This is a genomic window from Microbacterium sp. Z10_103 (genome assembly GCF_058310455.1).
The window spans coordinates 849268-964610 of record NZ_JBZEGK010000001.1 but is presented as its reverse complement, the minus strand read 5'-3'; the positions used below and the strand labels follow the sequence as shown (position 1 = coordinate 964610).

Here is a 115343-nt window from a genome sequence, read left to right as displayed (position 1 = left end):
CCGCCATCGACCCCGCGCCCGAGCCGCGGCCGGGACCGACGCGGATGCCGTGGTCCTTCGCCCAGTTGATGAAGTCGGCGACGACGAGGAAGTAGCCGGGGAAGCCCATCTGGGTGATGACGCCGGTCTCGTACTCGGCCTGCTTGCGCACCTCCGCGGGGATGCCCTCGGGGTAGCGGAACTCGAGCCCCTTCTCCACCTCCTTGATGAACCACGAATCCTCGGTTTCGCCGGCGGGGACGGGGAAGCGCGGCATGTAGTTCGCGGAGGTGTTGAACTCGACGTCGCAGCGTTCGGCGATCAGCAGGGTGCTGTCGCACGCCTCCGGATGATCGCGGAAGATCTGGCGCATCTCCGCGGGCGACTTCACGTAGTAGCCGTCGCCGTCGAACTTGAACCGCTTGGGATCATCCAGGGTCGAGCCCGACTGCACGCACAGCAGCGCCGCGTGGCTCGTGGCGTCGTGCTGATGTGTGTAGTGCAGGTCGTTGGTCCCGACGAGGGGGATGCTGAGGTCTTTCGCGATCTTGATCAGGTCGCCCATGACCCGGCGCTCGATCGAGAGACCGTGGTCCATGATCTCGGCGAAGTAGTTGTCCTTGCCGAAGATGTCCTGGAACTCCGCTGCGGCCGCACGGGCCGCGTCGTACTGACCGAGCCGCAGGCGCGTCTGCACCTCGCCCGACGGGCAGCCGGTCGTGGCGATGAGGCCCGTGGAGTAGGTCTGGAGCAGCTCCCGGTCCATGCGGGGCTTGAAGTAGTACCCCTCGATGGACGCCCTGCTGGAGAGCCGGAAGAGGTTGTGCATGCCCTCGGTGGTCTCCGACAGCAGGGTCATGTGCGTGTAGGCACCGGAACCCGACACGTCGTCGCCGCTCTGCTCGGGGGTGCCCCACCGCACGCGCGCCTTGTCGGCACGGTGGGTTCCGGGCGTCACGTACGCCTCGATACCGATGATCGGCTTGATGCCGGCATCCTTCGCCGTCTTGTAGAACTCGTACGCCGCGAAGGTGTTGCCGTGGTCGGTCACCGCGATCGCGGGCATCCCCTGACGGACGGCCTCCTGCACCATCGGAGCGATGCGCGCGGCGCCGTCCAACATCGAATACTCGCTGTGCACATGCAGATGAACGAAGGAGTCGGATGCCACGGGTCGAGTCTACGAACCCCCCACCGACACTCCGGCCGTCGCCGAGGTCGTTCCGGGTGCGGCCGGGCGGAATCGGTTCTCCCTCATGTAGAAGGTGAAGGTTCGGCCGGGGTGCGAGCCGGCTGCTCGCCGGCGGGGGCTCCGCCTAGGGTGGATTCATGGCCACGCCCGAGTTCGTCCTGTCGCTGCGCGAGAAGATCGGACACGCGCCGCTTCCGCTGGTGGGAGTCACCGCGATCGTCTTCCGTGACGAGAAGGTGCTGCTGGGTAAGCGCGCCGACAACGGCCAGTGGCAGGCGGTCTCGGGCATCGTCGATCCCGGCGAGGAGCCCGCGGATGCCGCCGTCCGCGAGTGCTCGGAGGAGGCCGGGATCGTCGTCCGCGCGACGCGCCTCGCGCTCGTCCAGCAGGTGCCGCGCATCACCTACGCCAACGGCGACCAGGTCGACTACCTCGATCTGGTCTTCCGCTGCGACTGGGTCTCGGGTGACCCGCATCCCGCCGACGGCGAGTTGACAGAGGTCGGCTTCTACGGACTCGGAGAGCTCACGGACGTCGCTCCCGAGCACGTCCGCAAGATCGCGCTGGCCGTCGCCGAAGACGACCCCGCGTCCTTCGCCGGTGGCCGCTAGAGCGTCCGACGCATCAGCACCCGCGGGAACCCGGCCAGGCGCGAACCGGTGACGGCGGCCTCGCGGAATCCCGCTCTCTCGAACAGCGCCTTCGTGCCGACGTAGGCCATCGTGAGATCGACCTTCCGGCCTTCGTTGTCGACCGGATAGCCCTCGATGGCGGGCGCGCCATGGTCGCGAGCGAAGGCGACCGCCCCCGCCAGCAGGGCGTGGGAGATTCCGCGCCCGCGGTGACCTGGCCGCACCCGGATGCACCACACCGCCCATACCGGGAGGTCATCGACGTGCGGGATCAGCCGCGAGGTCGCGAAGGTCGTGTCGGCGCGCGGCGCGACGGCGGCCCACCCGACCACCTCGCCCCCGTCGTAGGCGAGCACCCCGGGTGCCACATCACGCGCGCAGAGCTCTCGCACGTACTCGCCGCGCGCCGGCCCGGCCAGCTCGCGGTTCAGCCGGCCCGGGATGCGGTAGCTCAGGCACCAGCACACGTTCGCGTCGGGGCGCTTCGGGCCGAGGAGGATCGCGGCGTCCTCGAACGATGTCGCGGGCCGGACCTTGATCGTCATGCCCGCAGTGTCGCATTCTCCTCCGACACCGCGCTCACCGAGGTCGGAGCATCCCGCGTCGGTCGGAGGATTCGCGCGATATCGTCCGACCTACGTGTGATTCTCCGACCGGGCGAAGGGGGCAGACGCGTCAGTCGGCGCGGAGGATGTCGAGTGCGTGCTGAAGGTCAGCCGGGTACTCCGAAGTAAAGGTCGACCACTCCCCCGTCGCGGGGTGGGCGAACGACAGCTGCCGCGCGTGCAGCCACTGCCGGGTGAGGCCCAGCCGGGCCGAGAGCGTGGGGTCGGCGCCGTACAGCGGGTCGCCCACGCATGGGTGCCGGTGCGCGGCCATGTGCACGCGAATCTGATGCGTCCGACCGGTCTCCAGGTGGATCTCCAGCAGCGACGCGCCCGGGAAGGCTTCGATCGTCTCGTAGTGCGTGACGGAGTCCTTGCCGGTGGGCGTGACGGCGAACTTCCATGAGTGCGTGGGATGACGCCCGATCGGCGCGTCGATGGTGCCGGCGAGGGGGTCCGGGTGGCCCTGCACGACCGCATGGTAGATCTTCTCCACCTCGCGCTCCTTGAAGGCGCGCTTGAGGGCCGTGTAGGCGCGTTCGCTCTTCGCGACGACCATGAGCCCGCTCGTGCCGACGTCTAGGCGATGAACGATTCCGCGCCGCTCGGCGGCGCCGCTCGTGGCAACACGGAAACCGCCCGCCGCCAGCGCGCCGAGCACCGTGGGACCCTCCCATCCCATCGAGGGATGCGCCGCGACACCGGCGGGCTTGTCGACCACGACGATGTCGTCGTCGTCATACACGATTCCGAGGCCGGGCACCTCGACGGGGATGATCTCCGGCTCCCGCTTCGGCGTCCACGAAACGGTCAGCCACCCGCCGCCGTGCAGCCGGTCGGATTTGGACACGACGCGCCCGTCCAGTTCCACGCCGCCCGCATCGGCGACGTCGGCGGCGAACGTTCGGGAGAATCCGAGCATCTTCGCTAGCGCTGCATCCACCCGCGTGCCGTCGAGCCCGTCGGGGACGGGCAGGGTGCGCGACTCGGTCATTCGCGTGGAGGGGTGCCGGGAGAGGTGTGGTTGGGGTCGGCGGGCGATCCGGTGCGATCGGGGTCGGTGACCGCGTCAGGCCCGCCGGGCGCGTCGGGGCCGCCTGTGGCATCGGGCCCGTCGGTGGCATCCGTGGCGTCGGTGGCGTCGGTGGCGTTCGCCGAGGCAGCCCGCGTCTCGCGCGTGCCGTCCAGGCGCAAGCCGATGAGCACGAGCAGAGCGACCGAGATCATCATCGTGACGATGAAGATGTCGGCGACGTTGTAGATCGCCGGCATCATCCACGGGGTGGAGATGAAATCCACCACATGCCCGACTGGGAACCCGGGCTGGCGCAGCAGCCGGTCGGTGAGGTTTCCGAGGACACCGCCCAGGAGAAGCCCGAGGACGACCGCCCACGCGCGGGAGGTCACCCGCGTGACCGCGAGCCAGACGATCGCGACCGCGACCGCAGCCAGCGCCAGTGTGAACACCCAGGTGACGCCCTGGCCCAGCGAGAACGCGGCGCCCGGGTTGCGGACGAGGTAGAACTGCAGGAACTCGCCGAGGATCGCGACCGGCTCTTCGGGTGGCAGGTTCGCTATCGCGAGGAACTTCGTGAACTGGTCGGCGGCCAGCACCGTCACCGCGAGGATCGCGATGAGGATGCCGGCCGCCGCCTGATGCAGGGGTGCTCGGCTGCGCACCGAGCGGGCCTAGAGCCCGATCGCCGAGACCGGGGTGGATCCCGACGGCGTGGCGGTCGTGTCGAGGTCGCGGAGCTTGCCCTCGATGTAGCTGCGCAGCTGCGCGCGGTAGTCACGCTCGAACGCGTTCAGATCGGCGATCCGGGCCTCAAGCGCAGCGCGCTCCTTCTCGAGGCGTGCGATCTCGTCGCGACCCTTGGCCTCGGCGTCGGCGACGATCGCTGCGGCGCGCGCCTGCGCCTCGGAGATGAGCTGGTCGCGCTGCGCCTTGCCCTCGGCGACGTGCTCGTCGTGGAGGCGCTGGGCGAGCTCGATGATGCCCGCCGACGTGGAAGCGGGGTCGGCGGAGGCAGCGGGAGCCGCAACAGCCGGGGCGGGGGCGGGGACCTCGGTCACAACGGGCTCGGAAGGAGCCTCGGCGCGCGCCTCGGGAGCCGGCTGCTCACCGGATTCGTATGCGGCGAGCTTGGCCTTCAGTTCCTCGTTCTCGGCGAGGGCCTTGCGCCACTCGACGACGATTTCGTCGAGGAAATCGTCCACCTCGTCCGGGTCGAAGCCCTCTTTGAATCGGACGTGCTGGAACTGTTTGGTGACGACGTCATCGGGGGTCAATGCCATGGTGGTTCCTCTTTCGAGAGCTGGTCGCGGGCCGCGGTTCGGACGGCGCTCCGGGCCGTGTTGCTTCGAGCAAGCATAGTCGGAGGCTCCGAGGGCTGTCGAAGCCTTGCGCTCGAGCCGAGAGCTCGTCAGCCGTTGGCGATGGAGCGTGTGACTCCGAGCAGAAGGAAGCACAAGAGCATGGTCAACGCGAACGCGAAGTCGATGGCGACCGGACCCACCCGCAGGGGCGGGATGAAGCGCCGGAAGAGCTTGATCGGCGGATCCGTGACGGTGTAAACGACCTCAGCGGCGATCAACGCCCCACCCCGCGGCCGCCAGGACCGGTTGAACATCGGGATGTACTCGAGCACGAGACGCACGAGAAGCACGATCACGTACAGGAAGAGCAGCGTGTTGACGACGGTGGCGACGAGGCGGAGCACGTCCACGATCGGTTACGGCTGTGCGAAAGCGACGGACTCGGAGTCCGCCTGCGCGAGGGCACCATCGCCGGACACGGCGATGTTCTCCGGAGAGAGCAGGAACACCTTGCTGGTGACCCGCTCGATCCGTCCGTACAGACCCATCGACAGGCCGCTGGCGAAGTCGATCAGACGGCGCGCGTCGGCGTCGCTCATCTGCGACAGGTTGATGATGACCGGAACGCCCTCACGGAAGTTCTCGGCGATCAGCTGCGCGTCGCGGTACTGCTTGGGGTGCACCGTCAGGATCTCGCTGATCGGGCCCGGGACGGGCTGACGCACCGCCACGGGGCGGTGGATCGGCGTTACCGGTGCAGCCTTCTCGACGGCTTGCGGCTTGCGGCTTGTAGGCTGCGCGGCCGGCTCGTCGAAGGCTTCCTCCTCGTCAGCGAGGCCCAGGTACACCATGGTCTTCTTGAGCGGGTTCGACATCGCATCCTCCGTTCGATCGTCTGTTTCGAGGCTAGCCGCGCACAGGCCTCGGGCCCGTGATTGCCGAGCCGATCCGCAGGTGTGTCGCGCCCATCGCGATCGCCTGCGGAAAATCTCCGGTCATTCCGGCCGAGATCCACTCGGCGTCCGGGGCGACCCGGCGTACATCGTCCGCTGCCGCCCGGAGGCGCGTGAAGGCGCGCTCCGGCTCCTCGTCCAGTGGCGCGACCGCCATGACGCCGCGCAGCCGCAGCGACGGCAGCGACGCGACGTGCTCGGCCAGACGAAGGACGGCGCCTGGCTCCACCCCGCCGCGCGCCGGATCGTCGGTCAGGTTGACCTGCACGAGCACATCCAGCACGTCGGGCCGTTCGGGGGCCGCAGCATCCAGCGCGTCGGCCAGTCGCTCGCGATCGACCGAGTGCACCGCCGAGGCGACGGAGCGGATGGCACGGGCCTTGTTCGTCTGGGCCTGGCCGATGAAATGCCAGCGCAGGTCGTCCAGCGCGGAGAGTTCGCCGGCTTTGGCCGAGAGCTCCTGCTGCCGGTTCTCCCCCACGTCACGCACCCCGAGCTCGTACAGGTCGCTCACGAGGGAGGCCGGGTGGAACTTGGTCACGACGATGCGGGTGATTCCGGCCGGATCGCGGCCGGCTCCGCGTGCGGATGCGGCGATCCGCTCATCGACGGCGGCCAGACGGTCAGCCAGTTCGCTGTCCACGATTCCTCCCGGAAATGCTGCGGCGGGCCCGGGGCATGCCGGGCCCGCCGCAACTGATGAGGACTCCTACTTCAGGAAGTCGGGGATGTCCAGGTCGTCGTCGCCGAACGCCGAGTCGTAGGCGGGCTCGGGAACCCGGGCCGCGACCGGCACGGACTCCCGTACGCGCTCCTGCTCCGCGACCGGCGCCGAGGGCGTGGCCTCCTCAGCGGGCAGCGGCAGCGGCGGGAGAACCGGCGTGGCCGGCCGCTGGGCCGCACCCACCGCATCCAGTCGCAGCGACGGCTCGCCACCGTCGAAGCCCGCCGCGATGACGGTGACCCGCACCTCGTCGCCGAGCGTGTCGTCGATGACCGTTCCGAAGATGATGTTGGCCTCGGGGTGCGCGGCCTCCTTCACCAGCTGCGCGGCGTCGTTGATCTCGAAGATGCCGAGGTTCGACCCGCCCTGGACCGACAGCAGGACGCCATGGGCGCCCTCGATCGACGCCTCCAGCAGCGGAGATTCCACCGCGAGCTCCGCAGCCTTGATCGCCCGGTCGGCGCCGCGCGCCGAACCGATGCCCATGAGCGCGGAACCCGCTCCCTGCATGACCGACTTCACGTCGGCGAAGTCGAGGTTGATGAGGCCAGGGGTGGTGATCAGGTCGGTGATGCCCTGCACACCGGCCAGGAGAACCTGGTCGGCCGTGGCGAACGCCTCGATCATCGAGATGCCGCGGTCGCTGATCTCCAGGAGTCGGTCGTTCGGCACCACGATGAGGGTGTCGACTTCTTCCTTGAGCTTCGAAACTCCGGTCTCGGCCTGCTGCTGGCGGCGACGGCCCTCGAAGGAGAAGGGCTTCGTGACGACACCGATGGTCAGTGCGCCGATCGACTTGGCGATACGCGCGACGACCGGGGCGCCACCGGTGCCCGTGCCGCCGCCCTCACCGGCGGTGACGAACACCATGTCGGCGCCCGCCAGTGCTTCTTCGATGTCTTCCGCGTGGTCCTCTGCGGCGCGACGCCCCACCTCGGGGTCGGCGCCAGCACCCAGGCCGCGCGTCAATTCACGTCCGACGTCGAGCTTGACGTCCGCGTCGCTCATGAGCAGTGCCTGGGCGTCGGTGTTGATCGCAATGAACTCCACGCCGCGCAGGCCGAGCTCGATCATGCGGTTGACGGCGTTGACGCCACCACCGCCGACTCCCACGACCTTGATCACGGCGAGGTAGTTCTGGTTCTGGCTCATGCCGGCCTCCATATCCCGAACCTTAAACCTCATCTAGAGGGTTAAAGAATTGCTGGGTATGCAATTCCTGATTCCGAACGTAGGTGGCGGATGCGGCGGCGGCCGGACCGGCGCGGCGTGTCGCGACATCCCCGGCAGAACGGGTCAGCGCAAGACGATCGCGGAGGGCGAAGAGACGTCGTAGAGGCTCGTCCGATCGGGCGGGTTGGACCGCATCACCGTGTCGAGGGTGAGCGCCTTCAGCGCGGAGCGCTCGGCGCTCCCCCACACGACGGTCGTTCCCGTCTCCCCGAGCGTCAGGGTCACATCGTCGGCGGTGGAGGCAGACACCGCGGTCACCCGCGACCGGATGGCGTCGGGCAGTGCGCGCATCACCGTTCCGGCCGCGCGGAAAGCTGCCGAACCGACGCCACCGGTGATCGACAGGCTCGGCTGGCCGGGCGGGGGCGTTGGAGTCGTCGAGAGAGCGACGCCCGCAGCATCCACCACCGTGTACCCCGCGGCGGATTCGAGCACCCCCACCGGAGTGCGTTCAACGATGCGGACGACGAGGTCGTGCGGCGGCCGCGCCTCCAGCGTGTACGACTCCACCAGCGGGAAGCGCACCAGCGCGGCCTTCACCGCGCTGTCATCCACCAGCGGGAGCGGTGTGCCGATCTGGTCTCCCAGCGCGTCGGCTACGGCACCTGCATCCAGCGCACTCGTTCCGGCGACCTCGATGCGCTCGACCGCGAACAGCGGGCTGTACGCGGCTCCCACGGTGCCGAGCACGAGCAGCGCCACCGCCGATGCGGCCCCGATCCACACCATGCGCCGACGTCGCTGGCGAACCGTGAAGCGGCGCACCTCGGCGCGCAGTGCGCGTCGGCGGGCGCGGGAGGCGCGCCACACGTCGCGCAGGCCGAGGCGTCCGGACAGGGCGGGCTCCGTCGCAGATGCAGTGTCGCGCCGGGGAACGCCGGGTGCAGGTCGCTCCTCCCCGGGCAGAAGCGGGATGATCGGGGCGTTCGCCTGGTCAGCCGGGACGTCCGGGCCGGCGCCGCGAGGAGTGGGGCGCGATCCCGCAGGCGGCGGCGGCAGGGGGCTGGGCCGGCGCATCCCGGTCATCCCGCGGGGGTCTCGTCGGTGCCGGCCAGCGCCTCGATCACCTGCGGGATGATGAGGTTCACGTTGCCGCACCCGAGGGTGATGACGTAGTCGCCGCGGCGTGCCACCGCGGCCGTGTACTCGGCGGCCTGCTGCCAGTCAGCGACGAAATGCACGCGGTCGGGGTCGGCGAACGCGCCGCTGACCAGTTCCCCGGTGACACCGGGCACCGGGTCTTCTCGGGCTCCATAGACATCCAGCACGACCGTATGGTCGGCGAGGGATTCGAGGACGTCCGCGAACTCGCGATACATCGCCTGGGTACGCGAGTACGTGTGCGGCTGGTGCAGCGCGATGATGCGACCATCCCCGACGACCGTGCGGGCAGCCGAGAGGGCGGCGGCAACCTCGGTCGGATGATGCGCGTAGTCGTCGTAGACGCTCACCCCGCGACGGATGTCGTGCAGCTCGAACCGCCGAGCCGTACCCCCGAACCCTGCCACCGCGTCAGCGGCCGCGGCGAGGTCGAAGCCGAGCGTGACGAGCACGGCGACGGCACCGGCGGCGTTGATGGCGTTGTGAGCCCCGGGCACTCGGAGCTGTACCGGCACCGAGGAGCCCTCCGCGGTGAGCGTGAACGACACGGGGCCATCGGTGCGGATGCCGGTCACGCGCACATCGGCGCCGGCATCCTCGCCGAAGGTGACCACGCGCGGGTGGGCGAGCCGTGATCGCACCCGCTGCGCGCCCTCGTCGTCGGCGGAGATCACGACCGCCTCGCCGGCGCCGTCGGCGAACCGCGCGAACGCTGCGTCGAAGGCGTCGATCGAGCCGTAGTGGTCGAGGTGGTCGGGGTCGACGTTCGTGATCAACGCCACTGCCGTGTCGTACAGCAGGAAGGTGCCGTCGGATTCGTCGGCCTCGATGACGAAGAGATCGTCCGAGCCCGTCGCACTGGATGCTCCGTACTCGGCGATGACGCCGCCGTTGACGAACGTGGGGTCGGCGTCCAGCGCGCGCAGGCCGGTGACGATCATCCCGGTCGACGTGGTCTTGCCGTGGGCGCCGGCGACCGACACCAGGCGACGCCCGCCGATCAGCCAGTGCAGCGCCTGCGAACGATGTATGACCGCGAGGCCACGCTCCTTGGCGGTGACGTACTCGGGGTTCTCCGGCCAGATCGCGCCGGTGTGCACGACCGTGTCCGCGTCGCCGAGATTCGCGGCGTCGTGGCCCACGTACACCCTCGCCCCGAGCGCCTCGAGCGCGCGCAGCCCTGGGCCGTCGGCGCGGTCGGACCCCGAGACGCGGATGCCGCGCTCGAGGAACATGCGCGCGAGCCCCGACATCCCGGATCCGCCGATGCCGATGAAGTGGGCGGCCTCGATGTTCTCGGGGATGGGCAGGCTCAGGTCGGGGCGAATCATGACCCGATCATCCTAGGTCGGCGCGCCTGGGCGTCGGCTCCGGCGCGCGGGCTCTGGCTCGGCTGCGGTCGCGAGCTGGTGCGGTGCGGGCTCACCGCCCGCGTGCAGCTCGGGAGGAGATGGCCGTTCGGGAGGAAGCATCCACCCGAATCGGCCCTCCCCAAGGCACATCTCCTCCCCACGCGCACACCCGGACCAGGACCCGACGCCGGACGCCACCCGTGCGCCTTGGAGGGAGAGATCTTCGGCCGGGCGCACCTCCGCGTGCGCCTCAGGAGGAGATGGCCGTTCGGGAGGAAGCATCCCCCGAATCGGCCCTCCCTGACGCACATCTCCTCCCCACACGCACACCCACGCGGCGACCCCCGGACGCCGGACGCACACCCGTGCGCCTTGGAGGGAGAGATCTTCGGCGGGCCCACCGCCCGCGTGCCCCTCGGGAGGAGATGGCCGTTCGGGAGGGCGCATCCACCCGAATCGGCCCTCCCCCACGCACATCTCCTCACCACACGCACACCCACGACCCGACCTCGCCGGAGGCCCGCCGGGTCGACCCGAAACGCGGCGTCAGCGGCGGGCGAGGGCCTCGTCGAGCATCGCGATCACGTTCTGCGTTCCGGCGCGGGTGCCGACGGATGCCGCGGCGCGGCGCATCGCGTCGAGCGCGGCCGCATCCTGCAACAGGGGAACGATCTCCGCACGCACGCGTTCCGCGGTGAACTCCGCGTCCGGGATGAGGCGTGCCGCGCCCGCATCGACGGCCGAGGCCGCGTTGAGCCGCTGCTCGCCGTTGCCCACGGCGTACGGCACGTAGACGGCAGGGATGCCCAGCGCGCTGATCTCGCTCACCGTCCCCGAGCCCGCGCGGGACACGATCACGTCGGCCAGGGCGAACGCGAGATCCATACGGTCGACGTAGCGCACGACGGCGTAGCCCTCGGCGCCGGGGTCGGGGAGGTCGGAGCGCTCCCCCGTCACGTGCAGCAGCTGCCATCCGGCGTTCAGGACGTCGTGCCACGCCTCGCCGAAGGCCTCGTTCAGCCGCATCGCTCCGAGGGATCCGCCGAACACCAGGAGCGTGGGCCGGGCGGCGTCCAGGCCGAAGTACGCGGCCGCCTCGGCTCGGGATGCAGCGGCGTCGAGGTCGACGATCTCACGTCGCAGCGGCATCCCGACCACCCGGGATCCGCGCAGCGGCGTCCCCGCGAAAGCCACGCCCACACCGGCGGCACCCCGCGCTCCCAGCACGTTCGCGAGGCCCGGCTTGGCGTTGGCCTCGTGGACGACGAAGGGAACGCGCGCCTGTCGTGCAGCGACGTACGCAGGCGCGGAAGCGTATCCGCCGAAACCTGCCACGACATCCACGCCGTGCGACCGGATATGCGCCCGGCTCTGAGCGATCGCCCGGCGGAAGCGCGTCGGGAACCCTGCGGCGGCGCGGTCGAGCCGGCGGGGGAAGGGGACCTTGTCCACGATGAGCAGCTCGTAGCCACGCAGCGGCACCAATCGCGCCTCGAGACCCTCACGGGTGCCGAGGACGTACACCTCCGCAGAGGCATCGCGCTCGCGAAGGGCGTCGGCCACAGCCAGCAGCGGGTTGACGTGGCCGGCCGTGCCGCCACCGGCGAGGAGGTAGGTCGTCACTGTTCGACCCTAACCGGCGCTTCTGGATGTTCCGGGCGCCCGCCCCGTCTGCGAACACCACCGCGTCACGGCCCGACCGTCACAACCGCGCGAACTCCACCGCGTCGCGGTCCGACGGAGGGAGGCGAACACGGCGACGTCCGCCGCACGTGGGGTTCAGCGGCTGCGTACGGGGAGGGTACGGGCGAACGACAGCAGCACTCCGCAGGCGAGGAGGACCGACAGCAGGCTGGTCCCGCCCTGAGACATGAACGGGAGCGGAACGCCCAGCACGGGGAAGACCCGCAGAACGACACCGATGTTGATGAGGGCCTGACCGACGATCCAGATCGAGATCGCGCCGGCGACGATGCGCACGAAGGGGTCGGGGGTCTTGCGGACGATGTGGAAAGCCCCGACGGCGAACAGGGCGAAGAGCAGCAGCACGACGGCGCACCCGATGAGACCGAGCTCTTCGCCGACGATCGCGAAGATGTAGTCGTTCGCCGCGGCGGGGAGCCAGTCGTACTTCTCCTTGGAGTTGCCCAGGCCGAGGCCGAAGATCCCGCCCGAGGCGAGTCCCCACACGGCGTGCAGCGACTGGTAGCAGTCGTCGTAGTAGCAGTCGAGCGTTCCGGCGTTGAGGAAGCTCATGATGCGTGCCATGCGGTTCGGGCTGCTGACGGCGAAGAACACCACCGCTGCGACCGATGCGATGGCCGGGAGGATGAAGATGCGCAGCTTCACCCCGGAGAAGAACAGCGCCGCCAGCACGATGAGGACGAGGATCATCGCGGTACCGAGATCACGGCCCGCCAGCACGGTCGCGATCACCATGATGCCCACGGGGACGATCGGGATGAACACGTGGCTCCACGAGCTGAGCAGCGTGCGCTTGCGATAGAGGACCGCACCCATCCACAGTGCGAGGGCGATCTTGAGGAACTCGGCGGGCTGGAACTGGAATCCGGCGAGCGAGACCCAGTTGCGGTTTCCGTACGACTCGACGCCGAGCCCCGGAACGAACACGAGCAGCTGGAAGGCGGTCGCGCCGATGAGGATCGGCCAGGCCATCTTGCGCCAGAAGGCCACCGGGAAGCGGCTGGCGATGAACATGAGCGGGATGCCGAGAACCGCGAAAACGCCCTGCTTGATGACGTGCTCGAAGGGATTCTGCGCCCCACCGAGCGCGGAGGTGGCCGAGAGCACCATCATCAGTCCGAAGCCGGTGAGCAGGAGCGCGGTGGAGGCGATCAGCAAGAACTCGCTGGGCACCGGGGCGAACACACGGCCGAGCGACACGCGCGCGGCCAGACCGGCCCCGGAGGGTTCGGGTGGGTCAGATGCCCGGGTCCGGGGCGGTGTCGTCGTCGTCACGCGCTCCCCCGTTCCCCTTCGCCGGCGGGTTTCCGCCGATCCGTTCCGTGACCGCTGCGGCGAAGCGCCTACCGCGGTCGGCGTAGGACGAGAACTGGTCGAAAGATGCCGCCGCCGGTGCCAGAAGCACCACGTCTCCGTTGCGAGCGACGTCCAGCGCCAGGTCGACGACCCGTGCCATCACGTTCCCAGTCTCAGCGGCGTCGACCTCGAACACGGGAACCGCGGGGGCGTGTCGCGCGAACGCGGCCACCACCTCGGCGCGATCGGCGCCGATGACGATCGCTGCCTTCACGCTCCCCCCGCGCGCAGCGACGAGCGGTGCGATATCGACGCCCTTCAGCAGCCCGCCGACGACCCACAGCGCGCCGGGGAAGGCGGCAAGCGACGATGCCGCGGCATGGGGGTTCGTGGCCTTGGAGTCGTCGACCCAGGTCACGCCCTCGCTCACCGCGACGACCTGGATGCGGTGAGGGTCCAAGGTGAAAGACTGCAAAGCCTCGCGGATGGCCGCCGGCGCGACATCCCGGGAGCGGGCCAAGGCGCTGGCCGCGAGGATGTTCGCGACGATGTGCGGCGCGGCCAATCCCACGGCCGCTAGGTCGGCGACGGTGGTCAGCTCCAGCGCCGAGGAGTGCCGCTCCGCCAGGAACGCGCGATCCACGAGGATGCCGTCGACGATCCCGAGGTCGCTGGGACCCGGAACACCGAGGTCGAACCCGATCGCACGGGCGCCCTCGACCACGTTCGCGTCCTCGACCATCTCCCGCGTGGCCGCATCCGCCTTGTTATACACGCATGCGACCCGCGTGTTCTCGTACACGAACGCTTTCGCGTCGCGGTAGGCGGCGAAAGAGCCGTGCCACTCGAGATGGTCGTCGGCGAGGTTGAGGCACACCGCGGCGTAGGGCGAGAGGGGGTCGGGCCCGCTTTGCCGGCTGAGGTACCAGAGCTGATGGCTGGAGAGTTCCACGACGAGCACGTCGAACCCGCCGGGGTCGCGCACGGCGTCGAGCACAGGGGTACCGATGTTCCCGACCGGGGCCGCGCGCAGCCCGCCGGCCACGAGCATCGACGCCGTCAGCCGCGTCGTGGTGGTCTTCCCGTTGGTGCCGGTGATCAGCATCCAGTCGGCGGGTGTGCCGTCCGGCCGCAGCACCTTGTCGCGGATGCGCCACGCGAGCTCGACGTCGCCCCACAGCGCGGTCCCGCTCTCCTGCGTCCACACGATCACGGGATGCTGCGGCGAGAAGCCGGGCGAGGCGACGACGACGTCCGGGGCGAAGGCCAGGAGCTCCTCCGGCACAGCGGAGAGCGCGCCGATCCACAGCCGAGCACCGATCACGGGCAGGAGGCGTTCGTACTCCTCGTCGGCGGACTCTGTGAAGACGAAGACGTCGGCGCCGAGCTCGGCCAGGGTGTCGGCGACGGAGAAGCCGGTCACGGACAGGCCGAGGACCGCCACCTTCAATCCGCGCCAGTCGGCGTGCCAGCTGGTCAGGGCGTCCAGACGCTCCGCGGTCATGCGCGTGAGAGCCACTCGACGTAGAAGAATCCGACCGCCGATACCGCGAGCAACCCGGCGATGATCCACATGCGCACGACGATCGTGACCTCCGACCAGCCGCGCATCTCGAGGTGATGATGGAACGGGCTCATCAGGAAGAGCCGCTTCCCGCGGGTGATCTTGAAGTACGCCCGCTGCAGGATGACGGAGCCGGGGCCGATGACGAAGATGCCGGCGACGAGGATGAGAAGCAGCTCGGTGCGGGTGAGGATCGCCAGTGCGGCGATGACGCCGCCGATCGCCATGGATCCCACGTCCCCCATGAAGATCTTCGCTTTCGGCGCGTTCCACCAGAGGAACCCGACGAGTGCGCCGACGAAGGCGGCCGACACGATCGCGAGATCGAATGGGTCGCGCGTGCCGTAGCACGCGGGCTGCACGGCCTCGGCGACGTTGGTGCACACCTGCTGCACCTGCCAGAAGGCGATGAGGCTGTAGGCGCCGACGACGAAGATGCCAGAACCTGCTGCCAGGCCGTCCAGACCGTCGGTGAGGTTGACCGAGTTCGAGGTGGCCACCCCGATGAGGGAGATCCACGCGAGGTAGAGGAACCAGCCGATGATCGGCCCGAGGGCGAACAGAGACAGCAGGGGGATGTCACGGAAGACGGAGATGTACTCCGACGCCGGCGTCTGGCCGACGCGGTTGGGGAAGTTCAGGGCCACGATTCCGAAGGGCACGGTGACGAGCACCTGGCCGACGATCTTGCGCCACCCGGTGAGACCGAGGCTGCGTTGACTGCGCACCTTCATGTAGTCGTCGATGAACCCGACAGCGCCGAATCCGACCATCATCCACAACACGAGGAGCCCGGAGATGGTGGGCGGGTTGTTGCCCGTGAAAGCGCCGACGAGGTAGCCGAGGATCGTCCCCGCGATGAAGATCGTGCCGCCCATCGTGGGCGTGCCGCGCTTCTCGGCGTGTGAGGGGTTACGGATGTCTTCTGGCGTCCGGATGACCTGTCCCCAGCCCCACTTTCGGAACAACCGCAGAAAGACGGGGGTGAGGAAAAGTGTGAACGCCAGCGAGATCGCCGCTGCAGTCAGAAGGGATCTCACGAGAACGATTCTCCCAGACGATCGCCGAGGAACCGGAGTCCGGCGGAGTTGGACGACTTCACCAGCACGCGGTCGCCGTCGCGCAACTCGGTCAGCAGGTATTCGTACGCGGCGTCGGCGTCGGCGAAGAACACGGCCTCGCCGTCCCACGAGCCCTGGGAGATGGCCTCGAGATACATGCGACGCGCATCCCCGCCGATGATGACGATGCGCTGGATGCCCAGCCGAACGGCCAGCAGCCCGATGCGGTCGTGCTCGTCGCCGGAGTACTCCCCCAGTTCGCTCATCGCGCCGAGAACGGCGACGGTGCGTTCGTGCGGGGCGGTGATCTGCGCCAGCGTGCGCAAGGCCGCGGCCATCGAGTCGGGGCTCGCGTTGTAGGCGTCGTTGAGGATGCGCACGCGATCCGACCCGAGCGGCTGCATCCGCCACCGCTCGGCGATCTCGACCGTCTCCAGGCGCGCGACGGCGTCCTCGGCGCGGACGCCCAGCGCCGTTGCCGCCGCGAGAGCGGCGAGGGCGTTCATCACGTGATGCTCGCCGAGGACCTGAAGCCGGAGCGGCATGACGACGCCATCCACGTCGAGCTGCGCGCGGGTGCCGCTCGCGGTGACTTCGACATCGGTCGCACGGACCTCCGCGTTCGGTCCGCGTCCGAACCAGCGGACCGACACGTCGCGCTCGGCGGCGATCGGCGCCATCGCACTCACCCGGGGGTCGTCGGCGTTCAGCACCGCGAGACCGCCGGGTCGGACAGCGCGGACGAGTTCGGATTTCGCGTGGAACGTGGCCTCGATGCCTCCGAAGCCGCCGGCATGCGCCATGCCGACCATGAGCACGACGCCGATGTCCGGGGTGACGAGACCGGCGAGGCGGGCGATCTCGCCGGGAGCGCTCGCGCCGAACTCACTGACGAGGAAGCGGGTGCGCTCGGTGACGCGCAGCATCGTCAGGGGCGCGCCGACGGAGTTGTTGAACGAGGCGCGCGGAGCGACCGTCTCGCCTTCGCCCTCGAGGATGCGGGCGAGCAGGTTCTTCGTGGTGGTCTTGCCGTTGGATCCCGTGATGCCCACGATGCGCAGGTCGCCGCGGGCGCGGACGCGCGCGACGACCTCACGCGCCAGATCAGCCAGGGCGGCTACGGCGTCGGGCACGACGATCTGGGTGACGGCGTCGTCGACCGGGTGCTCGACGAGGGCGAGCACGGCACCGCGCTGAAGCGCAGCATCCACGAATTGGTGCCCGTCCGTGGTCTCACCGGGCTTGGCGACGAAGATGCCGCCCGGTTCGATCAGACGTGAGTCGGTGTCGACGGCGCCGGAAACGACCGTCTCAGGGGTGTCGGAACCCGCGAGGCGGAGGACGCCGCCGACGGCATCGGAGAGCTGGGCGAGGGTGAAGGGAATCATGGCTGTGGGTGGCCGCGCGTCAGCCGAACTTGGGCAGTTCGGGCGTGGCGGAACCGGAGGGGATCACGCGGTAGGTCTTCAAGACCTGGGTCATCGCCTTCTGGAACGCCGGAGCGTTGGCCGCAGACGACTTTACCGTCGCCGGCTCGTCGAGCGTCACCGCGACGACGAACTGCGGGTCGTCGGCGGGGGCGAAGCCGATCATCGTCGTGTAGTACGCGCCGGCCTTGTACCCGCCGTTGACGAGGTCGGGTTTCTCACCCGTGCCGGTCTTGACCGCGAGACGGTAACCCGGGATCGCGATCTGCTTGGCGAGGGTTCCCTGGGTCGCGACGTTCTCCAGCATCAGCGACACCTCGTCGGCCGTCTTCTCGCTGACGACCCGTTGGCCCGTCGTATCAGGGGCATCCTTGACCGTTCCATCGGCCTGGACGCAGCCCTCGACGAGCGACAGCGGCTGACGGACCCCGCCGTTCGCGAGGGTCTGGTACGCGTTCACGAGCTGCGGGACGGTCGTGGTGAGCCCCTGTCCGAAGTTCGTGTTGTAGAACGTCTGGTTGTCCCACTGATCCACCGTGCGCAGCACGCCGGGAAGCTCACCGTTGAAGTCGATGGCACTGTCGACGCCGAGGCCGAACTTCTGAAGGTACTCGTAGCGCGTCTGCGCGCTGACGGTGTCACCGAACTTCGAGATGCCGACGTTGGAGGAGTCGATGAGCACACCGGTGAGCGTGTAGGTGTTGACCGGGTGGACGAAGGGGTCGCGAACGGTCGCGCCGTTGGGGAAACTCTCCTTGGATGCGGCGGTCACCGTCGACGACGGAGTCGCGCCACCGGCGTCGATCGCTATGGCCGCGGTGAGGGCCTTGAACGTCGAGCCGGGTTCGAACGAGTTCGTGAAGATGCGACTGCCGCGGTCCGGCTCGGCGGAACCATTCACGTTGTTGGGGTCGACCGTCGGGTACTCCGCCATCGAGCGCACCTTGCCGGTGGCGACTTCGACGACGGTGATGGTTCCGGACTGGGCGCCGGTGTTCTGCACCTGCTCTGCAATGAGCTGCTGCAGGTACCACTGCAGGTCACGGTTGACCGTCAGTTGCAGCGTCCCGCCGTCCACCGCGGGCTCTTCGACAGCGGTGCCCGGGATGGTGACGCCGTCTTTCCCGCGCTGGAACCGCAGGACGCCGTCGGTGGCGGTCAGGCAGTCGTCCTCGGCCTGCTCGAGTCCGGCCAGTGGCTTGCCGTCGGTTCCGACGAAGCCCACGAGGTTCCCGGCGACCGCCCCATCGGGGTACATGCGGGAAGGGTGCTGGTCGAAATAGAGGAAGGGGATCTCCAGGTCGGCCAGCCGCCGGTATTGCTCCGTCGACAGGCTTCTCTTGAGCAGGGCGTACTGCGAGTCCGGGTCCACCGCCTTCGCGTCCGTGACGATCTTCTGCACTTCTTCGGCCGTCTGGCCGGTGATCGATCCGATCTCCGCAGCGAGTTCCGGCCACCCCACCTCGACGCGCTCGCCGCCCGCTCCTTCGCGGCGGATGCCGTTGACGTGGGACGGATCCAGCTGCGCGTCGTAGAGAAGGATGCTGCCGGCCAGCGTCGCGCCGGCCTCGTCGACGATCGAGCCGCGTGTGCCGTAGAGCTTGCGCTCCGCGGCGAAGCCCAGCGAGAGGGAGTCGGCGATGTGCTCGCGCGCATTGACGACCTGGATGTCGACGAGACGCACGACGAAGCCCACCAGCACGGCGAGGACGACCGCCAAGGCGACCACCGTCCGTCGGCGCGGGCTTCTCGTGCTGCGGGTCGTCATGGGGCTATCGTGTCGCGGGAGTCGGCAGGCCGTCGGTGATCGGCGGGGGTGTCGCCGAACCCGGCTCCTCCGCGGCAGCGCCCGCGGCAGCGGTCTCCTCGGGCACGAGCGGCACGCCCTGGATGGTTGCACCCGGCGCGGTGATCAGCGGAGTGTCGGCGATGAGCGCGTTCTGCACGGCGCCGCGGTTGATCGCATCGACGGCCGACGTGTCCGCGGCGGCCTGGCCGGCACCGATGACGGTGCCGTCGCTCAGCCGGAGGTAGGAGGGCGATTCGTTGATGACCATTCCCAGTGCTGCGGCGTTGGCGGCGAGGTACTGCGGGGAGTTGAGCCCCGCCACATCGTCGGCGAGGATCTGCTTCTCGTAGGTGAGGTCGCGCTGCTGCTGGGAGAGGGCGGCCATCTCGTACGTCCCCTGGGTCGTCAGAATCGACAAACCCATCTGAGCGAGCGCGATGGTGACGGCACCGGCTACGGCGATGACCCCATACGCCAGCTTCGGGCGACGGCGGCGGACGGGCTCTTCGACGACGTGCAGCCGGCGCGACGGCGGCGTCGCCGTCGTCGGGCGGCGCAGCGGAAGGGCGTGCGCGAGATCGGTCATGCCGCCTCCCGGATTCGTTCGGCGGCGCGCAGGCGCACCGGGGTGGCGCGCGGGTTGCGGGCGCGTTCGTCATCGCCGGCGAGTTCGGCGCCCTTGACGAGAAGACGGAAGCGCGGCGCGTGCTCGGGCAGCTCGACGGGAAGACCCGCCGGCGCCGTCGAGGCAGTGGCCTCGGCGAGCACACGCTTGACGAAGCGGTCCTCCAGCGACTGATAGGAGAGCACCACGATGCGCCCGCCCACCGAAAGGAGGTCGAGGGCGGCCGGCAGAGCACGGTCGAGCGCCGCCAGCTCGCCGTTGACCTCGATGCGCAGGGCTTGGAAGACCCGCTTGGCGGGGTGGCCGGCGTTCTGCAGAGCGGCGGGGGTGGCTGCCGAGAGGATCTCCACGAGGCGCCCCGACCGGACGATCGGCTCCTCGGCGCGCGCAGCGATGATCGCCCTCGCGTACCGGCCGGCGAGCTTCTCCTCGCCGTACCGCTCGAAGATGCGGCGGAGGTCGCCCTCGCCGTAGGTGGCCAGGATGTCGGCGGCGGTCGTCCCGGTGCTCTGGTCCATACGCATGTCCAGCGGAGCATCCTTGGCGTACGCGAATCCGCGGTCGGCGACATCCAGCTGGAGCGACGAGACACCCAGGTCGAAGAGGATGCCGTCCACGCGGCTCACCCCGGCTGAGGCCACGGCGTCCGCGATGCCGTCGTAGATCGTGTGGACCAGGGTCACACGGTCGCCGAACGTCGCCAGGCGCTCCCCCGCGATACGCAGCGCGTCGGTGTCACGATCGAGCCCGACCAGCCGCAGCTCCGGGAAGCGGGTGAGGAACGCCTCGGAGTGCCCACCCATGCCGAGCGTCGCGTCGACGAAGACCGCGCCGGGCCGAACGAGGGCCGGCGCGAGCAACTCGATGCAGCGCTCGAGGAGGACCGGGGTGTGGATGTCGCGGGAGTCCATGATGCAGGGGCCTCGGCCCCCGGCTCTGATCCCCATCCGTCGACCTGGCGCCGGGGAAGTGCGTCAGGGCGAGCGGCTGGGAATCACAACCGGAGGTCAGAACAAGCCCGGGATCACCTCCTGCTCCATCTCGGCGTAGGTCTCTTCGTTGCTCTCGGCGTAGGCGTTCCACGCGTCGGCGTTCCAGATCTCGGCGTGCGCGCCCACGCCCGTGACGATGAGGTCGCGCTCCAATCCCGCGTACGTGCGCAGCGCGGGCGGGATGGTGATGCGGTTCTGGCTGTCGGGCTTTTCCGCACTGGCGCCCGACAGGAACATGCGGAGGAAATCGCGGGCCTGCTTGTTGTTCAGCGGCGCTTCGCGGATGCGCTCGTGCACTCTTTCGAACTCCGTCGTGCTGAAGACGTAGAGGCAGCGCTCCTGTCCGCGCGTGACCACGATTCCCGCGCCGAGGTCGTCGCGGAATTTCGCCGGGAGGATGACACGGCCTTTGTCGTCGAGCTTGGGAGTGTGCGTGCCGAGCAGCATCTGTGCACCCCTCCCATCCCCGTCCTGCGCAGTAGCTCCACTTTACTCCACTCCGCTCCACTTCACCATGACATTCCGCACGATTGCGCCTCTCCCGGGATCCGATCGCCGTCAGGACACAAAAAAAGCACCGACTCCGCAGAGTCGGTGCTTGTGTGGTCCGGGCGTTTCGCCCGGTCAGATTGTGGTCAGCGGCCTTCCTGGCGCCGATCCCAGCGCTCATTCATGCGGTCCATGAACGATCCGGCACCGCGTTGGGGTGACCGGGGGCGGGAAGTGGAGGGAACGGTGGGTGCGGCACCGCGCAAGGGAGTCACGGCGAGGATCACGCCTCCGAGCATGACGGCGAAGCCGACGACGCCCAGGATGATGCCGAGGGTGTTCATCCCGACCGTCACGCCGAAGATGAGGCCGCCCAGACCCACCAGGACGAGGATCGTGCCGTACACGATGTTGCGGTAACTCAGGGCACGCACCGGGGCGGTCACGACGTCAGCGTCATTACGCATGAGATGGCGTTCCATCTCGTCCAGCAGGCGCTGCTCCTGTTCGGAGAGTGGCATGGAACCCCCTCGGTGCTTCTCGGCGACGATTCTACGCGCGCGGTCAGTTACTAGGCTAGGCCCGTGGCGCCCTCCCCGGATCCCATCGAGGCTGTTTCTCAGCGACTGGACACGTTCCTCACCGATCGGACGCGCGAAGCAACCGAGTGGGGCGATGAGGCTGCCCTGCTCGCCGGTGCCGCCGCAGACTCGATGCAGGGTGGCAAGCGATTGCGCGCCCGCTTCTGCCTCACCGGCTGGCGTGCCGTCGCCTTTCCTTCCGAGTCCGCTCCCGCAGCGCCGGAAGCCGTCGGCGCAGCAGCGGCGCTGGAGATCTTCCACGCTGCCGCGCTCGTGCATGACGACCTCATCGACAATTCCGACACCCGTCGCGGCCGCCCCTCCGCGCACCGCCGACTGGAGGCCGGCCATATCGCCCGGGGATGGCACGGCGACGCCGCCGCGTTCGGTCGCTCCGGCGCCGTCCTGCTCGGCGACCTCCTCGTCGCGTGGAGTGACGACCTGCTGGAGGACACGATCGCGTCGATCGCGGCCGACCGTGCCGCCGCGACACGCCGGGCCTACGCACAGATGCGCCGCGACGTCACGGTCGGACAGTTCCTGGACGTCGCCGAGGAATCCGCGTTCTCGACGCAACCCGATTCCACCCACGCTGAGCGGGCGCTCCGGGTGGCCTCGCTGAAGTCGGCGCGATACAGCATCCAGCAGCCTTTGCTCATCGGAGCGGCTCTGGCCGGTGCAGACCCCGCGCAGGATGCTGCACTGTCCGCCTTCGGTCACCCCGTGGGGATGGCGTTCCAGCTGCGGGACGACGTCCTCGGCGTGTTCGGCGACGCCTCCGTCACGGGCAAGCCGTCCGGCGACGACCTACGGGAGGGCAAGCGCACCGTTCTCGTGGCATATGCGCGGGAGGCGCTTCCGGTCGGGGCACGGCGCGTGTTCGACGAGCTGATCGGCGACCCCACCCTGGACGAGGCGCAGATCGGGTCGCTTCAGCGGACGATCAGCGAAACGGGTGCCCTGCAGCGCACGGAAGACCTGATCACGGCCTATGCGCGCGAGGCCGACCGCGCGCTGTCGGGCGCACGTCTGGACAATGCCGCCGTCGCGGAGTTGCGCGAACTCGCGCGGGCCGCCACGACGCGCTCGTCCTGACCCACCCGCTCGTCAGCCGAGGGTCTGGGCGACCCGCCGCACTTCCGCCTTGCGCCCGGCGCGCAGGGCCTCCAGCGGGGCGACGCCGATGGACTCGTCGGGTGCCAGCAGCCAGTCGATGGCCTCGTCATCGGTGAAGCCCGCGTCGTGCAGGACGATGATCGTGCCGCGCAGCGAGGAAAGCGGGGCACCATCCACGATGAAGGCGGCGGGCACCTTCAGCGGGCCTTCCCGACGCGATCCGACGAGATGCTGCTCGTCGAGCAGGCGCCGCACGCGGCCGAGGGGTTCACCCAGTGCCTCGACGAGTTCGGGGAGGGTCAGCCAGGTGGTTTCGAGGGGAGAGCCGGTCACCTTTTCACTATCTCACTCCGGACGCTCGTCCTCGCTGCGGGAGATCGTCTGGGGTAGCCCCCACCGCGGGATTTCAGCCCCATCTGTCACACATTCCCCACTGGTCACAGTGGTTGACACCTGTAACACATCCGTGACAGCGTGACGGCAACCCGAGAAACGGAGCATCCCCCATGCGACATTCCGTGAACACCCCTCGCGCCCGTTCGCTCACTGCCAGCCTGCCGTGGGCGTTGGCCGGCTCGATCGCGCTGGCCCTCACCGCTGAGTCCGCACACGCGGTGCCGCAGCGCGGTACGGGCGGCATCGCGCCCCCCGAAGCGTCCCCCGAAGCGCGGCCGGCGGCCACACCTCCGGCCGGGAAGGCGCCCGCGCGTTCCGGCTCTCCGCTCGCGTTGTCCGCCCCGGCCGATTACGTCGTGCAGGCCGGTGACACCGTCAGCAGCATCGCGGCACGCCATGGGCTGCGCACGATCGACCTCCTCACCGCCAACGGCCTGGGCTGGTCGTCGATCATCTACCCCGGACAGGTGCTCCGCCTGGCTGCCGCTCCGGCACCTGCCGCCGCTCCGGCACCCGCCGCCGCTCCGGCACCCGCCGCAGCTCCGACGCCCGCGCCCGTGCCGGCGCCCGCTCCGGCCGCCGCGTCGCACACCGTGCAGGCCGGCGACACCGTCAGCGCCATCGCCCGCGCGCGCGGCGTGAGCGTGCAAGCGGTGCTGGATGCGAACGGACTGACGCGCGGGTCGATCATCTACCCCGGACAGACGCTGGCCGTGCCCGCGCCGGCCCTCGCGGCAACCCCGGCCGCCGCATCCACCCCCGCCCCGACGGCCGAAGGGCTGGATGCCGAACAGACCGCCAACGCGCAGCTCATCATCCGCGTCGGACGCGAGCTCGGCGTGCCCGAACGCGGCATCGCCATCGCCCTGGGCACCGCGATGCAGGAGTCCTGGCTGCGGAACCTCGACTGGGGTGACCGGGATTCGCTCGGGCTGTTCCAGCAGCGGCCGAGCAGCGGCTGGGGAACGGCCGCGGAGGCGCTCGATCCCGTCCGGTCCACACGCGCCTTCTTCGGCGGCGCCGGAGACCCCAACGGCCCCCACACCCGGGGACTCCTCGACATCCCGGGCTGGGAGTCGATGGCCTACGCCGATGCGGCGCAGGCTGTGCAGATCTCCGCATTCCCCGATCGGTATGCGCAGTGGGAGCAACCCGCGACGACATGGCTCGCGGTCCTCGGCTGAGGCGAACTCCGCGCCTCGTGCACGCCGAGACCTCGGAGACCGGTCGTTCGGCGAGCCGGCCGCCTTCTCCCGGCGTGGACGTGCGCAGGGAACGACTGTGTAACGGGGTGAGGCGCTCCCGAGGCTCGCAGGGCCGCCTCCGTAGACTCTCCCCGTGAGCACGAGTCAGGCCGACCCGCTGATCGGACGTCTCGTCGACGGCCGCTACCGGGTTCGCGCGCGCATCGCGCGGGGCGGCATGGCGACCGTATATGTGGCGACCGATCTGCGCCTGGAGCGCCGGATCGCGCTGAAGGTCATGCACGGGCACCTCAGCGACGACGCGGTCTTCCAGAGCCGGTTCATCCAGGAGGCCCGCTCCGCGGCGCGTCTGGCCGACCCGCATGTGGTCAATGTGTTCGATCAGGGCCAGGACGGCGACATGGCGTACCTCGTCATGGAGTACCTGCCCGGCATCACACTGCGCGAACTGTTGCGGGAGCACCGCCGCCTCACCGTGCCGCAGACGATCACGATCATGGATGCGGTGCTCTCGGGCCTCGCCGCGGCGCACCGGGCGGGGATCGTCCATCGGGACGTGAAACCCGAGAACGTCCTGCTGGCCGAGGACGGTCGCATCAAGATCGGTGACTTCGGCCTGGCACGCGCGACGACCGCCAACACCGCATCCGGTCAGATGCTCATGGGCACGATCGCGTACCTCGCGCCCGAGCTCGTGACCCGCGGCACGGCCGACGCCCGCAGCGACATCTATTCGCTCGGCATTATGCTCTACGAGATGCTCACCGGCGAGCAGCCCTACAAGGGCGAGCAGCCGATGCAGATCGCCTTCCAGCACGCGACGGACTCCGTGCCCCGGCCGAGCGTGAAGAACCCCGGCGTCCCCGAGCAGCTGGACGAGCTCGTCCTGTGGGCCACCGAGAAGGTGCCCGACGATCGTCCGCTCGACGCCGGCGTGATGCTCGCCCGCCTCCGCGAGATCGAGCGCGACCTCGGAGTGGCCCCGCAGGTGGCCCGCGCGGTCGCGGTCGGCACGACCGGCACCGACGACGCCGTCGACTCCGGCGAGCTCACGAAGGTCCTCCCGCCCAGCATGGTCACCGCGCCGACCCCCGTGGCGGAGTCCGACAACGGGGCGCGCCTGCGCGCCCGTACCAAGCGGCGGGCCGTCAAGGGGGCGTGGCTGCTCACCCTCGTGCTCCTCCTCGCCGCGCTGGCCGGCGGCGCGGGGTGGTGGTTCGGCTCCGGCCCAGGATCGCTCGTCGCCGTCCCGGATGTCTCGGGTGGCGCCTTCGCCGACGCACAGGCGCGGCTGCTCGAAGACACGCTCGTCGCCGTGGAAGAGGGTGTCTACGACCTCGACATCCCTGCCGGCACGGTCGTGGGCACCGACCCTGCTGCCGGGGCTCGCGTGGACCGCGACACGAGTGTCACTGTGCGGGTCTCGCTCGGCCCGCGCCCGCAGCCGGTGGAGCCCCTCGCGGGGATGCCGGCAGACCAGGCCCGCGGCATCCTCACCGGCATCAATCTCATCGTCTCCGATCCCGACCAGCTCGAGTTCACCGACGCGGAGGCCGGCACGGTCCTCGGCGCGACCCTCACCCCGCGTGCGGGTGAGCCTGCGGACTGCTCACAGGGGTGCGAGGCGCACGAGGGCGACACCGTGTCGCTGCTGGTTTCGCGCGGACCTGTTCCGGACGTCTCCGGCGACAGCGTCGATCGTGCCACCCAGCGGCTGAACGACGTCGGTCTCGAGGTTTCCGGCGACCGGCGTCAAGAGTCGAGCGACTCCATCGATGTGGGCGACGTCATCGGCATCGCGGGGCGCGACGGCGGCGGCAACTGGCGCCCGGGCGAGACCGTCACGCTCGTCGTGTCGACCGGTCCCCCACTGTTCGAAGTGCCGAACGTCGTGGGCATGACGCGGGACGAGGCCAAGCGCACGCTCTCGGGCGCCGGCTTCACGTGGGAGTACCTCCCCACCTGGGACCTGTTCCCGGACGGCACGACGCAGGTGGAGTCTCAGGACCCGAAGGCCGGGGCCAAGGTCGTCAAGGGCACGCGCATCTCCTTGCGGCTGAACGTCACGGGCTGACTCCGCCGCCCTCACCGCGAGAAGCCACCTCCGCCCTCACCGCGAGAAGCCACCTCCGCCAGCGTGGAGTCTCGCGGACCCAGCGGGCCCGGAGTCTCCGCGGGTCAGAGCTTTTCGAGCTCTTCGGCCACCAGGAAGGCGAGCTCGAGGCTCTGCATGTGGTTCAGGCGCGGATCGCACAGGCTCTCGTAGCGGGTCGCGAGGGTGGCCTCGTCGATCATCTCCGAGCCGCCCAGGCACTCGGTCACATCATCCCCGGTGAGTTCCACGTGGATCCCGCCGGGGAACGTCCCGACCGCACGGTGCGCCTCGAAGAACCCGCGCACCTCGTCGACCACGTCATCGAACCGGCGGGTCTTGTACCCGGTCGGCGTCGTGATGCCGTTGCCGTGCATCGGGTCGGTGACCCACAGCGGCGTCGCGCCGGACTCCTTCACGGCCTGAAGCAGCGGTGGGAGCGCGTCGCGGATCTTCCCGGCCCCCATGCGCGTGATGAACGTCAAGCGGCCGGGCTCGCGCTCCGGGTCGAGCTTGTCGATCAGGGCGAGCGCGGTCTCGGGAGTCGTGCTCGGTCCGAGCTTGACGCCGATGGGGTTGCGGATGCGGGAGAAGTAATCGACGTGCGCGCCGTCCAGGTCGCGCGTGCGTTCCCCGACCCACACGAAATGCGCCGAGGTGTTGTACGGCGTACCTGTGCGGGAGTCGATGCGGGTCATCGGACGCTCGTAGTCCATCAGAAGACCCTCATGACCGGTGTAGAACTCCACCCGACGCAACTCGTCGAAGTCGGCGCCGGCCGCCTCCATGAACTTGATCGCGCGGTCGATCTCCGACGCCAGGCGCTCGTACCGCTGATTGGCCGGGTTCGAGGCGAAGCCCCGGTTCCAGCTGTGCACCTCCCGCAGGTCCGCGAATCCGCCCTGGGTGAAGGCGCGGACCAGGTTCAGGGTCGATGCGGCGGTGTGGTAGCCCTTGAGAAGCCGCGCCGGATCGGCCTTGCGCGACTCCTCGGTGAAGTCGTATCCGTTCACGATGTCTCCGCGGTACGCCGGGAGCGTCACATCTCCCCGCGTCTCGGTGTCACTCGAGCGCGGCTTGGCGAACTGGCCGGCCATCCGCCCCATCTTCACGACGGGCATCGATGCGCCGTAGGTCAGCACGACGGCCATCTGCAGAAGCGTCTTGACCCGGTTGCGGATCTGGTCCGCGGTCGCACCAGCGAATGTCTCGGCGCAGTCGCCGCCCTGGAGCAGGAACGCCTGGCCCGATGCGGCACGGGCGAGGCGCTCACGCAGGAGATCCACCTCACCGGCGAAGACCAGCGGGGGCAGGGTCGCGATCTCGGCGGATGCTGCCGCCACCGCGTCGGCGTCATACCACTGGGGCTGCTGCTTGATGGGCAGAGTCCGCCAATGATCGAGGCCGTCGAGGTGCTGAAGCATCCTCGAAGTCTATCGGCGGCGCGTGGGGGCGTTCGCGCCGGGGGCCGGGATGCGGTCCTTCACCGTGGACGCGTACACGTCTTCATACTCCTGCTCGCCGAGCCTCTGAAGGGCGACGGTGATCTCGTCGGTCACGGAGCGCAGGATGTACCGGTCGCCCTCCATCCCGGCGAACCGGGAGAAATCCAGCGGCTCTCCGATGACGATGCCCACCCGTCCCACGCGCGGTATCCGCTTGCCGATCGGCTGGATCGTGTCGGTGTCGACCATGACGACCGGGATCACCGGGACGCGGGCCTCCAGCGCCATGCGCGCGATCCCGGTGCGCCCGCGATACAGCTTGCCGTCGGGGCTGCGGGTGCCCTCGGGGTAGATACCGAGGAGCTCACCACGCGCGAGGACGCGCAGACCGGTGTTCAGGGATGCTTCGGAGGCCTTGCCGCCCGTGCGATCGATCGGTATCTGACCCGTGGCCTTGAGGAACCCACGCGTCGCCCAGCCTTTGATGCCTCGGCCGGTGAAGTAGTCGCTCTTGGCGAGGAAGGCCATGCGCCGGTCGATCATCAGCGGGAGGAAGACCGAGTCGGCGAAAGACAAATGGTTGCTCGCCAGGATCGCCGCGCCCTCGGTGGGGATGTTACGGCGGCCGACGATCCAGGGCCGGAAGATCGCCTTCAGAAGCGGGCCGATCACGACGTACTTCATCAGCCAGTAGAACATCTCAGCCGTCCCTGCCCGCGAGGTCGGCGACTCCGATGGCGCCCGCGTCGTTGCCCACTTGCGCCCCCACGAAGCCCCTGCCGGCGACGTGACGGCGGTCGCGCCGCGCCGGGGCTATTCCGAAGGCGGCATGAACGATCGCCGCGACGTCGACGAGGGTCTCCGCGCGGAGTTTCTCCACGAATCGGTCCGCGCCATCCCCCGCTCCACCGGCGATCTCGGTCCCGCGGATGTCGATCTCGACGTTGAGCACGCGTCCCCTCCCGGCCGACGAAACCCGACGGCGGCGCCTGAAAGTCTAGTCACGCGGGAACGACAACGATCAGCGGGCGCGTCCAGATACAGTGGACCCATCCGAACCATGTTCTTCCCGGTACCGAAGGAGCTGCCGTGACCCAATTCGAAGTACCGCCGATCGTGCCTGCTGATCCGTCCGCCAACATCGCGGATCTCCTCGCCGATCGAGTGGCCGAAACACCCGAACGAGCCATCTTCGCGGTGCCCGACGGACCCGGGTGGCGGGATATCACCGCCGCCGAGTTCGAGGGGCAGGTGATCGCGCTGGCCAAGGGATTCGCCGCCGCGGGCATCCAGCCGGGCGACAAGGTCGGGTTCCTCGCCCGCACGACGTACGACTGGACGCTCGTGGATTTCGCCTTGTTCTACGCCGGGGCCGTGATGGTTCCCGTGTACGAGACGAGCTCGCCCGCGCAGATCCAGTGGGTCCTGTCGGATTCGGGCGCCACCGCGGTCATCGTGGAGTCCACCGACCACTCGGCACGCCTGGATGAGGTTCGCGCCGACCTGCCGCTCGTTCGGCACGTCTGGGGAATGCACCTCGGCGACCTCGACAAGCTCGTGAGCGCCGGCGCGTCCGTCGAGGACGCGGAGATCCAGCGCCGTCGCCACCTGGCGAACGGGAGCGACATCGCGACGCTCATCTACACCTCCGGCTCCACCGGCCGGCCGAAGGGGTGCGTGCTGACGCACAGCAACTTCGTCGAGCTGTCCCGCAACTCCGCGAAGGCGCTGCATGAAGTCGTGGGAGCGCCCGGCGCGTCGACTCTGCTGTTCATCACCACCGCGCACGTGTTCGCCCGGTTCATCTCGATCCTGTCGGTCCACGCGGGAGTGAAGGTCGGGCATCAGCCCGACACCAAGCAGCTCCTCCCCGCGCTCGGCTCGTTCAAACCGACGTTCCTCCTCGCCGTCCCGCGGGTTTTCGAGAAGGTGTACAACTCCGCCGAGCAGAAGGCCGAGGCCGGAGGCCGTGGCAAGATCTTCCGGGCCGCCGCCCAGGCGGCCATCGAGCACTCGAAGCTCCTGCAGGACGGCAAGAAGGTTCCGCTGGGTCTGAAGGTGAAGTTCCGCGTCTTCGACCGCCTCGTCTACTCCAAGCTCCGGGCCGCGATGGGCGGACGCGTGCAGTACGCCGTGTCGGGCTCGGCCCCCCTGGGTGAGCGGCTGGGTCATTTCTTCCACAGCCTGGGCGTGGTGATCCTCGAGGGCTACGGTCTCACCGAGACGACCGCCCCCGCCACGGTGAACCTCGCGACGAAGTCGAAGATCGGCTCCGTGGGCCCGGCCCTCCCCGGGGTGGGCGTCCGTCTCGCCGACGATGGCGAGATCGAGGTGCGCGGCATCAACGTCTTCAAGGAGTACTGGCGCAACCCCGAGGCCACCGCCGAAGCGTTCGACGGCGACTGGTTCAAGACCGGCGACGTCGGCGCGTTCGACGCGGAGGGATTCCTCACGATCACGGGCCGGAAGAAGGAGATCATCGTCACCGCCGGCGGGAAGAACGTCGCGCCCGCGGCGCTGGAGGACCCCATCCGCGCGAACCCGATCATCGGGCAGGTCGTGGTGATCGGAGATCAGAAGCCGTTCATCTCGGCGCTCATCACGCTCGACTCGGAGATGCTTCCGACCTGGCTCGCGAACAACGGGCTGTCGGCCGACATGACGCTCGCGGACGCTGCTCAGCACGAAGCCGTGCACGCCGAAGTACAGCGCGCCATCGACGGGGCGAACGTGCTCGTGTCGCGGGCGGAGTCGATCCGCAAGTTCACGATCCTGTCGAGCGAATGGACCGAGGCCAGCGGCCACCTGACCCCGAAGCTCAGCATCAAGCGGAACGTGATCATGGCCGACTTCGCCGACGAGGTCGAGGAGATCTACCTCTCGCCCGTCAACACGACGAACGTCTCGCTCCCCTGACGCGCCCCTTCCGCCGAGAAACGACATTCGGGTTGAGAAACGCCGCATCGCGGCGTTTCTCGCCCGACATGTCGTTTCTCGCGTGAAGGACGCGAGTCAGAACCAGGAGCTTTCGCGGATCTCCCGCATCGCCTGGCGCCGTGCGTCGGCGGGGAGGCGCTGGACGAACAGCATCCCGTCGAGGTGGTCGGTCTCGTGCTGGAGAGCCTGAGCCATCAGCCCCTCCCCCTCGAGGGTCACCTCGTTCCCGTCGAGGTCGATGCCGACGACTTTCGCGTAGGGAAAGCGGAGGGCGTCGTGCCACACGCCGGGGATGGAGAGGCAGCCCTCCGCCGTCGGCACGGGCTCACCGGCCGTCTCGACGAGCACCGGGTTGAGCACGTAGCCGATCTCGCCGTCGACGTTGTAGCTGAAGGCGCGCAGCCCGACACCGATCTGGGGCGCGGCGACGCCGGCACGTCCGGGCGGTTCGACGGTGTCGAGGAGGTCTTGCACGAGCGCACGCACACCGTCGTCGATCTCGGTGATGACGGCGCTGGGTGCGCGGAGGACGGGGTCGCCGAAGAGGCGGATGCTGCGGACGGTCATCGTGTCACGCGGCGGGAGCCATCGCGCGAAGGCCCTCCACGACGGTAGCGGCCAGTTCGCGCGCGGCTTGGCGTGTCGCCGGCTGAAGGTCCCGGAACGAGATCTCGCTGCCGACGCCGATGAGCGGGTCGTAGGGCATCCGCACCACCGCGCGTACGCGCGTGCGGAAGTGCGCCTCGAGTTCGCGTTCGCTCACGAGCGGCGTGCCCGGACGCGCGTTGTTGAGCACCACGACGGCGCTGCGCACCTGATCGGAGTACCCGTTGGTCTCCAGCCATGTCAGAGTCTCGGAGGCCAGTCTCGCTTCGTCCACGCTGAGCCCCGCGACGATGACCAGTTGGTCGGCCACCTCGAGGGTCGCTCCCATGACCGAGTGCACGACGCCGGTGCCGGTGTCGGTCAACACGATGGAGTAGTAGTGAGCAGCCACGGCGGCGACGTCGTGGTAATCGCGGTCGCTGAACGCCTCGGAAATACGCGGATCGGAATCGGATGCGAGGACATCCAGCCGCGTCGTGTCGCGACCGACGATCGTCGAGATGTCGTTGAACCCCGTGACGGCGCCGCGAAGGCGCGCGAGGTCACGTACGGTGCGCCCGCCGACGCGTCCGATGCGGTCGGCGAGGGTGCCGCGGTCGGGGTTGGCGTCGATGGCGATGATGCGGTCGTCGCGCGCAGAGGCGAGCGCCATCCCGAGCAGAGTGGTGATGGTCGTCTTACCCACCCCGCCCTTGCGCGACAGAACCGCGACGAAGCGGGCTCCGCCGGACAACGGTGCGGCGATCCGGAGGTCGAGCCGCTTGCGGGCGCGTGCCTTGCGGCTGTCGCCGAGATTGATGCGGTGCCGCGATAGCGAGTAGACCAGCTGCTGCCACAGGCCCTCCGGCTCCGCTCCGCTGACCTGACCCCGCTCGAGCAGCCGGTCTGCTGTGAGCAGGTCGGCCGTCTCGCGGTTCGGCTCGAACTCACCGAGCCGCTTGGACGCGAGGGTGACCTCCGGCTGCGGAGGGTGGACCCGTTCCACGGCGTGCGCGCGGTCTCCCCGTCCGTGCTCGTCCGCGTGATGCGCTTCCCGGCGCGTCGTCGGCGTCAACGACACCGGCTCACCGACGGCGATGCTGCCGCTGTGCAGCGCGCGCGGCGTGGTGGGCGCACTGGTCGCCGACGCCGCATCCTGTGCGGTCTCCGCGGGCTCGGGCTGGGGTTCGAGAGGCGGGGCGAGGGATGCCGCGGCCGGCGTGTGGGCGACGGATTCGGTGGCCGGGGCGTGCGCGCCCGCTTCGTCGATCACCTCATCCGCATCGTGGATGTCGTCGGGGAGAGCTTCGCGTTCCGGCGCGCGTTCGAGGATGATGTCGCCCGTGGCGATCTCCTCGATGGCGGCGTCCCCGGCCGCATGATCGACGGCGATGTCGTCGACGGCCTCATCCTCGGCGAGGTCATCGTCGTCGGCAGGAAGGGAGAGGCTCACTCGTGCCGTGCGTGCGCCGAGGATGCCGATGCCGGCTGTCTCGACGCTTGTCGCGTCGGTCAACATGCCGTGCTCCGCGTCTTCCTCGGGCGTCTCGTCGTGTCGGTCGGGGGTCACAGCAGGTCTCCAAACGGGGGTGGGCGCGCGGCGCCCGTCCCCCTCAGGTTACTGCGCGGGGCGGATGACGACCAAAAGGTCCCCCGCGTCCACCTGTGCCGTGTCACCGATGACGAGCCGCTCCACCACTCCGTCCACCGGGCTGGTGATGGCCGCCTCCATCTTCATCGCTTCGATCGACGCCACCGGCTGGCCGGCCGAAACGGTGTCGCCGACGGCAGTCTTCACCGTCACGACACCGGAGAAGGGAGCTGCGACCTGACCCGGTTTCGAGGTATCGGCGCGCTCGGCCGAGCGCGTCTCGACGGCGATCGAGCGGTCGCGCACGAAGACCGGACGCAGCTGACCGTTCAGCGTCGTCATGACCGTGCGCATTCCCTTGTCGTCCGCGTCGCCGATGGCTTCGAGCCCGACGAACAGCTGCACGCCCTTCTCGATCTCGACCACGTGCTCGCCACCTGGCATCAGCCCGTACAGGTAGTCCGCAGTGTCGAGCACACTGAGGTCGCCATAGTTCTCCCGCGCCTCGGCGTACGCGCGGGTCGGCCCGGGGAAGAGCAACCGGTTCAGCCGATCCCGGCGCTGGGCGGGCGAGCCGGCCAGCTGCTCGGTGTCTTCGTCAGTGAGCGGGCTCACGCCGATCTTCACGTCCCGTCCGGCGAGGACCTTGGTGCGGAACGGCTCGGGCCAGCCGCCGGGGAGCTCCCCGAGCTCGCCCGCCATGAAGCCGACGACCGAATCGGGGACGTCGTACTTCTCCGGGTTCGCGGCGAAGTCGGCAGGATCGGCCTTGACGGCCGCCAGGTACAGCGCCAGGTCACCGACCACCTTCGACGACGGCGTCACCTTGGGCACGCGCCCGAGGATGTCGTTCGCCGCGGCATACATGTCTTCGATGAGCTCGAAATCCTCGGCGAGCCCCAACGCGATCGCCTGCTGGCGGAGGTTGGACAGCTGGCCCCCGGGAATCTCGTGGCGGTAGACGCGGCCGGTAGGCCCCGGAAGCCCCGACTCGAACGGCCGGTACAGGTGCCGCACTGCCTCCCAATAGGGCTCGAGATCGGACACCGCCTGCAGGTCGAGCCCCGTGTCACGCTCGGTGTGCGCGAGCGCGGCGACGAGGGCCGAGAGGGAGGGCTGGCTGGTGGTCCCGGCCATCGGCGCGGATGCTGCATCCACCGCATCCGCCCCCGCCGCGGACGCGGCCAGGAGCGTGGCGAGCTGGCCGCCGGCGGTGTCATGGGTGTGCACGTGGATAGGCACGTCGAACCGCTCACGCAGGGCGGTGACGAGCTTCGTCGCCGCAGCCGGGCGGAGAAGCCCCGCCATGTCCTTGACCGCGAGGACGTGCGCACCGGCGGCCACGATCTGCTCCGCGAGACGCAGGTAGTAGTCCAGGGTGTACAGGTCTTCGTTCGGGTCGAGCAGGTCACCGGTGTAGCAGACAGCCACCTCGGCGACCGAGCGGCCGGTGGCCAGGACGGCGTCGATGGCCGGGCGCATCTGGGCGACATCGTTGAGCGCATCGAAGATGCGGAAGATGTCGATGCCACTGGTTGAGGCCTCGGCCACGAAGGCGTCGGTGACCTCGGTCGGATAGGGCGTGTAGCCCACGGTGTTGCGGCCGCGCAGCAGCATCTGGATCGCGATGTTCGGCAACGCCGAACGGAGGGCGTCCAGCCGCTCCCAGGGGTCTTCGCTCAGGAACCGGAGGGCGACGTCGTACGTGGCGCCGCCCCACGCCTCAACGGAGAGAAGCTGGGGTGTGAGCCGGGCGACATAGGGCGCGACGGTGACGAGGTCTTTGGTGCGCACGCGCGTCGCCAGCAGCGATTGGTGCGCGTCGCGGAACGTCGTCTCCGTCACGGCGAGGGCGTTCTGCTGCCGCAGGGCCTGTGCGAACCCGGCCGGGCCGAGCTCTTCGAGACGCTGGCGGGACCCGGACGGCGCGGGAGTCAGCAGGTCGATCGCGGGCAGCTTCAGACGCGGGTTCACCGAGACCGGGTTCTCCCCGTTCGGGCGGTTCACGGTGGCGTCGACGAGCCAGCTGAGGACCTTCGTGCCGCGGTCCTTCGACTCGCGCCCCTGCAGCAGTTCGGGGCGCTCATCGATGAACGACGTGCTCACGTCTCCGGCGAGGAAGGCGGGGTCATCGAGCACCGCCTGGAGGAACGGGATGTTCGTGGACACACCGCGGATACGGAACTCCGCGAGCGCTCGGCGCGCACGGGCCACCGCGGCGGGGAAATCCCTCCCGCGGCACGTGAGCTTCGCGAGCATCGAGTCGAAGTGCGGGCTGATCTGCGATCCCGCCGCGGTCGTTCCCCCGTCCAGGCGGATGCCGGCGCCACCGGGCGAACGGTAGGTCGTGATCTTGCCGGTGTCGGGGCGGAACCCCTGGGCCGGGTCTTCGGTGGTCAGACGGCACTGGAGGGCCGCGCCGCGCAGGTGGATGTCATCCTGCGCGAGGTGCAGCTCGTTCAGGGTCTGCCCCGCGGCGATGCGCATCTGCGACTGCACGAGGTCGACGTCGGTGATCTCTTCGGTCACGGTGTGCTCGACCTGGATGCGCGGATTCATCTCGATGAAGACGACCTCGCCCGTGCGGGGACCGGCCGTCTCCAGGAGGAACTCCACTGTCCCGGCGTTCTGGTAGCCGATCGACTCCGCGAAGGCGACCGCGTAGCGGTGGAGCGCGGTGCGCACGTCCTCGGCGAGGTTCGGGGCCGGAGCGATCTCGATGACCTTCTGGTGGCGACGCTGCAGCGAGCAGTCGCGCTCGAAGAGGTGAACCGTGTGACCCGTCGAGTCGGCGAGGATCTGCACCTCGATGTGCCGCGGGCGCTGCACCGCCTGCTCGAGGAACATGCGGGCGTCGCCGAACGCGCTCTGTGCTTCGCGCATCGCCTCGGCGAGGGCGGGAGCGAGCTCGCCCTTGGACTCCACTCGCCGCATCCCTCGTCCGCCGCCGCCGGCGACGGCCTTGGCGAACAACGGGAACCCGATGTCATCGGACTGCGCCAGGAGCGCGTCGATGTCGTCCGAGGCCTCCGTCGAGCGCAGCACCGGAACGCCGGCTGCGGTCGCGTGGTGCTTCGCCGTGACCTTGTTGCCGGCCATCTCCAGCACGGCAGCGGGCGGGCCGATGAACGCGATACCGCTCGCAGCGGCCTTTTCGGCAAGCTCCGGGTTCTCCGAAAGGAAGCCATAGCCGGGATAGATCGCGTCGGCGCCGCTCTCGCGCGCCACGCGGATGATCTCGTCCACATCCAGATACGCACGGACGGGGTGTCCCCGCTCACCGATCTGGTACGCCTCATCCGCTTTCAGCCGGTGCAGGGAGAACCGATCCTCGTACGGATACACCGCAACCGTGCGGGCACCGACCTCGTAGGCGGCTCGAAAAGCACGGATGGCGATCTCGCCGCGGTTGGCGACCAGGATCTTTCGGAACATGCGCACCTCACAGTGGCGACCGGCTGAGTGTGCTCACAGCCTAGGGGACGGTAACGTAGACGCTTGTGCACGTACTCTCCGTCAGCTCGCTCAAGGGCGGCGTCGGCAAGACCACCGTCACGCTCGGCTTGGCCTCCGCGGCCTTCGCTCGCGGCGTGCGCACCCTCGTGGTCGACCTCGACCCCCAATCCGACGTTTCCACCGGCATGGACATCTCCGTCGCGGGGCGTCTCAACGTCGCCGATGTTCTCGCGAATCCGCGAGAAAAGGTCGTGCGTCAGGCGATCACCTCGAGCGGCTGGGCGAAGGTGCACCCGGGCACGATCGACGTGCTCATCGGCAGCCCGTCCGCGATCAACTTCGACGGCCCGCATCCCAGCGTCCGTGACGTGTGGAAGCTCGAGGAGGCGCTCGCCACGATCGAGGCCGACTACGACCTCGTCCTCATCGACTGCGCACCCTCGCTGAACGCCCTGACGCGCACGGCGTGGGCGGCGAGTGACCGGGTGATCGTCGTCACCGAGCCCGGTCTCTTCTCCGTCGCCGCCGCCGACCGCGCGTTGCGGGCGATCGAAGAAATCCGCCGTGGCCTCTCCCCCCGTCTTCAGCCGCTGGGGGTCGTCGTGAACCGCGTGCGCCCGCAGTCGATCGAGCACCAGTTCCGCATCAAGGAGCTGCGCGACATGTTCGGACCCCTGGTGCTGAACCCCCAGCTGCCCGAGCGCACGTCGCTGCAGCAGGCGCAGGGCGCCGCGAAGCCTCTGCACGTCTGGCCCGGCGACTCGGCTCAGGAGCTCGCGGCCGACTTCGACGCGCTGCTCGACCGCGTCATGCGCACGGGGCGCATCCCCGTTCCGGGCGACGCCGCCAGCGTCTGACCGCCTCCCGCCTGCACCAGATCAGGTGTTTTCGCGGAGACAGGACGATCCGGGCCGATTCGGCCTGTCTCGGCCAAAACTCCTGATCTCATGACGCGCCGGAGCGCGTGACGGGACGGAAGGCGGGCGGGCGGAACGTGAGGGAAGCCGGGCGGGGCTCGGGGATGCGGCGGCGGGTGGCGGGCGCGGGACGTTACGCGGTGCGCTTGACGCGCCGCGCGGCCAGCTCGTCGACCGGGTCGGGCGCGGTCGGGTCGAATTCGACCAGCGTCGACTCGACCTCGCGCAGCACCTTGCCGACGGCGATCCCGAAGACGCCCTGCCCGCGGCTGACGAGGTCGATGACCTCGTCGTTCGAGGTGCACAGGTACACCGAGGCACCATCGCTCATGAGCGTGGTGCCCGCGAGGTCGCGGATGCCGGAAGCGCGCAGCTGGTCGACCGCGGTACGGATCTGCTGCAGCGAGATGCCGGTATCCAGCAGCCGCTTCACCAGCTTGAGCACGAGGATGTCGCGGAATCCGTAGAGGCGCTGCGACCCGGAGCCACTGGCACCGCGGACCGTGGGTTCCACGAGTTCGGTGCGCGCCCAGTAGTCGAGCTGCCGGTACGTGATCCCGGCGGCGCGTGCCGCCACCGCACCGCGGTAGCCGACCTCGTCATCCATCTGGGGCAGCCCATCGGTGAACAAAAGGTCTGAGACGAACCGAGGCCCGCCGACAGCTTCATCAGCAGTCATGCCGGAACCTCCACATCGAATCGGATATACCCACGCTAGATGAGCGGATGGCCCCGGGCAACGACATCCGCATCCCAGGCTCGGCGTGTCGCCGGGTCACGACACGATGCGTTCGATGGCGTCACGCACGAACACGGCCCGAACGTCCTCAAGGCGCTTGGCGAGCTCCGGCGCGAGTTCGCTCGCGCGGGCCCGGGATGCAGCATCCGGGCGCCGCATGAGCGTCGCGAGCGCCGACTCGATCAAGGCGGCCTCGCGTTCGGCGCTCTGACGCACCGATCTCAGGTGTCGAGGCTCGATCCCATGCCGGTCGAGCGCGACGAGCGCACGCAGAAGCGCCACGGTCTGGTCGTTGTACGACTCCGCGGCGACGATCACGCCTGTGCTGATCGCGTCGTTGAGCAGCTGCGGGGCAGCGCCGGCTGCCGCCAGCAGCTCTGCACGCCGGTAACGCCGGGGCGCGGGCACGATCGACGGCACGGCGCTGGGAGGCGACGGGTCGCGGCCCGCGTCGACCTCGGCCAGATAATCGCGGATCACGTTGAGCGGGAGGTAGTGATCGCGCTGCAGCGTCAGGGCCAGGCGCAGCCGTTCAAGGTCTGCCGCGCAGAACTTGCGGTACCCGGAGTCGGTTCGCGTAGGCGAGACGATGCCCTGGACCTCGAGGAACCGCAGCTTGCTCGAAGTGAGCGACGGGAACTCCGGCGTCAAGCGCGCCAGGACCTGACCGATGCTGAGGAGCCCCGCGGACGACGAACGGCCGCGGGCGGATGCTGCCGGCATCAGTCGTCGGCAGCCAGCGGCAGATCCGCGGGAGAGACGAAGAACGTCAGCCGGAACTTCCCGATGCGCACCTCGGCGCCGTTGGCAAGGGATGCCCGGTCGACCCGCTCGCCATTGACATACGTGCCGTTGAGGGAGCGCTGGTCGACGATGTCGAACCGTACGCCGTCGCGGATGATCTCCGCGTGACGACGCGACACGGTCACGTCGTCGAAGAACAGGTCGGCCTCGGGGTGGCGCCCCACCGTGGTGACGTCGGTGTCGAGGAGGTAGCGCGCGCCGGCCGTGGGCCCCGACCGGACCAGCAGCAGCGCAGCGCCCGAAGGCAGTGCGCCGATCGCCTCGATCTCGGTTTCGCTCAGCTCGCTGCCGAACGGCACGAACGACAGATCGGCATCGTGCCCGAAGGTCTGCGTGGTGTCATGCGAGCGTGCCTCCGGCGTACCGGAATCCGCATCGCGCCGGATCTCGCCCGGCTCAGGTCGACGTGTCTCGTCCACGAGGCCTCCTTCCGCGTCCACACTATCCGATCGCTCCGTGCCCCATGAGGCCACTCCCCCGGGACGGGGTCCTGCGCAGTGTTGCGCTGTGTGTCTGCGCCGAGGGCACCGGGCGTCGGATCCGCCTAGCCTGGCGGGACTTCGAACCTACTGATCAGGAGCCCACCGTGTCGAGCCCGTCCCGCCGTCGTCCGCCGCTCGAGGTGCGCGAGCGTGAGACGTGCATGTGCACCTCCGGCGGGGCGTGCTCATCCTTCGCTCCCGGGCACGCGCTGCACCTGATCCAGGCGCGCCTCGCGGCGGCGACCCCCTCGGAGTGGCGGGATGCTGTCGTGACGAGCTCCGACGCGGACTCCGGCGAGATCGTGCTGCACACGCTCGCCGACGGCGTCGCGGTCACCCTGTGGCACGCCGCATCCACCGGTCTCGCGCCGGGCGAACCGGTCGCCATCCACGGCCGCTACGCCGTCTTGGCGGCCCGGGGCCGCCGACTGAACGTCGCGCTCGTCGGTTGACTCAGGCCGCAGCCATCATCGAGTCCTTCAGCGCCACGCAGGCGTCGATGCAGGCGCGGCACGCCTGAGCGCACAGCTCGCAAGCCACGTGGTGCGAGGCGTGCTCGAGGCACTCCTCCTCGCACACCTGGCACATCGCGATGCACGCGTCGAGCATCGCCATCATCGCTGCCGGAGTGGTGCCCTGCATGCGCAGCATGGTGCGCATCATCGTGTTGCACATGTCGGCGCAGTTCATGCACGCCGGCGCGCACGAGAGCATCTGTGTCGAGCAGACCGTGCACGCCTGCTCGCACGCCGCACAGGCGTCCAGACACGCCTGCAGCAGCTCCATGTTGATCGTCCCCCTGCCGGGCATCGACATCGTGTCGTCCGACATCATGTCCATCATCCGCATGTCCATCCCGCACCTCCGTGTTCACCGGCAGCGGGCAGATTCCCCCGCCTGCGGCCATGGTAGGGGCAGCGGGTGACCCGCATAAGGGCCGCGGGTAGGCTCCGAAGGATGACCTCCGACCGCTTCCGCATCCACCCCCTGACCGTCCTCGCGACCGTCCTCCTGGGGGTCCTCACGCTCGTGTACGGGGCGGCCTCGCCGGCGGCGGCGCACGACGAGCTCGTCTCGACAGATCCGGTGGCGGACTCCCAGCTGACAGAGCTGCCCGAGGCGCTCACGCTCGCTTTCAGCGCCGAACTGCTCGGCGGCGACGACGCGAACCAGGTGCAGGTGACGGATGCTGCGGGCACCCCGCTCACCGACGGACCCGCCGTGGTGGACGGGACGACGCTCACCCAGCCACTGGCGGGTGAGGCCAGCGGCAGCATCCGGGTGCTCTGGCGGGTGGTCTCCAGTGATGGGCACCCCATCTCCGGGGAGTTCGCGTTCACCGTGACGGGCCCGGAGAGCCCCACCCCGACGCCGACGGCGTCCACGCCCGCGTCGCCCACCGACACCGTGACACCGAGCGCGTCGGCCGAGCCCGCGCCGTCGCCGACAGCAGCCACCGGTGAGGACTCCGCCAGCCGGCTGCCGTGGATCATCGGGGGCGTCGTCCTGGCGGTTGTCATCGCCCTCGTGCTGTACCTCCTGGTCGTGCGCCCACGCCGTGCCGCCGCCGACTCCGAGGTCCGCGACGACCGATAGGCTGGGAGTCATGCCTCACTACGACGTCGTCATCCTCGGCGCGGGCCCCGGCGGTTACGTCGCAGCGGTCCGCAGCGCCCAGCTCGGCCTTTCGGTCGCGGTCATCGAAGAGAAGTACTGGGGCGGTGTCTGCCTCAACGTGGGCTGCATCCCTTCCAAGGCTCTCCTGCGCAACGCCGACCTGGCGCACACCTTCCACGCGAAGGCCGACCTCTTCGGAATCTCCGGCGACGTCACGTTCGACTTCGGCGCCGCGTGGGATCGCAGCCGGAAGGTCGCGGATGGCCATGTGAAGGGCATCCACTACCTGATGAAGAAGAACAAGATCACGGAGTACGACGGCCGCGGCACGTTCGTCGATGCGAACTCCATCGACGTGGCGGGGGCCAACGGCTCTGTCGAACGCGTCACCTTCGACAACGCGATCATCTCGACCGGCTCCACCGTGCGGCTTCTGCCCGGCGTGACCCTGAGCGAGAACGTCGTCACGTACGAGGAGCAGATCCTCAACCGCGAACTGCCCGAATCGATCGTCATCGTCGGTGCCGGCGCGATCGGCATGGAGTTCGCGTACGTCCTGACGAACTACGGCGTGAAGGTCACGATCATCGAATTCCTCGATCGCGCCCTCCCCAACGAGGATGCCGAGATCTCCAAGGAGATCCAGAAGCAGTACAAGGGTTACGGCGTCGACATCCTCACCTCGACCAAGGTCGAGACCGTCGAAGACTCCGGCGACAAGGTCACGGTGACCTACACGGCCAAGGACGGCACGAAGGGTTCGATCGAGGCCGACCGCGTGCTCATGTCCATCGGCTTCGCCCCGCGGGTGGAGGGCTTCGGCCTGGAGAACACCGGCGTGAAGCTCACCGAGCGCGGCGCCATCGGCATCGACGACTACATGCGGACGAACGTGCCGCACATCTACGCGATCGGTGACGTCACCGCCAAGCTGCAGCTCGCGCACGTCGCCGAGGCGCAGGGCGTCGTGGCTGCCGAGACGATCGGCAAGGCCGAGACCATGACGCTGGGCGATTACCGGATGATGCCGCGTGCGACGTTCTGCTCGCCCCAGGTCGCCTCGTTCGGCCTCACGGAGCAGCAGGCACGCGACGCCGGCCACGACATCAAGGTCGCTAAGTTCCCCTTCTCCGCGAACGGCAAGGCCAACGGCCTGGGCGAGCCGATCGGTTTCGTCAAGCTCATCGCCGACAGCGAGCACCTCGAGCTTCTCGGCGGCCACCTCATCGGCCCCGATGTGTCCGAACTTCTGCCCGAGCTGACCCTCGCGCAGAAGTGGGACCTCACGGCGCTCGAGCTGGCACGCAACGTGCACACGCACCCGACCCTGTCGGAGGCACTGCAGGAGGCCTTCCACGGCCTCGCCGGTCACATGATCAACATCTGACTTTCGCCTCGCACCCGCGGCGCCGCCCAGCTGAAGCCGGGCGGCGCTGCTGTGTTCCGGGGGTAGTGCGCGGGTCGGGGATGGCGTGCGGCGCGGGGCGGGGCGGGGCCGGGTGCGGTGCCGTCGGCGGGGCCGGGCGGCGTGCGGCGTGTGGGCGTGCGGCTCGGGAGGAGATGGCGCTTCGGGAGGACCGTATCGCTCTAATACCGCCTCCCCCGTGCACATCCCCTCCCGAAACGCTCGGGGTGGGAGCCCCGCGTGCGGCATCCGGGCCGCGTGAGGCGGGCAGGATGCCGCGTGCCGCGTGCAGCTCGGGAGGAGATGGCGCTTCGGGAGGACCGTATCGCTCTAATACCGCCTCCCCCGTGCACATCGCCTCCCGAAACGCTCAGGGTGGGAGCCCTGCGTGCGGCGTCCGGGCCTCGGGAGGCGTGCGGGATGCGGCGTGCGGCGTGCGGCTCGGGAGGAGATGGCGCTTCGGGAGGACCAGATCGCTCAAAGAGACCCTCCCCTGTGCACATCCCCTCCCGAAACGCTCCGGGTGGGAGCCCTGCGTCCGGCATCCGGGCCGCGTGCGGCGTGCCGCGTGCAGCTCGGGAGGAGATGGCGCTTCGGGAGGACCGTATCGCTCAAACACTCCCTCCCCCGTGCACATCCCCTCCCGAAACGCTCAGGGTGGGAGCCCGGCGTACTGCGTGCGGCGTTCGGGCCGCGTGAGGCGTGCGGCGTGCGGCCCGGGAGGAGATGGCGCTTCGGGAGGACCGGATCGCTCAAAGAGACCCTCCCCCGTGCACATCCCCTCCCGAAACGCTCGGGGTGGGAGCCCGGCGTACTGCGTGCGGCGTTCGGGCCGCGTGAGGCGTGCGGCGTGCGGCTCGGGAGGAGATGGCGCTTCGGGAGGACCAGATCGCTCTAAGACGCCCTCCCCTGTGCACATCCCCTCCCGAAACGCTCGGGGCCGAGGCTTGGGGCGCGAACGGCCCGGGGTGCGAACGGCGCGGGACGCGGACGTCCGACGAGTGCCGGTGCCGTCGGCGGGGGAAACGGAGTGCGAGAGGTCAGCGGCCGAGCGCGCGGGCGAGCTTCGAGTCGGATGCGGCGGGGCCGCCACCGGCGGCGGACACAGCCGCATCCACCGCGGCGAAAAAGGCCTCGCGCCAGTCGGGGTCGGCAGGGGCGGCGGGGCCGAGTTCGACCTCCCACTCTCGCCATGCCGACTCGCGCCCGGACCGCTCATCCAGCGCGCGGACGCGGTCGTCCACGAATTCCGCGACCAGGCCGCCTTCACCGTCGCGTAACGCATAGGCGGTGCGGGTGTTGCGGATACGCGCCAGCGGAAGCAGCGGCGGGGCCGCCCACTGCGCGATCGCGGCGATCAGCCCCTCGGGCACAACCGGCTCGCCGCCCTCGTCCAGCGGCCACTGCCACTCGTGCCGGCCGTCGGCGGCGGACACTTTGACATGCCACCCCGCGTCGGGTCCGCCGGAGCGGCGGCGTACCGCGACGTGAGCACGGGCAAGCGCCACATCCTCGGTGTCGACGTAGCGCGCGTCGAGTTCGCGCACCTCGGCCTCATCCACGAGCGATACCCCTGGGAGCGCCGACCAGTTCGGCAGTTCGCCGCCGTCGCCGACGTCATATTTCCGCTCGACCTCGATCGAGCGGAGGGGATCGGGGCCTGCGGTCAACCCAGACGCCCGTCCTCGTCCGGGTTGATGTCCTCGGTCTCGGCGCTGAAGCGGTAGGTCGCCTGCGTGGGGCCGTCGTTCTCGCCGGTGTTCTCGAAATCCCCCTCGCGACGGTAGACCAGCTGGCCCTCACCGTAGGGGACGATCAGCGCGTCGTCGGTGTCGTCATCCAGTGGGAGGAACTGGCCGTCAAGCGGCCCTCCGGTCAGTCGTGCGATAGCCATGGGGCAAGCGTAACCCTCCCCGCGAATCCTCAGCGGACCAGCGCAGCCCTCCCCGCAAATCCGGCGCCCCTCCCCCGCAAATCCGGCGGTGGGCAGTCACGGAGGTCACCTAGACTCACACGGATGAAGGCCCTGCGTACGTTCACCGTCCGACCCGTGCTTTCGGAGCGCCTCGCCCCGCTCGACCGGCTGGCATCCAACTGGCGGTGGTCATGGAGCCGCGCGACGCACGCACTGTTCGCGTCCATGGATCCCGGCCTGTGGGAACAGGTCGGCGAGAACCCGTCGCGGATGCTGGGCGCCCTCGGCCAGGCGCCGCTGGATGAGCTTGCGCGCGACGATGATTTCGCGTGGCGCGTCCGCGAAGAGGATGAACGGCTCGAGGCGTACCTGACCGGCGACCGCTGGTTCCAGAGCCTGCCTGAACCGAAGCCGCGATCGATCGCGTACTTCTCGCCCGAGTTCGGTGTGGACGGGTCGCTGCCGCAGTACTCCGGAGGCCTCGGCATCCTCGCGGGCGACCATCTCAAGAGCGCGTCCGATCTCGGGGTCCCCCTCACCGGCGTGGGCCTGTTCTACCGCGCCGGCTACTTCCGGCAGTCGATCGGCGACGACGGCTGGCAGCGGGAGAGCTATCCCGTGCTCGACCCCTATGGTCTCGGCTTGACGCTCCTGCGGGAAGCGGATGACGCTCCCGTGGAGATCGCACTGGCGGTGAGCGGCGGACGTACCCTTTCCGCGCGTATCTGGGTCGCCGACATCGGCCGCGTGCCGCTGCTGCTGCTGGATTCGGAGACTCCCTCCAATTCCGAAGACTTGCGCCGTGTCACCGACCGCCTCTACGGCGGCGGCGGCGAGCACCGCCTGCTGCAGGAGCTCCTCCTCGGCGTCGGCGGCGTGCGCGCGGTGCGGGCCTGGTGCCGGGTCACCGGGCGCGATGAGCCGGACGTCTATCACACCAACGAGGGCCACGCCGGGTTCCAGGGCCTGGAGCGCATGTCGGAACTCGTCACCGGCGCCGGCCTGTCATTCGACGCCGCCCTCGCTCAGGTTCGGGCGTCGACGGTCTTCACCACCCACACCCCCGTACCCGCCGGAATCGACCGATTCCCGAGGAGCCTCGTGGGCGAGTACCTCGCCACGGGGCTGCTGGCGGGGCTCGACTCGGAGCGAGCGCTCGACCTCGGGGTCGAGACATACCCCGGAGGCGACCCGCAGGTGTTCAACATGGCCGTTCTGGGGCTGCACCTCGGCCAACACTCGAACGGGGTCTCGCGCCTCCACGGCAAGGTCAGCCGCTCCATGTTCGGTGCGCTGTGGCCCGGGGTCGACACCGACGAGGTGCCCATCGGTTCGATCACCAACGGCGTGCACGCGCCGACCTGGGTCCACCCGGCGCTGAAGGGCCTCAGCGAGCGCGCCTTCGGCGACGCGCTCACCACCGAGCACGATTGGCGGGACCGCGACGTCCTCTCCGACGACGAGCTGTGGGGCGTGCGCACCCGGATGAAGGAGGAGCTCATCGCCGAAGCCCGCCGGCGCCTCTCGGAGGCGGCCGGTTCGACGGCCGGCGCGTGGGCGGGCGACGTCCTGGACTCGGAGGTGCTCACGATCGGCTTCGCCCGGCGGGTACCGACGTACAAGCGCCTCACCCTCATGCTGCGCGACCCCGCGCGCCTCACCCGGCTGCTGACCGACCCCGAGCGGCCCGTGCAGATCGTCATCGGGGGCAAGTCGCATCCGGCTGACGACTCGGGCAAGCAACTCATTCAGCAGCTCGTCCGTTTCAGCCGCGACCCCCGCGTGCGCGGACGCATCGTGTTCCTGCCCGACTACGACATCACCCTCGCCAAGACGCTCTACCCCGGATGCGACGTGTGGTTGAACAACCCGCTGCGGCCCTTGGAGGCGTGCGGCACGTCCGGCATGAAGGCGGCCCTCAACGGCGCCCTGAACCTTTCGGTGCTCGACGGATGGTGGGACGAGTGGTACGACGGCCGCAACGGGTGGGCGATCCCCACCGCCGACACCGCGACCAGCGATGAGGAGCGCGACGATCTGGAGTCCGCTGCCCTGTACGACCTCATCGAGCATCAGCTCGTCCCGGCCTACTACGACCGCGACGGCGGAATCCCGCGCGGATGGCTCGACCGCGTGCGCCATACCATGACCGATCTCGGCCAGAAGGCGACCAGCGACCGGATGGTGCGCGAATACGTCACCCACCTCTACGCGCCGGCGGCGGTGAACGCCCGCGCACTGGCAGCCGACCACCACGCCGCCGCCGCGGAGCTCGCGGCCTACGTCGGGCGAGTGCGCGAGGGGTGGCCCGCGGTGCGGGTGCTGAGCGTTGACGCGTCCGGTCTGCCGCAGCAGGCACGCGCGGGCGACCGCCTGCGCGTGCGTGCCGAGGTCGAGCTGGGCGCGCTGGCGCCTTCCGACGTCGCCATCGAGCTCGTCTCCGGGAGCGCCGACGCGGATGGCGAACTGACCGGCGCGCGGGAGGTGCTCGCCCTCGCCCCGGTCGGTGGCGGAGACGGCCGACCGACCGTGTTCGAAGCGACCCTCGACCTCGACGTGACCGGGCCCTTCGGGTATGCCGTCCGTGCCGTGCCGCAGCATCCGTACCTCGTCTCCGACGTCGAGTTGGGGCTGGTGACGTTCGCCTCATGACCGGCGCGGAGAAGCGCCCCTTCGTCCTGCTCGCCACCCGCGGAGAGGACGGCCCGGCCGATGAGGAGTACGCGCTGTTCCTGCGCTACAGCGGACTGCACCCCTCCCAGCTCCGTCGCGTCCGCTTGGAATCCGGACCGCTCCCGTCGCTGGACCTCGACGAGATCTCCGGCATCTTCGTCGGTGGCAGCCCGTTCAACGCATCCGATCCTGCGGACCGTAAGTCCGCGGTTCAGCAGCGCGTGGAGTCCGATTTCGCCGCGCTCCTGGATGAGGTGGTCGCACGCGACTTCCCCTTCCTAGGGGCGTGCTACGGGGTGGGGACCCTCGGGACGCATCTCGGCGCGGTCATCGACCGGCGATTCTCCGAACCGATCAGCATCGTCCCGGTCTCCCTGACCGAGGCGGGGAGCCACGACCCTCTCCTTTCCGGGATGCCGACGACCTTCGGCGCCTTCGTCGGCCACAAAGAGGCGATCAGCGTCCTTCCGCCCGGCGCCGTCCTCCTCGCGTCGTCCCCAGGCTGCCCCGTGCAGATGTTCCGTGTCGGTGAGAACGTCTACGCCACGCAGTTCCACCCCGAACTGGATGTGGATGGCATCACCACGCGGATCCACGCGTATGCCGCCCACGGTTACTTCGCGCCCCATGAGCTGGATGACACGCTGGCGGCGGTACGCCGTGCCCACGTCACCGAGCCCGGGCGCATCCTGCGCCGCTTCGTCGAACTCTACGGGCGCTGAGGCCGCGGAAGACGCGTGACGGGTATCGGCCCGGTCACTTCGGGGTGCGCGCGGGCGAGAGCAGGTCCCAGACCGAGGTCGACCAGCCGCACGTCGCCTGCGAGCTGCGGTCCACGGCCGCGGACGAGTCCGGCCTTGACGGCGCCGAACGTCACCGTCGTGTCCGCGGGGAGCACCACATCGTCGGCGCGGCCGTCGTCGGGATGCAGTCCGCTGGGCAGGTCGACGGCGATCACCGTCGTACCGCCGTCGCGCAGCGTCGGCAGCAGGGCCTCGACGACGGCGCGCGCAACCCCGCGCAGGCGGGGGTCGGCAGACGCGCCGATCCCGAGGATGCCGTCGAGGACGAGCGCGTAGGTGGGCGGTTCGCTGCACAGCTCGCCGGCTCCCCGCAGCTGGGCGCCGGCCGACATCGCCGCGGCCAGGGCCTCGCGGTGCACGCGGTCCGACGTGAGAACGATGTCCACCGGTTGGTCGGCGCCGGCGATCTCGGCCGCCGCATACAGCGCGTCGCCTCCGTTGTCACCGCCGCCGGCGAGCACGAGGACGCGTCCGGGGGCCTCGGCCAATCGCTCCCGCACCACCCCTGCCAGTGCGGTCGCGGCTTCCCGCATCAGCGGCTCCCCCGCCGCGAGGAGAGGTGCCTCGGCCGCTCGCACGGCGGCCGCGGTATACGCGGGCACCAGGGCGGCCTCACTCACGCGTGCTCCTTCCTGCCCTCGCGCTCCTTTTCGCTGTTTCGCTCGTTTTCGCCTTCTCGCTCCTTGGCCTCGGCATCACGTGCCGCGCGCAACTCGTCGGCGTCCGCCTGCACGGCGAGCTCAGCCCGGCGCACGCGGAACTGGGCCAGCGTCGTAGCGCCGTGCAGCGCCCGCACGCGGTCCTGATCTTCTTCAACGCCGATGACGATGTACGCCGATGCGATGAGGATCACCTGGCTCGAGAGGTTCAGCCAGAGCAGGAGCGCGATGAGGGAGGCGAAAGAGGCCAGCAGCGGGTTGTTGGATGCCCCGCCGACGAACAGACCCGAAAGCTGCTGGAGCACCGTGAGCCCGAACCCGCCGATCATCGCGCCGGTCCACAGCGTCCGCGCCCGCGCGTGGAGCCCGGAGAGCAGCCGGAACGCCGCAGCGACGACGAGGGTGTCGAGCACGAAGACCACGACCACGGAGACGAGCCACGCGACGAAACCGAGCGCGGGAGCGTCTCCGGGGATCCCGAGCCAGTCGGTGAGCACGGCCAACCCGGCGGTGGCGAGGAAGGTCGTTGCGGCAGCCGCCGCGAGGCCCGCGCCGATCGCGATGGCCAGAAGGAGGTTCCGGAGGATCACCCACACGAACAGCACGTCGTCCGTCGCGATACCCGCGATCGTCCGTAGGGCCGACCGGAGCGAGCCGACGGCGCCGATCGCGGCGCCGATGAGGCCGATGGCGGAGATGACGCCGGCGATGGTGAGACCCGCCGGTGCTTGGACGTCATCCAGGTCTACGAGGTCGAGGAGCCCGGGAATGGCCGCGTCGAGGGAATCGACGAGCGCGTTCCACGCCTCCCGATTGCCCGCCAGCCACAGGGCCGCCACGGAGAAGCCGAGCAGGACCCCGGCGAACAACGCGAACAGCGTGCGGTACGTGACGGAGTCGGCCAGCATGGGGCCGCGTGCCCTGCTGTAGACCAGGAGTGCACGGACGGGGCGGCGCGCCAGCGCCCAGGCGGTGACACGGGACAGAACACTCGACATCTGATCAGGCTATCGGCGCCGCATCCGCCGACCGCGGGGGCTTGACGACACGTGACACCACCGGTCAGCCGCGCGCGATCACGGGCAGGGCGGCGGCGACGATCGCGAGCCACGCGCCCCCCAGCATCCACGGGCCGAACGGGATGGCCGACGTGGCACGGGCGCGCCGCGTGAGCAGCAGCAGCACCCCGTAGAACCCCCCGAGCAGGAACCCCGCGAGCGCACCGATCCACACGCTCTCCCAGCCCAGGAATCCGAGGTAGGCGCCGATCACCCCCGCGAGCTTGACGTCGCCCCCGCCCATGGCCGCCGGCCGCAGCATCCGCAGCACGAGATAGAACGCGAACAACGCCGCAGCGCCCCCGAGCGTCGGGATGAGGCGCGCGGGAACGCCGGACGCCAGAGCAGAGGCGGGAAGCAGCACCCCGGCCGCCGCGTACCCCGGCAGCACGTACCGGTTCGGAAGGCGGTGCGTGCGTGCATCGACGACGGCAAGAGTCACCGATTGCACCGCGAAGCACCCGTACGCGATCAGCGCGAACACGACGCCAACGCCGGCGGCGATGGTCATGTCACCCGTCGAGGATCTCGAGCGCGACGGAAACCGGCCCGCCGTCGACGAGCGATTCGGCCTCGCGCACCGCACGCTTGAGGGGAAGCGAATACGTTCCTGACGAGCCGGGGAAGATCGATGTGCGCCACGTCGTCGTACCGACCGTGGCCTCGACCCGGACTGCTCCGAAACCGCGAGCGAAGGGCTCCATCACCTCCCGGATGTCGCCACTGAGCTCTTCGGGCACCTCAGCGAAGTACCAGGCCGCGTCTTCCCGGGCGCTCCATCGGAACACCTCGGCCTCGAACTCGACGTGCACCCCTTACCTCCTTCGCTCAGCCACGTCGTCGCCGCGGTCCGGCCACCGGATGCCCGCGGCATCGAGCGGCTGCGCGGCGTCGTCATGGCGTGCGCGATGCCAGGGCGATCCGGCCGGCCAGGTGGCTGCGAACGTGGGGATGACGCGCCACACCCGCCGCAACAGGGCCGACGGCCGCGCGAACGGGCGGGCAGACACGGGCATGCGCAGGTCGGGGTCGTACCGGACTCCGTCGCTGGGCCGCAGGTGGATCGTCAGGTCGAGGTCGTCGTGGATCTTCGGGTTGGTACGGTCGACCTGGTCGCGGATGCGGTTCCAGACGGCCGACCGCATGGCGAAGTTCGACCCGAAGACGAGCGGGATGCCGAGCCACTGCCGCACCCAGAAGGTGCCGCCGCCGACGTACCAGTGGTCGCCGAGGTAGCGGACGAGGGGCGTCGAGCCGTAGAACTCCGACCCGCCGGTGAGCACCCCCAGCGCGGGGTCGGCCACGAAGGCCTGAACGATCCGCGAGATCCAGTCCGGATGGGGGCGGGAGTCAGCATCCAGTCGAGCGATCAAGTCGAAGCCCAGGGCCTCGTCGTATCCGCGAGCCGCCGCCGGCCAGATGCCCACCATCGGTTCGGTGACGACCCGGGCCCCATACCGCCGCGCGACGGCGGCGGAGTCGTCGGCGCTGTCGTTGTCGACGACGATGACCTCATCGGGCTGGCGGGACTGCGCGGCGAGCGCCCGCAGGCACTCCTCGAGGAAGGGCGCATCGTTGCGGCATGGGATGACCACCGCGATACGAGGAACCAATGACACGCGGCCCACGCTACTCGCGCGTGTTCACCACCGGGCGCGCCCTGCACAATGGTCGGGCCGGGCGTGCGCGTCAGCGGATGACGACCGGGGTTCCGACGGGCAACTGGCCGAGCCGATCAATCGCCTCCGGTCCCAGCCGCAGGCAGCCGTTGGAGATCGCGCCGGTCCGGGCGTCGTGATAGTGGAACGCCGTCACCGCGACGGGCGCGCCCCCGAACCCGTCGAGGGTCGGTGACTGCGCCGCGAGATAGACCAGCGGATGACCCCGGGTATACGTCAGCGACGGTTCGGTGCGCACCATCATCACGAACGAGCGGCCGAGCGGGGTGGGCGTTGCCTCGGTGCCCCACGCGTAGTCGTCGGCGATGCGTTCGCGTGTGCCATCAGGGGTGACGATGTCGATGGTGCGGGCCGCCAGATCGACCTCTACCGTCGCTCCCGCGGTCGACAGCTCCACGTCCTGCGCGCGCACCCATCCAGTGAGCTGCGCGGGGTTCCCCGCCGACGGCAGCGCCGCGCGACCGGTGAGGAGCACGTGCAGCCAGTGCTCCTGTCGTTCGATCACGGGCACCGTGGTGCCGTCGTAATAGTGATCGCGAGGCAGGGCGGCGACCGGCTCCCCCGTGGGGTCGGCGAACACGGGGATCCGCTCGGCCGTCGCCCGCGCCAGGTCGCCGGTCAGAGCGCCGTAGGGGTCGGCATCAACGGGGAGAGCGGGGATGACGGCGTAGACGTCGACCTGCGGCAATTGGTCGAGCGGGTACGACGCCGTGTTCGCCGGAAACCCGCTGGGAGTGGGAGATGCCGTGGGGATCGGAGAGGGCGTGTCCGCACGAATCGCGGTCGCGGCCGGCGCTGCGGCGCCGCCGCGATCGGCGAGCGCCCACACCGCGATGCCGCCGGCGGCCACCAGCACGGCAGCGACGGCCATGGCAATCCATCGGGCGGCGGGCCGCGCCGGCCGGGGGGAATCGGTCACCACCCCATCGTCCGTCCCCGCCGTGCGCGGGGCAAGCGCGGGCGCGTCACTCGGGAGAGATGGTCAGCCGTGAGATACGTCCGCCCGACAGCGAGAACGTCATCGGCCCCGTTCCGTTGTATCCGTCGCCGGCGACCGTGAGGGTCACCACGAAGGTGTCGGCGGCCGCACCGGGCTCGATCCCGACGAGGTCGAAGTGGGAGCGCTTGCCGATATTGTCCGTGCGATTCCATTCGGCGATCTCGCCCCGCCCGCGGTAAACCCTCCGCCAATCGCTGAGGACCGCGTCATCCGTGAACGCGGCGAGGAATCCCTCGTCGTCGCCGGCGTTGGTGGCGTCGATGAAGGCGGCGATGGCTGCGGGAAGCGGCGTGACGGTCATGACAAGTCCTTCCGGCGAATCGGGCTGCCCACAGCGTGCCCCCTCACCGCGCGCTCAGCAACCGCCTCCCCACCACGCTGTCGACTCCGGCCGCGACGAGCACGGCGAGAACGTACACGATCAGGTCCCGTCCGTCGAAGACGGTCCCGAGGAGAAGCGTGACGGGCGCGAACGCGCCGCCCCACTGCAGAGGCAGTCCGGTCAGCTGGAAGAGCTCGACGGCCGCGCACCATCCACCGGCGGTGATCGCGACGACCGCCGGGGCGAGACGCGGGGCGAGCAGCGCGACGCCGGCATACGCGGCGAGCGCGTAGAGCGCATCGCCCGCGATGTCGCTCGCGGCGATGTCGGGCGCGAGCGCATGGACACTCAGGCCCGCACCGACTGCAGCAAGGAGGGAGAGGGCGGCAGCCGTCCGCCGGAGGCGCGAGGAGGTCGACACCCTGCCATCCTGCGTCACGGGCGGTAGCGTCCCCGTGTGGGGTTTTCCGTGTGGGGGTTGCTTGTCAGCCTGGCCGTGCTCGCCCCGAACCTGCTTCTGCTGCGGTTCCCGCCTCGCGACGGCTATCCGGATGCCCGTGTCCCACGCGTGCTGGTGATTCTCGAGCGGAGCGGCCAGGCCCTGTGCGTGACGGTGCCGGCGATCACCGAGCCCGGGCCGCTGAGATGGGGATGGTCCGCGGCCGTGGCGGGAGGCGTTCTCCTGTACGGGGGCCTCTGGGCGCGGTACCTGAGAACGGGATGCCGCGTACGCGTGCTCTACGCGCCGTTCGCCGGCATACCGGTGCCGATGGCGATCGCGCCCGTCGTGGTGTTCCTGGCGACGGCGGCATGGGTCGCCAACCCCTGGATCGCGGGATCCGCGGTCCTCCTCGGGATCGGCCACATCCCTGCGTCCCTCATGCGGGCGCGCTCCCTTCCTGTCCTTCCGGACAGGGCGGACTGATCCCCCGGCCGGGGCGGCCGGATGCGTAAACGCGGAGGCTGGGGTCATGAGCGAAAACAACATGACCCCCACCCCAGCCGCGCCGCCCGAGCGACGCCGCCTGCCCCGCGGACGCGTTGCCCTCGCGAGCACAGCGGCGGCCGTACTGGTCGTCGGCGCACTCGCCTTCGGCGCCGCCGCGCGCAGCACCAGCGTCGACACCGAGCGCGAAGAGCTGGAGCAGCGCCTCCAGTCGATCGTCGATGCCGGATACCCCGCCGCACAGGCATCGATCACGCATCCGGACGGCTCGAGCATCGAGGTGCTCGTCGGTGACGGCGACCTCTCCTCCGACCGCGAGACCGCGGAAGACGGCGAGATCCGTGTCGGCAGCAACACCAAGATGTTCGTCGCGACGATCGTCATGCAGCTCGTCGAGGAGGGCCTGGTGTCCCTCGACGAACCGATCGACACGTACCTTCCCGGAGTCGTCGCCGGCGAAGGCATCGATGGCACGGCCATCACCGTCCATCACCTCTTGCAGCACACCGCCGGCCTGGCCGAGAACGCCGAGGAGTTCGCCCTGGACGCCTTCGCGACGCAGGAACTGTACGTGTCGGCTCGTGACATGGTGGACATCGGCCTCTCCCAGCCTGCCAACTTCGCTCCCGGCGAGCGCTTCGACTACAGCAACACGAACTACTTCGTCCTCGGCCTTCTCATCGAGCGCGTCACCGAGCGCGCACTGTGGGAGCAGATCGATGAGCGGATCGTGCAACCGCTGAACCTCGAGCACACGTATCTCCCCGGCCCTGCCGAGCGCGAGCTGCGCGGTGAGCACATCGAGGGCTATCACGCCGAATTCCCGGAGGACCTGCGGGAGATCACCGACCTCGACACGTCGACGGCATGGTCGGCGGGTGCGCTGGTGTCCACCCCGACCGAGTTGAACCTCTTCATGCAGGCACTGCTGCGCGGTGACCTCGTCAACGAGGACAGCCTGTCACTCATGCAGCAGACGGTGCCCGCCGGCGACCCCTTCCATGAGGACAATGCCTATGGCCTCGGCCTGCAGAGCTTCTCGCTCGAAGATGGCGGCCTGGCCTGGGGACACGGCGGCGACATTCAGGGGATGCAGACGCGCAACGCCGTGGCCCCCGACGGCACGGCCGTCACGATCGCCGTGAACGCACTCCCCTGGGCGATCGCCGATCCGGCAGCGGAAGAGCCCCTGCTGGAGAAGTACCAGGTGATCTTCGATGCCCTGGACGAGACGCTGGAAGATCAGTGATCCCGACCGACGGAAAGACGGGTGCCGGCGCGAGTACGCGCCGGCACCCGTCGTGGTTGACTCTGTCCATGCCCGTGCCCGCGACGCCCGCGCCCGCGTCGGGCTGGCGGGCCGCCATCGCGCCCGTGATCATCCTCGCGGTGGCGATCGGATACGTCGGTGTGGACTTCGCCGGCAGCTTCGATGACCCGGTGATCTCTCCCGTCCCGCCGGTCGCCCACGCCGGGATGGTGGCGCTGCAAGCCCTCGCTCTCGTGCTCCGCGGCCGTTTCCCCGTCACCGCCCTCGCCGCCGTCGTCGCCCTGGATGCGCTGATCCTCGGCACCAGCGGCGGTGAGCTGGGGATCGGGGCGCTCGCCGTCCTGTTCGCGACGTACGCGGCGTGGCGGCGCTCATCGTTCCCCGCCGCGCTCGTTCCGGTGGGAATCGCCGCGGCGGCGACCGTCGCGGCGGGTGCGGTCTCCATGGGCATCGCCGGGATGCCCGTCGCGGCGATCCTGATCGCGAGCGTGTCGAGGGTCGTCATCCTCTACGCGTTGCCCGTCGCGGCGGCGGAATACGCCCGGAACCGTGAGCAGCTCGCTTTCGCCCAGCGGGAAAGGGCGGTGCTGGTCGAGCGCGAGCGGCGGGAAAGCGCCGAGCGTGCTCTGCGCAGCGAGCGGACCGCCCTCGCGCGCGAGCTCCACGACGTCGCCGGACACCACCTGTCGGGCATCATCGTCTCGGCACAGGCCGCTTCGGCGCTGACCCGCACCGATCCCGAACGCGCCCGGCAGATGCTGGCCGCGGTGCAGGTCGACGCCCGCACCGCCCTCACCGATCTGCGCCGCACCGTCGGGCTCCTGCGCGACGATGATGCGGCCGGGGCAGGACCCCAGGTGCCCTCCGCACCACCGTCACTCTCCCGCATCCCTGCCCTGGTCGCCCAGGCGCGGGAGTCGGGCCGAATCGTGGACCTGGTCGTCGAAGGCGAGCTGCCTCCGCTGGGGGCGCTCGCCGAGACGGCCGCTTACCGGATGGTGCAGGAATCGCTCGCGAACGCCGCACGGCACGCCCCCGGCGCCGCATCCGAAGTACGGGTCGACGTCGATACGGACACGGTGCGCCTTCTCGTGCGGAACGAGCCCAGCGGGTGGGTGCCACGGAGGGAAGCCGCCGTACGCACGGACGGGTACGGCCTGGCGGGGATGCGCGAGCGCGCGCAGCTCATCGGGGCGCGACTGACGACGGGTGTCCAGCCCGACGGCGGTTGGGCCAACGAACTCGTGATCCCGCGATCACGAGAAGGGAACGCTGAATGATCCGCGTACTGATCGCCGACGACCAGTCCATCGTGCGCGCGGGACTCTCCGTCATCATCGGCGCCGAAGATGACCTCGAGGTCGTGGGCGAAGCCGCGGACGGTGCGGAGGCCATCGCGCTGGCGCGTGCGCTGCATCCCGATGTCGTGTGCATGGACATCCGGATGCCGGGAACCGACGGGATCGCCGCGACCCGCGCGATCACCAGCGACCCCGCGCTCTCGACAGATGTGCTGATCCTCACCACCTTCGACATCGACGAAGACGTCTTCGCCGCGCTGGAGGCGGGCGCGGCGGGGTTCCTGTTGAAGGGGGCGGACGAGGCGACGCTGCTCGGCGCCATCCGCTCCGTGGCCGCGGGCGACGGCACGCTCGACCAGCGGCTGACCCGCCGCATCCTGCAGGAGTTCACCCAGAGACGGCCGGGCGATGCGCATCGCACCGGCGCAGCTTCGACGGTGCCGCTGACCGAACGCGAACTCGACGTCCTGCGGCTGCTGGCCGAGGGGCTGTCGAATGCGGAGATCGCCCAGCGGCTGTTCGTCGAGACGACGACCGTGAAGTACCACCTCGCCCAGATCTTGCAGAAGACGGGCGCCCGCGATCGCCTGCAGGCCGTGTTGTGGGGCATCCGCACGGGCGTCGTCCCGATCGCCTGACGGCCCGGTGCGGGGCTCTCTCGAAGGGAAATCGCGATCCGACGGGGAACCGGCCGGCTCGTGGATCCGGAAGGGTCTTCAGGACAGGATGCCGGCAGCCCGAGCGGGTTCGGCGTATGCCGTTGCCAGCGTTGCGACGGTGTCGTGCGCGTTCAGGCCGCTCGGGTGCGGGACGACCCACGTCGGGACACCGGCGATCTCGTTGCTTTGCCGCCCCACCGCCGCGCGGGGGTATCCGAACGCCTGTCGGTAGGCCGTCACACCCAAGACCGCGACCACGTGCGGCTGCCACCGCCGCACATCGCCCGCCACACGCTCCGCGCCCTCCCGCAGTTCCTCCCGCGTCAGCTCGTCGGCGCGGGAAGTGGCCCGGCGGACGAGGGCCGAGATCCCGATTCCGGCGTCCAGGATCATCCGGCGATCCTCGTCCCGCAACGGCTCCGAGAATGCAGGGAGCCGGGGCAGGATGCCCGCGGCCACCAGCGCCGGGTAGAACCGATTTCCGGGATGGGCGAACGGCGTTCCCGTCGCCGCGGTCCACAGGCTCGGGTTGATGCCCACGAAGAGGAGCTTGGGCTTCTCCGGCACCAGATCCGGGATGGTGGCACCCCGGAACGACTCCAGTTCGGCGCGAGTGAACCCCATGTCACCAGTGCGGGTGGATGTCCGCCCGCAGGCGCTCGTCGTACACGCGGTGTACGGCCGCGTCGAACCCGCTGAGATCCACGTCGGACAGCACGGCCGCCGCATCCGCGTTCTTCTCCGCCTGTGCGACGCTGCTGGCCCCCGGGATGACGCTCGTGACGCCGGGCTGGGAAGCGATCCACGCGAGGGTGGCGGCCGGGAGGGACACCCCCTCGGGGAGCGCCTGGGTCAGTTCGGCCACTGCGGCAAGGCCGACCTCGAAATCGACGCCCGAGAAGGTCTCGCCGCGGTCGAACGCCTCACCATGCCGGTTGAAGGCGCGGTGATCGTCGGCCGCGAACGTCGTGTCGGCGGTGTACTTGCCCGACAGCAGACCGGACGCCAGCGGCACCCGAGCGAAGATCGCCACTCCGGCCGCGCGGGCGGCGGGGAGCACCTCATCCAGCGGCTTCAACCGGAACGGGTTGAAGATGATCTGGACGTTCGTCACGTTCGGCCGCGCGATGGCGGCGAGGGCCTGCGCCGTCGTCTCCACCGAGACGCCGTAGGCGGCGATGGTGCCGTCGGCCACGAGCGCGTCCAGCGCGTCGTACGTCGCGTCGCTCTCGATCACCTCGGTGGGCGGGCAGTGCAGCTGCACGAGGTCGAGGGTGTCCGTGCCCAGGTTGTGCCGGGAACGGTCCGCCCACGCGCGGAAGTTCCCCGGCGTGTAGTTCTCCGGCGTCTGCTCCACCCGGCGTCCGAACTTGGTCGCGACGAAGACGTCCGCTCCGGGATGCTCCGCGAGGTAGGCCCCGATGAACCTCTCGCTGCGTCCATCCCCGTACACATCCGCGGTATCGAACAGGGTCATGCCGCGATCCGCCGCCGTGGTGAGGATGGCGCGGGCTGCATCATCGGTGATCTCACCCCAGTCGGCCCCGAGTTGCCAGGTGCCCAGGCCGATGACCGAAACGGTGCGGCCGGTGCGGCCGAGATCACGCTGCTCCATGGTGTTCGTTCCTTCCGGCGCCGGAAGCTGCCCGGGCCGACTACGACAATGCCACGGATCCCGTCGCGACGGCACCGGCCCCGGGGCCGGACATCTCACCGTGCCCGCGCCGGGTATCTGGTCGCGTCAGCGCCGCCACAACCGCGCTGATGCCTCGGCCGCTGCGCGGTCGTGGATCTCCTGCCAGTTGCGGCCTCCCCGGGCGAACGCGACACGAACGCGCCGGGGAACATCCTCCTCGGAAACCGGGGCGTCCAGCCAGGAGCAGCGTCGGACGTGAACGAGGTCGACGCGCGCTGCGTCGGCGCTGCCGTCGTAACGCCAGGGTCCTTCGAGGTGCCCGAGCCAGAAGAGCCCGTCGACGTCCCGGGTCCACACGAAGGCGCCATCGGGGACAGCAGCGAATCGCTCGAGGCGGCGCGCCATCCGCTCATCGTGGTGGGCAGCCAGGCCGGCGGTCGCCTCCCCGAGCGACCGCGGCTGCGACGCCAGGATCCCACCGAGGCCGCACAGACCTTCCGAAAGGGCGCGCTCCACCGCTGCACCGTCCGGCACGTCGTCGTTCCGCGACCGCATCGGAGCGCGGAACGCGCGGGGGAACTCGGTCACGCATGTCATCCTCCCAGGCCCCGGTCTGCCGCGCCCGAGACGCCGGCGCAGAGCGGCACCCACTCACCCGCAGCCGACGGCGAACGTACGCGCCCGTTTGGGCATCCCCGCTCCCCGGCATCGAGCTCGGGTGTACGGCTGGTAACGTTCCCCAAGCCCCGGGGCACTCAGCCGCGGGGTCCGATCGCCCGGAGTCACATGATGAGCGAGCCCACGAGCCACCCCGGCGACTCCCCCCGGCGCCCGACCGTCAAAGAGGTCGCCCAGCACGCCGGCGTGAGCCCGATGACGGTGTCTCGCACCCTCGGCGGCGGCACCAACGTGCGACCCGACGTCCAGGCGCGCGTGTGGGCAGCCGTGGAGCAGCTCGGCTATCACCGGAACGAGAACGCACGCAGCATCCGGCCCGGACAATCCAGCGGTCTTATCGGCGTCGCGATCACGAACATCGCGAACCCGTACTACAGCACGTTCGCGTTGGGCGTCGAGGAGCAGGCCGCGGGCACGGGCCGGCGCATCCTTCTCGGTAACACCTCGGAGGACGGCGACCGCGAACGCCAGTTGATCAATGACTTCCTGGGCCGCCGAGTCGACGGGCTCATCGTCGTCCCGGCCAGCGGCGACCACGAGCACCTCGAACGAGCAGTCGCGCAGGGCCTACCCGTCGTACTGGCCTCCCGCCGCGCGGACGGGTTCGCGGTCGACAGCGTCGTCCTCGACGACGAGGGCGGCGCGTACCGCGGCACGCTCGCCCTGCTCGATGCGGGACATACGCGCCTCGCCTACCTCGGCAACGCCCGCTCGATGTTCACCGGACGCCGGCGGTACGTCGGATTCGAGCAGGCGCACCGCGACCGCGGCGTCCCGATCGACCCCGAACTGATCGGCCCGGGGCAGCAGGACGTCGCGCAGGCCCGGGAGGCGATGCGGACCCTCCTCGAGCTCGCCCATCCCCCGACGGCAGTGTTCTGTGCCAACAACCGCAACGCGATCGGCGCCGTGGAAGAGATCGGCCGTCAGATCCGTGACCTGGGCCGGTCTGCGGCGGAGCTGCCGGAGGTGATGAGCTTCGACGATTTCGAGCTCTCGGCCCTCATGCCGGTGCCGGTGAGCGTCATCGGCCACGACGCACGTGAGCTCGGTCGTGAGGCAGCGCGCCTGCTGCTCGCCCGTCTCGACGGCGCGGGCAACGACCCGGTGCGCGAGGTTCAGATGCCCGTCACTCTCACGCGGCGTAGCCGATAGGTCTCCCGAATCGGGCATTGACCCCCGCGAGGCGCGTTGGTAACGTTACCAGCCAAGCGACGACACGAGGAGGTGGGCCGTGCAGCTGTGCATAGACTTCGGCGGCACCGAGATCAAGACGGGGATACTGCGCGACGGCACCCCTCTCGCGGTCGACGTCCTGCCCGTCGCCGGGACTGCGGAGGATCTCGTCCGAGCCGCCGCGGCGGCTGACGGGCTCATCGCCCGCGTGGGCGCCGTCACCGCCGTCGGGATCGCCGTCCCTGGCGTGGTGGACCGCAGGACGGGGCGGATGCTGCACGCCAACGCCAAGTACGGCTATCTCCGGGATGGCGGCAGCGAGCCCTCCAGCGCCGGAGTGGATCTCACGGCTTGGGCACGCGAACGGTTCGGTGCGCCGGCCATCATCGAGAACGACGCCCGAGCGGCACTCGCCGGCGAGATGGCCTCGGGAGTGGCGACCGGAGAACGAGACGTTGTCCTCGTCACCCTCGGCACCGGCATCGGCACGGCCGCTGCGATGGACGGTCGCCTCCTCTGGGGCGCCCACGACCACGCCGGCATCCTGGGCGGCCACGTCACCACAGATGTGCATGCTCCGCTGTGCCCGTGCGGCAACGTCGGCTGCGGTGAGTCGCTGGCCAGCACCCGAGCGCTACGGGAAAGGCGCCCCGACCTGGCGGGCATGGATGCGCTCGTGACTCTCAGCACGACCAACGCGGCGGCATCGGCGCTCTTCCAGGAGTTCCTGCAGGTCTGGGGCGCGACGATCGTCACCCTCTGCCACATGTACGACCCCGATCTCGTGGTGCTCTCCGGCGGCGTCCTGCGTGCCGGCGCCCGCATCGCGGATCCCCTGCGCGAGCACGTCCACCGCCATCTGTGGCCGTCGTCACACCGGCCGCCCTTGGTCATCGCCATGCAGCCCGAGCTGTCCGTCCTTCGTGGCCTCGCCGTCCTTTCCGCATCCGCATCCGCGACCGCCAAGGAGATCGTCCGTTGACCGGAACCATCGGTGACATGCACAGCGGTCATACCGTCCGCGGCACCTACGACACCCAGCCGACCATCGCCCTCCCCCACGGCGAGCGCATCGTCCGGGGTGCCGACGCCTGGCTCCGCGCTGCCGCCGCTGCTGAGGATCAAGCCGCCCGCGGCAATCGCGCTCCGCGGCTCGTCGTCGACACGTATCCCGGCACCGACCTCTCTGCCCTGATCGACAGCATCCGTTCTGCGCTGCCCGCGTGGAGCGTCGTCGACGTCGAGCAGGCCGCGCGTCCGCTCGCGGTGATCGACGCCATGATCGCCGGCAATCTCACCGACGACCGTGTCTTCGGGGTGCTCAGCCACGCCGTGCTGGAGGACTTCTACGACTCTGAGGCCCTCCAGCGCCTGGATGTCGACGGAGGTCGGCCCACCGTTCTCGTCGGCTGGGGCGCCTCTCTCGTCGGCGCGGCAGACGCCACCACACCGGCCCCCACCACGATCCTCGTGGACATGGCCCGGTGGGAGCTGCAGCAGCGTCAGCGCCGCGGAGCGACCAACTGGCACTGCGACAACGCGGACGAGGACAATCTCCGCAAGTACAAACGCGGCTTCTTCGTCGAGTGGCGTGTCGCCGACCGCCACAAGCGCACCCTCTTCCCCACTGTCGACTTCGTCGTGGACGGTAACGCGATCTCGCCCTCGCATGCCCAAGACGCCCACGAGTTCGGCATGATTACGGGCGAGGCGTTCCGCGGCGCGCTGCGTGACGCGACGGCCCGGCCGTTCCGTGTCGTTCCGTTCTTCGACCCCGGCGTGTGGGGCGGTCAATGGATGAAGAGCGTCATCGGACTCGATCCATCGCAGCCGAACTACGCGTGGTGCTTCGACTGCGTGCCCGAGGAGAACTCGCTCCTCCTCCGCGAGTCAGCCCACGCCGACGGCGGCGGGGAAGGCGGCGGCAGTGTGATCGAGATCCCCGCGATGGATCTCGTTCTCTCCCAGCCCGTCGACCTCCTGGGCGAGAAGACATTCGCACGGTTCGGGGCGGAGTTCCCCATCCGCTTCGACTTCCTCGACACGATGGGCGGTGGCAACCTCAGCCTGCAGGTGCACCCGCTGACCGACTACATCCAGAACACGTTCGGCATGCATTACACGCAGGACGAAAGCTACTACCTCCTGGATGCGGGCGACGACGCGGTCGTGTACCTCGGCACCAAGGAGGGCATCGATCGAGAACGGATGCTGCGCGACCTCGAGGTCGCGCAGGGCGGCGACGCGCCGTTCCCCACCGAGGAGTACGTCAACACCTTCCCGGCGAAGAAGCACGACCACTTCGCGATCCCCGCGGGCACCATCCACTGCTCGGGCGAGAACTCGATGGTTCTCGAGATCTCGGCGACCCCGTTCATCTTCACGTTCAAGCTGTGGGATTGGGGCCGCCTCGGCCTCGACGGCATCCCGCGGCCCGTGCACCTGAAGCACGGCGCGAGGAACATCCAGTGGGACCGCGACACCGCCTGGGTGACCGACAACCTCGTGGATCAGGTGGAGGTGCTCAGCAGTGACCACGGGGTCATCGAGGAACGCACCGGGCTTCACGAGCTCGAGTTCATCGAGACCCGCCGGCATTGGTTCACCGAGCGCGCCGCCCACGACACCGCGGGCACGGTCAACGTGCTGAACCTGGTGGAGGGCGACCAGGTGCGCGTCGTCAGCCCCACCGGCGCGTTCGAGCCGTTCCTCGTGCACTATGCCGAGACGTTCATCGTCCCCGCATCCGTGGGCGCCTACGTGATCGAACGCACCGCCGACGCGCGCTCGGAGCGCTTCGCGACCCTCAAGGCCTACGTCCGCGGCACGGAACGCACGCGCGACGCCCCGTCCGAAGCGCAGACCGCAGCCGCGAACCACGACGAAACCACAAACCCCGCCGAACCCGCGGGCCACAGGCCCACTGCAGGCCGCACCGAGCCCGACGGCCCTGCTCGCACCGCACACGGCATCACCCGACCCCTGCAGCCCACCCCGCGTCCGTAAACCGCACCCGCCGCGTCCCGACCAACACCGCATCCCGCCACACACCGCACCCCGACGCACCCCACTCAGAACCACGCACCACCCGAAACCCCTCACGAACGAAGGAGTTCACATGTCCTCTCGACGAATCCTCGCCGGCTCGCTGGCGATCGTCGCTCTCGCTGGCGCCGCGCTCACCGGATGCTCCGGTGGTGGCGGCTCCTCCTCCGCCGGCGCGACGACCGGCACCCTCAACTTCGCCACGGACAAGGCCGCGTGGAAGGGCGACTTCGAGTCGCTGAACACGGTCAGCTCGGAGGAGGAAGACATCGACCTCAAGGTCACCGGCTACTCCGACGCCGACCAGTACGACGCCTTCATCAAGCAGTCGTTCCGCACCTCGAAGGCCCCGGGCCTGTTCACCTGGCACACCGGCGAGTCCCTCAAGGAGCTCGTCGATGAGGGCCTCGTGGCCGAGACGACCGACATCTGGGACAACGCCCTCGAGGAGGGCTGGGTCAGCGAGAGCCTGCGCGACTCGTACACCTTCGACGGCAAGCAGTACTGCGTGCCCATGAACATCGCCTACTGGGTCATGTTCTACAACAAGGACCTCTTCGAGCAGAACGGCGTCACCGTCCCCACGACCTGGGACGACCTGAACACGGCTGCCACGACCCTGAAGGATGCGGGAGTCACGCCCTATTACCAGACGAGCACGCTCTTCACCTTCCAGTGGTTCCAGCACCTCGTCGCCAGCACCGACCCGGAGCTCTACGAGGGGCTCTCCACCGGCGAGGTGAAGTACACCGACCCCGAGATCGTCGATGTCATGAACCTCTGGCTCGAGGAGATGGAGAACGGCTGGTTCAGTGACGCCGGCAGCTCCACAGATCCCGCCGTCGGGCTCAAGCAGGGCGACTTCGCGATGATCGACTTCGGGACGTGGTACGCCGGCAACCTCGCCGGCGCAGGCATGACGAGCGACGACTACGGCATGTTCGTCATCCCGGCTGTGAACTCCGACCTCGAGGCGACCCCGGTGGCCGTCGAGTCCGGGCCCATGTGCGTCGCCGAGAACTCATCGCAGAAGGACCTGGGCCTGGCGTACTCCGAGTGGTGGATGTCGGACACGGCGCAGAGCGCCTGGAACGACGCGCACGGCGACGTGGCGTTCAACCCGAAGGCGACGGTCTCCGACCCCGCACTCGAGGAGCTCGGCACCCAGATCTCCGGCTCCGACTACGTGCTGTACGACCGATTCTTCGAGGCCATGCCCAGCTCCGTGCTGAACGTCGCACTCGAGCAGTTCGGCGCCTTCATCGCCAACCCGGGCGACCCGATGCCGTCCCTCGAGACCATCCAGGCCGAGGCCGACACCTACTGGGCCTCGCAGGAATAATCCGCGAGGACGTCTGAAAGGTCACCGATGACGACGATCACGACGTCGAAGACGGATGCCGAAAGGCCTCTGCTGCCGACGACTGCGGAGCCGAGGCCGTCCAAGACGCCGTACCAGTGGTCCGCCCGGGGCTTCATCGCCCCGGGCGTGCTCCTGGTCGCGGTCCTCCTCTACCTCCCGCTGCTGTGGACCGTGTACCTGAGCTTCACCGAGTACAACGGTCTCGGCAGCCCGGACTGGGTGGGTCTCGACAATTACGTCGAGATGTTCTCGGATGCGGGATTCCTCGTGTCCGCCGGTAACACCCTGCTATGGGTGGTCGGCACCCTGATCGTGCCCGTCGGCATCGGGCTCGCCATCGCCCTCCTCACCTGGAACCTCGGCGGGGGCATGTGGCTCCGCCTCCCGTTCCTCATCCCCTACGCCCTGTCGGGCATCGGGGTCGGCGTCATCTGGTCGTTCATCCTCTCCTCCGGCGGGGCGCTCGACCAGGCGCTCCTCCTCGTCGGCATCACAGATCCGCCGCGGTGGCTGCTTGATTCGCCGCTCAACACGGTCGTGATGATCTTCGCGTCGGCGTGGCAGGGCGTCGGGGTGAACGCGCTGCTGTTCACCATCGGGTTGCAGTCGATCGCGAAGGAACCGCTCGAGGCCGCACGCATCGACGGCGCGGGCGGTTTCCGCCTCTTCGGCAGCATCCTGTGGCCGATGCTCCGCCCCCTCACCGCCGTCGTCGTCGGGCTCTCGATCGTCGCGAGCCTCAAGACCTTCGACATCGTCTGGGCCATGACGAAGGGCGGTCCGGGTACCGCATCCGAGACCCTCGCGCTCACGATGTACAAGGAGACGTTCGTCAACAGCGAGTACGGGCTCGGGTCGGCGGTCGCGGTGTTCCTCACGATCGTGACTCTGCTGGCCTCCGTCATCTACCTCCGCCAGCAGCTGTCCCCGAAGCACGAGATGTGACGAGGCTCACCATGAAAAGCATCCGCTACGCCGTCCTGGTGATCCTCGGTCTCGTCTGGCTGCTGCCGGCGTACCTCCTTGTCATCAACGCGGCGAAGAACCCGCTGACGTTCACGACGAAGACCTCGTGGATCCCGACCGACTTCCACCTGTTCGAGAACATCGCCGAGGCCATGACGCTCTCGGGCCTCGGCAACAGCGTCGTCGCCACCCTCATTTACGCGATCGCGTCGCCGCTCATCGCGGTCGTCGTGGGCGCTGCCGCCGGCTTCGCGATCGTCGCGCTGCGGCTCAAGCGCGGGTTCCTGTGGTTCGTCGTGATCTTCGGCGGCACGGTGTTCCCGCTACAGATGGTGCTGCTCCCCCTCTTCGACGCGTACTCCCGAGTCGAGCTCTACGACACCCGCGTGGGCATGGTGCTCGTGTACACCGCGATCTCGATCCCCTTCGCGGCGTTCGTGATGCGGAACTTCTTCACCGGTGTTGCGCACAGCGTGTTCGAGGCGGCGGTCATCGATGGTGCCAGCACGTGGCGCATCTTCACGCGCATGTACCTCCCCATCGCCTCCAGCGCGCTGGTCGCGATTTTCATCCTTCAGGCGACGTTCGTGTGGAACGACCTGCTGCTCGGGCTCACTCTCAGCCAGTCCGACGACATCCGCCCGATCGTCACGACTCTTGCGGGCATGCAGTCCACGTACGGCGGAGCGCAGCTGTCGACGGTGCTGGCCGCGGCCGTGCTCGTCTCGCTGCCGACGGTCGTGCTGTTCCTGTGCACCCAGCGCTTCTTCGCCAAGGGCCTGGCCCTCGGCCAGTACTGAATCCCACGAAAGGATGCTCGTGCTCTCTGCCATCCCCACGGTCGACGACCTCGCGGCCGATGCCGTGACGCACCACTTCGACGACATGATCGCGCCCCAGGGGCTGACGAACTTCCTCGGCACCGTGCGCGTGGATCACGATCTGACGGCGATCAGTGCAGTGCAGTTCCCGCCGGTGTCGCAGGCTCTCACGCAAACGGCGGTGCTGTTCGTCGATGGGCGGCTGTTCGCGTCCTACGGCGTCCCGGTGACTCACACCTGGCGGCCCGACCGTGTCGTCCGTACGGCCGTCGTGCGCGGCTGGGAGATCACCACGACCACCATCGCCGTGCCGGGGCAAACCGCGGTGGCGATCGACGTGGTCGTCCGCAACACCGGCGACAATGAGCGCGGCATCCGCCTCGGGCTATCCCTCGCCGCCCGGGTGACCCGCGCCGAGGGGGCATGGCGCACCGCCGAGTCGCCGAGCGACCGCAACGATGTCGCAGCCGACGACCGGCGTCTCGTCTTCCGCTCCCACGACGACAGCGCGTGGAGCGTGCAGGGAGTCGACGTGCCTGCCTCTGCCCGCCTCAGCGGCGTCGCCGACCTTCCCGACGCGTTCGACACCGGCATCGGCGGCAACGGCCGCGGCGGCGACGTCACCGTGGAATTGACGGCACCCGCCGGCGGGACAGCGCGGTTCGGGTACGTCAACGCGAGCGGCACGTCGAAGGACGAGGCGGATGCGGCGTACCGCGCCGCGATCGCCGACGTGCCGGCCACCGTCGCGGAGACGGAGGAGTTCTGGAACGGTCAGCTCGCTGCACCCTTCACCCCGGGCAACGCCGAGTACTCCGGTCACCTGCCCACGCTCGAGACGCAGTCGCCGGTTCTCCGACGGCTGTACTGGTGGAGCATCCTCGGGGTGATCTGGTTCCGCCGCGACTTCGCCGGCAACGTGCTCGGGCGCACCTACGACACGCTCATGCCGAACTACTGGGGCACGACGACCTTCATCTGGGACTACAGCCTCAGCTCCCTCAGCCACGCGCTCCTCGACCCGGAGGAGATGCGGCGCCAGGTGTCGCAGTGGATCGGTCTGGACACCCACACCCATTTCGGCACCTCATCGTTGACGGGTGAGACCGTCGGCAATTGGTACTCCGTGAACGACTTCGCCATGACCCGGCTCGTGAACGACTACGTCCGGGTCAGCGGCGACATCGAGTTTCTCGGCGCTCGCATCGGCGAGCGCGGGGCGGTCACCGCCTCCCTGCAGTACTGGGCACAGGCCTGGCGTGATCTGCGCTCCTCCGCAGGGCTCGCCGACTATGGCGAGATCGACAACCTGCTCGAATGCGTGAGCTCCTACACGCACGAAGTGGCGAGCCTCAACGCGGCGAACGTGTGGAACCTCCGCACCGCCGCCGATCTTCTCGACCGCGCGGATGACGCAGATGCCGCGGCCGCCCTCCGCACGGAGGCGGACGCGCTGCTCCCCCGCGTGCTGGAACTGTCCCTCGAAGGGGAGGGCTTCTTCGCCGCCGGCCAGCCGGACGGCACCCGGCTGCCCGTCCGGCACTGCTACGACTTCAGCATCGTCGGCACGACCATCGCGGACGACCTTCCACCGGAGACCAAGGCCGACATGGTCGCCTTCTTCCAGCGTGAGCTGCAGACGGGCAACTGGATGCGCGCCCTCTCGCCGTGGGATCCCGACGCCAGCTACAGCCTTCGACCCGACCACCAATGGAACGGGGCCTACCCGGCCTGGCCCGCCGATGCCGGGCGCGCACTCGTGCAGCTCGGGGCGCCCGAGGTCTTGCTGGACTGGCTCGAGGGGCTCTCGCACACCGCGAACCAGGGGCCGATGGGTCAGGCGCACTTCGTCGAAGAAGCGGTGCCCGGCATAAACGGTGGCGCACGAAAGGCTCCGCCTCAACTGCCGTACATCATCGACTGGGCGTGCTCATCGTCGGGAGCCTGGTTCGAGTTGATCGTCGAAGGCGTGTTCGGTGTGCGAATCGGTCCCGACGGCGAAGTCACAGCCGGTGGATGCATCGCCGACCTCGACCCGACCGCCGCCCTCCGCGGCCTCCGCGTCGGCGGCCGCCTCATGGACATTTCCGCAGATGGCACCGTCGCAGCATCCGCGAGCTGAACCCCCCGGGAAATCCCACCGACGTCACGAAGGAGTGACCCTCATGAACAGAATCTCTCTCGCTCGCACCGGCATGATCTCCGCCGCAGCACTCATGCTGACGCTCGGACTCGCCCCCGCGGCACACGCGACCGCCGCCGACAGCGACCGCGGTCACGGCGGGGACACGTGCGCGCTCGCCACGCGCACGCTCACGGCCACCGCATCCATCAACCAGCCCCTCACGCAGCAGTTCACCGATTACGGCAACACCGGCGGTGCATGGACCGGCGGCGACAGCACGTTCTCCCTGCCCCTCAAGCACGGCGACGTCGGGTGGTTCTTTTCGGACACGTTCCTGGGCGAGGTGAATCCCGACGGCTCCCGACCCCGGGACTCGCTGTTCGTGAACAACTCCATCGTCGTGCAATCCAGGGCCGGCCTCCGTACCGTCACCGGCGGCACCCCCGGCCAGCCCGATTCACTCGTCTCGACCGGCGAAGCCAACTCCTGGTACTGGATCGGCGACCCCGCGGAGGGGCGTGGCAAGACGGTCCAGATCCCGCTGCTGCAGTTCGAAAAGACCGGGACGGGCAGCTTCGACTTCCGATGGGTCGCGAACCGACTCGCGACCCTCGACGGAAAGACGCTGCAGCTCATCGACGTCACCGACCTGCCCTCCGAGCGCGGCATCAACTGGGGCTCGTGGACGCTCCAGGAGGGCCGCACAACCTACACCTACGGGATCGAAGACGTCGCGGGCGTCCGCACCGCCTTCGTCGCCCGCACCACCTCGGGCGATGGCCTGAAGGGCGTGTGGGAGTACTGGAACGGCAGCATGTGGTCGGCGAACGAGGAGGATGCTGCCGCAATCGCAGAGAACGTGGCAAACGAGTTCAGCGTCGAGAAGTTCCGCGATGGGTACCTCATGGTGACGCACGACACGTCGGAGCTGTTCAGCACGCGGGTGGTCGCGAAAGTCGGCTGCTCCCCGACCGGTGTCTTCACCGGCGACACGGAGTTGTTCCGGACGCCCGAGACGGGCGCTGCGGGCAGCTACGGCGACCCGGACGTGTTCACCTACAACGCGCACTCGCACCCTGAGCTGACGCGCGGCGGCACCTTGCTCGTGACGTACAACGTCAACACGTTCGACAACGTCGGCGACGTCTACAACGACGCGAGCATCTACCGTCCGCGGTTCATGGACGTGCGGCTCACCGTCAGCCGCTGAGCTCTCGCGCAGGAAGTGTGAAAGGTGTCCCTGCGCGACCGGTCACTCGTGCCACCCGAGCTCGCGTCCGATGGCGTGGACAGCCGCGAGCTGTCGAGTGTTGAAGTCCACGCCGAGCTGGTTGGGAATAGTGACGAGAACGGTGTCCGCTGCGGACAGTGCCACATCGTGTCCGAGACGTTCGACGAGATCTTCGGGCTCACCGATGAATGAGGCGCCATACCGGTAGGCCGTGCCCTTGAGAACACCGATCCCCTCGTCCCGGTCGAGGCTCGTGCCGAAGTAGGCCCGGCTCTCCTCGTCTACGAGCGGAACGATGCTGCGGACGACGGTGACCCGGGGGCTCCACGACCACCCGTGCTTCCGCCAGGCATTCCGAAAACCCTCGATCTGTTCGAGTTGGAGCTCGCTGAACGGGATGCCCTTCTCATCGATGATCAGTGTCGAGCTCATGAGCCCCAACCCCTGTTCCGCCGCCCAGAGCGCCGTGTTGAGATTGCCGGCACCCCACTGAACGCGCTCATGCAGGGTCGAAGACTGTGGGCTCACCGGCAGACGGCCGGAGCCGGCGCCATGCTCCGGGTTCGGGGCGGCGATCGCCGCCCCGCGGATGGCGGCAAGCGCCTGCTTCGTGTGCTCCCGCGCCATCTCCCCGGGCTCCTGACCCGCTGCGGGAACGTGGCCGAAGTGCCGATAGCCACGGTCGGCCGCCTCGGGCGAGCCGCGTCCGACGCCGAGTTGCACACGCCCTCCGGAGAGCAGATCCAGAGACGCTGCCTGCTCGGCGAAATAGAGCGGGGACTCGTAACGCATGTCGATGACACCGGTCCCGACATCGAGCTGCCTGGTGCGTGCGGCAATGGTGGCCAGCAGCGGGAAGGGCGAGGACTGCTGTTCCGCGAAGTGGTGCACCCGGAAGTAGGCACCCCTTATGCCGATCTCCTCGGCGGCGACGGCGAGATCGACAGACTGCGAGAGCGACTCACCGGCCGATCTCACACGCGAGCCCATCCCCCGACTCCAATACCCGAACGAGAGGAATCCGATCTTCTTCACGCCACTCCTTCATTCACCCGCAACTTGATCATTCAAGTAGAACCTAGGCCGTCTAACTTGAACAATCAAGTCACCTGTGCGACATTGGCGTGGAGGGGGAAGCATGAGCCACAGGCCACCATTGAGCCACGACGAAGAGTCCGCGTGGACACAGCTGCACATCATCGCGCAGTGCCTCCCCACCGTCATGGAGCAACAACTGCGTCGCGACGCGGGTCTGGGCTACTACGAGTACGCCGTGCTCCTGACCCTGCACCGTCAACCGGACCACTCCGCGCCGATGAACGAGCTCAGCGCGATCACGGCCGGCTCTCTCTCTCGCCTCTCCCACACCATCACGCGCATGACGGAGCGCGGGCTCGTGACTCGGGAACGCCGCGGCACGAACCGGCACGTCACTCTCACCGAGGCCGGGCGCCGCACCTTCCTCGCCGCCGCGGCCGGACACATGGATCAGATCCGGGAGCAGGTGCTCGACCACATCCCTCCGGACATGCTCGCGTTGCTCGGCGAGATCCTCCGCCCCGTCGCCGAGCACCTCCGTGGGACAGTGCCGCGCGGCTGACACCGAGGCCTGGTCCACGTCTGACCAGACGGCTTCGCGGGGCCACGCAGCGTGACGAGCGCGGTCCCCTCCCGGGGGCGGAAGCCCGCGCGCTCAGGCCTCGGAGTCGGCGCCGGAACCGGACATCGCGGCAGGATTAGGGGTGGCCGAACTGCATATCCGGGAAGCCCTCCCCTCGGACGACACCTCGGTGCTGATGCTCATGACGGAGTACATGACCTGGGCGTTGGCGACGTTCGAGAGCACGTACGGGTTCTCCATGGAGGCCGCTGCGGAAGACACCCCCGCGTCGTTGCACCGCTTCCGGCGTCCCCGCGGGCTGCTCGCGCTGGCAGAGGTCGACGGAATGCCGGCCGGGGTGGGAGCTGTGCGGGCGCTGAATCCCGATGTGGTCGAGATCAAACGGATGTACGTGCGTCCCGAGTACCGCGGCGCCCACCTCGGATCTCGGGACGTGCGTCCCGAGTACCGCGGCGCCCACCTCGGATCTCGGATGCTGGATCGGCTACTCGATGGTTCCCGCGACCACTTCCAGGCGCAGATCATCCGGCTGGACAGCAACCGCTTCATGGGGGACGCACACCGACTCTACGAATGCCGCGGTTTCGTCGAGCGGGCACCGTACGACGAGACCGGCATCCCGTCCGCCCTCCGGCACCTCTGGCGGTTCTACGAGCGCTCCCCCGCGTAGGCCAAGGCGCCGCGCACCCGCATTCTCCTCGCGATCGCCCGCCCTTCATGCCGAGGCGAGGCACGAATGCCTGCAGGTCACGCGGCCGCGTCGGCGGGCGTTGCCGTCCCTCGGGGTTCGGGGATGTAGGGCGTCCAGGCGGGTTCGCGCAGGGTGGGACAGTGTTCGGGAGTCGGATGGTTCGCGATGTCGATCGCGCGGTCGAGAGCATCGCGCGCGGCGGCGAGGTCGGCCATCGCTGTGGTGATCCGGTTGCGTTCGGCCGCCATCAGCTCGAGCGCTTCGGGAGAAGCGTGCCCTGCTTCGATGCAGGGCAGGAGCTTGCGGATGGTGCGACTGGGCAGGCCTGCGGTGAAGAGCTGCTGGATCAGGCGGACGCGTTCGACGGCCGAGTCGGGGTAGGTGCGCTGGCCACTGAAGGTGCGGGCCGAGGCGAGCAGGCCTTGCTCTTCGTAGTAGCGGAGGGCTCTGGTGCTCACGCCTGCCCTCCGCGCGACCTCTCCGATGCGCACGTGCACCCTCCCTCTCATCCCGCCTCCGCGGACCGCCTCTTGACCTTGACGCCAACGTGAAGGATTAGCGTAGCCGCCGGCGCGCCGACCCCGGCCGCTGAACCGAATACGTACACAGGAGCACCGCACATGAACGTCACCCATCAGATCGCTCTCGTCACCGGCGCCAACCGCGGTATCGGCCGGCAGTTCGTTCTCGAACTGCTCGAGCGCGGGGCGAGCAAGGTCTACGCGACGGCTCGCCGGCCGGAGAGCCTCGACTTCGACGACGCCCGGGTGGTGCCGCTGCGTCTCGATCTGCTGGACCATGAGTCCATCGTCGCTGCCGCGGACGCCGCCCCGGACGTGTCCCTTCTCATCAACAACGCCGGCATCAGCACCGGTACTGCGCTCGTCACGGGCGATCTGACCATGATCCGCCGCGAGATGGACACGCACTTCTGGGGCACGCTCGCCACGATCCGCGCGTTCAGCCCGATCCTGGCGGACAACGGCGGAGGAGCGATCGTGAACATCCTCTCCGCAATGTCCTGGTTCGCCGCGCCGGGCGCAGGCGCCTACGCGGCAGGGAAGGCCGCCGCATGGAACATGACCAACGCCGTCCGCCTGGAGCTGGCCGCTCAGAAAACGCACGTCCTGGGGGTGCTCCTCGCCACAGCGGACACCGACATGATGGCCGGATACGAGGGCCCGCTGATGCACCCCCGCGAGGTGGCGCGCGCGACGCTCGACGGTCTGGCCGCGGGGTCGATCGAGGTCGTCGTCGACGACTGGACCGCCATGGTGAAGGGATCGCTCTCGGGTGACCAAGCCGCGTTCTACGCGAGGATCACCGAGCTTCTCGGCGTCTAGCCGTCTCACCGGACGGCTTCGCGGCGCCGCATCCGCGCCCGAGGCGCCGCCGAGCGGTGGCGGCCCGGGGGTGGTGGAGATCAGGCTCATATTGGGCCATGCGGCCCTAACCGGGAGCGGCCGCTCGTGAGACGCTGCACGAAGAACGAGGATTCCCTCGTCCGCCCCCCTGGAGGCATCATGACCCAGTCGACCACCGACCACGAAGTCCGCACGTCGAGAAAGCGCACCCTCATCTGGTGGGTCGGCTTGCTCGCGATCCTTGCCGGCATCGTGATGATCGTGACCGGCGGGGTGGTGTGGGGGGTGGTGAGCTCCCAACTCGCCGAGCAGAAAATCACCGTTGCCGATGACGCTTCCTTCTTCGCCGGCGACGAGGTGAAAGGCCCGCTGACCGCGCTCGCACAGGCAGACATCATCAACGTGCATGCCTTGGAGATGGCCGACGGCAAGACGTACGCCGAGCTCGATCGGGAAGACCCCCTTCGCGACACGGTGATGAACGCCTCCTTCCTGCGCGCATCGCTCTTCACATCTGTCGTGTCGTTCGGCGTGGCCCTGTTCGCGATGGGCGCGGGCCTCGTCTTCGCTCTGCTCGGTTGGGCCGTCATGAGACTCAGCAGCACTCGCTCCTGACGGGACCTGGTCGGCGGACCCGGCGAGCAATCCGACCACACACGGTCTCGGAGCATCGCCTCCAGACATACGGAAGGCCCGGAACCTCTTATGAGATTCCGGGCCTCTTCCGGTCGGGATGACAGGATTTGAACCTGCGACCCCTTGACCCCCAGTCAAGTGCGCTACCAAGCTGCGCCACATCCCGATGCCCGCGAGCGGACAACTCCCCCATCCTAGCCGGTCCGTTCGGCCGCCGCGAACGCGGGGCGGACACATCGACTGTTCGTCCACAGCACTCCGGAACCCTCGAACCAATGTCCGAGGTTGGTGATTCCATGGAGGCATGAACAACCCGGTGGACCCGCTCCTGGAGACCATGACCGCCCTGCGGGCGGCATGGAGCGCGGCGAGTTCCGCCCACGGCGATGCGCGCGCGATGACTGCCGCGGATCTGCTCGACATGAACGAGCGGATCGCGGCGATCCGACGCCAGCTCGACGGCCTGCACACACAGATCGCGGCCGAGATGGCGGCCAGGTCGCGCCCGGAGCTCGGGACGGACGGCCTCGCCCGGCAGGCCGGATTCCGCTCTCCCGCCAAGCTGATCGCCGCGACCACCGGTGGCCACGTCGGCGACGCCGTCCGGCTCATCCAGGTCGGCGAGGCCACCCGCGAACGCAGCCTCATCTCGGGCGAATCGGCTCCCCCGCGGCATCCCGACGTCGCACGTTCGGTCAGCACCGGCGCGATCAGCGTCGCAGCGGCCTCCGCGATCACGGGGATGCTGGATCGCATCGCGCTCCGCGTCGACGCCGCCACATTGGCCGAAGCCGAACAAGCCCTGGTCGGCCAGGCGCCACTCCTCTCCCTCGAAGAACTGCAAGCCGTGCTGCGCCGCGCGGAGGCCCACCTCGACCCTGACGGGCTCGAGCCGGCCACCGACGAGATGCACGGCGAACGGTCGTTGAAGATCGGGCACGACGCCTCAGGTATGACCGTGCTGACCGCGCGGCTCGACCCGGAGAGCGCAGCCCCCGTGGTCGCCGCGATCGATGCGATCGTCACGGCACAACTGCGGACGTCCCGTGGCCACAACACCCCGGACGGGGTCGTTCTCGAGGACGGTTCCGCGCCGGTGGCCGCGGAGTCCCGATCGCTGCCGCAGCTACGCGCCGACGCGCTGGCGGCGATCTGCCGGCACGCGATCGGATGCGACTCCAACGTCGTCCCCGGGCCGTCGGCATCGGTCATCGTGCGCATGGATCTCGATCACCTCACCACGGGCACCGGCATCGCGACGATCGACGGGATCGAACAACCCATCGACGCAGGAGCCGCCCGCCGTCTCGCGGCGGCGGCGAACATCATCCCCTGCGTCCTCGGAACGAACAGCGAGGTCCTCGACTTCGGGCGAAGCCGACGGCACTTCACGAAGGCGCAACGCCGAGCACTCGTCGAACGCGACGGCGGATGCGCGTTCTGCCACCTTCCTCCCGCTTACGCCGAAGCCCACCACATCCTCTGGTGGCTGCGAGACGACGGACCCACCGATCTCGACAACGGGATCCTCCTGTGCACGGCATGCCACCACCGGGTACACACGGACGCGTGGGAGATCCGCGTCGAAACCCCGGCGGGTTCCCCGCCATCCGCCGGCGTCGTCTGGTTCATCCCACCCGCCCACATCGATCCCGACCGCACGCCACGCCTGGGCGGGCGAAGACGCTTCGATCCCCTCGCCTTCATCCTCGCCGCATGAGGCCGATCGCCCGTGTCGGCGCCCGGGACTACCCTTCCGGCATGAGCATCGAGATCCTCCCTGCGACCGCCGACCGTTTCGACGATGCCGAGCACGCCCTGACCGGCGGTGGCGACGGCCCGACCTGCCAGTGCCAATGGTGGACGATTCCGGCGGCCGAGTTCCGCGACACCACACAGGAACAGTTGGTCGACCTGCTCCGCGTCGAGATGACGAAGGAACCCTCCCCCGGTCTTGTCGCTTACGTCAATGGCGCCCCGGCGGGCTGGGTGCGCGTCGGGCCACGCACCGCACAACCACGTCTCCTCCGCACGCGGATGCTCATCGCACACACCCCCGAGCCCCTGGATGACCCGTCCGTGTGGGCGGTGTCCTGCTTCGCGATCCGCAAAGAACACCGCGGCGCGGGCCTCATGCGTCAACTCCTGGATGCCGCCGTCGCCTACGCGCGAAGCGCCGGCGCCCGAGTCGTGGAGGCCTACCCGTTCGACCCCACCGTGAAGAAGCGGCCGTCCAACGACCTCTACCGCGGCGTCCTGTCGGTCTTCACCGAGGCCGGCTTCGACGTCGTTGCGCAACCCAGCGACGACCGAGCCCTCGTGTCGCTCACCCTCCGTGAGTGACTCGGCGCGCCGCATCCATCTCCACGGCCACCACCACCCCGGTCATCACGACGGCCGCTGCCACATACTCCCCCGCCGGAAGAAGCCCTGCCCCGGTCACCAGCACCGCGCCGGCCACCGCGACCGCCGACACCCAGCCCGCCACCCGCCCGCGCAGCAGGAGCGCCCACGCACAGAGGAGGAACACGGCGAGCGGAGCGGTCAGCGTCAGCCCGGCGGCGACCGCGCTGATCTCGGTGTGCCCGGTCACCCGATCGATCTCCACCTCGACCCCGGCAGACACCGCTCCCACCGCGCCGAAGATGACGTAGTGGACATAGCCGAAAGTGAAGCCGCGCCGCAGCCCCCGCAAGCCGGTGTGCTGCTCGCGGGCGAAGTAGAGCCACCAGATCGCGGCGGTGATCACGAGACCCGATGCGGCCAGCCACAGCAGCTGCGGCACGTGCTCGCCTTCGCTGAGCGCGTCGATCATCGCACTCGACGATGCGAGCAGGCTCTCGCCCAGCAGGAGCAGCGTGAACAGCCCGAACCGCTCGGCGATGTGCTGCGGATGCCAGTGCGTACGCCCGCGTAGCTCCGCCCATACCGGCACGGCAAGCTCCGCAAGCACGAGGGCCAGGAATGCCCAGAACCCCGGCTCATCGTCCAGCAGGAGGCGACCGACCCACAGCAGCTGCACGCCGGCGATGCCGATGGCCATCCGCACGGCGGTGGGCCGAGCGCCCGGATCGGAGAGAGCGGCCCGCACCCACTGCGCCACCATCGCCAGGCGCATCACGACATATCCCCACGTCACGAAAGTGAAGTCAGCTTCGACCATCGCATCGTGCACACCCGCCGCGAGCACGAGCACGCCCCCCATCTGCACGATGGTGAGCACGCGGTACAGCCAGTCGTCGATGTCGAACGCCGAGGCGAACCAGGTGAAGTTCATCCACGCCCACCACACGGCGAAGAAGACGAGGAGGTACGCCACCACGCCGTCTCCGATGCGACCCTCGGCGATGAGGTGATGCAGATTGCTGGAGGCTTGGGAGACCGCCACGACGAAGGTGAGATCGAAAAGGAGCTCGAGCGGCGACGATGTCCGGTACGGCTCCGAGCGGTCGCGCGAGATCATCCGTCGCAGTCCGCCTCGCACCAGCGCATCCGTCATGGCTCCGAGTATGGCGGTGTTCCGGCGCGTCGTCCGGTCCGATCCGCGCGCCCTGACGGCACATAAAATGAAGCAATGTCTAGCCTGACGACGATCACCACCGCAGAGATCCGCGAGATCGACACACTGCTCACCCTCCTGGGCTCCGGCACAGCCCAGACGAGGACCTCCCTCGGCATGACGGCCGTCCGACTGCCGAGCGGAGTGGCAGTCACCTCTCTCGGCGCTGATCCGGGCGGATTCTGGAACCGGGTGATCGGTCTCGGTCTGTTCGAACCCGCCACGCCCGAGGCGACTGATGCTGCCATCCAGATTCTGGCCCAGGGGACGGCAGACGTCGCGAGGATCCAAGTCGTCCCCGAGCTGCTCACCGACGACTGGGCGGGCATCGCCGAGCACCACCGACTGCGCCGATCAAGCGCCTGGTACAAACTCGGGCTGGAGCTACGGCAGTTCACCGCATCCTCCTCCGGTCCGCCGGTTCGACAGCTACGAGAGGACGAAGTCGATGAGGGTTCGCGCCTTCTCGGCGGCGCGTTCGGCTGGTCCGACGAGGTCGTGGACGCGGTGTACAGCGCCCCGGTCCGCTCGGGCGCGCTCCTCGGCTTCGGCGCGTTCGATGGCGACCGGATGATCGCCTCTGCCACTGTCGCGGTAGGCAGTTCCACTGCGCACATGTACGGGGCCGCTACGCTGCCGGAGTATCAGCGGAGAGGCGCTCAGACGGCACTCATCGCTGCCCGCGCGGTGGCCGCACGAGAGGCCGGCTGCGAGCTGGCAATCGCCGAAACGTGGGTACCCGAGACCGAGGGAGGCAACCCGTCGCTCAACAACATGGTGCGCTCCGGCTTCGAGGTGCTGTACGAGCGCGACAACTGGGTGTGGGAGCGACCGAACGACGCGCCCGACACCGAGGCGTGACCGGGTTCATCGACCGCGGTGCCGTGCTGCTGGTGCCGACGGCGGCGCCATGACCGCCGGTGCGGCCCGCGTCGACGCATGGCTGTGGGCGGTGCGCATCTACAAGACGCGGTCGATCGCCACGGCGGCATGCCGAGCGGGGCATGTGCGCGTCAACGGTGAGCGCGCCAAGGCCTCAGTGCAGGTACGGCCCGGCGACGAGTTGCGCGTGCGCGTCGCCGGGTTCGACCGCACCCTGGTTGTTCGTGAACCGATCGCCAAGCGTGTGGGCGCTCCGCAGGCTGCCCTTGCGGTCGAGGATCGCACGCCTCCCCCGCCGCCGCGCGAGAGCATTCCCTCCTTCGCAGTGCGGGACCGCGGCGCGGGCAGGCCCACGAAACGCGAGCGCCGCGAGATCGACCGCCTGCGCGGGTCGTGAACCTCAGTCGAGCAGGTCGAGGAGCCAGCCCGCGCCGCGGGTGGACGCACCGACCGATTCCACGCGCTGGCGCAGGCCGCGATCGCTCGTGACGACGATCGCCTGATCCGGATGCGGCAACGCCGCGGTCTGCGCGACGATCTCGTCGTCGCCCTCGCCCGGGGCCGACGCGACGGTGATTCCGGTTACATCCCTTGCGGCGCTGCGGGCAGCGCCCTCCACGATGGCCACGATCCCGGGGAACCAACGAGTGCCGGCGAACCCGATCGCGTCGGCGGCGACGCCCGTGGCAGCGAGCCGTCCGAGGCGTTCGAGCAGGCGTTCGGCGGCTCCGGCACGGTCGCGCCACCAGCCATCGGGAACCGACCCCACCACGTTTGCGACATCGACCACGATGGTCGGATACGTGTCGAGCACACCGCGCAGGGCCGGCCATGATGCGGCGAATCCCGGATGCAGCGGGAGAGCATCCACCTCGTCGATGGGCACCCACGCCAGCGCGCGGCTCTCCGGATCGCTGATCACCGGTTCGAACGGCTCGATGACGTCACCCACGAGGGTGGTGTACGTCCAGACGTCCAGGTCGAGCACGCTCACCAGGCGCGGCATGACGGCGCCGGGCGGAACCCCGGCCTCCTCGGCCGCTTCTCGGAGGGCAGCGTCGCCCGCCGACTCCCACTCGTGCCGGGCGCCTCCCGGCAGCCCCCACGTATCGCCGAAGTGACTCCACGACACGCGGTGCTGCAGAAGCACGCCTCTGTCCGGGTCGACGGCGAGAAGTCCCGCGGCGCCGAACCGCCCCCAATACCGCTCCCCCGAGTCGGCAACCACCCACGCATCACCGGGATCGCGCGGCCCCGCGGGACGGCGCGGTTCACCGGGACGGGGCGGCTCGATAGTCACGCTCCCAGCCTGTCACAGCGCTCTCGGGTCGAGTCGCCGACATCCACGGCGTGGCAGCGAAAAACACAACGGATGCTGGCGACTCGACGGAACAGTCCTCTCGGTCCCAGCCCGCTCCCCGGTCGACTCGCCACAAAACGCGGAGTCTCGCGCGAGAATGCGACGGATTGTGGCGAGTCGACCGCGTGGATCAGCGCTGGCGCTTCTCGCGGATGCGCATGTTCAGGACGATCGGCGTTCCCTCGAAGCCGTAGATCTCGCGCAGGCGACGCTGGATGAAGCGGCGATAGCCCGGGTCGAGGAAGCCGGTCGTGAAGAGCACGAACGTGGGCGGCCGCGTGGCGGCCTGCGTGCCGAACAGGATGCGGGGCTGCTTGCCGCCGCGGAGGGGATGCGGGTGCTCGGCCACGAGCGCGGCGAGGAAGGCGTTGAACTTGCCGGTGGGGATGCGCTGATCCCACGACTCCAGCGCCGTCTCCAAAGCCGGGACGAGCCTGTCCAGGTGCCGGCCGGTGCGCGCGGAGATGTTCACCCGCGGTGCCCATGCCACGTGGGCGAGGTCTTGCTCGATCTCGCGCTCCAGGTAGCGGCGGCGGTCGGCGTTCTCGAGCTCGGGCGTGTTCAGCAGGTCCCACTTGTTGAAGGCGAGGACGAGCGCGCGCCCCGACTCCAGGACCAGGTCGATGATCCGTACGTCCTGCTCGCTGAGCGACTGGGAGATGTCGAGGACGACCACCGCGACCTCGGCTTTCTCCAGCGCGGTCGCGGTGCGCAGCGAAGCGTAGAAGTCCGCACCCTGCTGCAGGTGCACCCGTCGGCGGATGCCGGCCGTGTCGACGAACCGCCAGAGCTTGCCACCGAGCTCCACGACCTCATCCACGGGGTCGCGCGTCGTGCCGGCGAGTTCGTTGACGACCACGCGCTCCTCACCGGCTGCCTTGTTCAGCAGCGAGGACTTGCCGACGTTGGGACGCCCGAGGATCGCGACGCGGCGTGGGCCGCCGATCTCGTGCTTGGCGACGGCGGACACCTCGGGAAGCACCTTCATGAGCGCGTCGAGGAGGTCCGCGACCCCGCGTCCGTGGATCGCCGACACGGGGTACGGCTCCCCCAGTCCGAGATTCCACAGCGCCGCCGCTTCCGGTTCCAGGCGGGCGTCGTCGATCTTGTTCGCCACGAGGAAGACGGGCTTGCCGCTGCGGCGGAGAAGCTTCACGACGTGCTCATCGGTCGAGGTCGCCCCCACCCGTGCGTCCACGACGAACAGCACCACGTCGGCGAGTTCGATCGCCACCTCCGCCTGCAGCGCGACCGAACGGTCGATGCCCCGGGCGTCCGGTTCCCACCCGCCGGTGTCGACGAGCGAGAAGCGGCGGTCCAGCCATTCGGCTTTGTACGTCACCCGGTCGCGCGTGACACCCGGGGTGTCTTCGACGACCGCTTCGCGGCGGCCGAGGATCCGGTTGACCAGCGCCGACTTGCCCACGTTCGGGCGTCCGACGATCGCCACCACCGGCAGCGCCGGGAGGTACTCGATGCCGTCGCCGTCCTCGGCCAGACCGGCGAGAAGCGCTGCGTCGTCCTCGTCCAGGTCGAAGTCGTCGAGCCCGGCACGCAGGGCGGCCGCACGCTGCTCGGCGAGCGTGTCGTCAAGCGTCTGCATCTTCTCGACGAGCTGGTCAGGCCCGCCTTCGTATTCGTCTTCAGCGCCCATCGAGGGCTCCCCTCGTGCGTGCGACGACCGCAAGAACGGCGTCGACGGTCTGTGTGAAATCCAGGTCGCTCGAGTCGACGACCTCGACGCCGGGGGCGGCGGTGAGGAAGTCGACAACGGCGGAGTCGGATGCGTCGCGCCTATGCAGCGCGGCGGCCACCGATGCCGCATCCTGGGTGGTCAATTCGGCGCTGCGCCGCGCCGCGCGGATCTCGGGCGCCGCCGTCAGGAGGATCCGCACGGCGGCGTCGGGCGCGACGACCGTGGTGATGTCACGGCCTTCGACGACGACACCGGGACGATCAGAGTCCGCGACGAGCTGGCGGAAGATGATATTCACCGCGTGCCGGACGGCGGCGATGCGCGCCACGCCGCTGACGGCATCGGTGACCCGCGGCTCGCGGATGGCCGCTGTCACGTCGTGGCCGGCCACGCGCACCCAATAATCGTCGGGGTCCAGCGAGATGGCGAAGTCGAAATCGCCGAAGACGTCCAGCACCGCCGATGAATCGGACGTGTCGGCGTGGTGCTCGAGGGCATGCCACGCCAACGCCCGGTAGGCGGCGCCGGTGTCGAGGTACCCGAAGCCCAGCCGTCGTGCGGCTTCTTTGGAAACACTCGACTTGCCGCTGCCCGCGGGACCGTCGACGGCAATGATCGTCGGCTCAGTCATTCGTGCTCGCAATCCGCCAACCGCGCGCGGTCAGTCCTTCGGTGGCGCGGCGGACGGCGTCGGGCTCCACGCTGATCTCGGCGAGGCCGAACTGCGCTCCGGGCGAATGCTCGAGGCGGAGGTCTTCGACGTTCACGTCGAGCTCTCCGAGTTCGCCGAACAGGCGCCCGAGCTGTCCTGCGGTGTCATCGACCATCACGACGAACGAGTCGAAGCGCCGGTTCTGGCCGTGCTTACCGGGGAGCCGTTCCACGCCGTCGTTGCCTCGGCGGATGGTGTCGGCCACCGCGCGGCGTGCCCCCGGAGCATCCGGTGCGCGCAGCGCCTCGGCGACCGCGGCGAGATCGGTGGCCAGCGCGTCGAGGACGTCGACGACCGGCGCGGCGTTGGCACCGAGAATCTGCACCCACAGTTCGGGGGCGGATGCGGCGATCCGTGTGGTGTCGCGGACGCCCTGACCGGCAAGGCCCAGCGCGGAGCCCGGCGCGTCGACGAAACGGCCGGCGAGCAGGCTCGCCACCAGCTGCGGAACGTGCGAGACGAGAGCGACCGAACGGTCGTGCTCCTCCGGCGACATCTCCACCGGGACGGCGCCCACATCCAGGGCGAGGCTCTCCACGAGCGCCAGGTCTTCGGCCGACGTCTCGCCGTCACGGCACACGACCCACGGTCGGCCCATGAACAGATCGGCGCGCGCGGAAATCGCGCCCCCGCGCTCGCGGCCGGCGAGGGGGTGCGAACCGATGTAGTGCGTCAGGTCGATTCCCCGGGCGCGGAGCGCGCGCAGCGGCTCGAGTTTGACGCTCGCGACGTCGGTCACGACAGCGCCGGGGTGCGCGGCGAGTTCGCGGGCGATGACCTCGGCCGTGACGTCCGGCGGCACGGCCACGACGATGAGCGTGGGAGCGTCGTCGGCGCGGGCCTGGCGTCCGGCCCCGTAGTCCACGGCGAGCCGCAGCTGCGCGGGAGAGGCGTCATCCAGGACGACGTCCACGCCGCGGGCGGTGAGCGCATGCCCGATGCTCGCTCCCAGCAACCCCGCTCCGACGATGCGCACCGTCCCTCGAACACGCGGGGCCAGCGGTGCGGCCGCGCGCGCGGAAGAAGTCTCTGAATCGCTCACGGGGTGTCGTCCGGTGCGCTCTCGCGACGCGAGAGGGTCAGCAGCGCACCACGTTCCAGCTTAGTCAACTCACGTGCCCGCCCAACCGGGAGGGTTCCCAGGTGCAGCGGGCCGAATTGCCGGCGGACCAACTCGACGACGGGATGCCCGACCTCGGCCATCATGCGCCGCACGATGCGGTTGCGACCCGAGTGCAACGTCAACTCCACCAGGCTCGACTCCCCCGACGCATCCAGCAGCCGCGCCTTGTCCGCAGCGATGGGGCCGTCCTCCAGCTCGATTCCGCGGGTCAGACGCGCGATGGTCTGAGCGGTGACGCGTCCCTCGACCTTGGCGATGTACACCTTCGTCACCCCGAACGAGGGGTGGGCGAGCACATGTGCCAGGTCGCCATCGTTGGTGAGCACGAGGAGCCCGCTGGTGTCCGCATCCAAGCGGCCCACGTTGTACAGTCGCTCGCTCCACTCTTCGGTGAACGGGCGCAGATCGGGGCGGCCGCGTTCGTCCTTCATCGTGCTGACGACGCCGGTGGGTTTGTTGAGCATGACGTAGCGCTTGTCGGTATCGAGCTGCACGGCGACACCGTCGACATCGATGAGGTCGACCTCCGGATCGACGCGGCTCCCGAGCTCCGTGACCACCGTTCCGTTGACGCGCACGCGTCCTTCGACGATGAGTTGCTCCGAGACACGGCGCGATGCGACGCCGGCGTTTGCGAGGGCCTTCTGCAGCCGGACCCCCTCGGTGCCCCGCGGGTCGCTCATCGCACGCCCTCGATGTCGAATCCGTCGGAACCGTCATCGAGCAGCGGAGAGATGTGCGGCAGCTCGTCGAGGGAGTTTATGCCGAGGTTCGCCAGGAGCGCGTCGGTCGTCCCGTAGTTGATCGCCCCGGTTTCCGGGTCGGTGAAGACCTCGGTGATGAGCCCGCGCGCCAGAAGTGTGCGCACGACCGAGTCGACGTTCACCGCCCGGATGGAGGCCACCTGCCCGCGCGTGACCGGTTGCTTGTAGGCGATCACCGCGAGGGTCTCCAGCGCTGCCTGCGACAGGCGCGACGGTGCCTGGGTGTTGACGAACTCCGTCACCAGGTCATCGTGCTCCGCGCGCACGTACATCCGCCATCCCCCGCCGACCTCGCGCAGCTCGAAGCCGCGTCGCGGGCCGCCGGCACGTCCGTCATAGTCGTCGACGAGCGATTCGATCGCCTGGCGGACCGCGGCGACGGGAGCCCCGACGGCCGCTGCCAGACTCACCAGGCTCTGCGGCTCTTCGACGATGAGCAGAATCGCCTCCAGCCGCCGCGCAACGGATCCCTCGGCGACCGGAGCCTCCTCCCGGTCCCCGAGCGAGCTCGGAGCGACCTCCCGGTCCCTGAGCGAGCCCGGAGGGCGAGACGAAGGGTCATCGGTCATAGTCGGCTCCCAGGGTTGCGAGGTTCTCCTCAGACCACCGTTCGGCGGTCCATCGGAGGGTGAGCTCGCCCAGCGGTTCGAGTTGCTCGAACGACAGCGCAGCATGGCGGTACAGCTCGAGCACGGACAGGAATCGTGCGACGACCACGCCGGTCTGCGTGACACCCGCGATGAGGTCACGAAACGACAGGGCTCCCGCGCCGCGCAACAGCGTCACGACGACGGCGGCCTGCTCGCGGATGCTCACGAGCGGCGCGTGCAGGTGATCGAGTCCGACGTGCGGGATCTCCTTGGGGGCGAAGGCGAGGAGGGCGAGCGCCGCGAAGTCGTCCGCACTCAGCGTCCACACGAGGTCAGGCGCGGCGTTGCGGTACTTCTCGTCCAGCCGCACCGCGCGCACATGGCGGCGGTCTTCGGCCTGCAGACGCTCACCGAGCCAGCCGGACACCTGCTTGAACGCGCGGTACTGCAGCAGACGGGCGAACAGGAGGTCACGGGCTTCGAGCAGCGCGACGGACTCCGCATCCACCAGCTCACCCTGCGGGAGGAGTCCCGCGACCTTCATGTCGAGCAGGGTGGCGGCGACCACGAGGAATTCGGATGCCTCGTCGAGGTGAGCATCAGGTCCGAGCGCACGCAGGTAGGCGATGAACTCATCGGTGACAGCGCTGAGGGCGACCTCGGTGATGTCGAGTTCGCGCTGCGAGATGAGCGTCAGCAGCAGGTCGAACGGTCCGTCGAAGACGGGGAGCGAGACGCGAAAACCGTCGTCGTGCTCGCTCGTCGGCGCATCCTGGTCAGGCGACGGCGCCACGGGCGACCAGCTCCCGCGCCAGGCGGAGGTACGCCTGGGCGGCCGCGTGCTCGGGGGCGAATTCGGTGATCGGCACGCCCGACACCGACGCGTCGGGGAACTTCACGGTGCGGCCGATGACCGTCTCTAGGACGTCATCGCCGAAGGCCTCGACCACTCTCTCGAGAACCTCGCGGGAGTGGAGCGTGCGGGGGTCGTACATGGTGGCGAGGACACCGTCGAGCATGATGGCGGGATTCAGCCGGTCGCGCACCTTGTCGATCGTCTCGACGAGAAGCGCGACGCCGCGCAGCGCGAAGAACTCGCACTCGAGCGGGATGACCACGCCGTGGCTCGCCGTCAGGGCGTTGACCGTCAGAAGGCCCAGCGACGGCTGGCAGTCGATGAGGATGACGTCGTAGTCGGGAGCGACATGGCGGAGCACCCGCGCCAGAATCGTCTCGCGCGCCACTTCGTTGACCAGGTGCACTTCGGCCGCCGACAGATCGATGTTCGCCGGAATGACGTCCAGCCCCTCGACCGAGGTGTGCACGATCGTGTCACGCGGATCGCGCTTGGTGTCCAGCAGCAGGTCGTAGATCGTCGGGATGTCGTGGGTCTGGATCCCCAGGCCCGCCGAGAGTGCACCCTGCGGGTCGAAGTCGATAGCGAGCACCTTGCGGCCGTAGCCGGCCAACGCCGCGGCGAGGTTGATGGTCGTCGTGGTCTTGCCGACGCCGCCCTTCTGGTTGCAGAGGGCGATGATGCGTGCCGGGCCGTGCCCGTCGAGCTTCGGGGGCGTGGGGAAGCCGTGATAGGGGCGACCGGTCGGGCCGAGGATGACCTCGTCCCGACTTACTGCGGCTTTCGCCTTGCCCGTTGTCGCGCTGCCCGCCACCGACTCTCCTGACCTTGCCATGTCGTGTGTTGATTCTACCCGCCGCCCGTCCCGGTCCCGGGATGCGCGCGGCACGTCGTCAGCGGGCGCGGGGATGCGACGTGGCGTAGACGTCGCGGAGCGCGTCGACGCTCACGTGCGTGTAGATCTGCGTGGTCGCCACGGAGGCGTGGCCGAGCAGTTCCTGGACGACCCGCACGTCCGCGCCACCCTGCAGCAGGTGGGTCGCGAACGAGTGCCGGAGTGTGTGCGGCGAGACGTGGGCGGTCAGTTCCGCGCGCCCCGCGGCCTGCTGCAGGACGAGCCAGGCGCTCTGCCGGGAGAGCGGGGCTCCGCGGAGGCCGAGGAACAGCCGAGGAGTCGCCGGCCCGCGGCGTGACAGCTCGGGCCGCACGCGCGTGAGATAGGCGTCCACGGCTGCGCGGGCGTAGGAACCCACCGGCACGATCCGCTCCTTCGAGCCTTTGCCGCGCACGCGCAGCACATCTCCGTGTGCGAGGTCGTCGACGTCCAGCTGGATGATCTCCGAGACGCGTGCACCCGTCGCATAGAGCAATTCCAGGAGCGCGCGGTCGCGGATGCCGGCGAGGTCACCCGGCGCGGCATCCTCGGGCGCCGGGCCCGAGGCATCCAGCAGCTGCGTGACCTGGTCGATCGTCAGCGCCTTGGGGAGTCGCTGCGCGGCCTTGGGCGGCCGCAACCGGCCCGAGGGGTCGTCGGCGGCGATGCCCTCGCGCGTGAGGAAGCGGTGCAGGCCCCGCACCGACGATTGGAGCCGCGCGATGCTGGATGCCGCCGGCGGCGGCTGCGCCGAGGCCCGCTCCGCAGCGAACTCCGTCACCATGGCAGGGGTGACCGCATCCGTGTCGTCGACCCCGTGCGCGGTGAGCCATTCGACGTATCCGGCGAGGTCACGCCGGTAAGCCTCGGCGGTGTGGTCGGAGAGCCCGCGCTCGAGCGAGATGTGCCTCAGATACGCGTCGACCGCACGGGACAGGCGCACGTCATCGCCCGGTGGGGTCCCCCGCCTCGCGGCGGAGCACCTCGGCAGCCGCGAGCACCCCGGTCGCGAGGATGCCGTTGGTCAGACGCCCTTCGAGCACCCCCGAGATCGCATCGGCCAGGGGGATGCGTGCGACACGCATGTCTGCCTCCTCCTCGGCGCGGGCGAACTTCTCGGGCGCATCCGACAGCCCGCGCGCCAGGAACAGGTGCACGACCTCGTCGTTGCCGCCGGGACTCGTGCGCAGCGACGCGAGCAACTGCCAGCGATCGGCGACGAGGTCCACCTCCTCGGCCAGCTCGCGCTTCGCCGTCTCCAATGGGGGCTCCCCCGCGACGTCCAGAAGACCGGCGGGCACCTCCCAGTCGCGCAGGCGCAAAGGGTGACGATACTGCTGGATGAGCACGACCTGCTCATCGTCGTCGATCGCCACGATCGCTGCGGCCCCGGGATGTTCGACGTACTGGCGCTGGATCTCGCCGTCCCCGTACCGCACGGTGTCGGCCCGCACATCCCAGACCGCACCGCGGTAGACGATCTCGCTGGCGAGCACTTCGGGGTCGAGGGGCTCGTCACGCAGCGTGCCGCTCCCCACGTCAGGCCTGCTCGACATCGAAGAGCTCGCTGGCGCGGTGGCGCTCCAGCGCGGCGCCGATGAGACCGCGGAAGAGCGGATGCGGCTCCGTCGGACGCGAGCGCAGTTCGGGGTGCGCCTGCGTCGCGATGTAGTACGGGTGTACGTCGCGCGGCAGCTCGACGTATTCGACGAGACCGAGGTCGGGATTGACGCCGGAGAAGACCAGCCCCGCCTCGGCGAGCTGATCGCGGTAGGCGTTGTTGACCTCGTAGCGGTGACGGTGCCGTTCCGACACGCGCGGTGCGCCGTAGACCTCTTCCGCGATGGAGCCGTCGAGGAGGTCGGCAGGGTACAGACCGAGGCGCATCGTGCCGCCGAGGTCGCCACGGTCGAGGATGTCGACCTGCTCCGCCATCGTCGCGATGACCGGGTTCGGGCTGTCCGGGTCGAATTCGCTCGAGGAGGCGTCCTCGATGCCCGCGACGTTCCGGGCGTACTCGATGACGATGCACTGCAGTCCCAGACAGATGCCGAGCGTCGGGATGCCCTGCTCGCGGGCGAAGCGCAGCGCCCCGAGCTTGCCCTCGATACCGCGGATGCCGAACCCGCCGGGGATCACGATGCCATCCAAGGATCCGAGTGCTTTCTCCGCGCCCTCGGGCGTCTCGCACAGGTCGGAGGGGATCCACGTGATGTTGACGTGCGTCTCCTCGCCGAACCCGCCCGCCTTCAGCGCCTCGGTCACCGAGAGATACGCATCAGGCAGGTCGATGTACTTGCCCACCAGCCCGATGGTCACCTCGTGCTTGGGGTTGTGCACGGCGCGAAGAACCCGCTCCCACCGCGACCAGTCGACGTCCGCCGCCTTGCCGAGCCCGAGGGAGCGGACGATGTAATCGTCCAGACCCTGCTCGTGCAGCATCGAGGGGATGTCGTAGATGCTCGGCACGTCGACGGCGTTGACCACCGCGTCCTCGTCGACGTCGCACATGAGCGCGATCTTGCGCTTGTTCGACTCGGTGACGGGTCGATCGCTGCGCAGGACGAGTGCATCGGGCTGGATGCCGATCGAGCGGAGCGTGGCTACGGAGTGCTGCGTGGGCTTGGTCTTCTGCTCCCCGGAGGCCCCCATGAACGGCACGAGCGACACGTGGACGAAGAAGACGTTGTTGCGACCCAGCTCGTGACGGATCTGCCGAGCGGACTCGATGAACGGCTGCGACTCGATGTCGCCGACGGTTCCGCCGATTTCGGTGATGATCACGTCGGGGCGGGGTTCCTCCGTCGCCTGCAGCCGCATGCGGCGCTTGATCTCGTCGGTGATGTGCGGGATGACCTGCACGGTGTCGCCCAGGTACTCGCCCCGGCGCTCCCGGGCGATGACCTGCGAATAGATCTGTCCGGTGGTGACGTTGGCCGCCTGGCTGAGCTCGATATCGAGGAAGCGCTCGTAGTGTCCGATGTCGAGATCGGTCTCGGCACCGTCGTCGGTCACGAAGACCTCACCGTGCTGGAACGGGTTCATCGTGCCCGGGTCGACATTCAAGTACGGGTCGAGTTTCTGCATCACCACGCGGAGACCGCGGGCCGTGAGAAGGTTGCCCAGGCTGGCCGCCGTCAGGCCCTTACCGAGAGACGAAACGACACCGCCCGTCACGAAAATGTGCTTGGTGGTGTCGTCTGGATGTCCCGCGTCTGAAGTCTGCATCACGGGCTTCAATCCTATCAGCCGGCTGTCGGGGATGCTCCGCTGCGGCGCGCGCGGAATCGGTTCCCCTGCAGTCTGCCAGCATCCGAGGGGCCTCACGGTCTCGAACGCGTGACGCGGGCGTTCCAGATGGTGAGGGCCAGCGCGATTGCGGCGGGGATACCGAGGAGCGGAAGGATGGGGTCTTCCTCCACCGCGTCGATCGTCCGCCATACGAACAGCACCACGGCCGCGGCAGTGAACCACGGGGGGATCCACCGCACGAGGTCGCGCACCAGACCGGCGCGTTTCAGCCGTTCCGAGCCTCCGCCGCGCAGCATCAATCCGTACAGGGCCACTCCGGCGGCGATGACCGACAGGGCGAGCGCGAGCACCGTGGGGGCGAGACGCCATGTCTCCGCCGCCCACCAGGAGCCGCGATCCACATCCGCGAACGTCCCCTCCGGGAACAGCATCCGGATGCCGACGTCCTCGTCGGCCTCGGTGCCCCAGTACCCGTCCGGCTCCGGGGTCAGTTGCCATCGGTAGACGACGACGTCCCCGGCCGAGCGCCCGGGCGGCAGCGCGCGCACGTCGGTCTTCCCGCGGGTCTGGCCGGCGAGCCAGCCTGTGGCCGCCTCGGTCTCCTCGGCGAGCGCCGCCGGCACACGCACCGTCACCGATGCCCGCAGAATCGGGGTGTCCTGCCACGACCACGCCGCCTCCCACCCCTCGTTCAGGGCCGTCCACAACACCTGCTCGCGCCACTGTCCGTCGTGCTGGACCGCGGCCGCAGCATCCGCGACCACGTAGCGGATCTCCACGACATGCTCGCCGCCCCATTCGTCGGTGAGCGCGGTCTGGAAGAAGGCCATGCCCTGCGCGCGGCGAACCGCGAAGGGCACGGGTTCTCCGTCGACGGTGACCGCCGATACGTCCAGCGCCATGTCATGCCCCGCGACGACATCGCGCCACTGCCGCATCAGCTGCGGCAGGTGGTCGCGGCCGTCGTCGACGAAAACCGAGAGGGTCTCGGTGACGGCGACGACCGCCGCGCCGGCTTCCGTCCGTTCCAGCTCCGCATCGGCGGCGAAATCGGTGACCACCCACCCGCGCCCGCCCGGCAGATCGCCGGAGTACGCGAGGTCTTCTGGGCGATCGCGTTCCGACGGGGACGGAACGAGGTAGGCCAGCCCGAGGGAGCCTGCGACGCTGAGCACGGCCACAGCGCGCAGCAGCAGCCGCGGGATGGAAAGGAACCCGGCGGCCACGCGCGCGTCACGATGACCGCGCTCGCCCAGCAGCCCCCAGACGAGAGCACCGGCCCGGCGCGGTGGGGAGAACATCACGACGTACGGAAGGAGCTCGTCACGCAGCGTGATGCGCTGTGCCGACTGCGTCTGCTCGAGATACAGCCGCAACCCCAGCAGGTGCTCCTTCGCCAAGGCGCCGGCGCGGGTGAGCGGGCGGGCAGAGAGGACCACGAGCAGGACCACGGCGGCAAGGAGAAGGTTGGCAGCCACGATCAGGACTGGCCACCAGTAGACGCTCAGCGGGATCTGGTGCGACAGCTGACGCACGACCCCGAGCTGCAGCAGAGCGAGGCCGAGAGCGGCGCCGACGAACACGTCGCGCACGATGCCTCGCGGGACGCGGCGGAGCCCGGAGCGGTATTGGGCCGACCACGCCGGCGCCATGAGGTAGGCGCGCCACGCGGCCACGATGTTGCCCGGCCGTCCGGTCCGCCATGCGATGCGCCCGACGGCGGACCACGGCCCGCGCGAGCGGCGCCGGTCATCGAGGGCCTGGACGAGCGGCGCCGTGAGCACCTGACGCATCAGCCGGGATGCGACGGGGGCGGGCACCTCGGGGTCTGGCTCGTATTGGGCGACGTACCACGCGCGGCCGCGCTCGTCGTTCCACACCACTGCTCTGGCCGCCAGCGCGAACAGCAGGCCGACCGCGAGCAGCAGGAGCGGCACGAACGGCCCGACGACGAGCACCCAGTACAGCGGCGACGGGTCGGGCATCGCGAAGGTGCCGTCCGCGAAGCGGAACGTGAACCAGAACTGCGCATACGGCGGCAGATTCTGGTCGTTCTCGACGAGATACGTCACCGAGTCCGACGTTTCGCTGTCGGGGCTCAGGCTCGTCGCATCCGACAGCAGCGTCCATGCCACGGCTGCCCGCGGCGAGCGCTCGAGCGCTTCATCCACTTCCCGCGGCAGGACAACGGTGGCCGACGTGCGGGCAACCCCCTGCGGGGAGGCGGGACCGAACACGTCCCACTCCAGCACGTTCTGCATCCGGCCCGTCGATTCGTCGAGGGAGCGGTAGGCGACGTCGGACAGGGTGTAGCGCACCACGAATCGGTGCGCACCGTCGAGGACCTTCCCCGTGTCCCATCGCAGGGTCGCGGTCGTGGCTTTCCGGTCGATCTCGAGCTCCGTCGGCACGCCGTCGATTTCGGCACCGGTCACCTCCGGAAGCAGATCGTGTCCCTCATAGTGGGAGGCGATGGTCCGGCTGATCCCGGATTCTGCGACTCCGTCGGGGAACACCGCGTCGATGCGCTCCTCGACGTGCAGCAGCATCCGCCCCTCGTCCGTGCGCTCCACCTCGAAGGCCACGTCGAACCCACGGGCGATCCAGCGATCTGTCGCCTCCGAGGCCGCCGCCGTGATGTCGTCGAGGTCGCGCGGCTCGTTGATCACGGGTCCGGTCAGCAGAATCAGTCCGGACCCGGCAACGAGGAGCCACACCCCGAGGTTCGTGAGCCGGATTCCGAGCGGCCCCCGAGCCCGTGCGCGCGCCTCGAGCCACAGCAGTGAGCGGGCGAGCCGTCGGTACAGCGGGGTCGGACGGCGGGTCGCGATATGAACGGCGTCGGCGGGAGCGGGCTCGTCCTCGGCCGGCGGCTCAGCAGCGTCCGGGGTCACCGCGGGGAGCGCCCGGCGTCCAGCAGCTCGCGAGCGTGCGTGAGCGCGGCCTCCGAGTCGGGCATCCCCGACAGCAGCCGGGCCATCTCCGCCTCGCGCTGGGGTCCCTCCAGGCGGCGGACGCTGGAAGCGGTGACCGCGCCGTCCGTGCCCTTCACGACCGACAGGTGGTTGCCGGCGAACGCCGCGACCTGTGCAAGGTGGGTGACGGCGATCACCTGCGAGGTCTCGGCCAACCGTGCCAGCCGGCGCCCGACCTCGATCGCCGCGGCACCGCCGATCCCCGCATCCACCTCATCGAACACGAACGTGGGGACAGGGTCGACCCCGGCCAGTACGACTTCGATCGCGAGCATGACGCGGCTGAGCTCTCCCCCGGATGCTCCCCGGGCAACAGGTCGCGGGTCGGCGCCCGGATGCGGGGCGAGGAGGATCGTCACCTCGTCGCGCCCGGACGCGGACGCCACACCGGGAGCGACCGCGACCGTGAGCTTCGCGTCGGGAAGGGCGAGGGCGTGGAGCTCCTCGGTGACGGCCGCCCCGAGGCGCGCCGCGGCGTCGGTGCGCACGGCCGTCAACGTCGCCGCCGCGTCATCCAGGCTGCCGGCCGCCTCGTCGCGTTCCACCGACAGCCGCTCCACGCGGTCCGAATCGTCATCGAGCTCCGCCAGACGGGCGGAGCCCGACTCCAGCAGTTCCATGGCGGCGTCCACGCTGCCATGGACCCGGGCGAGGCCGGCCAGCAGCGCGCGACGTTCCTCGACGGCCGCGAGCTCATGCGGACCTGTCTCGTCGAGATCGGCGAGGTAGCCCGACAGCGCCGCGGCGATATCGGTGACGCGGTAGCCGAGCTCGGCGATCTGGTCGGCCAGCTCGCGCAGCGCCGCATCCCCTCCCCGCTCGAGCGCCCGGCGGGCATCGGCGAGCAGCGCTGTGACGTCCGGGGCGTCGCTGTCGGAGGAGAGCGCCTCGTGAGCGGTGACGGCGGCCAGGCGCAACTCCTCGGCGTTCGCCAGACGTTCGGCGCGCGCGGCAAGCTGCGCCTCCTCGCCCGCGACCGGCGCGGCCGCTTCGATTTCGGCGAGGCGCGCGCGCAGCTCTTCGGCTTCCCGGGCGCGGGCATCGCGATCGTTCTCGATCATCGACAGCTGCTCGTCCAGCGCGCGCCACCGTTCGAACGCGGCCCGATACGTGCCGAGCGCTCGTGCGATCGGCGCGCCTCCGAAGCGATCAAGCGCGTCGCGCTGTGCGACGGATGAGCGCAACCGCAGCTGATCGGACTGCCCGTGCACGACGACGAGGTCGTCGGCGAGGTCGGCGAGCACGCCGGCCGGCGCCGTGCGTCCGCCGACGGTCGCGCGCCCCCGCCCCTCGCTCGAGACCGTCCGCCCGAGATACAGTTCCGCCCGGCCGTCGCCCAGAGGCTCGATGTCGCCACCTGCCTCGCGGACGCGATCGGCCACAGCGCCCTCCTCTGGGACGACCCACACCCCTTCCACCGAGGCCTGGCTCGCGCCGGAGCGCACGGCACCCGAGTCCGCTCGCTGTCCGAGAAGCAGCCCGAGACCGGTGACCACCATGGTCTTTCCGGCGCCGGTCTCACCCGTGATCGCGGTGAACCCGGCGCCGATGGGCAGGGTCGCGTCGGCGATCACGCCGAGGTCGCGCAGGCGCATCTGCTCGATCACGAAGGGGCCCCGTCCGGGCCGCGCCACCCTTCGACGGGCAGGCGGAACTTGCGGACGAGCCGGTCGGTGAAGGCAGCGGGATGCAGACGCGCCAGCCGCACCGGGCGGCTGGAGCGACGCACGATCACCCGCGCTCCGGGCGGCAGATCGTGCGACCGCCGTCCATCGCACCAGAGGATCCCCCCACCGCTCGTACGCTCGAGGACCTCGATCGCCACGGAAGTGTCCGGGTCGACCACGAGGGGTCGTGCGAACAGCGCGTGCGCCGACAGTGGGACGACCGCGATCGCCTCCACGTTCGGCCAGATGACCGGCCCACCGGCGGAGAAGTTGTAGGCGGTCGACCCTGTCGGCGAGGCCACGACCACTCCATCGCATCCGAAGGACGAAAGGGGACGCCCGTCGACCTCCATGACCACCTCGAGCATGCGCTCCCGGCTGGCCTTTTCCACGGTCGCCTCGTTCAGCGCCCAGGTCTCGTAGATGACGTTGTTCGCGGCATCCTTCACCCGGACCGCCAGAGCGAGGCGCTCCTCGACGCGATAGTCGCGGGCGATGACGCGGCGGACGGCGTCGTCCATGTCGTCCCGTTCGATCTCGGCCAGGAACCCGACATGGCCGAGGTTGATGCCGAGCACCGGCGCCGTCCCCCCGCGCACCAGTTCGGCAGCGCGCAGGATGGTGCCGTCGCCGCCGAGGACGATCGCCAGTTCGACGTCATCCAGCGGGACGTCGACGCCGAGTGTGCCGGCCCCGTCGAAGTCCAGCAGACCGTCCAGCACGGCGCGGTCGTCGACGGAGAAGACGGGGCGTGCGCCGGCCGAGCGCAGTTCCGACAGCACCCGACGCGCCGCTTCGACCGTGTCGTCCCGCCGGGAGTGCACCACGACAAGGATGCTGCGTTCGCTCGAATTCATCGGGTACCGGCCACTTCGTTCAGGGTGCTCGTCCATTCTGACGGATCGCTTCCCCGACCCGTCGCCAGATGCACGACGAACTCGCGATTACCGTGGGTGCCCACCACCGGCGACGCGATGACACCCGCGGTTTTCAGCCCGACGTCCCACGCCGACCACAGGACGCTGGTGACGGCATCGACCCGCAGCGCAGGGTCGGTGACCAGTCCGCCTTTCACCGCGGTGCGCCCTACTTCGAACTGCGGCTTGACCAGCACCACGATGTCGGCCTCGGGGGCGGCGACCGCCGCCACCGCCGGAAGCACGTGGGTCAGGGAGATGAAAGACAAGTCGCCGGTCACGACGGTGGGCGCCGCGGCGACGCCCGTCGCGGCGGCGAGGCTCGCCGCATCCATGTATCGCACGTTGTACCCCTCGACAGCGATGACGCCGGGGTCCGCCGCCACCTGCGGGGCGAGCTGCCCGTGGCCGACGTCGACGGCGAGGACGGGCGAAGCCCCGCGCTCGCGCAGCACCTGCGTGAATCCGCCGGTGGACGCACCGAGGTCGAGGGCCAGTCGCCCGCTCACCTCGATGCCGAATGCGTCGAGTCCGGCGAGAAGCTTGTGCGCCGCGCGACTGACGTACGAGTCGGGCGCCAGCACCTCGATGCGCGCGTCGTCCGGCACAGGCGTCGAGGGCTTCACCACCGGGCGTCCGTCGACACTCACGGATCCGGCTGTGATGAGCTGCGCGGCCTGAGTTCGTGAACGCGCGAGCCCCCGCCCGGCCATCGCCGCGTCGAGGCGCGGTGTCATCCGCGCGGTCCGCCGTCGGCGGTCGGTCCGGACTCGAGACGGTGCGCGAGTTCGTCGTGCAGCGCAGCGTAGGCGGCGGCGCGCTCGGCGAGGGGCTGGGACTCGATCACCCGGAGACGGCTGATCAGTTCGCCTTCCTCATCGCCGGTCGCGGCGTCATCGGGCTCGGACATGCCGCTATCGTAACGACCTATACGCGCCAGAACGGGTCGGCATACAGGCGCTCCGGAACACGGAACCCGAAGATGGCGCGGCCCGACGACCAGATCGCGGACGCCGCGGCCCGTACGAGATCGATGGGGCGGTCGCCCTCCTTGACGATGCGGAGGTCGGGGCCGTCGATCTCCACACAGGACCGGCCGACGATGGTCCGGGATCCCTGGACCACTGTCTGCGGGTAGGGCTCGAACAGCTCGCGGAGGTCGCCGAGGATCAGATCGGGACGAGCATCCGGGGGCGCCGCGAGGACGTGCTTGGGTCGGTCGATGCCCGTCAGCACAAGCGCCGACCGGATACCGGCGCGGGAGGCGCCTTGGATATCGGTGTCGAGCCTGTCGCCGATGAACAACGGCGACGCCGCGGCGAAGCGGGCCACCGCCTCGGTGAAGATCGGTGTTTCGGGTTTTCCGGCAACGGTGGCCAGTCGCCCGACGGCGGTATGCACGGCCGAGACGAGCGTGCCGTTTCCTGGCGCGATTCCGCGTGCCTGCGGGATCGTCCAGTCGGTGTTCGTCGCGATCCAGGGGATCCCGCCCTCGTCTTCGGGGAGCTGCAGCGCGTACGCGGCCTCGGCCAGCTGCGTCCATCCGACCTCGGGTGCGAATCCCTGGACGACGGCGGCGGGTGCGTCATCCGCGCTGCGGGTGACGGCGTATCCGGCCTTCTCTACCTCGACGACGAGCCCCTCACCGCCGACGACCAGGATGGTCGCGGGCGGAGCAACCAGCTCCCGGAGAAGGCGCATCGCCGCCTGCGGACTGGTGACGACCTCCTCAGCGCGAACGGTCAACCCGAGGTCGGTGAGATGGTTCGCCACCGATGCATCGGTGCGCGACGCATTGTTCGTGATGAAACCCAGGCGCCGCCCCTGCTGAGCTGCGCGGTTCAGGCTGTCGACGGCATGGGGAATGGCACCAGGGCCGGCATAGACCACGCCGTCGAGGTCGGCGAGCACCACATCGACGCCATCGAGAGGCGTCGACCCGTCAACCGGGCGGCGACGCCCGATCACTCCTCGGGCTCCGGGGAGTGCCGAGACCCGTCGTCAGAGTCGGAATCGCCGTCCATGTCGACGTCTTCCACAACGAGGACCTCACGATCAGCAGCACCCGTCGCGGCGTCCAGTGCGTCCTCCGCGATCTCGGCCCGGCGGTACCATTCGGCGGACTCGTCGTCGCGGCCGAGCTCCTCCAGCACTGCCGCACGCGCCGCGAACAGGCCAGGGCTCCACTCGAAGGCGCGGTCGGGGTCGAGCTCGGGGATATCGAGCTCTGTCAGCGCGCGATCGGGCTGCCCAAGGTCGAGCCGGGCGCCGGACATCGCGATGGCCAACTCGACGCGCACCGGCACGGGCAGGCTCGCACGGTCGACGGAGCGGCCTTCCTCGAGCGCGCGATCGGGACGACCGACACCCCGCTCGCTGTCGACGATGAGCGGCAGCTGGTCATCCCGACCGGAGATGCGCCGATAGGTGCGCAGTTCCCGGAGCGCGAGCGCGAAGTCTCCGACCGCGTACGCAGTGATCGCCGCCGTCTCTCGGACGACCGCAACACGGCCGGCGCGCCGAGTGGCCGCGAGTGCGTGCTCGTGCGCGCGGGCGGGGTCTTCGTCGATGAGACGCGCCGCCATCGCAAGATGACGGGCGACGTTCTCGGCATTCTCCTTGCTCAGGGTCTTCAGCTCATTGCGCGCTGCCGAGGCGAGATCGCGCGGCGTCACATCCTCCGGGATCTCGGGTTCGGCCACGCGCGCACGGCGCTCCTCGCTGGGCGGGATGGGACGCGAGGGCCGACGCTCGCCGCCGAATCGCGGGGCCGAACCGCCGCGGTCGGAGCCGTAGTCGCGCCCCTGCCGGCGATCATCGGAAGCGGGCCGGAATGGCCGACGCGCACCGTCGGCGGCGCCGCGCCGGTCGCCCGATGAAGGACGCCCTCCTCCCCCATCGGCCGGACGACGTGGCCGATCGCCGGAGGACGAGCGGGCTCCGTCTCCGAAAGGCCGACGCGCTCCTTCGCCGGAGGACGAGCGGGCTCCATCTCCGAAAGGCCGACGGGCTCCGTCTCCGGATGGTCGACGGGCTCCGTCGCTCGCAGGTCGGCTCTGCCCGTCGCGGAAAGGCCGACGGTCGCTGTCGGCGGAAGCCCGTCGCGGCCCGTCCCCGGAAGAGCGTCGCGGCCCATCCGACGCCGGACGAGGACGACGCGCAGCGCCGCCCGTCCCACGGTCGGAGGACCGATCGCCGTCCTTGCCCGGACGGGATCCGCCGCGGTCGTTTCGGTCACCACCGCTCCCGCGAGGGGTGCGTGGTGCTCGGTCGTCGCGATCGTCCGTAGCCACGGCGTCGCCTCCTCTATCGGGATAAATGTGCCCGTAAACGCGAAATGGCCACCCAACGTTGGGTGGCCATTTCTCGAAAGAAGTCCGGCGGTGTCCTACTCTCCCACAGGGTCCCCCCTGCAGTACCATCGGCGCTGTGAGGCTTAGCTTCCGGGTTCGGAATGTAACCGGGCGTTTCCCTCACGCTATGGCCGCCGAAACACTATTGATGTTTCAGTCGTACACAAACGTAATCATTGTTGTGTTGTTGCTCCCGACCGTACATCGGGAACCACTCAGTGGACGCAAGCACCATAAAACGGTGTGTTATCAAGTCATCGGCTTATTAGTACCGGTCAGCTTCACGCGTTACCGCGCTTCCACATCCGGCCTATCAACCCAGTAGTCTGGCTGGGAGCCTCTCGCCCGAAGGCATGGAAGTCTCATCTTGAGGCCGGCTTCCCGCTTAGATGCTTTCAGCGGTTATCCATCCCGAACGTAGCTAATCAGCGGTGCTCCTGGCGGAACAACTGACACACCAGAGGTTCGTCCAACCCGGTCCTCTCGTACTAGGGTCAGATCCTCTCAAACTTCCTACGCGCGCAGCGGATAGGGACCGAACTGTCTCACGACGTTCTAAACCCAGCTCGCGTACCGCTTTAATGGGCGAACAGCCCAACCCTTGGGACCTACTCCAGCCCCAGGATGCGACGAGCCGACATCGAGGTGCCAAACCATGCCGTCGATATGGACTCTTGGGCAAGATCAGCCTGTTATCCCCGAGGTACCTTTTATCCGTTGAGCGACAGCGCTTCCACAAGCCACTGCCGGATCACTAGTCCCGACTTTCGTCCCTGCTCGACCTGTCAGTCTCACAGTCAAGCTCCCTTGTGCACTTACACTCGACACCTGATTGCCAACCAGGTTGAGGGAACCTTTGGGCGCCTCCGTTACTTTTTGGGAGGCAACCGCCCCAGTTAAACTACCCATCAGGCACTGTCCCTGAACCGGATTACGGTTCTAAGTTAGACATCCAGAGTGACCAGAGTGGTATTTCAACAATGACTCCACATGAACTGGCGTCCATGCTTCAAAGTCTCCCACCTATCCTACACAAGCCACACCGAACACCAATACCAAACTATAGTAAAGGTCACGGGGTCTTTCCGTCCTGCTGCGCGTAACGAGCATCTTTACTCGTAATGCAATTTCGCCGAGTTCGCGGTTGAGACAGTTGGGAAGTCGTTACGCCATTCGTGCAGGTCGGAACTTACCCGACAAGGAATTTCGCTACCTTAGGATGGTTATAGTTACCACCGCCGTTTACTGGGGCTTAAATTCTCAGCTTCGCCTTGCGGCTAACCGGTCCTCTTAACCTTCCAGCACCGGGCAGGCGTCAGTCCGTATACATCGTCTTGCGACTTGGCACGGACCTGTGTTTTTAGTAAACAGTCGCTACCCACTAGTCTCTGCGGCCTCCAAACGCTTTCGGAGCAAGTCCTAATACGCCGAAGGCCCCCCTTCTCCCGAAGTTACGGGGGCATTTTGCCGAGTTCCTTAACCACGATTCTCTCGATCTCCTTGGTATTCTCTACCTGACCACCTGAGTCGGTTTGGGGTACGGGCAGCTAGAACCTCGCGTCGATGCTTTTCTTGGCAGCATAGGATCACCCACTTTTCATTCGCATCGTGTCTCAGCCTGTATGAGTGACGGATTTGCCTATCACTCGGCCTACGCACTTGCACCAGGACAACCACCGCCTGGCTGGGCTACCTTCCTGCGTCACACCTGTTAATACGCTAACCGCACCAGCATGGGGTCGAGCGTTCGCCAAGACGGCTTCACCCCGAAGGGATCCGTCCATTCCTGGTTAGGACTCTTAGCACCACTGGATTAGCTTGGGCGGTTCTTCGCCGGTACGGGAATATCAACCCGTTGTCCATCGACTACGCCTGTCGGCCTCGCCTTAGGTCCCGACTTACCCAGGGAAGATTAGCTTGACCCTGGAACCCTTGGTCTTTCGGAGGACATGTTTCTCACATGTCTTTCGCTACTCATGCCTGCATTCTCACTCGTGTGGCCTCCACGGCTGGTTCACACCGCCGCTTCGCTGGCCACACGACGCTCTCCTACCCATCAACACGGCTGGACCACGAAGGCCTACCAATAATGTCAATGCCACAACTTCGGTGGCGTGCTTGAGCCCCGTTACATTGTCGGCGCGGAATCACTTGACCAGTGAGCTATTACGCACTCTTTCAAGGGTGGCTGCTTCTAAGCCAACCTCCTGGTTGTCAAAGCAACTCCACATCCTTTCCCACTTAGCACGCGCTTAGGGACCTTAGTTGGTGGTCTGGGTTGTTTCCCTCTCGACTATGAAGCTTATCCCCCACAGTCTCACTGCTGCGCTCTCACTTACCGGCATTCGGAGTTTGGCTGACGTCAGTAACCTTTTAGGGCCCATCGGCCATCCAGTAGCTCTACCTCCGGCAAGAAACACGCAACGCTGCACCTAAATGCATTTCGGAGAGAACCAGCTATCACGAAGTTTGATTGGCCTTTCACCCCTATCCACAGCTCATCCCCTCAGTTTTCAACCTAAGTGGGTTCGGTCCTCCACGACGTCTTACCGTCGCTTCAACCTGGCCATGGATAGATCACTTCGCTTCGGGTCTAGGACACGCGACTGAATCGCCCTATTCAGACTCGCTTTCGCTACGGCTACCCCACTCGGGTTAACCTCGCCACGTATCGCTAACTCGCAGGCTCATTCTTCAAAAGGCACGCTGTCACAGCTGCTATGGCTGCTCCAACGGTTTGTAAGCAAACGGTTTCAGGTACTATTTCACTCCCCTCCCGGGGTACTTTTCACCTTTCCCTCACGGTACTTGTCCGCTATCGGTCATCTGGGAGTATTTAGGCTTATCAGGTGGTCCTGACAGATTCACACGGGATTTCTCGGGCCCCGTGCTACTTGGGATACTTCTCGCGCCAAGGGAGGCATTTCGACTACGGGGTTGGCACCCTCTATGACCGGCCTTTCAAGACCGTTCGTCTATACCTTCTTGTAACGCCGGCTGCTCGGCAGAGCAGCCTGAAAAGTCCCACAACCCCGAATACGCAACTCCTGCCGGATATCACACGTACTCGGTTTAGCCTGTTCCGGTTTCGCTCGCCACTACTAACGGAATCGCGGTTGCTTTCTCTTCCTGTGGGTACTGAGATGTTTCACTTCCCCACGTTCCCTCTACCCGCCCTATATATTCAGGCGGGAGTCACTGGGTCGGCACGCCGCCCAGCGGGGTTTCCCCATTCGGACACCCTCGGATCAAAGTGTGCTTATCCACTCCCCGAGGCTTATCGCAGATTGCTACGTCCTTCTTCGGCTCCAGATGCCAAGGCATCCACCGTTTGCTCTTAAAGACTTGAAATCACATGAGTTTTATCAAAGAATCGTTTCGGACCGAAGTCCGACTCGAAATTGATTAATGATCTTTAAGATCATCATAAGAGCTGATCAAAGATCAGCTCAAAGATGCTCGCGTCCACTGTGTAGTTCTCAAAGTACGGGCGGTGCCCTTCTCCCTTGCCGCATGTGCGACAAGAAGAAAGGGCCCAGAAGTTCCAGCTGCGGTCTAAACCGCATCCGGTCCCTCAGGACCCAACAGCGTGCATGTGCCGGCCATTTCAACAGGTTCGTTTCCAGCTGCAAGCAGCGTACTGAGAACCGGAAGATCCGATCGGCACCTCGTCAAATGTTCCACCCTTGAGCTACCAGCGAGAACATTCGTCTCGATCTGGCGCCTGGACACTCCGAAGAGTGCCAGATGCTCCTTAGAAAGGAGGTGATCCAGCCGCACCTTCCGGTACGGCTACCTTGTTACGACTTAGTCCTAATTACCGATCCCACCTTCGACAGCTCCCTCCACAAGGGTTGGGCCACCGGCTTCAGGTGTTACCGACTTTCATGACTTGACGGGCGGTGTGTACAAGACCCGGGAACGTATTCACCGCAGCGTTGCTGATCTGCGATTACTAGCGACTCCGACTTCATGAGGTCGAGTTGCAGACCTCAATCCGAACTGGGACCGGCTTTTTGGGATTCGCTCCACCTTACGGTATTGCAGCCCTTTGTACCGGCCATTGTAGCATGCGTGAAGCCCAAGACATAAGGGGCATGATGATTTGACGTCATCCCCACCTTCCTCCGAGTTGACCCCGGCAGTATCCCATGAGTTCCCACCATTACGTGCTGGCAACATAGAACGAGGGTTGCGCTCGTTGCGGGACTTAACCCAACATCTCACGACACGAGCTGACGACAACCATGCACCACCTGTATAGAGACCTTGCGGGGCGACTGTTTCCAGCCGTTTCCTCTATATGTCAAGCCTTGGTAAGGTTCTTCGCGTTGCATCGAATTAATCCGCATGCTCCGCCGCTTGTGCGGGTCCCCGTCAATTCCTTTGAGTTTTAGCCTTGCGGCCGTACTCCCCAGGCGGGGAACTTAATGCGTTAGCTGCGTCACGGAAACCGTGGAATGGTCCCCACAACTAGTTCCCAACGTTTACGGGGTGGACTACCAGGGTATCTAAGCCTGTTTGCTCCCCACCCTTTCGCTCCTCAGCGTCAGTTACGGCCCAGAGATCTGCCTTCGCCATCGGTGTTCCTCCTGATATCTGCGCATTCCACCGCTACACCAGGAATTCCAATCTCCCCTACCGCACTCTAGTCTGCCCGTACCCACTGCAGGCTGGAGGTTGAGCCTCCAGTTTTCACAGCAGACGCGACAAACCGCCTACGAGCTCTTTACGCCCAATAATTCCGGATAACGCTTGCACCCTACGTATTACCGCGGCTGCTGGCACGTAGTTAGCCGGTGCTTTTTCTGCAGGTACCGTCACTTTCGCTTCTTCCCTGCTAAAAGAGGTTTACAACCCGAAGGCCGTCGTCCCTCACGCGGCGTTGCTGCATCAGGCTTTCGCCCATTGTGCAATATTCCCCACTGCTGCCTCCCGTAGGAGTCTGGGCCGTGTCTCAGTCCCAGTGTGGCCGGTCACCCTCTCAGGCCGGCTACCCGTCGACGCCTTGGTGAGCCATTACCTCACCAACTAGCTGATAGGCCGCGAGCCCATCCCAGACCGAAGTTCTTTCCAACTGCTGAAGATGCCTTCGCAGTTCGTATCCGGTATTAGCAGCTGTTTCCAACTGTTATCCCAGAGTCCGGGGCAGGTTGCTCACGTGTTACTCACCCGTTCGCCACTGATCCAGAGAGCAAGCTCTCTTTCACCGTTCGACTTGCATGTGTTAAGCACGCCGCCAGCGTTCATCCTGAGCCAGGATCAAACTCTCCGTAGAAGAATTTTGCTGCGATCGAACCGGAATAGGTTCGGCCGAGCGAGTTTGATCTGACGATCGGATGTCATTACTGACATTTATCCGTTTAATCTCAAAAGAATCTCATCGGTCAGACAAGCTGACCGCGAGGTTTTTTGGCATTTGACAAGTGCACGCTGTTGAGTTCTCAAGGATCGGATGCTCCTGCTGCTCAGCCTCTCGGCCTCGCCCGCAGGGCAACTTCTCTATCTTATCCGTTTCGCTCAGGCTGTCAAATCGACGTTTCGTTCGTTCCGAAATCGGAACCGAGCGTCGGGGACGTGGCCTGGGCGGCCGGAAACCCCATCCTAGACCCGGAGGTCGTCACACTCAAGCGAGTGTGTGGTTGGGGGTGGTTCTCCGCTTGAGAGGTAGCGGGGCCTTTCGGCCTCTCCGCTCTCCCCTGTGGGGCGAACAAGTAATAAGTTACGTGCGATCCGCGGGCTCGGCAAATCTGGGCGCATCCCGGGCGTGTCGCCCGGCTTTCCGCGGGTCAGCGCGAGGGGCGACGCCGCTGCAGCACCAGGACGGCGCACAGCGCGAGTGTCGCCGCCCCCCACCCGGCGCACGCCGGCGGAAGCACTCGGTACGCCAGGTGTGCGGGGGTGAAGTCGGCGTCGAGCGGGCCCAGCGCGGCCAGTCCGACCGCCCACGCTCCGGCGAGCACAACGGGAAGCGATACCCACCACGCGACGCGCGCCGCCGCGGGCAGCGTCCGCCGCAGCGGCACCGGCCGGCGGCCCGCGAGCCAGAGAACAGCCCATACCGCGAGAACACCAAGGCCCAGGATGCTGGATCCGTGCTGGAGCCATGTGTACCCGGGGAGCGGTCCCCATCTTTCGTCGAGCACGGGGATCAGTTGCACTCCCCCACGGCCTTCGTGCGTGAAGAGGTCCCACACGATGTGCGTGACCACCCCGGTCGCCAGGGAAGCCAGCAGCAGCGCGATGCCGCGCCAGGACACGCGGCCCCGCCTGATGGCGAGCGTCTCGCGCCACCCCGCCATCGGTCCGGCGTCCCACGCCTGCGGCAGTCGTGCCGCGATCGCGCGCGGCACGAGTTCGCGGGCGGCCGGCCGCAGCAGCATCCGCCACACCAGCAGCAGCGCCCCTGCCATCAGGACGGTGAGGGGCAGCCAGGCCAGATCGTGTGTCCGCCCGTAGGGCGGGACACCGGCGCGCACGAAGAGCGGCAGGTCCGGGGTCATCGCGCCGATCGCGACCGCGGCGGGAACCAGGGGCGTCCGTGCGAACGCCAGTGCCACCACGGCGTGGCTCGGCGTGAACGGCACGGCGCCGCTCAGTCCAGGAAGATCCCGGCGAGGGTCTTCTTTCCGCGCCGCAGGACCGATACGCCGCCGGGCAGGGTTCCTTCGACGACGGCATCGTCCGCGCTCACACGCGCACCGTCCAGTGACACCCCACCCTGGGCGATCGCGCGCCGCGCCTCACTCGAACTCGTCACGAGACCCGTCGCCACGAGCGCATCGACGACCGTGGTGCGCGGCGCGACCCGCGCATGGGGTAGCTCCTCCAGTGCGCTGCGCAAAGTTGCGGCGTCCAGGGCTGCCAGGTCTCCCCGCCCGAACAAGGCTTCCGATGCCGCGGCGACGGCGGCGGTGGCCTCTTGGCCGTGGACGAACGTGGTGACCTCGAGCGCGAGGCGCCGTTGCGCGGCGCGCCGGAACGGCTCCTCCGCCACGAGCCTCTCGTATTCGGCGATCTCCGCCCGCGAGAGGAAGGTGAAGACCTTCATCCGCGCGATCACATCGTCATCGAGCGTGTTGAGCCAGAACTGGTAGAACGCGTAGGGGCTGCACATCTGCGGGTCGAGCCAGATCGCGTTGCCCTCGCTCTTGCCGAACTTCGTCCCGTCGGCGTTCGTCATCAGCGGGGTGCCGAGCGCGTGCACGGACCGGCCCTCGACCCGGTGGATGAGGTCGACGCCACTGGTGAGATTTCCCCACTGGTCGCTCCCGCCGGTCTGCAGAACGCAGTCGTAGGAGCGGAAGAGTTCGAGGTAGTCGAGCCCCTGGAGGATCTGGTAGCTGAATTCGGTGTAGCTGATGCCGGCCTCGGAATTCAGGCGGGCAGCGACCGCGTCCTTCTTCAACATCGTGCCCACGCGGTAGTGCTTGCCGATCTCGCGCAGGAAGTCGATGGCGCTCAGCGGTTCCGTCCAGTCGAGGTTGTTCACGATCCGCGCCGCACTGTCACCGTCGAAACTCAGAAAACGCTCGACCTGCGCGCGGAGGTAGCCGACCCACTCCCGAACCGTGTCGGGGGTGTTCAGCGTGCGCTCGGCCGTGGGTCGGGGATCACCGATGAGCCCTGTGGAGCCGCCCACGAGACCCAGCGGGCGGTGACCGGACAACTGGAGCCTGCGCATCGTGAGCAGCTGCACGAGGTTACCGAGGTGCAGGCTCGGGGCCGTCGGGTCGAAACCGCAGTAGAAGACGATCGGCGGTCCGGCGAGGAGCTCTCGCAGCGCCTGGGCGTCCGTTGAAACCTGCACCAAACCCCGCCAGACCAGTTCGTCCCAGACGTCGTCGAACGTGGGGTCGTTGGCCGGCGCGAGGGCGTTCACGGCACTCTCTGTCGAAGGTGCGGACACACCGTCAACGCTACCAGCGGGGGTCGGAGACTCAGGACGATGCAGCCTCGTCGAACAGGCCGATGATGTTGCCCTCGGAGTCGCGGATGTAGACCCACCGCGACGTCTCGCTCAGCGGCTGGATCTGTCCGAGCTGCTCGCCGCCGTGCGCGATCGCCGCATCCACCACGTCCTCGATGCGGTCGACGGTGAAAACGACCGTCGGATGGGGCGTCGCCCCGCGCAGGTGCAGGTCGCCGCTGATTCCTTCCCCATCGGGCTGAAGCAGCATCCCCATGTCGTCGTCCCACGGCTCGTACCGGTATCCGAGAACGGCGCGGTAAAAATTCTGCGCGCGCTCGATGTCGTCGACCGGAATCTCGAAATGCTCCATCTTCGCCATGGCTGCCATCCTTCCGCCGGAACTACGGGCACACCAGGGTCAGATTCCTGAACCCCACCACACGAGCGCCGCGGCACCGAGTGCGGACACCCAGCTGACGAGGCTCCCCACGAGGAAGTACTCCGCGCGGTTGCCGGATTCGTCATCGCGTGAGATTTCGGGGAAGCGCACGATGCCTTTCGCGGCGAGCACCGCGGCCAGGAGCGTGTACGCGCCGGCGAGGGTCAGCGCGAAGACGAGGAGCCGCTCCAGAGGCCCGATGAGACGCCCGCCTTTCAGCCCGGAGCCGGCCGCGGGCACTTCCGCCATCTCGTGGCGGAGGGCGGCGCGGACGATCACGTTGCCCGACTCCAGCATGAACACCGCCGCGCCCACCGCGGCCACGACGGTGTCGATCGCGACGGGTCCGAACGGGGCGACCGGATGCCATATGTCGCCGAGCGGACCCGCCTGCACGCGGGGCGGCATGGCGAGGACAGCGGCGGCACAGACGAGGGCCGCGACGGCGGCCGCCCAGATGCCGGCGCGACGCGCTCCATCCGGGGAGACCACCGCCAGCCATGCCGCGGCGAGAAGGGATGCGGCGATCGCGGCAGGCACGGCATCCACGGCGGCGCTGAGACAGATCAGCAGGACCACGGCAACGAGGTAGGCGAGCCACCGGCGAGGCGCCGGGATGAATTGCCGCAGCAGATCCGCAGCCCCGATGGTGAGCAGAAGCAGGCCCGCGAGGATCACGACCGCCCTCCTCGCGCGGGCGCACGCACATCCCCAGAAGGCTGATGCGCCGTGCGCCGGTCTGCGTCGGCTGAGCCCGCGGTGAGAACCATGTCTGCATTCTCCCCGCGGCCACCGACGGGGAGGGGCCGGCCGCGCGGCGCGCCGCGTTGCTGCCGTTACGAGCGAGGCCCCGCCTTCAGAACGTCCATGCCGAGGGCGAGTGCCGTGGCACCGGATCGCCGGAGGTTCTGGGAAACCGCCGCCTGCGAGATCTTCTCGGACTGGGCGATGGCCTGTTGCGTCCGGCCGGCGAAGTACTCCGCCGCCAGGCGTCTCTCGCGAGATTTCATCCTCGACACGACGTGGTCGCGGCCAAGGAGCAACGCGTTCACCAAGCCCTGCTGGGCGGGGTCGTTTCCGACGAACCAGGTGCGCAGCCCCGCCTGCCCGCGGTCCTGCATCGCGTGGACCGCCGTGATGGCCTCACGTGCGTTCCACCAGGCCGGCCCGTCCTGGATGTCGTGACCGTTCGCGCCGCTTTCCACTCGGCGGATGTCCCCCTCGCCGATCCCGAAGCGGCAATCCAAACCCTCCGGAAGCAGAGTGCGGACGAGCAGGGTTGTCACAAGCGCGTCTTCGACCCGTGCGTAGACCGACTGGAACTCATCGCCGGCGGTGGCCCACAGCGGCTCGACCGCCGGCGCGACGGTATGCGCGCGGTCGAAGCACGCGCGAATGGCGGCCTGCGCTCCCGCGCGGTCGGACAGCTCTCGTGACCGTACGATGTCGGTGATGACGCCTACGCGGTAAGCCATAGGCCACAGTATTGCTTATTCAGCGGAGATATAAGCGATATTGCGCGAATCAGCCGATAAACGCCCGAGCTACCGCCTGGGCACGCGTGACCAGCTCGCGCCGCTGCTCGCTCACGCGGTCCGGTGCGGTTCCGCCCATCCCCGAGCGGCTCGCCACCGAACCCTCCACGGTGAGCACTCCCCGCACCGCAGGGGTGAGCGACGGCGAAATCTCGGCGAGAAGCTCGTCGGAAGCGTCCTCGAGACCGATCCCCCGCGCTTCGCAGGCCCGCACCAGCGCGCCGGACATCTCATGCGCATCCCGGAAAGGCACTCCCTGACGCACGAGCCAGTCTGCGACGTCCGTGGCCAGCGAGAAACCCTCCGGTGAGAGGGCGGCCATGCGGGCAGTGTCGAACCGGAGCGTCGCGATCATCCCCGCGAAGGCAGGAAGGACGAGCTCGAGCGTGCGCACGCTGTCGAAGACGGGCTCCTTGTCCTCCTGCAGGTCGCGGTTGTACGCCAGCGGAAGGCCCTTCAGGGTTGCCATCAGACCCGCGAGGTTTCCGATCAGGCGTCCCGCCTTGCCGCGCGCGAGTTCTGCGATGTCCGGGTTCTTCTTCTGCGGCATGATGCTCGACCCCGTCGAGTACGCATCATCCAGCGTCACGAAACCGAACTCGCGCGTGTTCCACAGGATGACGTCCTCGGCGAACCGGGAGACGTCCACCGCGATCATGGCCGTGACGAAGGCGAACTCGGCCACGACATCGCGCGAGGCCGTACCGTCCAGCGAATTCTCCGCGGGACGGGCAAGGCCCAGTTCCCGCGCGACCAGTTCCGGGTCGAGGCCGAGGCTCGAGCCGGCGAGCGCTCCCCCGCCATAGGGCGAGACCGCCGCGCGCGCTGACCAGTCCCGGAGGCGCTCGAGCCCGCGCACGAGCGCCCAGCCGTACGCCTGGAGATGATGCGCGAGCAGCACCGGCTGCGCGTGCTGCAGGTGGGTGCGGCCGGGCATGATCGCATCGGCGTGAGCGTCGGCCTGCGCGACGATCGCGTCGATGAGGCGCAGCACCTCCCGCCCGATCGTGCGGCCGTGGTCGAGCAGGTAGAGGCGCACGAGGGTCGCGATCTGATCGTTCCGGCTACGCCCGGCCCGCAGCTTCCCGCCCAGCGCCGACCCGATCTGCGCGATGAGCGCGCTCTCCAGGGCGCCGTGGACGTCTTCGTCGTCGGGGCCCGCGACGAGGGTGCCTTCGGTGACGCGCACGGCCAGCGCGTCCAGGGCGGCGTGCATGGTCGCCGCCTCGTCAGCCGTGAGATACCCCGCGGCTTCCAGCGCTTTCGCGTGGGCGTGCGATCCCGCGATGTCATAGAGCGCGAGGTCCCAGTCGAAGTGCGTCGACCGGCTGAGCGCGGCCAGCTCCGGCGACGGTCCTCCGGAGAACCGCGCTCCCCACAGCGCGCCTTCGTTCGTGCCGTGTCCTGTGTGACCGCTCATCGCTCCAGCCTATCCACGCCCTCGCCGACGTCCGGCTCGCGCACGAGCCAGGTGCTGAGCCGCGCGATCGCCGCCTCCAGCGGCCCGCGGCCGACGAGCAGCGCCCACAGCGTGCACGCCACGAGGAGGCCGATGGTCAGCGGCCAGAAGGGATCCAGCTCGCGGAATCCTTGAAGGTCGTCCGTGCGGCCGAGAACGGATGCGGCGATCCACGCCCACACGAGAAGTTGCGCGGTGTACGCGGTGAGTGGCATCGACCCCACCGCGCGCAGGGGCACGACGACCCAGCGCACGAAGGTGCGGCTGATCAGCAGGCACAGTCCGATCACCGCGATCGCAAAGCCGCCGGACCCGATCACCTCCAGCACGCCGCTGGAGTGCGGGCGCGCCGTCCACACGGCCGCCAACGGCGAGAACGGCTCGGCCTCGACACTCGTACCCGTCGTCGCGTCCAGGAAATACCCGAGGGCCGCGAGCACGGCACCCGAGCCCAGGAGAAGGGCGGCGGTACGCGCCGAGCGCAGATCGCAACGCCCGATCGCCATGCCCGCGAGCAGGAACACGATCCACACGGGGAAGGGGTAGTGCCATCCCATGAGGGCGGAGATCGTCGCCCCCTCGGGCGTGAACCAGAACGGCGATGCGTCCCACAGCGCCTGGAGGAACGGCATCGTGAGTCCCAGCACCGCTGCGAGGAGGAAGAGCGCACGGGCGCCGAGGCCGAGAAACGGCAGAGACAGCACGAAGAGGATCGCGTACGCGGGCAGGATGACGTAGACCGGCACCCCCGTGCTCACCAGCAGCACCCCGAGAACCCACAGCAGTGCTCCACGCAGGGCGATGCGGGCGGACGCGCGCGCGCGGCGCGAACCGTGGAACGGCCGCCGGCCGCCCGTCACGATCGCGATCGACACCCCGGCCAGGGTGGCGAACAGGATCGAGGACCGCCCGTTGACGATGTCGACCCAGGTCGCCGGATCGTCCAGGACGAAGTCGTCAATGACCAGCAGGTGCGCCGCGAGCATGCCCACCACAGCCAGCCCGCGGGCGAGGTCGACGCCGGCCAGGCGCGGCGGGGCGTCGAACCGACGCCACCGCGAGCGGAGCCAGGCGGTCAGTCCTGACGCAGCAGCCACACCAGCAGCGCCTTCTGGGCGTGGAGCCTGTTCTCCGCTTCATCCCAGACGACGCTCTGCGGGCCGTCGATGATCTCAGCGTCGACCTCGTAACCGCGGTCGGCCGGCAGACAATGGATGAAGACGGCATCCGGGCGGGCGAGCGCCATGAGATCTTGCGTCACCTTGTACGCACCGAGATCTCGCAGGCGTGCGAGTTTCTCCTCCTCCTTGCCCATCGACACCCACGTATCGGTGACGATGACATCCGCTCCTGCGGCAGCCTCGTTCGCGTCGGTGTAGAGGGTCACTGATCCCCCGGTGCGAGCGGCGATCGCGTCGGCGTCCGCCACCACGTCTTCGCGCGGGGCGTAGTCCTCGGGCGAAGCGACCCGCACATGCATCCCCGCTGTCACACAGGCGAGGACGTAGGAGTGGGCCATGTTGCTCCGGCCGTCACCGAAGAACGACAGCGTCAGACCGGTCAGCGCGCCCTTGTGCTCGCGGATGGTCAGCAGGTCGGCCAGCAGCTGGCAGGGGTGGAAGTCGTCGCTGAGGGCGTTGACCACCGGCACCCGGGTGTTCCGCGCCATCTCCTCGAGCCCCGCCTGGGCGTAGGTGCGCCAGACGATGGCCGCCACCTGCCGCTCCAGCACGCGCGCGGTGTCGGCAGGGGTCTCCTTGCCGCCGAGCTGGCTGTTGGCCGTCGAGATGATCAGCGGAGATCCGCCCAGGTCCGCGATGCCGACTGCGAACGACACGCGCGTGCGCGTGGATGACTTGTCGAAGATGACGGCCACGGTCTGCGGGCCCGCCAGGGGCTTTTGCGCCCACCGGTCCTTTTTCAGCTCGATCGCGAGATCGAGGATCTCGGATTGCTCGGCAGGGCTCAGGTCGTCGTCGCGCAGCAGATGTCGGGTCACGCGGACTCTCCTTTCGCCGCGGGCGCGGCGTCCTTCAGCAGCAGCGAGTCCGCCACCGTCGCCAACGACGCCGCGAAGAGTCTCGAGAACTCGTCGATCTCGGCGTCGCCGATTGTCAGCGGGGGAACGAGACGGATGGTGTCGTCGTTCGGGGCGTTGATGATCAGCCCATGCTGCTGGGCTGCCGCGACGACGGCTTTGGCCACCGGGGAGGCGAGCGCGACTCCGAGGAGGAGCCCACGTCCGCGGACGCCCACCACCAGAGGCGATTCGATGCCACGGATCGCCGCGCGCACCTGCTCGCCACGCCGCGTCGCGTTTTCCACCAGCCCGGCATCCTCGATCTCGGCCAGGACGGCGTCGGCGACCGCTGTCCCGAGCGCGTTGCCACCGAACGTCGATCCGTGGGTTCCGGGGTAGAAGAGCTCGCTTGCCGCCGCATACGTGATCAGAGCGCCGATCGGGAACCCGCCGCCCAAGCCCTTGGCGACCGTGATCGCGTCGGGCGTGATCCCTTCGTGCTGGAAGGCGAACCACTCCCCCGTGCGTCCGGCGCCGGTCTGGATCTCGTCCACGATGAGCAGCGCACCGTGGTCGTGCGTCAGCGCGCGAGCCGCCTGGAGGTACCCCTCCGGAAGTTCGACGACGCCGGCCTCGCCTTGGATCGGTTCCACGACGAGCGCGGCGACGCGGTCATCCATCGCCGCCTCGAGCGCGTCGACGGTCGCATCGATGTGTTCCACGCCCGGGACCATGGGGAGGAAGTCCGCCTGGAGGGCGGGCTTCGCCGTCATGGCCAGGGTGCCCATGGTGCGTCCATGGAAGCCCCCGTTGAGAGTGAGGATGCGGGTGCGGCCGGAGTTCCGGCCGTGCAGCCGCGCGAGCTTGAACGCGGCCTCGTTCGCCTCCGCACCGGAGTTGCCGAAGTACACGCGGCCGGCCGGGCCGGTACCGGCGAGCCGTTTGAGGCGGGCGGCGAGTTCGAGCTGCGGCGGGGTGGCGAAGTAGTTCGAGACGTGGGCGAGCGTGGCGGCCTGGCGGGACACCGCCTCCACGAAGACCGGATGCGCGTGACCGAGGGCGTCCACGGCGATGCCGGCGAGGAAGTCGAGATACCGTCGGCCGTCGCCGTCCCAGAGGTAGGCGCCCTCGCCGCGGACGAACAGGGCCATCCGCTCACCGAAGCTGCGGACGAGGTCACGCCCGGCGTCCTCTTGCCACGACATTGCCTCGCTCATGCGACGACCTCCGTTCCGATCCCTTTGCTGGTGAACAGTTCCACGAGCACCGAGTGCGGCACCCGCCCGTCGATGATGGCCGCGGTGGGGACTCCGCCTTCGACGGCTTCCAGGCACGCCTGCATCTTCGGGATCATCCCCGACTCCAGCCGCGGCATCATCGCGCGCAGCTCCGGCGAGGTGAGGTGGGACACGAGCGATTCCCGGTTCGGCCAGTCGGCGTAGAGCCCCGCCACATCCGTGAGGATCACGAGCTTCTCGGCTTTCAGGGCCACCGCGAGGGCGGCCGCCGCGGCATCCGCGTTGACGTTGAGGGAGTGCCCGGGGTGATCCAGGTCGGGCGCGATGCTGGAGACGATCGGGATGCGGCCCGCCGCGAGGTGATCGAGCACGGGTCGTGGATCGACCGACTCGACGTTGCCCACCCGACCGAGGTCGTGCTCGACCCCGTCGACGACGACGCCGCGGCGGCGGCCACCGAACAGTCCGGCGTCCTCGCCGCTCAGCCCGGTGGCGAGGGGGCCGTGGGCGTTGACTTTGGCGACCAGCTGCGGGTTGATCTGACCGGTGAGCACCATGCGCACGACGCTGATGGCCTCGGTCGAGGTGACCCGGTAGCCGCCCTTGAACTCGCTGGGGATGGCGAGACGGTCGAGCATGGAGGAGATCTGCGGTCCGCCGCCGTGCACCACCACCGGGAGCACGCCCACGTAGCGGAGGTAGGCGATGTCGGCGGCGAAGGCATCCTGCAGTTCGTCGCTGACCATGGCGTTGCCGCCGTACTTGATCACGATGATCGAGTCGCGGTAGCGCTGCAGCCACGGGAGGGACTCCACGAGGCTCGCGGCCCACTCGCTCGCAGCGGCGGGGTCGGTGTCTTGAAGATCGATTCCGGTCATGACGAATACGCGCTGTTCTCGTGGACGTACTCGTGGGTGAGGTCGTTGGTCAGGATGACGGCGGCCGCGTCCCCGGCCTTGAGGTCGATTTCCACGCGCGTCGCCCGTGGCGTCAGATCCACGTCTTCCCGGGGGCGGTCGGGTCCCCCCGCCGTACACACCCGCACGCCGTTCATCCAGACATCGACGTCGTAGGGGTCGAACTGCGCCGTCGTCGTCCCGATCGCGGCGAGCACCCGACCCCAGTTGGGATCGTTGCCGAAGATCGCCGCCTTGAAGAGGTTGTTGCGAGCGACCGAGCGTCCCACCTCGACCGCCTCCTCCTCCGTCGCGGCGGAGGACACCTCGATGCGGATGTCGTGGCTCGCACCCTCGGCATCCGACTGCAGCTGCTCGGCGAGGTCGACGCACACGGCGGCAAGAGCGTCGCGGAACTCCGCGGGGTCGGGACGGATGCCGCTGGCCCCGCTGGCCAGCAGGCTGACCTGGTCGTTGGTCGACATGCAGCCGTCCGAGTCCAGCCGATCGAAGCTGACGCGGGTCGCGGAACGGAGGGCCGCATCCGCCTCGGCGGAGTCGAGCACCGCATCGGTGGTGAGCACGACGAGCATCGTCGCCAGGCCCGGCGCCAGCATCCCCGCGCCTTTCGCCATCCCGCCGATCGTCCAGCCACCGGAACGGTGCACGACGCGTTTGGGCCGGGAGTCCGTTGTCATGATCGCGAGCGACGCGGCCTCTCCGCCGTCGTCCGACAGCGCGGCGACGCCCTCTTCGACGCCCTGGAGGACCTTCCCGCGGAAGATCTCGTCGCCGGTGCCGATGAGACCCGTGGAGCACACGAGCACATCACCGGCGCCCACCCCCAGGAGGGCCGCGGCCTTCTCGGCGGTCTGGTGCGTCGTCTGGAATCCGAACGACCCGGTGAAGCAGTTGGCGCCGCCCGAGTTGAGCACGATCGCTTCGACCACCCCGTCCTGGATCGCCTGCTCCGACCACAGGATCGGGTTGGCCTTCGCACGGTTGGAGGTGAAGACCGCCGCACCGACTTTGAGCGGGCCGCGGTTCACGACGACGGCGACGTCGGGTTTGCCGGTGGACTTGAGGCCCACCGCCACACCGGCCGCCTCGAAGCCTGCGGGGGCGGTGACGCTCACGGTGCCACTCCGTTCATGCTCAGCGCGCGGGTCTCCGGGAGCCCCAGTGCGATGTTCATCGACTGCACGGCGGCGCCGGCAGTGC

109 protein-coding genes, 1 tRNA gene and 3 rRNA genes (2 of these 113 only partly in view) are annotated in these 115343 nt (G+C 68.8%); 31 read left to right on the top strand and 82 right to left on the bottom strand.

Features of this window, described 5'->3' with window-relative positions; genetic code table 11:
* Positions 1–1102: the 5' end (the start) of a DNA polymerase III subunit alpha gene (gene dnaE / locus AC4FS2_RS04435; RefSeq protein WP_491155646.1), read on the bottom strand. It extends 2369 nt beyond the left edge of the window; the window shows 1102 of its 3471 coding nt (coding positions 1–1102); the start codon lies at positions 1100–1102; its stop codon lies off the left edge, out of view.
* Positions 1103–1308: 206 nt separating this feature from the next.
* Between dnaE and AC4FS2_RS04430 the strand changes: the two genes are divergently transcribed.
* Positions 1309–1782, top strand: a complete 474-nt coding sequence (locus AC4FS2_RS04430) for an NUDIX hydrolase (protein ID WP_491153253.1) — start codon at positions 1309–1311, stop codon at positions 1780–1782.
* Here AC4FS2_RS04430 and AC4FS2_RS04425 read toward each other — a convergent pair.
* From AC4FS2_RS04425 to AC4FS2_RS04330, 20 genes are all read right to left on the bottom strand, one after another.
* A complete protein-coding gene (locus AC4FS2_RS04425) occupies positions 1779–2348 on the bottom strand; it encodes a GNAT family N-acetyltransferase (RefSeq protein ID WP_491153254.1) in 570 nt (189 codons plus the stop codon). The two genes, AC4FS2_RS04430 and AC4FS2_RS04425, sit on opposite strands and share 4 nt — an antisense overlap.
* A gap of 130 nt (positions 2349–2478) precedes the next feature.
* Entirely contained in the window at positions 2479–3402 is a 924-nt protein-coding gene (locus tag AC4FS2_RS04420) for an RluA family pseudouridine synthase (RefSeq protein ID WP_491153255.1), read from the bottom strand.
* Entirely contained in the window at positions 3399–4088 is a 690-nt protein-coding gene (gene lspA / locus AC4FS2_RS04415; protein WP_491153256.1) for a signal peptidase II, read from the bottom strand. Before lspA ends, AC4FS2_RS04420 begins: the two co-directional genes overlap by 4 nt.
* 9 nt (positions 4089–4097) lie before the next feature.
* The gene (locus AC4FS2_RS04410) at positions 4098–4706 is read right to left on the bottom strand and encodes a DivIVA domain-containing protein (protein ID WP_491153257.1); all 609 of its coding nucleotides are present in this window, start codon (positions 4704–4706) and stop codon (positions 4098–4100) included.
* Between the two features lie 128 nt (positions 4707–4834).
* A complete protein-coding gene (locus AC4FS2_RS04405) occupies positions 4835–5137 on the bottom strand; it encodes a YggT family protein (protein ID WP_491153258.1) in 303 nt (100 codons plus the stop codon).
* 6 nt (positions 5138–5143) lie between these two features.
* The gene (locus AC4FS2_RS04400) at positions 5144–5602 is read right to left on the bottom strand and encodes a cell division protein SepF (protein ID WP_491153259.1); all 459 of its coding nucleotides are present in this window, start codon (positions 5600–5602) and stop codon (positions 5144–5146) included.
* Positions 5603–5633: 31 nt separating this feature from the next.
* Entirely contained in the window at positions 5634–6323 is a 690-nt protein-coding gene (locus tag AC4FS2_RS04395) for a YggS family pyridoxal phosphate-dependent enzyme (RefSeq protein ID WP_491153260.1), read from the bottom strand.
* Positions 6324–6389: 66 nt separating this feature from the next.
* Positions 6390–7556 (bottom strand): cell division protein FtsZ, encoded by a 1167-nt coding sequence (gene ftsZ / locus AC4FS2_RS04390; RefSeq protein WP_491153261.1) that lies wholly within the window; start codon positions 7554–7556, stop codon positions 6390–6392.
* Between the two features lie 144 nt (positions 7557–7700).
* Positions 7701–8654, bottom strand: a complete 954-nt coding sequence (locus AC4FS2_RS04385; protein WP_491155647.1) for an FtsQ-type POTRA domain-containing protein — start codon at positions 8652–8654, stop codon at positions 7701–7703.
* A 5-nt stretch (positions 8655–8659) separates the two neighbouring features.
* The gene (murC, locus tag AC4FS2_RS04380) at positions 8660–10069 is read right to left on the bottom strand and encodes a UDP-N-acetylmuramate--L-alanine ligase (RefSeq protein WP_491153262.1); all 1410 of its coding nucleotides are present in this window, start codon (positions 10067–10069) and stop codon (positions 8660–8662) included.
* 567 nt (positions 10070–10636) lie between these two features.
* Entirely contained in the window at positions 10637–11713 is a 1077-nt protein-coding gene (locus AC4FS2_RS04375) for a UDP-N-acetylglucosamine--N-acetylmuramyl-(pentapeptide) pyrophosphoryl-undecaprenol N-acetylglucosamine transferase (RefSeq protein WP_491153263.1), read from the bottom strand.
* Between the two features lie 156 nt (positions 11714–11869).
* Positions 11870–13069 (bottom strand): putative lipid II flippase FtsW, encoded by a 1200-nt coding sequence (gene ftsW, locus AC4FS2_RS04370; RefSeq protein ID WP_491153264.1) that lies wholly within the window; start codon positions 13067–13069, stop codon positions 11870–11872.
* The gene (gene murD, locus AC4FS2_RS04365) at positions 13032–14594 is read right to left on the bottom strand and encodes a UDP-N-acetylmuramoyl-L-alanine--D-glutamate ligase (protein ID WP_491155648.1); all 1563 of its coding nucleotides are present in this window, start codon (positions 14592–14594) and stop codon (positions 13032–13034) included. Before murD ends, ftsW begins: the two co-directional genes overlap by 38 nt.
* Positions 14591–15694, bottom strand: coding sequence for a phospho-N-acetylmuramoyl-pentapeptide-transferase (gene mraY, locus AC4FS2_RS04360; RefSeq protein WP_491153265.1), 1104 nt, complete (start codon positions 15692–15694; stop codon positions 14591–14593). The genes murD and mraY overlap by 4 nt, the downstream gene beginning before the upstream one ends.
* Complete coding sequence (locus tag AC4FS2_RS04355) at positions 15691–17103, bottom strand: UDP-N-acetylmuramoyl-tripeptide--D-alanyl-D-alanine ligase (protein WP_491153266.1); 1413 nt, start codon at positions 17101–17103, stop codon at positions 15691–15693. The genes mraY and AC4FS2_RS04355 overlap by 4 nt, the downstream gene beginning before the upstream one ends.
* A 19-nt stretch (positions 17104–17122) precedes the next feature.
* On the bottom strand, positions 17123–18910 hold the full coding sequence (locus AC4FS2_RS04350) for a peptidoglycan D,D-transpeptidase FtsI family protein (protein ID WP_491153267.1): 1788 nt from the start codon (positions 18908–18910) through the stop codon (positions 17123–17125).
* A 4-nt stretch (positions 18911–18914) separates the two neighbouring features.
* On the bottom strand, positions 18915–19517 hold the full coding sequence (gene ftsL, locus AC4FS2_RS04345) for a cell division protein FtsL (protein ID WP_491153268.1): 603 nt from the start codon (positions 19515–19517) through the stop codon (positions 18915–18917).
* Positions 19514–20467 (bottom strand): 16S rRNA (cytosine(1402)-N(4))-methyltransferase RsmH, encoded by a 954-nt coding sequence (gene rsmH / locus AC4FS2_RS04340; protein ID WP_491153269.1) that lies wholly within the window; start codon positions 20465–20467, stop codon positions 19514–19516. The genes ftsL and rsmH overlap by 4 nt, the downstream gene beginning before the upstream one ends.
* 96 nt (positions 20468–20563) lie before the next feature.
* Positions 20564–20995: a division/cell wall cluster transcriptional repressor MraZ gene (mraZ, locus tag AC4FS2_RS04335; protein ID WP_491153270.1), complete on the bottom strand. Its 432-nt coding sequence runs from the start codon at positions 20993–20995 to the stop codon at positions 20564–20566.
* Between the two features lie 188 nt (positions 20996–21183).
* Positions 21184–21558 (bottom strand): SCO2097 family morphological protein, encoded by a 375-nt coding sequence (locus AC4FS2_RS04330; RefSeq protein ID WP_491153271.1) that lies wholly within the window; start codon positions 21556–21558, stop codon positions 21184–21186.
* Positions 21559–21621: 63 nt separating this feature from the next.
* Here AC4FS2_RS04330 and AC4FS2_RS04325 point away from each other — a divergent pair, with 63 nt between their 5' ends.
* Positions 21622–22713: a polyprenyl synthetase family protein gene (locus tag AC4FS2_RS04325; protein ID WP_491153272.1), complete on the top strand. Its 1092-nt coding sequence runs from the start codon at positions 21622–21624 to the stop codon at positions 22711–22713.
* A 12-nt stretch (positions 22714–22725) separates the two neighbouring features.
* Here AC4FS2_RS04325 and AC4FS2_RS04320 read toward each other — a convergent pair whose 3' ends face one another.
* Positions 22726–23067 carry an Rv2175c family DNA-binding protein gene (locus tag AC4FS2_RS04320; RefSeq protein WP_491153273.1) on the bottom strand — a complete coding sequence of 114 codons (342 nt, stop codon included), beginning with the start codon at positions 23065–23067 and terminating at the stop codon, positions 22726–22728.
* A 173-nt stretch (positions 23068–23240) separates the two neighbouring features.
* Here AC4FS2_RS04320 and AC4FS2_RS04315 point away from each other — a divergent pair, with 173 nt between their 5' ends.
* Positions 23241–24314, top strand: a complete 1074-nt coding sequence (locus AC4FS2_RS04315) for a LysM peptidoglycan-binding domain-containing protein (RefSeq protein ID WP_491153274.1) — start codon at positions 23241–23243, stop codon at positions 24312–24314.
* Positions 24315–24468: 154 nt separating this feature from the next.
* On the top strand, positions 24469–26409 hold the full coding sequence (pknB, locus tag AC4FS2_RS04310) for a Stk1 family PASTA domain-containing Ser/Thr kinase (protein ID WP_491153275.1): 1941 nt from the start codon (positions 24469–24471) through the stop codon (positions 26407–26409).
* A 104-nt stretch (positions 26410–26513) separates the two neighbouring features.
* On the opposite strand, the gene AC4FS2_RS04305 is transcribed toward pknB, so the two are convergent.
* The 3 genes from AC4FS2_RS04305 to AC4FS2_RS04295 are packed head-to-tail and all read right to left on the bottom strand — an operon-like array spanning position 26514 to position 28824.
* A complete protein-coding gene (locus AC4FS2_RS04305; protein ID WP_491153276.1) occupies positions 26514–27851 on the bottom strand; it encodes a class II 3-deoxy-7-phosphoheptulonate synthase in 1338 nt (445 codons plus the stop codon).
* Between the two features lie 9 nt (positions 27852–27860).
* Complete coding sequence (locus AC4FS2_RS04300) at positions 27861–28571, bottom strand: lysophospholipid acyltransferase family protein (protein ID WP_491153277.1); 711 nt, start codon at positions 28569–28571, stop codon at positions 27861–27863.
* Position 28572: 1 nt separating this feature from the next.
* Complete coding sequence (locus AC4FS2_RS04295) at positions 28573–28824, bottom strand: hypothetical protein (RefSeq protein WP_491153278.1); 252 nt, start codon at positions 28822–28824, stop codon at positions 28573–28575.
* Between the two features lie 137 nt (positions 28825–28961).
* Between AC4FS2_RS04295 and AC4FS2_RS04290 the strand changes: the two genes are divergently transcribed.
* Positions 28962–30788, top strand: coding sequence for an AMP-dependent synthetase/ligase (locus AC4FS2_RS04290; RefSeq protein ID WP_491153279.1), 1827 nt, complete (start codon positions 28962–28964; stop codon positions 30786–30788).
* Positions 30789–30884: 96 nt separating this feature from the next.
* Here the strand turns inward: AC4FS2_RS04290 and AC4FS2_RS04285 are convergent, their stop codons facing one another.
* The 3 genes from AC4FS2_RS04285 to AC4FS2_RS04275 form a co-directional block, all read right to left on the bottom strand.
* Positions 30885–31376 (bottom strand): peptide deformylase, encoded by a 492-nt coding sequence (locus AC4FS2_RS04285; protein ID WP_491153280.1) that lies wholly within the window; start codon positions 31374–31376, stop codon positions 30885–30887.
* Between the two features lie 4 nt (positions 31377–31380).
* The gene (locus tag AC4FS2_RS04280; RefSeq protein ID WP_491155650.1) at positions 31381–32913 is read right to left on the bottom strand and encodes a MinD/ParA family ATP-binding protein; all 1533 of its coding nucleotides are present in this window, start codon (positions 32911–32913) and stop codon (positions 31381–31383) included.
* Positions 32914–33012: 99 nt separating this feature from the next.
* Positions 33013–36420 carry a pyruvate carboxylase gene (locus AC4FS2_RS04275; protein ID WP_491153281.1) on the bottom strand — a complete coding sequence of 1136 codons (3408 nt, stop codon included), beginning with the start codon at positions 36418–36420 and terminating at the stop codon, positions 33013–33015.
* 65 nt (positions 36421–36485) lie between these two features.
* Here AC4FS2_RS04275 and AC4FS2_RS04270 point away from each other — a divergent pair, with 65 nt between their 5' ends.
* Positions 36486–37298: a ParA family protein gene (locus tag AC4FS2_RS04270; protein WP_491153282.1), complete on the top strand. Its 813-nt coding sequence runs from the start codon at positions 36486–36488 to the stop codon at positions 37296–37298.
* 193 nt (positions 37299–37491) lie between these two features.
* Here the strand turns inward: AC4FS2_RS04270 and AC4FS2_RS04265 are convergent, their stop codons facing one another.
* The 3 genes from AC4FS2_RS04265 to AC4FS2_RS04255 all read right to left on the bottom strand — a co-directional run bounded on the left by AC4FS2_RS04265 (position 37492) and on the right by AC4FS2_RS04255 (position 39320).
* Entirely contained in the window at positions 37492–38037 is a 546-nt protein-coding gene (locus AC4FS2_RS04265; RefSeq protein WP_491153283.1) for a MerR family transcriptional regulator, read from the bottom strand.
* 96 nt (positions 38038–38133) lie between these two features.
* Complete coding sequence (gene ftsR, locus AC4FS2_RS04260) at positions 38134–38820, bottom strand: transcriptional regulator FtsR (RefSeq protein ID WP_491153284.1); 687 nt, start codon at positions 38818–38820, stop codon at positions 38134–38136.
* Positions 38820–39320: an FHA domain-containing protein gene (locus AC4FS2_RS04255; RefSeq protein ID WP_491153285.1), complete on the bottom strand. Its 501-nt coding sequence runs from the start codon at positions 39318–39320 to the stop codon at positions 38820–38822. Before AC4FS2_RS04255 ends, ftsR begins: the two co-directional genes overlap by 1 nt.
* A gap of 167 nt (positions 39321–39487) precedes the next feature.
* Between AC4FS2_RS04255 and AC4FS2_RS04250 the strand changes: the two genes are divergently transcribed.
* Positions 39488–39835, top strand: a complete 348-nt coding sequence (locus AC4FS2_RS04250) for a hypothetical protein (protein ID WP_491153286.1) — start codon at positions 39488–39490, stop codon at positions 39833–39835.
* Position 39836: 1 nt separating this feature from the next.
* On the opposite strand, the gene AC4FS2_RS04245 is transcribed toward AC4FS2_RS04250, so the two are convergent.
* The gene (locus AC4FS2_RS04245; RefSeq protein ID WP_491153287.1) at positions 39837–40238 is read right to left on the bottom strand and encodes a four-helix bundle copper-binding protein; all 402 of its coding nucleotides are present in this window, start codon (positions 40236–40238) and stop codon (positions 39837–39839) included.
* Between the two features lie 102 nt (positions 40239–40340).
* On the opposite strand from AC4FS2_RS04245, the gene AC4FS2_RS04240 reads away from it, so the two are divergent.
* Entirely contained in the window at positions 40341–40979 is a 639-nt protein-coding gene (locus AC4FS2_RS04240) for a copper resistance CopC family protein (RefSeq protein WP_491153288.1), read from the top strand.
* Positions 40980–40989: 10 nt separating this feature from the next.
* The gene (gene lpdA, locus AC4FS2_RS04235) at positions 40990–42387 is read left to right on the top strand and encodes a dihydrolipoyl dehydrogenase (RefSeq protein WP_491153289.1); all 1398 of its coding nucleotides are present in this window, start codon (positions 40990–40992) and stop codon (positions 42385–42387) included.
* Positions 42388–43445: 1058 nt separating this feature from the next.
* Here the strand turns inward: lpdA and AC4FS2_RS04230 are convergent.
* Complete coding sequence (locus tag AC4FS2_RS04230; protein WP_491153290.1) at positions 43446–44075, bottom strand: CYTH domain-containing protein; 630 nt, start codon at positions 44073–44075, stop codon at positions 43446–43448.
* The gene (locus tag AC4FS2_RS04225) at positions 44072–44299 is read right to left on the bottom strand and encodes a response regulator (RefSeq protein ID WP_491153291.1); all 228 of its coding nucleotides are present in this window, start codon (positions 44297–44299) and stop codon (positions 44072–44074) included. Before AC4FS2_RS04225 ends, AC4FS2_RS04230 begins: the two co-directional genes overlap by 4 nt.
* A 123-nt stretch (positions 44300–44422) precedes the next feature.
* Here AC4FS2_RS04225 and glgP point away from each other — a divergent pair, with 123 nt between their 5' ends.
* Positions 44423–46972, top strand: coding sequence for an alpha-glucan family phosphorylase (gene glgP / locus AC4FS2_RS04220; RefSeq protein WP_491153292.1), 2550 nt, complete (start codon positions 44423–44425; stop codon positions 46970–46972).
* Positions 46969–47715, top strand: a complete 747-nt coding sequence (locus AC4FS2_RS04215; RefSeq protein WP_491153293.1) for a glutamine amidotransferase — start codon at positions 46969–46971, stop codon at positions 47713–47715. Before glgP ends, AC4FS2_RS04215 begins: the two co-directional genes overlap by 4 nt.
* Here the strand turns inward: AC4FS2_RS04215 and AC4FS2_RS04210 are convergent.
* The 8 genes from AC4FS2_RS04210 to AC4FS2_RS04175 all read right to left on the bottom strand — a co-directional run bounded on the left by AC4FS2_RS04210 (position 47703) and on the right by AC4FS2_RS04175 (position 52935).
* Complete coding sequence (locus AC4FS2_RS04210) at positions 47703–48416, bottom strand: NAD(P)H-hydrate epimerase (protein ID WP_491153294.1); 714 nt, start codon at positions 48414–48416, stop codon at positions 47703–47705. The genes AC4FS2_RS04215 and AC4FS2_RS04210 overlap by 13 nt on opposite strands.
* Entirely contained in the window at positions 48413–49453 is a 1041-nt protein-coding gene (locus AC4FS2_RS04205) for a YhjD/YihY/BrkB family envelope integrity protein (protein ID WP_491153295.1), read from the bottom strand. Before AC4FS2_RS04205 ends, AC4FS2_RS04210 begins: the two co-directional genes overlap by 4 nt.
* Positions 49454–49517: 64 nt before the next feature.
* Positions 49518–50024, bottom strand: coding sequence for a prepilin peptidase (locus AC4FS2_RS04200; RefSeq protein ID WP_491153296.1), 507 nt, complete (start codon positions 50022–50024; stop codon positions 49518–49520).
* A 1-nt stretch (position 50025) separates the two neighbouring features.
* Complete coding sequence (locus AC4FS2_RS04195) at positions 50026–50325, bottom strand: DUF1905 domain-containing protein (protein ID WP_491153297.1); 300 nt, start codon at positions 50323–50325, stop codon at positions 50026–50028.
* Between the two features lie 3 nt (positions 50326–50328).
* Positions 50329–51132, bottom strand: coding sequence for a glycosyltransferase family 2 protein (locus AC4FS2_RS04190; protein ID WP_491153298.1), 804 nt, complete (start codon positions 51130–51132; stop codon positions 50329–50331).
* Positions 51133–51202: 70 nt separating this feature from the next.
* Positions 51203–52111 carry a L,D-transpeptidase gene (locus AC4FS2_RS04185; protein WP_491153299.1) on the bottom strand — a complete coding sequence of 303 codons (909 nt, stop codon included), beginning with the start codon at positions 52109–52111 and terminating at the stop codon, positions 51203–51205.
* Between the two features lie 46 nt (positions 52112–52157).
* The gene (locus AC4FS2_RS04180; RefSeq protein WP_491153300.1) at positions 52158–52493 is read right to left on the bottom strand and encodes a nuclear transport factor 2 family protein; all 336 of its coding nucleotides are present in this window, start codon (positions 52491–52493) and stop codon (positions 52158–52160) included.
* A 43-nt stretch (positions 52494–52536) separates the two neighbouring features.
* Positions 52537–52935: a DUF2809 domain-containing protein gene (locus AC4FS2_RS04175; RefSeq protein ID WP_491153301.1), complete on the bottom strand. Its 399-nt coding sequence runs from the start codon at positions 52933–52935 to the stop codon at positions 52537–52539.
* A gap of 36 nt (positions 52936–52971) precedes the next feature.
* Here AC4FS2_RS04175 and AC4FS2_RS04170 point away from each other — a divergent pair, with 36 nt between their 5' ends.
* The 4 genes from AC4FS2_RS04170 to AC4FS2_RS04155 all read left to right on the top strand — a co-directional run bounded on the left by AC4FS2_RS04170 (position 52972) and on the right by AC4FS2_RS04155 (position 56669).
* Positions 52972–53439 carry a hypothetical protein gene (locus tag AC4FS2_RS04170; protein ID WP_491153302.1) on the top strand — a complete coding sequence of 156 codons (468 nt, stop codon included), beginning with the start codon at positions 52972–52974 and terminating at the stop codon, positions 53437–53439.
* 46 nt (positions 53440–53485) lie between these two features.
* On the top strand, positions 53486–54709 hold the full coding sequence (locus AC4FS2_RS04165) for a serine hydrolase domain-containing protein (protein WP_491153303.1): 1224 nt from the start codon (positions 53486–53488) through the stop codon (positions 54707–54709).
* Between the two features lie 68 nt (positions 54710–54777).
* Positions 54778–56010, top strand: a complete 1233-nt coding sequence (locus tag AC4FS2_RS04160) for a sensor histidine kinase (protein ID WP_491153304.1) — start codon at positions 54778–54780, stop codon at positions 56008–56010.
* Positions 56007–56669, top strand: a complete 663-nt coding sequence (locus tag AC4FS2_RS04155) for a response regulator (protein ID WP_491153305.1) — start codon at positions 56007–56009, stop codon at positions 56667–56669. Before AC4FS2_RS04160 ends, AC4FS2_RS04155 begins: the two co-directional genes overlap by 4 nt.
* 78 nt (positions 56670–56747) lie before the next feature.
* On the opposite strand, the gene AC4FS2_RS04150 is transcribed toward AC4FS2_RS04155, so the two are convergent.
* The 3 genes from AC4FS2_RS04150 to AC4FS2_RS04140 all read right to left on the bottom strand — a co-directional run bounded on the left by AC4FS2_RS04150 (position 56748) and on the right by AC4FS2_RS04140 (position 58914).
* Positions 56748–57314, bottom strand: a complete 567-nt coding sequence (locus AC4FS2_RS04150; protein ID WP_491153306.1) for a mismatch-specific DNA-glycosylase — start codon at positions 57312–57314, stop codon at positions 56748–56750.
* Position 57315: 1 nt separating this feature from the next.
* Positions 57316–58305: an aldo/keto reductase gene (locus AC4FS2_RS04145; protein ID WP_491153307.1), complete on the bottom strand. Its 990-nt coding sequence runs from the start codon at positions 58303–58305 to the stop codon at positions 57316–57318.
* A gap of 126 nt (positions 58306–58431) precedes the next feature.
* A complete protein-coding gene (locus AC4FS2_RS04140) occupies positions 58432–58914 on the bottom strand; it encodes a GAF domain-containing protein (RefSeq protein WP_491153308.1) in 483 nt (160 codons plus the stop codon).
* A gap of 201 nt (positions 58915–59115) precedes the next feature.
* On the opposite strand from AC4FS2_RS04140, the gene AC4FS2_RS04135 reads away from it, so the two are divergent.
* The 8 genes from AC4FS2_RS04135 (at position 59116) to AC4FS2_RS04100 (ending at position 69710) form a co-directional block, all read left to right on the top strand.
* Positions 59116–60159 (top strand): LacI family DNA-binding transcriptional regulator, encoded by a 1044-nt coding sequence (locus tag AC4FS2_RS04135; protein ID WP_491153309.1) that lies wholly within the window; start codon positions 59116–59118, stop codon positions 60157–60159.
* A 79-nt stretch (positions 60160–60238) separates the two neighbouring features.
* Positions 60239–61162: an ROK family protein gene (locus AC4FS2_RS04130; protein WP_491153310.1), complete on the top strand. Its 924-nt coding sequence runs from the start codon at positions 60239–60241 to the stop codon at positions 61160–61162.
* Entirely contained in the window at positions 61159–63186 is a 2028-nt protein-coding gene (locus AC4FS2_RS04125; protein ID WP_491153311.1) for a class I mannose-6-phosphate isomerase, read from the top strand. Before AC4FS2_RS04130 ends, AC4FS2_RS04125 begins: the two co-directional genes overlap by 4 nt.
* A gap of 112 nt (positions 63187–63298) precedes the next feature.
* Complete coding sequence (locus AC4FS2_RS04120; RefSeq protein WP_491153312.1) at positions 63299–64567, top strand: ABC transporter substrate-binding protein; 1269 nt, start codon at positions 63299–63301, stop codon at positions 64565–64567.
* Positions 64568–64594: 27 nt separating this feature from the next.
* Entirely contained in the window at positions 64595–65533 is a 939-nt protein-coding gene (locus AC4FS2_RS04115) for a carbohydrate ABC transporter permease (RefSeq protein ID WP_491153313.1), read from the top strand.
* Positions 65534–65544: 11 nt separating this feature from the next.
* Positions 65545–66354 carry a carbohydrate ABC transporter permease gene (locus AC4FS2_RS04110; RefSeq protein ID WP_491153314.1) on the top strand — a complete coding sequence of 270 codons (810 nt, stop codon included), beginning with the start codon at positions 65545–65547 and terminating at the stop codon, positions 66352–66354.
* A 19-nt stretch (positions 66355–66373) separates the two neighbouring features.
* Complete coding sequence (locus tag AC4FS2_RS04105) at positions 66374–68497, top strand: glucosidase family protein (RefSeq protein ID WP_491153315.1); 2124 nt, start codon at positions 66374–66376, stop codon at positions 68495–68497.
* 43 nt (positions 68498–68540) lie between these two features.
* Entirely contained in the window at positions 68541–69710 is a 1170-nt protein-coding gene (locus AC4FS2_RS04100; protein WP_491153316.1) for a DUF5005 domain-containing protein, read from the top strand.
* Between the two features lie 42 nt (positions 69711–69752).
* Here the strand turns inward: AC4FS2_RS04100 and AC4FS2_RS04095 are convergent, their stop codons facing one another.
* Entirely contained in the window at positions 69753–70766 is a 1014-nt protein-coding gene (locus AC4FS2_RS04095; RefSeq protein ID WP_491153317.1) for an LLM class flavin-dependent oxidoreductase, read from the bottom strand.
* Positions 70767–70869: 103 nt separating this feature from the next.
* Here AC4FS2_RS04095 and AC4FS2_RS04090 point away from each other — a divergent pair, with 103 nt between their 5' ends.
* Both AC4FS2_RS04090 and AC4FS2_RS04085 read left to right on the top strand, forming a co-directional pair.
* Positions 70870–71331 carry a MarR family winged helix-turn-helix transcriptional regulator gene (locus AC4FS2_RS04090; RefSeq protein WP_491153318.1) on the top strand — a complete coding sequence of 154 codons (462 nt, stop codon included), beginning with the start codon at positions 70870–70872 and terminating at the stop codon, positions 71329–71331.
* A gap of 142 nt (positions 71332–71473) precedes the next feature.
* Positions 71474–72022 carry a GNAT family N-acetyltransferase gene (locus tag AC4FS2_RS04085; RefSeq protein ID WP_491153319.1) on the top strand — a complete coding sequence of 183 codons (549 nt, stop codon included), beginning with the start codon at positions 71474–71476 and terminating at the stop codon, positions 72020–72022.
* A 77-nt stretch (positions 72023–72099) separates the two neighbouring features.
* On the opposite strand, the gene AC4FS2_RS04080 is transcribed toward AC4FS2_RS04085, so the two are convergent.
* The gene (locus AC4FS2_RS04080) at positions 72100–72552 is read right to left on the bottom strand and encodes a MerR family transcriptional regulator (RefSeq protein WP_491176374.1); all 453 of its coding nucleotides are present in this window, start codon (positions 72550–72552) and stop codon (positions 72100–72102) included.
* Between the two features lie 111 nt (positions 72553–72663).
* Here AC4FS2_RS04080 and AC4FS2_RS04075 point away from each other — a divergent pair, with 111 nt between their 5' ends.
* On the top strand, positions 72664–73386 hold the full coding sequence (locus tag AC4FS2_RS04075; RefSeq protein WP_491153321.1) for an SDR family oxidoreductase: 723 nt from the start codon (positions 72664–72666) through the stop codon (positions 73384–73386).
* A gap of 276 nt (positions 73387–73662) precedes the next feature.
* On the top strand, positions 73663–74022 hold the full coding sequence (locus tag AC4FS2_RS04070) for an aromatic ring-opening dioxygenase LigA (RefSeq protein WP_491155652.1): 360 nt from the start codon (positions 73663–73665) through the stop codon (positions 74020–74022).
* Between the two features lie 113 nt (positions 74023–74135).
* Here the strand turns inward: AC4FS2_RS04070 and AC4FS2_RS04065 are convergent.
* Positions 74136–74209 (bottom strand) — tRNA-Pro (locus AC4FS2_RS04065).
* Positions 74210–74347: 138 nt separating this feature from the next.
* Between AC4FS2_RS04065 and AC4FS2_RS04060 the strand changes: the two genes are divergently transcribed.
* Together AC4FS2_RS04060 and AC4FS2_RS04055 are read left to right on the top strand one after the other, a co-directional pair.
* Complete coding sequence (locus AC4FS2_RS04060) at positions 74348–75763, top strand: HNH endonuclease (RefSeq protein ID WP_491153322.1); 1416 nt, start codon at positions 74348–74350, stop codon at positions 75761–75763.
* A 41-nt stretch (positions 75764–75804) separates the two neighbouring features.
* Positions 75805–76386, top strand: coding sequence for a GNAT family N-acetyltransferase (locus tag AC4FS2_RS04055; RefSeq protein ID WP_491153323.1), 582 nt, complete (start codon positions 75805–75807; stop codon positions 76384–76386).
* Here the strand turns inward: AC4FS2_RS04055 and AC4FS2_RS04050 are convergent.
* Positions 76370–77542: a low temperature requirement protein A gene (locus AC4FS2_RS04050; protein ID WP_491153324.1), complete on the bottom strand. Its 1173-nt coding sequence runs from the start codon at positions 77540–77542 to the stop codon at positions 76370–76372. The genes AC4FS2_RS04055 and AC4FS2_RS04050 overlap by 17 nt on opposite strands.
* Before the next feature lie 75 nt (positions 77543–77617).
* On the opposite strand from AC4FS2_RS04050, the gene AC4FS2_RS04045 reads away from it, so the two are divergent.
* Both AC4FS2_RS04045 and AC4FS2_RS04040 read left to right on the top strand, forming a co-directional pair.
* Positions 77618–78463: a GNAT family N-acetyltransferase gene (locus AC4FS2_RS04045; RefSeq protein WP_491153325.1), complete on the top strand. Its 846-nt coding sequence runs from the start codon at positions 77618–77620 to the stop codon at positions 78461–78463.
* 49 nt (positions 78464–78512) lie between these two features.
* Entirely contained in the window at positions 78513–78881 is a 369-nt protein-coding gene (locus tag AC4FS2_RS04040; protein ID WP_491153326.1) for an RNA-binding S4 domain-containing protein, read from the top strand.
* 3 nt (positions 78882–78884) lie between these two features.
* On the opposite strand, the gene AC4FS2_RS04035 is transcribed toward AC4FS2_RS04040, so the two are convergent.
* The 33 genes from AC4FS2_RS04035 to argC all read right to left on the bottom strand — a co-directional run.
* Positions 78885–79784 (bottom strand): NUDIX domain-containing protein, encoded by a 900-nt coding sequence (locus AC4FS2_RS04035; RefSeq protein ID WP_491153327.1) that lies wholly within the window; start codon positions 79782–79784, stop codon positions 78885–78887.
* A gap of 190 nt (positions 79785–79974) precedes the next feature.
* On the bottom strand, positions 79975–81498 hold the full coding sequence (der, locus tag AC4FS2_RS04030) for a ribosome biogenesis GTPase Der (protein ID WP_491153328.1): 1524 nt from the start codon (positions 81496–81498) through the stop codon (positions 79975–79977).
* Positions 81488–82171 (bottom strand): (d)CMP kinase, encoded by a 684-nt coding sequence (gene cmk, locus AC4FS2_RS04025; RefSeq protein ID WP_491153329.1) that lies wholly within the window; start codon positions 82169–82171, stop codon positions 81488–81490. Before cmk ends, der begins: the two co-directional genes overlap by 11 nt.
* The gene (locus tag AC4FS2_RS04020) at positions 82164–83294 is read right to left on the bottom strand and encodes a prephenate dehydrogenase (protein ID WP_491153330.1); all 1131 of its coding nucleotides are present in this window, start codon (positions 83292–83294) and stop codon (positions 82164–82166) included. Before AC4FS2_RS04020 ends, cmk begins: the two co-directional genes overlap by 8 nt.
* A complete protein-coding gene (locus tag AC4FS2_RS04015) occupies positions 83291–84058 on the bottom strand; it encodes a pseudouridine synthase (RefSeq protein WP_491153331.1) in 768 nt (255 codons plus the stop codon). The genes AC4FS2_RS04020 and AC4FS2_RS04015 overlap by 4 nt, the downstream gene beginning before the upstream one ends.
* Positions 84055–84708 carry an SMC-Scp complex subunit ScpB gene (scpB, locus tag AC4FS2_RS04010; RefSeq protein ID WP_491153332.1) on the bottom strand — a complete coding sequence of 218 codons (654 nt, stop codon included), beginning with the start codon at positions 84706–84708 and terminating at the stop codon, positions 84055–84057. Before scpB ends, AC4FS2_RS04015 begins: the two co-directional genes overlap by 4 nt.
* Positions 84698–85522 carry a segregation and condensation protein A gene (locus tag AC4FS2_RS04005; protein WP_491153333.1) on the bottom strand — a complete coding sequence of 275 codons (825 nt, stop codon included), beginning with the start codon at positions 85520–85522 and terminating at the stop codon, positions 84698–84700. The genes scpB and AC4FS2_RS04005 overlap by 11 nt, the downstream gene beginning before the upstream one ends.
* A complete protein-coding gene (locus AC4FS2_RS04000; protein WP_491153334.1) occupies positions 85506–86420 on the bottom strand; it encodes a ParA family protein in 915 nt (304 codons plus the stop codon). The genes AC4FS2_RS04005 and AC4FS2_RS04000 overlap by 17 nt, the downstream gene beginning before the upstream one ends.
* Positions 86421–86478: 58 nt before the next feature.
* The gene (gene xerD / locus AC4FS2_RS03995) at positions 86479–87402 is read right to left on the bottom strand and encodes a site-specific tyrosine recombinase XerD (protein ID WP_491153335.1); all 924 of its coding nucleotides are present in this window, start codon (positions 87400–87402) and stop codon (positions 86479–86481) included.
* Between the two features lies 1 nt (position 87403).
* Positions 87404–88015: an NUDIX domain-containing protein gene (locus AC4FS2_RS03990; RefSeq protein WP_491153336.1), complete on the bottom strand. Its 612-nt coding sequence runs from the start codon at positions 88013–88015 to the stop codon at positions 87404–87406.
* Entirely contained in the window at positions 87999–89687 is a 1689-nt protein-coding gene (pyrG, locus tag AC4FS2_RS03985) for a CTP synthase (protein WP_491155654.1), read from the bottom strand. The genes AC4FS2_RS03990 and pyrG overlap by 17 nt, the downstream gene beginning before the upstream one ends.
* A gap of 95 nt (positions 89688–89782) precedes the next feature.
* The gene (locus AC4FS2_RS03980; protein WP_491153337.1) at positions 89783–92605 is read right to left on the bottom strand and encodes a hypothetical protein; all 2823 of its coding nucleotides are present in this window, start codon (positions 92603–92605) and stop codon (positions 89783–89785) included.
* Entirely contained in the window at positions 92602–94293 is a 1692-nt protein-coding gene (gene recN, locus AC4FS2_RS03975; protein WP_491153338.1) for a DNA repair protein RecN, read from the bottom strand. Before recN ends, AC4FS2_RS03980 begins: the two co-directional genes overlap by 4 nt.
* On the bottom strand, positions 94290–95210 hold the full coding sequence (locus AC4FS2_RS03970; RefSeq protein ID WP_491153339.1) for an NAD kinase: 921 nt from the start codon (positions 95208–95210) through the stop codon (positions 94290–94292). The genes recN and AC4FS2_RS03970 overlap by 4 nt, the downstream gene beginning before the upstream one ends.
* Positions 95207–96007, bottom strand: a complete 801-nt coding sequence (locus AC4FS2_RS03965) for a TlyA family RNA methyltransferase (RefSeq protein WP_491153340.1) — start codon at positions 96005–96007, stop codon at positions 95207–95209. Before AC4FS2_RS03965 ends, AC4FS2_RS03970 begins: the two co-directional genes overlap by 4 nt.
* Positions 96004–96180, bottom strand: a complete 177-nt coding sequence (locus AC4FS2_RS03960) for a hypothetical protein (protein ID WP_491153341.1) — start codon at positions 96178–96180, stop codon at positions 96004–96006. The genes AC4FS2_RS03965 and AC4FS2_RS03960 overlap by 4 nt, the downstream gene beginning before the upstream one ends.
* Positions 96181–96197: 17 nt before the next feature.
* Entirely contained in the window at positions 96198–97238 is a 1041-nt protein-coding gene (locus AC4FS2_RS03955) for an HAD-IIA family hydrolase (protein WP_491153342.1), read from the bottom strand.
* The gene (locus AC4FS2_RS03950; RefSeq protein ID WP_491153343.1) at positions 97235–97972 is read right to left on the bottom strand and encodes a hypothetical protein; all 738 of its coding nucleotides are present in this window, start codon (positions 97970–97972) and stop codon (positions 97235–97237) included. The genes AC4FS2_RS03955 and AC4FS2_RS03950 overlap by 4 nt, the downstream gene beginning before the upstream one ends.
* Before the next feature lie 673 nt (positions 97973–98645).
* Positions 98646–98762, bottom strand: a 5S ribosomal RNA gene (gene rrf, locus AC4FS2_RS03945).
* Between the two features lie 106 nt (positions 98763–98868).
* A 23S ribosomal RNA gene (locus AC4FS2_RS03940) occupies positions 98869–101974 on the bottom strand.
* A 407-nt stretch (positions 101975–102381) separates the two neighbouring features.
* A 16S ribosomal RNA gene (locus AC4FS2_RS03935) occupies positions 102382–103901 on the bottom strand.
* The 16S, 23S and 5S rRNA genes sit together here, the layout of an rRNA operon.
* Before the next feature lie 511 nt (positions 103902–104412).
* Positions 104413–105210 carry a DUF4184 family protein gene (locus tag AC4FS2_RS03930; protein WP_491153344.1) on the bottom strand — a complete coding sequence of 266 codons (798 nt, stop codon included), beginning with the start codon at positions 105208–105210 and terminating at the stop codon, positions 104413–104415.
* Between the two features lie 8 nt (positions 105211–105218).
* Positions 105219–106532, bottom strand: a complete 1314-nt coding sequence (gene tyrS / locus AC4FS2_RS03925) for a tyrosine--tRNA ligase (RefSeq protein WP_491153345.1) — start codon at positions 106530–106532, stop codon at positions 105219–105221.
* A 31-nt stretch (positions 106533–106563) separates the two neighbouring features.
* Positions 106564–106914, bottom strand: coding sequence for a VOC family protein (locus AC4FS2_RS03920; RefSeq protein ID WP_491153346.1), 351 nt, complete (start codon positions 106912–106914; stop codon positions 106564–106566).
* Positions 106915–106953: 39 nt separating this feature from the next.
* A complete protein-coding gene (locus AC4FS2_RS03915) occupies positions 106954–107652 on the bottom strand; it encodes a hypothetical protein (protein WP_491153347.1) in 699 nt (232 codons plus the stop codon).
* 158 nt (positions 107653–107810) lie between these two features.
* Positions 107811–108449: a SatD family protein gene (locus AC4FS2_RS03910; protein ID WP_491153348.1), complete on the bottom strand. Its 639-nt coding sequence runs from the start codon at positions 108447–108449 to the stop codon at positions 107811–107813.
* A 49-nt stretch (positions 108450–108498) separates the two neighbouring features.
* The gene (argH, locus tag AC4FS2_RS03905) at positions 108499–109929 is read right to left on the bottom strand and encodes an argininosuccinate lyase (protein WP_491153349.1); all 1431 of its coding nucleotides are present in this window, start codon (positions 109927–109929) and stop codon (positions 108499–108501) included.
* Positions 109926–111065 (bottom strand): heparan-alpha-glucosaminide N-acetyltransferase domain-containing protein, encoded by a 1140-nt coding sequence (locus AC4FS2_RS03900; RefSeq protein ID WP_491153350.1) that lies wholly within the window; start codon positions 111063–111065, stop codon positions 109926–109928. Before AC4FS2_RS03900 ends, argH begins: the two co-directional genes overlap by 4 nt.
* Entirely contained in the window at positions 111044–111967 is a 924-nt protein-coding gene (gene argF / locus AC4FS2_RS03895; RefSeq protein ID WP_491153351.1) for an ornithine carbamoyltransferase, read from the bottom strand. The genes AC4FS2_RS03900 and argF overlap by 22 nt, the downstream gene beginning before the upstream one ends.
* Entirely contained in the window at positions 111964–113205 is a 1242-nt protein-coding gene (locus AC4FS2_RS03890; RefSeq protein WP_491153352.1) for an acetylornithine transaminase, read from the bottom strand. Before AC4FS2_RS03890 ends, argF begins: the two co-directional genes overlap by 4 nt.
* Positions 113202–114104 carry an acetylglutamate kinase gene (gene argB / locus AC4FS2_RS03885; protein WP_491153353.1) on the bottom strand — a complete coding sequence of 301 codons (903 nt, stop codon included), beginning with the start codon at positions 114102–114104 and terminating at the stop codon, positions 113202–113204. The genes AC4FS2_RS03890 and argB overlap by 4 nt, the downstream gene beginning before the upstream one ends.
* Positions 114101–115258 (bottom strand): bifunctional glutamate N-acetyltransferase/amino-acid acetyltransferase ArgJ, encoded by a 1158-nt coding sequence (gene argJ, locus AC4FS2_RS03880; RefSeq protein WP_491153354.1) that lies wholly within the window; start codon positions 115256–115258, stop codon positions 114101–114103. The genes argB and argJ overlap by 4 nt, the downstream gene beginning before the upstream one ends.
* Positions 115255–115343, bottom strand: partial view of an N-acetyl-gamma-glutamyl-phosphate reductase gene (argC, locus tag AC4FS2_RS03875; protein ID WP_491153355.1) — the 3' portion only. It continues 961 nt past the right edge of the window; the window shows 89 of its 1050 coding nt (coding positions 962–1050); its start codon lies beyond the right edge, outside the window; it ends in the stop codon at positions 115255–115257. The genes argJ and argC overlap by 4 nt, the downstream gene beginning before the upstream one ends.

Bases quoted from the DNA above. Each gene is read 5' to 3' on its own strand.
- AC4FS2_RS03920 (WP_491153346.1), bottom strand. From the start codon at position 106,914: ATGGCGAAGATGGAGCATTTCGAGATTCCGGTCGACGACATCGAGCGC.
- ftsL (WP_491153268.1), bottom strand. From the start codon at position 19,517: ATGACCGATCTCGCGCACGCCCTTCCGCTGCGCCGCCCGACGACGGCG.
- AC4FS2_RS04180 (WP_491153300.1), bottom strand. From the start codon at position 52,493: ATGACCGTCACGCCGCTTCCCGCAGCCATCGCCGCCTTCATCGACGCC.
- lpdA (WP_491153289.1), top strand. From the start codon at position 40,990: ATGCCTCACTACGACGTCGTCATCCTCGGCGCGGGCCCCGGCGGTTAC.
- AC4FS2_RS04385 (WP_491155647.1), bottom strand. From the start codon at position 8,654: ATGCGCCGGCCCAGCCCCCTGCCGCCGCCGCCTGCGGGATCGCGCCCC.
- AC4FS2_RS04100 (WP_491153316.1), top strand. From the start codon at position 68,541: ATGAACAGAATCTCTCTCGCTCGCACCGGCATGATCTCCGCCGCAGCA.
- argB (WP_491153353.1), bottom strand. From the start codon at position 114,104: ATGACCGGAATCGATCTTCAAGACACCGACCCCGCCGCTGCGAGCGAG.
- AC4FS2_RS04115 (WP_491153313.1), top strand. From the start codon at position 64,595: ATGACGACGATCACGACGTCGAAGACGGATGCCGAAAGGCCTCTGCTG.
- AC4FS2_RS03970 (WP_491153339.1), bottom strand. From the start codon at position 95,210: ATGAATTCGAGCGAACGCAGCATCCTTGTCGTGGTGCACTCCCGGCGG.
- AC4FS2_RS04280 (WP_491155650.1), bottom strand. From the start codon at position 32,913: ATGTTGACCGACGCGACAAGCGTCGAGACAGCCGGCATCGGCATCCTC.
- AC4FS2_RS04225 (WP_491153291.1), bottom strand. From the start codon at position 44,299: ATGGCTATCGCACGACTGACCGGAGGGCCGCTTGACGGCCAGTTCCTC.
- AC4FS2_RS04070 (WP_491155652.1), top strand. From the start codon at position 73,663: ATGATCGTGACCGGCGGGGTGGTGTGGGGGGTGGTGAGCTCCCAACTC.
- AC4FS2_RS04430 (WP_491153253.1), top strand. From the start codon at position 1,309: ATGGCCACGCCCGAGTTCGTCCTGTCGCTGCGCGAGAAGATCGGACAC.
- ftsR (WP_491153284.1), bottom strand. From the start codon at position 38,820: ATGCCGGCAGCATCCGCCCGCGGCCGTTCGTCGTCCGCGGGGCTCCTC.
- AC4FS2_RS04150 (WP_491153306.1), bottom strand. From the start codon at position 57,314: ATGGGGTTCACTCGCGCCGAACTGGAGTCGTTCCGGGGTGCCACCATC.
- AC4FS2_RS04205 (WP_491153295.1), bottom strand. From the start codon at position 49,453: ATGTCGAGTGTTCTGTCCCGTGTCACCGCCTGGGCGCTGGCGCGCCGC.
- AC4FS2_RS04300 (WP_491153277.1), bottom strand. From the start codon at position 28,571: ATGTTCTACTGGCTGATGAAGTACGTCGTGATCGGCCCGCTTCTGAAG.
- ftsZ (WP_491153261.1), bottom strand. From the start codon at position 7,556: ATGAGCCAGAACCAGAACTACCTCGCCGTGATCAAGGTCGTGGGAGTC.
- AC4FS2_RS04015 (WP_491153331.1), bottom strand. From the start codon at position 84,058: ATGAGCGACCCGCGGGGCACCGAGGGGGTCCGGCTGCAGAAGGCCCTC.
- AC4FS2_RS04240 (WP_491153288.1), top strand. From the start codon at position 40,341: ATGACCTCCGACCGCTTCCGCATCCACCCCCTGACCGTCCTCGCGACC.
- AC4FS2_RS04080 (WP_491176374.1), bottom strand. From the start codon at position 72,552: ATGAGAGGGAGGGTGCACGTGCGCATCGGAGAGGTCGCGCGGAGGGCA.
- AC4FS2_RS04055 (WP_491153323.1), top strand. From the start codon at position 75,805: ATGAGCATCGAGATCCTCCCTGCGACCGCCGACCGTTTCGACGATGCC.
- AC4FS2_RS04045 (WP_491153325.1), top strand. From the start codon at position 77,618: ATGTCTAGCCTGACGACGATCACCACCGCAGAGATCCGCGAGATCGAC.
- AC4FS2_RS04000 (WP_491153334.1), bottom strand. From the start codon at position 86,420: ATGGCAAGGTCAGGAGAGTCGGTGGCGGGCAGCGCGACAACGGGCAAG.
- AC4FS2_RS04145 (WP_491153307.1), bottom strand. From the start codon at position 58,305: ATGGAGCAGCGTGATCTCGGCCGCACCGGCCGCACCGTTTCGGTCATC.
- glgP (WP_491153292.1), top strand. From the start codon at position 44,423: ATGAAGGCCCTGCGTACGTTCACCGTCCGACCCGTGCTTTCGGAGCGC.
- AC4FS2_RS04060 (WP_491153322.1), top strand. From the start codon at position 74,348: ATGAACAACCCGGTGGACCCGCTCCTGGAGACCATGACCGCCCTGCGG.
- cmk (WP_491153329.1), bottom strand. From the start codon at position 82,171: ATGACTGAGCCGACGATCATTGCCGTCGACGGTCCCGCGGGCAGCGGC.
- AC4FS2_RS04160 (WP_491153304.1), top strand. From the start codon at position 54,778: ATGCCCGTGCCCGCGACGCCCGCGCCCGCGTCGGGCTGGCGGGCCGCC.
- rsmH (WP_491153269.1), bottom strand. From the start codon at position 20,467: ATGGACTCCCGCGACATCCACACCCCGGTCCTCCTCGAGCGCTGCATC.
- AC4FS2_RS04350 (WP_491153267.1), bottom strand. From the start codon at position 18,910: ATGACGACCCGCAGCACGAGAAGCCCGCGCCGACGGACGGTGGTCGCC.
- AC4FS2_RS03910 (WP_491153348.1), bottom strand. From the start codon at position 108,449: ATGGCTTACCGCGTAGGCGTCATCACCGACATCGTACGGTCACGAGAG.
- AC4FS2_RS04200 (WP_491153296.1), bottom strand. From the start codon at position 50,024: ATGACCATCGCCGCCGGCGTTGGCGTCGTGTTCGCGCTGATCGCGTAC.
- AC4FS2_RS03890 (WP_491153352.1), bottom strand. From the start codon at position 113,205: ATGAGCGAGGCAATGTCGTGGCAAGAGGACGCCGGGCGTGACCTCGTC.
- AC4FS2_RS04110 (WP_491153314.1), top strand. From the start codon at position 65,545: ATGAAAAGCATCCGCTACGCCGTCCTGGTGATCCTCGGTCTCGTCTGG.
- AC4FS2_RS04120 (WP_491153312.1), top strand. From the start codon at position 63,299: ATGTCCTCTCGACGAATCCTCGCCGGCTCGCTGGCGATCGTCGCTCTC.
- pyrG (WP_491155654.1), bottom strand. From the start codon at position 89,687: ATGCAGACTTCAGACGCGGGACATCCAGACGACACCACCAAGCACATT.
- AC4FS2_RS04135 (WP_491153309.1), top strand. From the start codon at position 59,116: ATGAGCGAGCCCACGAGCCACCCCGGCGACTCCCCCCGGCGCCCGACC.
- AC4FS2_RS04400 (WP_491153259.1), bottom strand. From the start codon at position 5,602: ATGTCGAACCCGCTCAAGAAGACCATGGTGTACCTGGGCCTCGCTGAC.
- AC4FS2_RS04040 (WP_491153326.1), top strand. From the start codon at position 78,513: ATGACCGCCGGTGCGGCCCGCGTCGACGCATGGCTGTGGGCGGTGCGC.
- AC4FS2_RS04285 (WP_491153280.1), bottom strand. From the start codon at position 31,376: ATGACCGTCCGCAGCATCCGCCTCTTCGGCGACCCCGTCCTCCGCGCA.
- AC4FS2_RS04330 (WP_491153271.1), bottom strand. From the start codon at position 21,558: ATGCCACTCTCCGAACAGGAGCAGCGCCTGCTGGACGAGATGGAACGC.
- AC4FS2_RS04155 (WP_491153305.1), top strand. From the start codon at position 56,007: ATGATCCGCGTACTGATCGCCGACGACCAGTCCATCGTGCGCGCGGGA.
- AC4FS2_RS04275 (WP_491153281.1), bottom strand. From the start codon at position 36,420: ATGTTCCGAAAGATCCTGGTCGCCAACCGCGGCGAGATCGCCATCCGT.
- murD (WP_491155648.1), bottom strand. From the start codon at position 14,594: ATGACCGCGGAGCGTCTGGACGCCCTGACCAGCTGGCACGCCGACTGG.
- AC4FS2_RS04245 (WP_491153287.1), bottom strand. From the start codon at position 40,238: ATGGACATGCGGATGATGGACATGATGTCGGACGACACGATGTCGATG.
- AC4FS2_RS04215 (WP_491153293.1), top strand. From the start codon at position 46,969: ATGACCGGCGCGGAGAAGCGCCCCTTCGTCCTGCTCGCCACCCGCGGA.
- argH (WP_491153349.1), bottom strand. From the start codon at position 109,929: ATGAGCGGTCACACAGGACACGGCACGAACGAAGGCGCGCTGTGGGGA.
- AC4FS2_RS04165 (WP_491153303.1), top strand. From the start codon at position 53,486: ATGAGCGAAAACAACATGACCCCCACCCCAGCCGCGCCGCCCGAGCGA.
- AC4FS2_RS04265 (WP_491153283.1), bottom strand. From the start codon at position 38,037: ATGACTGCTGATGAAGCTGTCGGCGGGCCTCGGTTCGTCTCAGACCTT.
- AC4FS2_RS04425 (WP_491153254.1), bottom strand. From the start codon at position 2,348: ATGACGATCAAGGTCCGGCCCGCGACATCGTTCGAGGACGCCGCGATC.
- AC4FS2_RS04420 (WP_491153255.1), bottom strand. From the start codon at position 3,402: ATGACCGAGTCGCGCACCCTGCCCGTCCCCGACGGGCTCGACGGCACG.
- AC4FS2_RS04315 (WP_491153274.1), top strand. From the start codon at position 23,241: ATGCGACATTCCGTGAACACCCCTCGCGCCCGTTCGCTCACTGCCAGC.
- AC4FS2_RS03990 (WP_491153336.1), bottom strand. From the start codon at position 88,015: ATGTCGAGCAGGCCTGACGTGGGGAGCGGCACGCTGCGTGACGAGCCC.
- murC (WP_491153262.1), bottom strand. From the start codon at position 10,069: ATGATTCGCCCCGACCTGAGCCTGCCCATCCCCGAGAACATCGAGGCC.
- AC4FS2_RS04050 (WP_491153324.1), bottom strand. From the start codon at position 77,542: ATGACGGATGCGCTGGTGCGAGGCGGACTGCGACGGATGATCTCGCGC.
- mraZ (WP_491153270.1), bottom strand. From the start codon at position 20,995: ATGCTGCTCGGCACGCACACTCCCAAGCTCGACGACAAAGGCCGTGTC.
- der (WP_491153328.1), bottom strand. From the start codon at position 81,498: ATGGGCGCTGAAGACGAATACGAAGGCGGGCCTGACCAGCTCGTCGAG.
- AC4FS2_RS04355 (WP_491153266.1), bottom strand. From the start codon at position 17,103: ATGATTCCCTTCACCCTCGCCCAGCTCTCCGATGCCGTCGGCGGCGTC.
- AC4FS2_RS04410 (WP_491153257.1), bottom strand. From the start codon at position 4,706: ATGGCATTGACCCCCGATGACGTCGTCACCAAACAGTTCCAGCACGTC.
- AC4FS2_RS03965 (WP_491153340.1), bottom strand. From the start codon at position 96,007: ATGACACCGCGCCTCGACGCGGCGATGGCCGGGCGGGGGCTCGCGCGT.
- AC4FS2_RS04075 (WP_491153321.1), top strand. From the start codon at position 72,664: ATGAACGTCACCCATCAGATCGCTCTCGTCACCGGCGCCAACCGCGGT.
- AC4FS2_RS04305 (WP_491153276.1), bottom strand. From the start codon at position 27,851: ATGCTTCAGCACCTCGACGGCCTCGATCATTGGCGGACTCTGCCCATC.
- scpB (WP_491153332.1), bottom strand. From the start codon at position 84,708: ATGACCGATGACCCTTCGTCTCGCCCTCCGGGCTCGCTCAGGGACCGG.
- AC4FS2_RS04090 (WP_491153318.1), top strand. From the start codon at position 70,870: ATGAGCCACAGGCCACCATTGAGCCACGACGAAGAGTCCGCGTGGACA.
- AC4FS2_RS03960 (WP_491153341.1), bottom strand. From the start codon at position 96,180: ATGTCCGAGCCCGATGACGCCGCGACCGGCGATGAGGAAGGCGAACTG.